This is a genomic window from Paraburkholderia domus (genome assembly GCF_905220705.1).
Taxonomy (GTDB): Bacteria; Pseudomonadota; Gammaproteobacteria; order Burkholderiales; family Burkholderiaceae; genus Paraburkholderia; species Paraburkholderia domus.
In genome coordinates, this window is sequence record NZ_CAJNAT010000002.1 from 400,149 (window position 1) to 514,746 (window position 114,598).

103 protein-coding genes and 6 pseudogenes (2 of these 109 only partly in view) are annotated in these 114,598 nt (G+C 61.5%); 59 read left to right on the plus strand and 50 right to left on the minus strand.

Features of this window, described 5'->3' with window-relative positions:
• Positions 1-1,707 carry the 5' portion of a primary-amine oxidase gene (locus tag KHO31_RS06880; RefSeq protein WP_201079293.1) on the minus strand. It extends 279 nt beyond the left edge of the window, so the window shows 1,707 of its 1,986 coding nt (coding positions 1-1,707); it begins with the start codon at positions 1,705-1,707; its stop codon lies beyond the left edge, outside the window.
• A gap of 200 nt (positions 1,708-1,907) precedes the next feature.
• Between KHO31_RS06880 and KHO31_RS06885 the strand changes: the two genes are divergently transcribed.
• From KHO31_RS06885 to KHO31_RS06895, 3 genes are all read left to right on the plus strand, one after another.
• Positions 1,908-2,906 carry an AraC family transcriptional regulator gene (locus KHO31_RS06885; RefSeq protein ID WP_201079291.1) on the plus strand — a complete coding sequence of 333 codons (999 nt, stop codon included), beginning with the start codon at positions 1,908-1,910 and terminating at the stop codon, positions 2,904-2,906.
• A 290-nt stretch (positions 2,907-3,196) separates the two neighbouring features.
• Positions 3,197-4,648, plus strand: coding sequence for an APC family permease (locus KHO31_RS06890; RefSeq protein ID WP_201079289.1), 1,452 nt, complete (start codon positions 3,197-3,199; stop codon positions 4,646-4,648).
• A gap of 147 nt (positions 4,649-4,795) precedes the next feature.
• Positions 4,796-6,010, plus strand: coding sequence for a porin (locus tag KHO31_RS06895; RefSeq protein ID WP_201079287.1), 1,215 nt, complete (start codon positions 4,796-4,798; stop codon positions 6,008-6,010).
• Positions 6,011-6,093: 83 nt separating this feature from the next.
• Here KHO31_RS06895 and KHO31_RS06900 read toward each other — a convergent pair whose 3' ends face one another.
• Positions 6,094-6,459, minus strand: a complete 366-nt coding sequence (locus KHO31_RS06900) for a hypothetical protein (protein ID WP_201079285.1) — start codon at positions 6,457-6,459, stop codon at positions 6,094-6,096.
• 164 nt (positions 6,460-6,623) lie between these two features.
• Complete coding sequence (tam, locus tag KHO31_RS06905; RefSeq protein ID WP_201079283.1) at positions 6,624-7,400, minus strand: trans-aconitate 2-methyltransferase; 777 nt, start codon at positions 7,398-7,400, stop codon at positions 6,624-6,626.
• 147 nt (positions 7,401-7,547) lie between these two features.
• On the opposite strand from tam, the gene KHO31_RS06910 reads away from it, so the two are divergent.
• Positions 7,548-8,444, plus strand: coding sequence for a LysR family transcriptional regulator (locus tag KHO31_RS06910; protein WP_211622937.1), 897 nt, complete (start codon positions 7,548-7,550; stop codon positions 8,442-8,444).
• A gap of 35 nt (positions 8,445-8,479) precedes the next feature.
• On the opposite strand, the gene KHO31_RS06915 is transcribed toward KHO31_RS06910, so the two are convergent.
• From KHO31_RS06915 to KHO31_RS06925, 3 genes are all read right to left on the minus strand, one after another.
• The gene (locus KHO31_RS06915; RefSeq protein WP_201079279.1) at positions 8,480-9,127 is read right to left on the minus strand and encodes a GntR family transcriptional regulator; all 648 of its coding nucleotides are present in this window, start codon (positions 9,125-9,127) and stop codon (positions 8,480-8,482) included.
• 105 nt (positions 9,128-9,232) lie between these two features.
• Positions 9,233-10,591 carry an aspartate aminotransferase family protein gene (locus KHO31_RS06920; RefSeq protein WP_211623003.1) on the minus strand — a complete coding sequence of 453 codons (1,359 nt, stop codon included), beginning with the start codon at positions 10,589-10,591 and terminating at the stop codon, positions 9,233-9,235.
• A gap of 49 nt (positions 10,592-10,640) precedes the next feature.
• Entirely contained in the window at positions 10,641-11,990 is a 1,350-nt protein-coding gene (locus tag KHO31_RS06925; protein WP_201079277.1) for a glutamine synthetase family protein, read from the minus strand.
• A gap of 186 nt (positions 11,991-12,176) precedes the next feature.
• Here KHO31_RS06925 and KHO31_RS06930 point away from each other — a divergent pair, with 186 nt between their 5' ends.
• From KHO31_RS06930 to KHO31_RS06945, 4 genes are all read left to right on the plus strand, one after another.
• Positions 12,177-13,214, plus strand: coding sequence for an AraC family transcriptional regulator (locus KHO31_RS06930; RefSeq protein ID WP_201086050.1), 1,038 nt, complete (start codon positions 12,177-12,179; stop codon positions 13,212-13,214).
• A 186-nt stretch (positions 13,215-13,400) separates the two neighbouring features.
• Positions 13,401-14,294 (plus strand): N-carbamoylputrescine amidase, encoded by an 894-nt coding sequence (gene aguB / locus KHO31_RS06935; protein ID WP_201086049.1) that lies wholly within the window; start codon positions 13,401-13,403, stop codon positions 14,292-14,294.
• A 45-nt stretch (positions 14,295-14,339) separates the two neighbouring features.
• Positions 14,340-15,371 (plus strand): histone deacetylase family protein, encoded by a 1,032-nt coding sequence (locus tag KHO31_RS06940; RefSeq protein WP_201079271.1) that lies wholly within the window; start codon positions 14,340-14,342, stop codon positions 15,369-15,371.
• 183 nt (positions 15,372-15,554) lie between these two features.
• Complete coding sequence (locus KHO31_RS06945; protein WP_201086048.1) at positions 15,555-15,899, plus strand: hypothetical protein; 345 nt, start codon at positions 15,555-15,557, stop codon at positions 15,897-15,899.
• A gap of 129 nt (positions 15,900-16,028) precedes the next feature.
• Here the strand turns inward: KHO31_RS06945 and KHO31_RS06950 are convergent, their stop codons facing one another.
• On the minus strand, positions 16,029-16,388 hold the full coding sequence (locus tag KHO31_RS06950) for a darcynin family protein (RefSeq protein ID WP_211622939.1): 360 nt from the start codon (positions 16,386-16,388) through the stop codon (positions 16,029-16,031).
• 99 nt (positions 16,389-16,487) lie between these two features.
• Between KHO31_RS06950 and KHO31_RS06955 the strand changes: the two genes are divergently transcribed.
• Entirely contained in the window at positions 16,488-17,126 is a 639-nt protein-coding gene (locus KHO31_RS06955) for a TetR/AcrR family transcriptional regulator (protein ID WP_211622941.1), read from the plus strand.
• A 102-nt stretch (positions 17,127-17,228) separates the two neighbouring features.
• On the opposite strand, the gene fabV is transcribed toward KHO31_RS06955, so the two are convergent.
• Positions 17,229-18,425, minus strand: coding sequence for an enoyl-ACP reductase FabV (gene fabV, locus KHO31_RS06960; RefSeq protein ID WP_201122779.1), 1,197 nt, complete (start codon positions 18,423-18,425; stop codon positions 17,229-17,231).
• Positions 18,426-19,390: 965 nt separating this feature from the next.
• Between fabV and KHO31_RS06965 the strand changes: the two genes are divergently transcribed.
• On the plus strand, positions 19,391-21,904 hold the full coding sequence (locus KHO31_RS06965; protein ID WP_211622943.1) for a penicillin-binding protein 1A: 2,514 nt from the start codon (positions 19,391-19,393) through the stop codon (positions 21,902-21,904).
• 59 nt (positions 21,905-21,963) lie between these two features.
• On the opposite strand, the pseudogene KHO31_RS06970 reads toward KHO31_RS06965, so the two are convergent.
• Positions 21,964-22,608, minus strand: a pseudogene (locus KHO31_RS06970) (MFS transporter); the annotation flags it as partial.
• Positions 22,609-22,768: 160 nt separating this feature from the next.
• Positions 22,769-23,887: a porin gene (locus KHO31_RS06975; RefSeq protein WP_201079260.1), complete on the minus strand. Its 1,119-nt coding sequence runs from the start codon at positions 23,885-23,887 to the stop codon at positions 22,769-22,771.
• Between the two features lie 290 nt (positions 23,888-24,177).
• On the opposite strand from KHO31_RS06975, the gene KHO31_RS06980 reads away from it, so the two are divergent.
• Positions 24,178-24,660 (plus strand): hypothetical protein, encoded by a 483-nt coding sequence (locus KHO31_RS06980; protein ID WP_236071106.1) that lies wholly within the window; start codon positions 24,178-24,180, stop codon positions 24,658-24,660.
• A 38-nt stretch (positions 24,661-24,698) separates the two neighbouring features.
• Here KHO31_RS06980 and KHO31_RS06985 read toward each other — a convergent pair whose 3' ends face one another.
• From KHO31_RS06985 to KHO31_RS06995, 3 genes are read right to left on the minus strand one after another with little or no spacing between them, the layout of a single operon-like run.
• Positions 24,699-25,130 (minus strand): cupin domain-containing protein, encoded by a 432-nt coding sequence (locus KHO31_RS06985; protein WP_201079257.1) that lies wholly within the window; start codon positions 25,128-25,130, stop codon positions 24,699-24,701.
• Between the two features lie 4 nt (positions 25,131-25,134).
• Positions 25,135-25,830, minus strand: coding sequence for an FMN-dependent NADH-azoreductase (locus KHO31_RS06990; RefSeq protein ID WP_201079255.1), 696 nt, complete (start codon positions 25,828-25,830; stop codon positions 25,135-25,137).
• Between the two features lie 59 nt (positions 25,831-25,889).
• Positions 25,890-26,327, minus strand: a complete 438-nt coding sequence (locus tag KHO31_RS06995) for a carboxymuconolactone decarboxylase family protein (protein WP_201079253.1) — start codon at positions 26,325-26,327, stop codon at positions 25,890-25,892.
• Positions 26,328-26,449: 122 nt separating this feature from the next.
• On the opposite strand from KHO31_RS06995, the gene KHO31_RS39815 reads away from it, so the two are divergent.
• Positions 26,450-27,925 (plus strand): methyl-accepting chemotaxis protein, encoded by a 1,476-nt coding sequence (locus tag KHO31_RS39815; RefSeq protein WP_201079410.1) that lies wholly within the window; start codon positions 26,450-26,452, stop codon positions 27,923-27,925.
• A gap of 131 nt (positions 27,926-28,056) precedes the next feature.
• Here KHO31_RS39815 and KHO31_RS07005 read toward each other — a convergent pair whose 3' ends face one another.
• The 3 genes from KHO31_RS07005 to KHO31_RS07015 form a co-directional block, all read right to left on the minus strand.
• The gene (locus tag KHO31_RS07005) at positions 28,057-29,679 is read right to left on the minus strand and encodes a putative bifunctional diguanylate cyclase/phosphodiesterase (RefSeq protein WP_201079251.1); all 1,623 of its coding nucleotides are present in this window, start codon (positions 29,677-29,679) and stop codon (positions 28,057-28,059) included.
• Between the two features lie 138 nt (positions 29,680-29,817).
• Positions 29,818-31,275, minus strand: a complete 1,458-nt coding sequence (locus KHO31_RS07010; RefSeq protein WP_201086046.1) for an aldehyde dehydrogenase family protein — start codon at positions 31,273-31,275, stop codon at positions 29,818-29,820.
• Positions 31,275-32,222: a LysR family transcriptional regulator gene (locus tag KHO31_RS07015; RefSeq protein WP_201079247.1), complete on the minus strand. Its 948-nt coding sequence runs from the start codon at positions 32,220-32,222 to the stop codon at positions 31,275-31,277. The genes KHO31_RS07010 and KHO31_RS07015 overlap by 1 nt, the downstream gene beginning before the upstream one ends.
• Positions 32,223-32,564: 342 nt before the next feature.
• Here KHO31_RS07015 and KHO31_RS07020 point away from each other — a divergent pair, with 342 nt between their 5' ends.
• From KHO31_RS07020 to KHO31_RS07070, 11 genes are all read left to right on the plus strand, one after another.
• Positions 32,565-34,049, plus strand: a complete 1,485-nt coding sequence (locus KHO31_RS07020; protein WP_201122785.1) for a UbiD family decarboxylase — start codon at positions 32,565-32,567, stop codon at positions 34,047-34,049.
• On the plus strand, positions 34,042-34,662 hold the full coding sequence (locus KHO31_RS07025; protein WP_201079242.1) for a UbiX family flavin prenyltransferase: 621 nt from the start codon (positions 34,042-34,044) through the stop codon (positions 34,660-34,662). The genes KHO31_RS07020 and KHO31_RS07025 overlap by 8 nt, the downstream gene beginning before the upstream one ends.
• Entirely contained in the window at positions 34,659-37,706 is a 3,048-nt protein-coding gene (locus KHO31_RS07030; protein ID WP_211622945.1) for a xanthine dehydrogenase family protein molybdopterin-binding subunit, read from the plus strand. Before KHO31_RS07025 ends, KHO31_RS07030 begins: the two co-directional genes overlap by 4 nt.
• Positions 37,703-38,524 carry an FAD binding domain-containing protein gene (locus KHO31_RS07035; RefSeq protein ID WP_201079238.1) on the plus strand — a complete coding sequence of 274 codons (822 nt, stop codon included), beginning with the start codon at positions 37,703-37,705 and terminating at the stop codon, positions 38,522-38,524. Before KHO31_RS07030 ends, KHO31_RS07035 begins: the two co-directional genes overlap by 4 nt.
• 28 nt (positions 38,525-38,552) lie before the next feature.
• Complete coding sequence (locus KHO31_RS07040) at positions 38,553-39,074, plus strand: (2Fe-2S)-binding protein (protein ID WP_201079408.1); 522 nt, start codon at positions 38,553-38,555, stop codon at positions 39,072-39,074.
• Positions 39,067-40,686, plus strand: coding sequence for an AMP-binding protein (locus KHO31_RS07045; protein ID WP_211622947.1), 1,620 nt, complete (start codon positions 39,067-39,069; stop codon positions 40,684-40,686). The genes KHO31_RS07040 and KHO31_RS07045 overlap by 8 nt, the downstream gene beginning before the upstream one ends.
• Positions 40,687-40,690: 4 nt before the next feature.
• Entirely contained in the window at positions 40,691-41,497 is an 807-nt protein-coding gene (locus KHO31_RS07050) for an enoyl-CoA hydratase/isomerase family protein (RefSeq protein WP_201079234.1), read from the plus strand.
• A gap of 67 nt (positions 41,498-41,564) precedes the next feature.
• Positions 41,565-43,298 (plus strand): GMC family oxidoreductase, encoded by a 1,734-nt coding sequence (locus tag KHO31_RS07055; RefSeq protein ID WP_201079232.1) that lies wholly within the window; start codon positions 41,565-41,567, stop codon positions 43,296-43,298.
• A 93-nt stretch (positions 43,299-43,391) separates the two neighbouring features.
• A complete protein-coding gene (locus KHO31_RS07060) occupies positions 43,392-44,768 on the plus strand; it encodes an MFS transporter (RefSeq protein WP_201079230.1) in 1,377 nt (458 codons plus the stop codon).
• Positions 44,769-44,823: 55 nt separating this feature from the next.
• Positions 44,824-45,525: a sterol desaturase family protein gene (locus KHO31_RS07065; protein ID WP_201079228.1), complete on the plus strand. Its 702-nt coding sequence runs from the start codon at positions 44,824-44,826 to the stop codon at positions 45,523-45,525.
• Positions 45,526-45,672: 147 nt separating this feature from the next.
• The gene (locus tag KHO31_RS07070) at positions 45,673-46,590 is read left to right on the plus strand and encodes a sterol desaturase family protein (protein WP_201079226.1); all 918 of its coding nucleotides are present in this window, start codon (positions 45,673-45,675) and stop codon (positions 46,588-46,590) included.
• Between the two features lie 577 nt (positions 46,591-47,167).
• Here the strand turns inward: KHO31_RS07070 and KHO31_RS07075 are convergent.
• The 5 genes and pseudogenes from KHO31_RS07075 to KHO31_RS07090 form a co-directional block, all read right to left on the minus strand.
• A pseudogene (locus KHO31_RS07075) lies at positions 47,168-47,926 on the minus strand (tyrosine-type recombinase/integrase); the annotation flags it as partial.
• Positions 47,919-48,125, minus strand: a pseudogene (locus KHO31_RS39175) (ISNCY family transposase); the annotation flags it as partial. The pseudogenes KHO31_RS07075 and KHO31_RS39175, both read right to left, overlap by 8 nt.
• Positions 48,067-48,300 (minus strand): helix-turn-helix domain-containing protein, encoded by a 234-nt coding sequence (locus KHO31_RS07080; protein ID WP_321207546.1) that lies wholly within the window; start codon positions 48,298-48,300, stop codon positions 48,067-48,069. The gene KHO31_RS07080 and the pseudogene KHO31_RS39175, both read right to left, overlap by 59 nt.
• Positions 48,301-48,387: 87 nt before the next feature.
• A complete protein-coding gene (locus KHO31_RS07085; RefSeq protein ID WP_211622949.1) occupies positions 48,388-48,912 on the minus strand; it encodes a GNAT family N-acetyltransferase in 525 nt (174 codons plus the stop codon).
• Between the two features lie 164 nt (positions 48,913-49,076).
• Positions 49,077-49,502, minus strand: a complete 426-nt coding sequence (locus tag KHO31_RS07090; protein WP_201083658.1) for a VOC family protein — start codon at positions 49,500-49,502, stop codon at positions 49,077-49,079.
• Between the two features lie 350 nt (positions 49,503-49,852).
• Here KHO31_RS07090 and KHO31_RS39960 point away from each other — a divergent pair.
• Positions 49,853-50,019: pseudogene (locus KHO31_RS39960) on the plus strand (TIGR00366 family protein); the annotation flags it as partial.
• A 22-nt stretch (positions 50,020-50,041) separates the two neighbouring features.
• Positions 50,042-50,734 carry a cytochrome b/b6 domain-containing protein gene (locus KHO31_RS07100; RefSeq protein WP_201083661.1) on the plus strand — a complete coding sequence of 231 codons (693 nt, stop codon included), beginning with the start codon at positions 50,042-50,044 and terminating at the stop codon, positions 50,732-50,734.
• A gap of 44 nt (positions 50,735-50,778) precedes the next feature.
• On the opposite strand, the gene KHO31_RS07105 is transcribed toward KHO31_RS07100, so the two are convergent.
• Entirely contained in the window at positions 50,779-51,240 is a 462-nt protein-coding gene (locus tag KHO31_RS07105; protein WP_201083663.1) for a CHRD domain-containing protein, read from the minus strand.
• Between the two features lie 238 nt (positions 51,241-51,478).
• Between KHO31_RS07105 and KHO31_RS07110 the strand changes: the two genes are divergently transcribed.
• From KHO31_RS07110 to KHO31_RS07135, 6 genes are all read left to right on the plus strand, one after another.
• Positions 51,479-52,384: a LysR family transcriptional regulator gene (locus tag KHO31_RS07110; protein ID WP_201083666.1), complete on the plus strand. Its 906-nt coding sequence runs from the start codon at positions 51,479-51,481 to the stop codon at positions 52,382-52,384.
• Positions 52,385-52,497: 113 nt separating this feature from the next.
• Complete coding sequence (locus tag KHO31_RS07115; RefSeq protein ID WP_201083669.1) at positions 52,498-53,688, plus strand: CaiB/BaiF CoA transferase family protein; 1,191 nt, start codon at positions 52,498-52,500, stop codon at positions 53,686-53,688.
• A 13-nt stretch (positions 53,689-53,701) separates the two neighbouring features.
• On the plus strand, positions 53,702-54,667 hold the full coding sequence (locus KHO31_RS07120) for a hydroxymethylglutaryl-CoA lyase (protein ID WP_211622951.1): 966 nt from the start codon (positions 53,702-53,704) through the stop codon (positions 54,665-54,667).
• 1 nt (position 54,668) lies between these two features.
• A complete protein-coding gene (locus tag KHO31_RS07125) occupies positions 54,669-55,055 on the plus strand; it encodes a VOC family protein (protein ID WP_201083674.1) in 387 nt (128 codons plus the stop codon).
• A gap of 102 nt (positions 55,056-55,157) precedes the next feature.
• Complete coding sequence (locus tag KHO31_RS07130) at positions 55,158-56,105, plus strand: D-2-hydroxyacid dehydrogenase (protein WP_201086219.1); 948 nt, start codon at positions 55,158-55,160, stop codon at positions 56,103-56,105.
• 31 nt (positions 56,106-56,136) lie between these two features.
• Complete coding sequence (locus KHO31_RS07135) at positions 56,137-57,594, plus strand: MFS transporter (protein WP_211622953.1); 1,458 nt, start codon at positions 56,137-56,139, stop codon at positions 57,592-57,594.
• 79 nt (positions 57,595-57,673) lie between these two features.
• Here the strand turns inward: KHO31_RS07135 and KHO31_RS07140 are convergent, their stop codons facing one another.
• The 9 genes from KHO31_RS07140 to KHO31_RS07180 all read right to left on the minus strand — a co-directional run bounded on the left by KHO31_RS07140 (position 57,674) and on the right by KHO31_RS07180 (position 64,826).
• Positions 57,674-58,261, minus strand: a complete 588-nt coding sequence (locus tag KHO31_RS07140) for a PqiC family protein (protein WP_201083683.1) — start codon at positions 58,259-58,261, stop codon at positions 57,674-57,676.
• Positions 58,261-59,871 (minus strand): PqiB family protein, encoded by a 1,611-nt coding sequence (locus tag KHO31_RS07145; protein ID WP_407945924.1) that lies wholly within the window; start codon positions 59,869-59,871, stop codon positions 58,261-58,263. The genes KHO31_RS07140 and KHO31_RS07145 overlap by 1 nt, the downstream gene beginning before the upstream one ends.
• Before the next feature lie 7 nt (positions 59,872-59,878).
• Positions 59,879-61,156: a paraquat-inducible protein A gene (locus KHO31_RS07150; RefSeq protein WP_201083686.1), complete on the minus strand. Its 1,278-nt coding sequence runs from the start codon at positions 61,154-61,156 to the stop codon at positions 59,879-59,881.
• 149 nt (positions 61,157-61,305) lie between these two features.
• A complete protein-coding gene (locus KHO31_RS07155; RefSeq protein ID WP_236071109.1) occupies positions 61,306-61,512 on the minus strand; it encodes a DUF3313 family protein in 207 nt (68 codons plus the stop codon).
• A 335-nt stretch (positions 61,513-61,847) separates the two neighbouring features.
• The gene (locus KHO31_RS07160; RefSeq protein WP_201083692.1) at positions 61,848-62,216 is read right to left on the minus strand and encodes a nitrile hydratase accessory protein; all 369 of its coding nucleotides are present in this window, start codon (positions 62,214-62,216) and stop codon (positions 61,848-61,850) included.
• 1 nt (position 62,217) lies between these two features.
• The gene (gene nthB / locus KHO31_RS07165) at positions 62,218-62,889 is read right to left on the minus strand and encodes a nitrile hydratase subunit beta (protein ID WP_201083695.1); all 672 of its coding nucleotides are present in this window, start codon (positions 62,887-62,889) and stop codon (positions 62,218-62,220) included.
• Positions 62,886-63,554, minus strand: a complete 669-nt coding sequence (gene nthA, locus KHO31_RS07170; RefSeq protein WP_201086222.1) for a nitrile hydratase subunit alpha — start codon at positions 63,552-63,554, stop codon at positions 62,886-62,888. Before nthA ends, nthB begins: the two co-directional genes overlap by 4 nt.
• 108 nt (positions 63,555-63,662) lie before the next feature.
• On the minus strand, positions 63,663-63,890 hold the full coding sequence (locus KHO31_RS07175) for a hypothetical protein (protein ID WP_201083701.1): 228 nt from the start codon (positions 63,888-63,890) through the stop codon (positions 63,663-63,665).
• Between the two features lie 153 nt (positions 63,891-64,043).
• Positions 64,044-64,826, minus strand: coding sequence for an ABC transporter substrate-binding protein (locus KHO31_RS07180; RefSeq protein ID WP_201083703.1), 783 nt, complete (start codon positions 64,824-64,826; stop codon positions 64,044-64,046).
• 345 nt (positions 64,827-65,171) lie between these two features.
• Here KHO31_RS07180 and KHO31_RS07185 point away from each other — a divergent pair, with 345 nt between their 5' ends.
• Positions 65,172-65,393 carry a DUF2964 family protein gene (locus KHO31_RS07185; RefSeq protein WP_201083804.1) on the plus strand — a complete coding sequence of 74 codons (222 nt, stop codon included), beginning with the start codon at positions 65,172-65,174 and terminating at the stop codon, positions 65,391-65,393.
• Positions 65,394-65,638: 245 nt separating this feature from the next.
• Here the strand turns inward: KHO31_RS07185 and KHO31_RS07190 are convergent, their stop codons facing one another.
• From KHO31_RS07190 to KHO31_RS07200, 3 genes are all read right to left on the minus strand, one after another.
• Positions 65,639-66,613 (minus strand): response regulator, encoded by a 975-nt coding sequence (locus tag KHO31_RS07190; RefSeq protein WP_201083707.1) that lies wholly within the window; start codon positions 66,611-66,613, stop codon positions 65,639-65,641.
• Between the two features lie 222 nt (positions 66,614-66,835).
• A complete protein-coding gene (locus KHO31_RS07195; protein WP_211622955.1) occupies positions 66,836-68,062 on the minus strand; it encodes an MFS transporter in 1,227 nt (408 codons plus the stop codon).
• Between the two features lie 113 nt (positions 68,063-68,175).
• Positions 68,176-68,808, minus strand: coding sequence for a CGNR zinc finger domain-containing protein (locus KHO31_RS07200; protein ID WP_201083731.1), 633 nt, complete (start codon positions 68,806-68,808; stop codon positions 68,176-68,178).
• Between the two features lie 182 nt (positions 68,809-68,990).
• Here KHO31_RS07200 and KHO31_RS07205 point away from each other — a divergent pair, with 182 nt between their 5' ends.
• The 4 genes from KHO31_RS07205 (at position 68,991) to KHO31_RS07220 (ending at position 71,969) form a co-directional block, all read left to right on the plus strand.
• Positions 68,991-69,686, plus strand: a complete 696-nt coding sequence (locus tag KHO31_RS07205) for an alpha/beta fold hydrolase (RefSeq protein WP_201083735.1) — start codon at positions 68,991-68,993, stop codon at positions 69,684-69,686.
• Between the two features lie 69 nt (positions 69,687-69,755).
• Entirely contained in the window at positions 69,756-70,610 is an 855-nt protein-coding gene (locus tag KHO31_RS07210) for an alpha/beta fold hydrolase (RefSeq protein ID WP_211622957.1), read from the plus strand.
• A gap of 75 nt (positions 70,611-70,685) precedes the next feature.
• On the plus strand, positions 70,686-71,456 hold the full coding sequence (locus KHO31_RS07215; RefSeq protein ID WP_201083740.1) for an SDR family oxidoreductase: 771 nt from the start codon (positions 70,686-70,688) through the stop codon (positions 71,454-71,456).
• 129 nt (positions 71,457-71,585) lie between these two features.
• Positions 71,586-71,969 carry a hypothetical protein gene (locus KHO31_RS07220; protein WP_201083743.1) on the plus strand — a complete coding sequence of 128 codons (384 nt, stop codon included), beginning with the start codon at positions 71,586-71,588 and terminating at the stop codon, positions 71,967-71,969.
• A gap of 332 nt (positions 71,970-72,301) precedes the next feature.
• Here the strand turns inward: KHO31_RS07220 and KHO31_RS07225 are convergent, their stop codons facing one another.
• Entirely contained in the window at positions 72,302-72,790 is a 489-nt protein-coding gene (locus KHO31_RS07225; RefSeq protein WP_201083746.1) for an NUDIX domain-containing protein, read from the minus strand.
• A 100-nt stretch (positions 72,791-72,890) separates the two neighbouring features.
• On the opposite strand from KHO31_RS07225, the gene KHO31_RS07230 reads away from it, so the two are divergent.
• Positions 72,891-73,559 (plus strand): ureidoglycolate lyase, encoded by a 669-nt coding sequence (locus KHO31_RS07230; protein WP_201083754.1) that lies wholly within the window; start codon positions 72,891-72,893, stop codon positions 73,557-73,559.
• Positions 73,560-73,589: 30 nt separating this feature from the next.
• On the opposite strand, the gene KHO31_RS07235 is transcribed toward KHO31_RS07230, so the two are convergent.
• Both KHO31_RS07235 and KHO31_RS07240 read right to left on the minus strand, forming a co-directional pair.
• Positions 73,590-74,213, minus strand: a complete 624-nt coding sequence (locus KHO31_RS07235; RefSeq protein WP_201083756.1) for an MlaC/ttg2D family ABC transporter substrate-binding protein — start codon at positions 74,211-74,213, stop codon at positions 73,590-73,592.
• A gap of 118 nt (positions 74,214-74,331) precedes the next feature.
• Positions 74,332-74,544: a hypothetical protein gene (locus KHO31_RS07240; RefSeq protein ID WP_201083758.1), complete on the minus strand. Its 213-nt coding sequence runs from the start codon at positions 74,542-74,544 to the stop codon at positions 74,332-74,334.
• 70 nt (positions 74,545-74,614) lie between these two features.
• Here KHO31_RS07240 and KHO31_RS07245 point away from each other — a divergent pair, with 70 nt between their 5' ends.
• Entirely contained in the window at positions 74,615-75,460 is an 846-nt protein-coding gene (locus KHO31_RS07245) for an MBL fold metallo-hydrolase (protein WP_201086223.1), read from the plus strand.
• A 56-nt stretch (positions 75,461-75,516) separates the two neighbouring features.
• Here KHO31_RS07245 and KHO31_RS39965 read toward each other — a convergent pair.
• Positions 75,517-75,816, minus strand: a pseudogene (locus KHO31_RS39965) (molybdate ABC transporter substrate-binding protein); the annotation flags it as partial.
• A gap of 333 nt (positions 75,817-76,149) precedes the next feature.
• On the opposite strand from KHO31_RS39965, the pseudogene KHO31_RS07255 reads away from it, so the two are divergent.
• Both KHO31_RS07255 and KHO31_RS07260 read left to right on the plus strand, forming a co-directional pair.
• Positions 76,150-77,138: pseudogene (locus KHO31_RS07255) on the plus strand (glycosyltransferase family 87 protein).
• Positions 77,139-77,461: 323 nt separating this feature from the next.
• Positions 77,462-78,166: a LuxR C-terminal-related transcriptional regulator gene (locus tag KHO31_RS07260; protein ID WP_201086224.1), complete on the plus strand. Its 705-nt coding sequence runs from the start codon at positions 77,462-77,464 to the stop codon at positions 78,164-78,166.
• Positions 78,167-78,209: 43 nt separating this feature from the next.
• On the opposite strand, the gene KHO31_RS07265 is transcribed toward KHO31_RS07260, so the two are convergent.
• Both KHO31_RS07265 and KHO31_RS07270 read right to left on the minus strand, forming a co-directional pair.
• On the minus strand, positions 78,210-80,156 hold the full coding sequence (locus KHO31_RS07265; protein ID WP_201086225.1) for an ATP-binding response regulator: 1,947 nt from the start codon (positions 80,154-80,156) through the stop codon (positions 78,210-78,212).
• Between the two features lie 69 nt (positions 80,157-80,225).
• A complete protein-coding gene (locus KHO31_RS07270) occupies positions 80,226-82,175 on the minus strand; it encodes an ATP-binding response regulator (protein ID WP_201108440.1) in 1,950 nt (649 codons plus the stop codon).
• A gap of 778 nt (positions 82,176-82,953) precedes the next feature.
• Between KHO31_RS07270 and KHO31_RS07275 the strand changes: the two genes are divergently transcribed.
• The 3 genes from KHO31_RS07275 to KHO31_RS07285 all read left to right on the plus strand — a co-directional run bounded on the left by KHO31_RS07275 (position 82,954) and on the right by KHO31_RS07285 (position 85,026).
• A complete protein-coding gene (locus tag KHO31_RS07275) occupies positions 82,954-83,310 on the plus strand; it encodes a DUF4148 domain-containing protein (protein ID WP_201083768.1) in 357 nt (118 codons plus the stop codon).
• A gap of 496 nt (positions 83,311-83,806) precedes the next feature.
• The gene (locus tag KHO31_RS07280; RefSeq protein ID WP_236556207.1) at positions 83,807-84,262 is read left to right on the plus strand and encodes a CidA/LrgA family protein; all 456 of its coding nucleotides are present in this window, start codon (positions 83,807-83,809) and stop codon (positions 84,260-84,262) included.
• Positions 84,263-84,285: 23 nt separating this feature from the next.
• A complete protein-coding gene (locus KHO31_RS07285) occupies positions 84,286-85,026 on the plus strand; it encodes an LrgB family protein (RefSeq protein ID WP_201086227.1) in 741 nt (246 codons plus the stop codon).
• A 134-nt stretch (positions 85,027-85,160) separates the two neighbouring features.
• Here KHO31_RS07285 and KHO31_RS07290 read toward each other — a convergent pair whose 3' ends face one another.
• Positions 85,161-86,051, minus strand: coding sequence for a LysR family transcriptional regulator (locus tag KHO31_RS07290; RefSeq protein ID WP_201083778.1), 891 nt, complete (start codon positions 86,049-86,051; stop codon positions 85,161-85,163).
• A 122-nt stretch (positions 86,052-86,173) separates the two neighbouring features.
• Here KHO31_RS07290 and KHO31_RS07295 point away from each other — a divergent pair, with 122 nt between their 5' ends.
• A complete protein-coding gene (locus KHO31_RS07295; RefSeq protein WP_201083780.1) occupies positions 86,174-86,914 on the plus strand; it encodes an SDR family NAD(P)-dependent oxidoreductase in 741 nt (246 codons plus the stop codon).
• Positions 86,915-87,366: 452 nt separating this feature from the next.
• Here KHO31_RS07295 and KHO31_RS07300 read toward each other — a convergent pair whose 3' ends face one another.
• On the minus strand, positions 87,367-88,761 hold the full coding sequence (locus KHO31_RS07300) for an FAD-binding oxidoreductase (RefSeq protein WP_201083782.1): 1,395 nt from the start codon (positions 88,759-88,761) through the stop codon (positions 87,367-87,369).
• 259 nt (positions 88,762-89,020) lie between these two features.
• Here KHO31_RS07300 and KHO31_RS07305 point away from each other — a divergent pair, with 259 nt between their 5' ends.
• From KHO31_RS07305 to KHO31_RS07340, 8 genes are all read left to right on the plus strand, one after another.
• Complete coding sequence (locus tag KHO31_RS07305; protein WP_201083784.1) at positions 89,021-89,845, plus strand: transporter substrate-binding domain-containing protein; 825 nt, start codon at positions 89,021-89,023, stop codon at positions 89,843-89,845.
• Positions 89,846-89,936: 91 nt separating this feature from the next.
• Entirely contained in the window at positions 89,937-90,584 is a 648-nt protein-coding gene (locus tag KHO31_RS07310; RefSeq protein ID WP_201083786.1) for an amino acid ABC transporter permease, read from the plus strand.
• A gap of 9 nt (positions 90,585-90,593) precedes the next feature.
• The gene (locus KHO31_RS07315; protein WP_201083788.1) at positions 90,594-91,256 is read left to right on the plus strand and encodes an amino acid ABC transporter permease; all 663 of its coding nucleotides are present in this window, start codon (positions 90,594-90,596) and stop codon (positions 91,254-91,256) included.
• Positions 91,257-91,271: 15 nt separating this feature from the next.
• Entirely contained in the window at positions 91,272-92,135 is an 864-nt protein-coding gene (locus KHO31_RS07320) for an amino acid ABC transporter ATP-binding protein (RefSeq protein ID WP_211622959.1), read from the plus strand.
• Positions 92,132-93,283 (plus strand): histidinol-phosphate transaminase, encoded by a 1,152-nt coding sequence (gene hisC, locus KHO31_RS07325; RefSeq protein ID WP_201083792.1) that lies wholly within the window; start codon positions 92,132-92,134, stop codon positions 93,281-93,283. The genes KHO31_RS07320 and hisC overlap by 4 nt, the downstream gene beginning before the upstream one ends.
• A 109-nt stretch (positions 93,284-93,392) precedes the next feature.
• Positions 93,393-94,109: a histidine utilization repressor gene (hutC, locus tag KHO31_RS07330; RefSeq protein WP_201083811.1), complete on the plus strand. Its 717-nt coding sequence runs from the start codon at positions 93,393-93,395 to the stop codon at positions 94,107-94,109.
• A 39-nt stretch (positions 94,110-94,148) separates the two neighbouring features.
• On the plus strand, positions 94,149-95,702 hold the full coding sequence (hutH, locus tag KHO31_RS07335; protein WP_211622961.1) for a histidine ammonia-lyase: 1,554 nt from the start codon (positions 94,149-94,151) through the stop codon (positions 95,700-95,702).
• Positions 95,703-95,790: 88 nt separating this feature from the next.
• Positions 95,791-96,042 carry a hypothetical protein gene (locus KHO31_RS07340; RefSeq protein ID WP_201086228.1) on the plus strand — a complete coding sequence of 84 codons (252 nt, stop codon included), beginning with the start codon at positions 95,791-95,793 and terminating at the stop codon, positions 96,040-96,042.
• A 45-nt stretch (positions 96,043-96,087) separates the two neighbouring features.
• On the opposite strand, the gene KHO31_RS07345 is transcribed toward KHO31_RS07340, so the two are convergent.
• A complete protein-coding gene (locus tag KHO31_RS07345) occupies positions 96,088-96,747 on the minus strand; it encodes an NADPH-dependent F420 reductase (RefSeq protein WP_211622963.1) in 660 nt (219 codons plus the stop codon).
• Positions 96,748-96,880: 133 nt separating this feature from the next.
• Here KHO31_RS07345 and KHO31_RS07350 point away from each other — a divergent pair, with 133 nt between their 5' ends.
• The 4 genes from KHO31_RS07350 to KHO31_RS07365 all read left to right on the plus strand — a co-directional run bounded on the left by KHO31_RS07350 (position 96,881) and on the right by KHO31_RS07365 (position 103,437).
• Positions 96,881-97,777, plus strand: a complete 897-nt coding sequence (locus KHO31_RS07350; protein WP_211622965.1) for a LysR family transcriptional regulator — start codon at positions 96,881-96,883, stop codon at positions 97,775-97,777.
• 295 nt (positions 97,778-98,072) lie between these two features.
• Positions 98,073-98,669 (plus strand): DUF2760 domain-containing protein, encoded by a 597-nt coding sequence (locus KHO31_RS07355; protein WP_201086229.1) that lies wholly within the window; start codon positions 98,073-98,075, stop codon positions 98,667-98,669.
• The gene (locus KHO31_RS07360; RefSeq protein WP_201084078.1) at positions 98,666-100,516 is read left to right on the plus strand and encodes an Hsp70 family protein; all 1,851 of its coding nucleotides are present in this window, start codon (positions 98,666-98,668) and stop codon (positions 100,514-100,516) included. The genes KHO31_RS07355 and KHO31_RS07360 overlap by 4 nt, the downstream gene beginning before the upstream one ends.
• Entirely contained in the window at positions 100,513-103,437 is a 2,925-nt protein-coding gene (locus tag KHO31_RS07365) for an Hsp70 family protein (protein ID WP_211622967.1), read from the plus strand. The genes KHO31_RS07360 and KHO31_RS07365 overlap by 4 nt, the downstream gene beginning before the upstream one ends.
• Positions 103,438-103,507: 70 nt before the next feature.
• On the opposite strand, the gene KHO31_RS07370 is transcribed toward KHO31_RS07365, so the two are convergent.
• Positions 103,508-104,539 carry a diguanylate cyclase gene (locus KHO31_RS07370; RefSeq protein ID WP_236071112.1) on the minus strand — a complete coding sequence of 344 codons (1,032 nt, stop codon included), beginning with the start codon at positions 104,537-104,539 and terminating at the stop codon, positions 103,508-103,510.
• 263 nt (positions 104,540-104,802) lie between these two features.
• Between KHO31_RS07370 and KHO31_RS07375 the strand changes: the two genes are divergently transcribed.
• Positions 104,803-106,041, plus strand: a complete 1,239-nt coding sequence (locus KHO31_RS07375) for an amidohydrolase family protein (RefSeq protein WP_201084080.1) — start codon at positions 104,803-104,805, stop codon at positions 106,039-106,041.
• A gap of 228 nt (positions 106,042-106,269) precedes the next feature.
• Here the strand turns inward: KHO31_RS07375 and phnX are convergent, their stop codons facing one another.
• Positions 106,270-107,073: a phosphonoacetaldehyde hydrolase gene (gene phnX / locus KHO31_RS07380; RefSeq protein WP_201086232.1), complete on the minus strand. Its 804-nt coding sequence runs from the start codon at positions 107,071-107,073 to the stop codon at positions 106,270-106,272.
• A gap of 60 nt (positions 107,074-107,133) precedes the next feature.
• Complete coding sequence (locus KHO31_RS07385) at positions 107,134-108,363, minus strand: 2-aminoethylphosphonate--pyruvate transaminase (protein ID WP_201108438.1); 1,230 nt, start codon at positions 108,361-108,363, stop codon at positions 107,134-107,136.
• 118 nt (positions 108,364-108,481) lie between these two features.
• Between KHO31_RS07385 and KHO31_RS07390 the strand changes: the two genes are divergently transcribed.
• Entirely contained in the window at positions 108,482-109,363 is an 882-nt protein-coding gene (locus KHO31_RS07390) for a LysR substrate-binding domain-containing protein (RefSeq protein WP_201084083.1), read from the plus strand.
• Between the two features lie 129 nt (positions 109,364-109,492).
• On the opposite strand, the gene KHO31_RS07395 is transcribed toward KHO31_RS07390, so the two are convergent.
• The 4 genes from KHO31_RS07395 to KHO31_RS07410 form a co-directional block, all read right to left on the minus strand.
• Entirely contained in the window at positions 109,493-110,239 is a 747-nt protein-coding gene (locus KHO31_RS07395; protein ID WP_201084084.1) for a glucose 1-dehydrogenase, read from the minus strand.
• Between the two features lie 248 nt (positions 110,240-110,487).
• Positions 110,488-111,510, minus strand: a complete 1,023-nt coding sequence (locus KHO31_RS07400; RefSeq protein ID WP_211622969.1) for a histone deacetylase family protein — start codon at positions 111,508-111,510, stop codon at positions 110,488-110,490.
• A 17-nt stretch (positions 111,511-111,527) separates the two neighbouring features.
• Positions 111,528-112,772 carry a Zn-dependent hydrolase gene (locus KHO31_RS07405; RefSeq protein WP_211622971.1) on the minus strand — a complete coding sequence of 415 codons (1,245 nt, stop codon included), beginning with the start codon at positions 112,770-112,772 and terminating at the stop codon, positions 111,528-111,530.
• Positions 112,773-112,790: 18 nt separating this feature from the next.
• Positions 112,791-114,101: an MFS transporter gene (locus KHO31_RS07410; protein ID WP_201084087.1), complete on the minus strand. Its 1,311-nt coding sequence runs from the start codon at positions 114,099-114,101 to the stop codon at positions 112,791-112,793.
• Between the two features lie 139 nt (positions 114,102-114,240).
• On the opposite strand from KHO31_RS07410, the gene KHO31_RS07415 reads away from it, so the two are divergent.
• Positions 114,241-114,598: the 5' end (the start) of a LysR family transcriptional regulator gene (locus KHO31_RS07415; protein ID WP_201084109.1), read on the plus strand. The gene runs 602 nt beyond the window's last position; the window shows 358 of its 960 coding nt (coding positions 1-358); its start codon is at positions 114,241-114,243; its stop codon lies beyond the right edge, outside the window.

The window sequence follows — 114,598 nt, forward strand, 5'->3', positions numbered from 1 at the left end:
GCCGCTCGCGTAGCGCTCGGCCGGATCGAACGGTGTCACCCACACGTGACGCGTCGCAAAGCCGCCGCGTTGGCGGACCTTCGAGCGCTCGTCGGCCAGCATCAACGGGGAGTCGTTCACGATCAGTTTGTAGCCCGGATTCGCGCCGACCGCGTTCTTCACGTTCGGGTTGGTCACCTTCCAGTAGCGTCCGGTGGCGCCGTTCGCCACGCGCGCGGCTTCGCTCTCGGTCTTGAACACGCGCTTCGTGGTGTCGAAGACGTTGCCGTACGGATTCGCTTCGCCCATCGGACGCGGCACGAATTCGTGTTCGGTCACGCTATTACGCTCACCGTCCACCATCATGTGCATCCGGGCATTGAAAAAGTGTTGGTGGGTCGGGCCGCCGAGGTTCTCGGTGATCATGCCGCCCCACGGATAGGTGTCGCCGTCCGCTACCGCCGAGGTTTGTACGATGCCGGTCAGCTTGCATTCGAGCTGGATGGTGCCGTCCTGGTACAGGTACCAGTAGAAGCCGTAGTCGTAGTTGCCGACCGTCGCGAAGAACGAGATCACGAGGCGTCGCGAACGGCGCATTTCGAAGACGCCGGTGCGAAACTCGTAGTGCTTCCACAGGGTGCCGTAGTCCTCTTCGTGCATGCATACGGCGTTCTTCATCAGGAACGCATTGCCGAAATCGTCGGCGGACGGAATGTCGAAATAGCGGATCGTCCCGAGGCAATCGCAACCGAGTTCAAGTTGATTCGCCAGTTTGCCGAGGCCGTATTCGCCGGCATCGAATGCGCTCTTCCAGTAGTGGTTCGTGCTAGGGTCGGAGTAGGGCACGCACATTTCCGTCACGCTCGCACGGTAGATGATCGGCCGCGCGTTCTTGCCGTCGTCCCATGACAGCTGATGCAGCACCAGTCCTTCGCGTGGCGTGAAGCCGACCCGGAAGTTCCAGTTCTGCCAGCTCACATGCCAGCCGTCGATCTTGAAGCTCGGGCCCTCGGGCTGGCTGATCGACAGCGGCTTGAGCGTGCTGCGCGGCTCGCCGAGGCTCGGCGTGTCGTAGTTGTGCTTCGCACGCGGAATCGGAATGATGCGGCCGTCGTCCACCACTTCGATCACTTTCTTCTCAAGCAGATCGACCACCGCCACCACGCCCTCGATTGGATGCGCGTAGCCGTTGTCGGTCACGGTCTCGCGGTAGTAACTCACGCAACGTACAAGGCGCCGGCCGTTCTCGTTCTCGCGGTCGAAGCAGCCGGCGGAAAACGGATCCACCTGGACGCGCTCAAGATCCTTCTCGGTAAGGCCGCGTTTCATCACCGCAGCGCGCCATGTGGTGTCGTTCTTGACGATCTGCTCGGCGTTCATGAAGTCTTCGATCATGATCGGCGGCTGGCCGTAAGGCGCCTGATCGAATGGCAGCACGTTGCGCGAGGCGATTCTTTTCTCTCTCAGGTCCACGGCGAATTCAATGGTCGCGCCATTCGTGCGGTCGATTGCCAGGACGAACGCCGTGCGCGAAAAATACTCGCCGGTCTTGAATGCAATCACTTCAGCTTTCGGTGACTCGCGCAATTCGACCATCGGAAAGCGTACGTGCGCGTCGAATTTTTCGGCGGCCTTCACGAGATCACAGGCAAGCTGCATTTCGTCCGGACTCAACGGATCGAGCGGATGAACGGGGGCGTGACTGGCTTTCGTGGCATTCGTGTTCATAAGATTCCCGTAAGGAGTGTGCTGGACCGGACTGCGTGCCCGCGTCGCAGAGTGAAGCGCTGGGAACGGTGAGTCGATGGCAAATCGTAGGAACCCAATAATATTTTCGCGCTTGCTTATCGCGCCAAATGAACGATAAAGTGCGCCAAGAGGAATGACGCGGCAGCACATTAGCGAAGACTTGAGAGGAGACGCTCAGCATGAAAAAAGTCACGCTCAACGGTAGTTTCCCGATGATCCGCGGCGCGGTGATGGGACCGGTTGTGCGCGCACTCGATGCATCAGGCGCCAATTGCGACGCGCTGCTCGAAGCGTTCGGCATGAGCCGCAAGCTCCTGTCGAATCCGTATGAAATCCTGCCGCTCACGCGTTATGTGGCGGCATTCGAGCGCGCCGCAGAAATACTCGACGAACCGTCGCTCGGCTTGCGTCTGGGCAGCGAATTGCAATTGACGGAACTCGGCCCGGCGGGTCTCGTGTTTCTCTCGTCACCGACCTTGAACGCGGCGATGCGCAAGTTTTCGCTCGCGCTCGCGTCGTGGCAGAACACCACGACCTGCGAGTTGCTGCGCGATGGCGAATGGCCTGTATGGACTTATCAGATCGCCAATCCGCAGATCTGGCCGCGCCGGCAGGACGCGGAATACAGTCTGTCGACGATGTGCAATATGATCCGGCTCGTGCGCGGTGCGGCGTGGAACCCGGTCGAAATTCATTTCGAACACGCGGCCCCCGCCGATCTCAAACCGTATGCACGCAATTTCCGCGTGCCGGTGCGCTTTCAGCAGCCTTTCAATGGCGTGATTCTGCGTCCGCTGGATCTCGATGCGCCGCTCAAGAGCGCCGACACGCAAATGGCGCGCATGATGGAGCGCCATGCCACCGATCTGATTGCGCGCGATGCGATGCCTCACAGCATCGTTGAACAGGTGCGCGATCTGGTGACGCGGCGGCTCGCGCACGAGAAGCTGATCGTCGCCGACATCGCGAAAGATCTCGGTCTCTCGCATCGCTCGTTGCAACGGCATCTGGCCGAGGCGGGGACTTCCGTGCGGCAGATCGTGCGCGAAGAGCGGCAGCGTAGCGTGGAAGGGTTGCTTGAACGTGACGGACTCACCAATGCGGCGATCGCTCGCGCGGTGGGTTACGCCGACGCAACCGTGTTGTGGCGCGCCACGCGCAACTGGAAGAAACAGTAAAGGGTGCCGAATGCCAGCATTTCTTTCATTCTGAAAGCACGCAACGGCGCAATCGTCACACGAAAAAACTTCCGTTTCCTAAGTATTTGCTGCGAACCGGCGTACCTGGCGCTCTTGCGAGCATTGGCGCAAATTATCGAAAATTTGGCGCGGTTCGCGAAGTCGCTTTATTTTTTAGCTACCTACCATGCGCTCACACCGAAACATCGAACATCGGTCAACCGAGCGCCAGGACCAGCATTTCCAGGGTTTAGGCGAGATCCAGACTAGCCAACACAATTGAGGCAGCGATGAATGAACCCTACTCTCCGACCCGTCTGATCGACGCGGAGGACCCTGTGGAACTGAAGGGCAATACGCTGGGCTTGTGGCAGATCGTGTTCCTCGTAATTTCCGCGGCCGCGCCCCTGACCGGCATGCTCGGTGCGGTACCGCCCGCAATCAGCCTGGGCAATGGCGCGGGCATCCCGGGCGCATTCGTGATTGCCGGCGTAGTGCTCCTGATTTTCAGCGTGGGCTTTGCGTCGATGAGCCGGCACGTGGTGCGCGCCGGCGCGTTTTACGCGTACATCACCGCCGGACTCGGACGGCCGTTGGGCATGGCCGGCGCACTCGTCGCGCTGATGTCGTACACCTTCATCCAGATCGCGCTATATGGTCTGTTTGGTTTTTTCTGCACAGTGGTTCTTTCTCCACTACTGCACACCGCGATGCCTTGGTACGGTTATTCGCTGATCTGCGTGGCGGTGGTGCAATTCACCGGTATCCGCGGTATCGATCTGAATAGCCGGCTGCTCGGCGTGTTGATGTGTCTCGAACTGGGCATTTTGCTGCTGCTCGCGATTGCGATCGTCGTGCATGGCGGCGGCCCGAACGGCCTCACGCTCGCGCCGTTCACGCCGGAGCATGTATTCAGCGGTCACCTCGGCATTGCGGTGATGTTCGCATTTGCGTCATTTATCGGTTTCGAAGCCACCGCGATTTACGGCAAGGAATGCCGTGATCCGAAGGTAACGGTGCCACGCGCGACGTATGTGTCGGTGATGCTGATCCTCGTGTTCTTCGCTTTCGTCACGTGGACAATTGTTTGCGCGTACGGACTGACCGACGTGGTCGCCGTCGCGACGAAGCAACCCGGCGACTTCTGGTTCATTCAGTCCGGCAAGTATCTGGGCGGTGCGGTAACGACGGTGATGAGCTTCCTGTTGCTCAGCAGTATCTTCGCGAGCCTGTTGTCGTTTCATAACACGCTGGTGCGCTATATCCATGCGTTGAGCCTCGAAGGCATCTTGCCGCAAGCGCTGACCCGGGTACACGAAAAATACCGTTCGCCGTATGTGGCGAGCTATCTGCAGACACTCTCGGTGTGCGTCCTGCTCGGTCTCTTCATCGCGGCAGGCAGCGATGCGTTCAACATCGTATTCAGCTGGAGTTCGGCGCTCGGTACGATCGGCATCGTGATGCTGCAAGCAGTGACGAGCTTTTCCGTCATCGCGTTCTTCCGCAAGACGCGCAAGGACACTCGCGTATGGCACTCGTTTGTCGCGCCGTTGGTGGGTGGCATCGGCCTGTTGTATATCGGCGTGATTCTGGTGCGCAATCTCGATGCGCTCAGCGGCTCCGATAGTCCGATCGTCAAATCCTTCCCCTGGATCGTATTCGCGGTGGCGCTCGCAGGCGTCGTGATCGGTCTCATTCTGCGTACGAAGCGGCCGGATATCTACGCGCGCTTCGGGCAGTAATCGAACGGCGCGCCAGGCACTCAGCGCGCGCCGTTACACCAAGTTCTAACGATCGACTGCTGCCGTTCATTTGCGAGCGGCGGCGGAGCGGTGTCGTTCGTCCTGTTTGTTCTTGCTGATTTCACTACTCAACTTCCGGCAAAAAATATGGCAGACAAATTCGTCAAGCGCTCGGCGCTTGCGCTGGCCGCGTGCGGCCTCGCGATGGGCGCGCATGCGCAATCTTCGGTGACGCTCTATGGCACGGTCGACGCCGGTGTCGTCTACACGACCAACCAGCAGACGACGCTCGCCGACGGCAGCACCAACGGTCACGCGAACTACCAATTGGCGGGCGGTAACCTGGTGCCGTCGCGTTGGGGCTTGATGGGCACCGAGGATATCGGCGGCGGCACCACGGTGAATTTCACCTTGGAGAACAGCTTTCTGATTGGCAACGGCGCGATGTTGCAATCGAATACGCTGTTCAACCGCAACGCATGGGTCGGTTTGAACAACGGCACGTACGGCGCGCTGACATTCGGCCGTCAATACGACCCGTTCTCCGATTACATGGGTGCGTATGCGTCGAGCAATAACTGGGCGACGCTGTACGGCTCGCATTTCGGCGACGTCGACAACCTCAACGAAGCGTTCAACTTCAACAACTCGATCAAGTACCTCAGCCCGAGCTTCGGTGGCTTGACTGTTGGCGGGTTGTTCAGCCTGGGTGGCGTGGCGGGGAATTTTTCACAGAACAAGGGCTGGGCGCTGGCGGCGAATTACGCACAAGGGCCGTTGTCGCTGAGCGCGGGGTATCTCGAGTTGAACCAGCCGTTGCAGGCGGCCTTGGGCGGCACAGCCGGGTATATCGGCGATTTCAGCTGCGCGAATGCCGATGCGTCGTATTGTCTGCTGCAGCAAGCGAGCAAGGTGAGGATTTTCGGAGCAGGGGGTTCGTATGCATTCGGTAAGGCGAGCGTGGCGCTCACCTATACGCATACGCGTCTGTCGCAGAGCCAGTATTTCGCGAGTGCGGCGAACCCTGCGGGCGCGGATATCTCATTCGACATTGCCGAGTTGAATACGACCTATGCGCTCGCGCCTGATTTGCAGCTTGGTCTGGCGTATATCTTCAACGATGCCAAACCGAGCAGCGGCGCTTCGACGCGCGTGCATCAGATCAACCTGGGGGCGGTGTACAGCTTGTCGAAGCGGACGGCCGTCTATGCGGTCGCGATCGGGCAGAAATCTTCCGGCGCCGGACTGGGGATCAATCCGTCGACGGGGCAGACGGAGAATCTGGCGCAGATTCCGAATATCGTCAATTCGGATACGGATAAACAGCTCTCTGTGATCGTCGGCGTGCGGCACAATTTTTAATCCGCCTGCGCGGCGCTGGCAAACAGATCAACGCAGCCGACGCCGCATGGCGAACCACGCGAAGTGTCAGGCGGGAAATACCGCTAGTCCGCCAGGCGTTTGTCAGCAAGCGCGTTCTGGCAATCCGCCAACACCTGCCTCACTAACCGCGCTTGAGGATCGAGCTCGTTCGTGTCGAGAATCTCCTCGACCGCATCCCGCGCCCAATCGGCCTCGACAAACTTCGCGTGCCGCTGCGCAATCTCCAGTGCCGTTGCGGATAACCTGGCGATACTCAACCAGTCGGCCTCCCGCGACCGGTAGTCGAGCCACTTATGGGCGGCCTGCACGTGAAACGCCGCGTCAGGCCAGTCCTCGTTCAGGTAATAAGCGCCAAGGCAGCCGCATGTGAGCCAGCACAACAGCTCCAAACGGTCACGTGGACTCAGATGATGGCGTACATCACTCATGGCGACGCTCGCTGCTGTAAATTGCGTTCCGGTGAGGACGGGGAGCCGTCCTGCGCTTACGTTACACAATATCACGCAGAATTCACGAGCGGCAATGCCTGACTGACCCTGGCGGCTCCGGCACCACAAACACCACACGGCAGCCGGAAGCGAGCCCGGCTCCGCTAGCGCGTAGCGACGATAAACAGCCGCGGGAACGGCAGCAGCACCGTGCCGTCGGGCAGGGCTGGATAAGCCCGCGCGATCGCGTCCCGGTAGCGCGCCAGGAAGACGCCTTCCTCGCTGTCGTCGAGTTCGGCGAGGAACGGTCTCAGCGCGCTGCCCTTGAACCATTCGACCACCGCGTCCGCGCCGCCGCTAAGCGGGTGATAGTAGACGGTGCGCCACACGTCGACCCGCGCGCACAGCGGTTCGAGCAACGCGTAGTACCAGTCGGCGCCGTAGCGCATGGTGCGCTCCACGCCCTTGAGTTTGTTGGCCCAAGGGCCGTCCGCCGCGATTTCGCGCAGCAGGCGGTGCGGGGGTTCGTCGAGGTTGTCCGGCATTTGCACGGCCAGATTGCCGCCCGGCGCAAGTTTCTTCAGCAGCGACGGGAACAGCTGCTCATGATTCGGCACCCACTGCAGCACGGCGTTGGCGAGGATCAGGTCGAAAGGGCCTGGGGCATCCCACGTCGCAATGTCGCTCACCTCGAACTGGAGTTGCGGCAGGCGCTTCCTGGCCGCCGCGATCATGTCGGCGGAGCTGTCCAGCCCGCTGACCGCCGCGCCGGGCAGGCGGGCCGCCAGTGCTTCGGTGGAATTGCCGGGGCCGCAGCCGATGTCCACCGCGACCCGCACGTCCGTCGCCGGAACCGCCGCCAGCAGATCCCTGACCGGACGCGTGCGCTCGTTTTCGAACACCACGTACTGCTTTGCCTGCCAATTCGTCGATGAAGTCATGTCACGCTCCTTTGTCTTGGCCACTGGGCCGTGTCCGCTGACATCCGCTCACCGCGTGCGATGTCAAACCGATTCAATCCGTTCATTCTGTGCGGCGGCGAGGGTGGAGTAAAATGAATTTATCATGCAGATTCCTTCATTTTTCTAATGAAAATCGACACGCTCGGCGTGCAGGCGTTCGTCGCGATTGCGGACCGGGGCAGCTTTCAGGGCGCCGCCGATTCATTACATGTCACGCAAACGGCCATTACGCAACGTCTGCGCAAGCTCGAAACGTTTCTCGGCGTCACGCTGATCGAGCGGACTACCCGTTCCATGGCGCTCACGGAAATAGGGCGCAGTTTTCTGCCGCAGGCGCGCCGTTTGCTCGGCGAGCTTGCCGATGCGTTGGTAGAGATCCGCGAGACGGGTGTGGCCCGTCGCGGCGATGTGTCGATCGCCTGCGTGCCGACCGTGGGCGTGCAGTATCTGCCGCGCATTCTGCAGGCGTATGCCGCGCGTTATCCGCATAACCGCATCAAGATTCTCGATCACGCGTCTTCCGCGGTGGAGGAGGCGGTGCTGCGCCGGGAGGTGGAGTTCGGCATCAATATCGCCGGTGAGCATCATCCGGATCTCGCCAGCGTGCCGTTGACGGAAGACCGCTACGTGCTGATTTGCCATGAAGATCATCCGCTGGCGAAACGGCGGCGCGTCGCCTGGCAGCAACTGCAATCGTATCCGCTGATCTTCGCCGGCGAAGTCAGCGGCAATCGGGCGTTGCTCGATGTCGCACTGGAAAAGAGCGAACTGTCGTTGCGCTCGTTTTATGAAGTGCAACGCAGTTCGACGGCTGTCGGCCTGGTCGCGCAGGGCGTGGGCGCGGCTGTCGTGCCGGCGCTCGCCATTCAGAAGGGTGCGTATCCGACGGTTCGCACCATCGAGCTCACGCATCCGGTGGTCTCGCGCACGCTCGTGCTCGTGGCGCGCAAAACCGCTCAGTTGTCGCCGGCGGCGCAGGCGCTGTACGACATGATTCTTGAGCAGGCGACGTTGAAAGCGTGATGAGGGTACGAGGCGTGGGGCCTAAGCCCCAGCCGCTACAAACACTGCGCGCGCAAACAACTCGCCGCATGACTCAGATCGTGCTCGATCGCGCGTCGCACGCCGGCTGCGTCACGCGCTTTCGCGGCGTTCAGCAACGCGTCGTGGGCATCGTTGAGCGTGCCGGCAAACTGCGCATCGCCGAACAACAGATTCGAAATCGGCCCAACCTGCAGCCACACCGTTTCGATCAACTCGAGCAAGAGCGGCGAGCCCGCTGCCCGGTACAGAATTAGATGGAACGCCTCGTTGGCATCGAGATAGCCCTTGGCGTCGGCAGTCCGCAGAGCCTGCACCATCTCTTCGTTCAGTTTTTCCAGCGTTTCCAGATCGTGGGCGCTGAGATGCGGCACACCCAGTTCAGCGGCCTGGCCCTCCAGAATCAGGCGCACGCGCAGCACGTCGTCGAATTGTTCTTTCGACAGCCGTGGCACGGTCACGCCGCAATTGGGCACGTTCACGAGTGCCGATTCGGCAGCAAGGCGCTGCAAGGCGGAGCGTACCGGCATCTCGCCCACGCCGAGTTCGGCGGCGACGTGACGGATCTTGATGCGCTCGCCCGGCACGAAGCGCCCGATCGTCAGCCATTGCCGCAGCGTCTCGTAGGTCTGGTCCTGCAGCGTGTGATGACGTGAAGTTTTCATAAAGCTCGGTGCTAGGGCCGAAAAAAGCTGCAAAAAAGGTTGTAAAAAGGCCGGCGGTTTAGCTGCCGGCCGTGCTCGATCGACCTCGATCTGAAACCGCTCAGATCAGGTCAGTTCGGCAACGCAGGCGTCGAACGTAGAAACCAGCTTGTCGACGTCGGCCGCCGAGGTGTCGGGGCACACCAGGATCATGTTGTGAAACGGCGTAATCAGCACGCCGCGATTGAGCAGGTACAGGTGCACGATATGTTCCAGTTCCGGGTCGAGCTGGCGGCCGGCTTCGTGACCGTTGCGCGGCGGTGTCGGCGTGAACTGGAATTCGGTGCGGGCGCCGACGCGCGTCACGCACCACGCGAGGCCATGACGCGCGATCGCACTCTTCAGGCCGGCCTCGATACGCTCGGCGAGCGCGAACATGTGATCGTAGGCAGCATCGGTCATCACCTCGGCGAGCGTCGCGCGGATCGCGCTCATCGCCAGCATGTTCGCCGTGAGGGTCGTGCCGATGCCGGAGTGGCCGGGCGGTGCGCTGCGCTTGGCGTGCTGCGCGCGGGCTGCCAGCTCGGCGCTGAAACCGTACACCGCGCAAGGAAAGCCGCCGCCCACTGGCTTGCCGAGAATGAACAGGTCGGGTTCGAGGCCGTACGCCCGCGAGTAACCACCCGGTCCGCAACTGATGGTGTGGGTTTCGTCGATGGCGAGCAGCGTGCCGTAGCGGCGCATGAGCGCTTGCGCTTGCCGCCAGTAGTCCGGTTCGGGCAGCACCATGCCGATGTTGGTCATCGCGGGTTCGGCCAGCACACAGGCGACGTCGCCATCTTTCAACGCATTTTCCAGCGCGGCCAGGTCGTTGAATTCGATCACGCGCGTGGTGCCGAGCAGGTCATGCACCTGGCCGATCAGACTGTCGCGCTGTTGCGGTTTTCCGTCGACGAGATCGACGAACACGTCGTCCACGGTGCCGTGATAGCAGCCGTTGAAGATCAGGATCTGTTTGCGCCCGGTCGCCGCGCGCGCCCAGCGCAACGCAAAGCGGTTGGCGTCGCTCGCCGTCATTGCGAACTGCCAGTAGGGCAATCCGAAACGGCGCGCGAGTTCTTCGCCGACCCACGCGGCATCCTCACCCGGCAGCATGGTCGTCAAGCCGCGCTCAGCCTGCGCGGCCAGCGCGCGGGCCACGGGGGCGGGCGAGTGGCCGAACATCGCGCCCGTGTCGCCGAGACAGAAGTCCGCGTAGCGATGACCGTCCACGTCGGTGAACGAGGCGCCCCGCGCCTGATCGACATAGAGCGAGAAGGGCGTTGACCAGTCGTTCATCCAGTGCAGCGGTACGCCGAACAACAGGTGGTGCGCGGCGCGTTCGGACAGCGCGCGCGATTTCGGCATGGCCTCGGTAAACGCGTGACGTTCACGTTCGACGAGCGCTTGCGCACGCTCCCAGTTGATGCCGTGGCGGGTAGTCAAATCATTCAAACCGGGTTTCTCCCATGATGCTTTCATAAACCTCGATCGCTCAGACAAGCAGTTGCAGATGCTCGCGTTCCCACGCGGTAATGCCTTGCGAGAAGGTCTCGAACTCCTTTTCCTTCACCGAGCAATAGGCCTGTACGAACTGGTCGCCGAGCACATCCGCGAGTTCGGTGCACTTCAGGAGCGCTTTCAGCGCATCTTCGAGACCGCGCGGCAATTCGTATTCGAGGTCGTAGGCGCTTTCGACCATCGGCGCCGAGGCTTCCTGTTTTTCGACCATGCCGAGATAGCCGCAAGCGAGGGTGGCCGCCATCGCCAGATACGGATTGACGTCGACGCCCGGCACGCGGTTTTCGAGCCGCCGGCCGTCCGGCCCGGAGTTCGGCACGCGGATGCCGCAGGTGCGGTTGTCGTAACCCCAGCGCACGTTGATCGGCGCGGCGGTGAAGCGCGACAGGCGACGGTAGGAATTCACGTAGGGCGCGAACATCGGCATGGCTTGCGGCATGTACTTCTGCAAGCCGCCGATATAGTTGAAAAACAGCGGGCTCGCCGATCCGTCGGGCAGTGAAAAGATGTTCTCGCCGGTTGTGTGATCGACAATGCTCTGATGAATGTGCATCGCGCTGCCCGGTTCGTGCTCCATCGGCTTGGCCATGAACGTCGCGAAAATGCCATGACGGTAGGCGGTTTCACGCACCGCGCGCTTGAACAGGAACACGCGGTCGGCGAGATCGAGCGCGTCGCCGTGAGAAAAATTGATTTCCATTTGCCCCGCGCCGACTTCATGCACGAGGGTTTCGACGCCGAGATGCGTCATCTCGCAGAAACGCGACAGGTCCTGGAAGAACGGATCGAATTCGTTGACGGCATCGATCGAGAACGACTGCCGGCCGGCTTCGTGGCGCCCTGCGCGGCCGAGCGGCGGGCGCAGCGGTTCATGCGGATTCTTGTTCTGCGCGATCAGATAGAACTCCATCTCCGGCGCGACCACGGGACGCCAGCCTTTTTCCTCATAGAGCTTCAGCACACGCCGCAACACCGCGCGCGGCGAAATGCCGATCGGCTTGCCATCGAGTCCGACGCAATCGTGGATCACCACCGCGACCTGCTCGATGGCCCACGGTACCAGCCGCACCGTGTTGGGATCGGGGATGCAGACCATGTCGGGATCGCTCGGCCCGACAAAGCGTTCGAAATCCGCGAACTCGCCGTTGACCGTGATCATCAGCAGCGCGTTCGACATGTGCATCTTGCCTTCCGAGAGAAACAGGTTCTTCGGCACGATCTTGCCGCGCGCGACGCCTGTCATGTCCGGTATCACGCATTCCACTTCATGAATGCGGTGATGTTCCAGGAATTCACGCAGGTCCGCGCGTAGGTCGCTTTGCAAGGTTGACTCCAGTCGGTTGATGAAGACGGCGCGACGCGCGGCTGCAAACCTTGCGCGACGAACTGCCTGTTCGGGAAAGCTAGGCGTTTTGCATCATGGGATTTGATCAAATCATCGCACGGATTTTTCCTTTTGGGAAATTTGATCAAATATCATGAGTGCATCGAGGGAAACCAAGAACCGTCCATGACCGATGCACCGTGTTCGCAACGCCCGTCGCCGGCCCAATGCGTCGCGACCCTGCATACGATTGCCGCCGCCGTCTCCTTGCTGGACCGGCAGGGGATTGGCGCTGATGTACTGCTGGCAGGAAGCGGCATTGGCGAGGGTGATTTGCGGCAGCCATCCGGACTCGTCACGCATGCGCAGGAGCTGATCGTGTTCGCCAATGCGCTGCGCGCCTGCGGCGATACGCGTATCGGCCTCGATATCGGCCGGGCAATGCATATTTCGAGCTACGGCATCCTCGGTTACGCGATGCTGGTGAGTCCCACGCTCGGTGATGCGCTGCAGTGCGCCCAGGACTTTCCCGTCCTGCTCGGGAGCTACTTCAAGGTTTCGCTGCGCCGCAACGGAGACGAAGCGGCGATCGTCGCGGCCGACTACCACTACCGGCCGGATCTGACCGTGCTCAATGCCGACATGTGCCTCGCGTCGATGTGGGCGATCGTTTGTGACGTGCTGTCGGCGCGGCGCGCGCCATCCGTGCTTGCGGTGACCTTCGGCGCACCAGCCCATGCCGATGCCTACGAAGAGCGGATAGGCCGCCACGCGACCTTCGACGCTGCCGAAAACGCGCTGATTTTTCCGGCCAGCTGGCTCGACGAACCGTTGCCCCTTGCCGAGCCGGTGAGCTATCTGATGTCGCGCCAGCAATGCGCGCAACTGGAGCGCGAATGGGCCACCGCGGCGGGCAGCGACGTGACCGCGCGCAGCCTGCGCCTGCTGTATTCCGACCCATGCCGTTACGGTTCGCTGCGCGCGCTGGCCGATGCGTTGTGCGTGTCGGAGCGCACACTCAGGCGGCGTCTGGCGGGCAACGGCTCCGCCTTCCAGGCGCTGCTCGACCGCGTGCGTCACGATCTCGCGCTCGACTACCTGATGCGTACGCGCCTGTCGATGTCGGATATCGCCGAGCGGCTTGGCTATAGCGAAACGGCTGGATTCCGGCACGCGTTCCGCCGGTGGACCGGCCACTGTCCGAGCGATTACCGCTGCGCATAGCTAGCGATTCTGTCGAAAGTCCCTTCGAAGCCAAGGCATCAACGGCGCGCTGTGAAGTCACGTCCTGATGCACCGCCACGCCGGCCAGATTGGCCACATTTATCCCCTCGATGACCGCTTCTCCGTTATCGCTCATCCGCGCACCTCGGGCAAAATTTTCCCAGACCAATACAAGGGAGACACGAGATGCGCGCAGTCAACGTAGCGGCAATCCAGTTGGCCGTACCAGGATGGGATCGCGAGGCCAATCTCGCAGAAGCTGAGCGCATGGTGCGCGAGGCGGCGGCACAGGGCGCTCAGGTGATCCTGCTGCCCGAACTGTTCGAGCTACCGTACTTCTGCACCGAACAGGACGCGAAGCACTTCCGCCATGCGCTGCCATACGAGGGCCATCCCGCCATCGCGCGCTTTAGCCGCGTCGCCGCCGAATTGAACGTGGTCCTGCCGATCAGCTTCTTCGAACGGGCCGGCAAGGTCTTCTACAACACGGTGGCGATGATCGACGCCGACGGCAGCGTGCTCGGCCGCTACCGCAAAACCCATATCCCCGACGGCCCGGGCTACAGCGAGAAGTACTACTTCACCCCAGGCGACACGGGCTTTCGCGTCTGGCCGACGCGTTACGGCACCATCGGCGTCGGTATCTGCTGGGACCAATGGTTCCCGGAGACGGCCCGCGCGATGGCGCTCCTCGGCGGCGAACTGCTGTTCTATCCGACCGCGATCGGCAGCGAACCGCAAGACCCGTCGCTCGACAGCAGCGCGCATTGGCAGCGCGTGATGCAGGGCCACGCAGGCGCGAACCTCGTACCGCTGATCGCCGCGAACCGCACCGGCCGCGAGCAAGGCCGCGACTTCCCGCAGCGCTATTACGGCTCGTCGTTCATCGCCGATCAGTACGGCGAGCAAGTGCAGAAAGCGGGGCGCGACGAGCCCGCGATCCTGCATCATCGTTTCGATCTGGATGCGGTCGCGGCGACACGTGAGGCATGGGGCGTGTTTCGCGACCGGCGTCCGGCCTGCTACGGCATCCTCGCGACGAGCGATGGTGAACACTGTACCCAGGAGGGGCGGTCCTGAGCACGGCATCGAATTCGAGTAGCAAGCATCCTGAGGAGACATTGCATGTTGACTGTGTATAGCGATCGGCACCGGCTGCACCATGGCCATGCCGAATTGATCGACGGCGAAATGAAGCCTTGCTTCGAGATGCCGAGCCGCGCTGATTTCATACTGGAACGGGTGCGCGAAACGAAGCTCGGCGACGTGATTGCGCCCGCATCGTTTGGACTCGATCCAGTGCATCGTATTCACGACAAGGGCTTCATTGCGTTTCTTGGCAGCGCATGGGACGAATGGAGCGCGCTCGGCCGCAAGCATGACGCGCTGCCGCTCATATGGCCGGTGCGCGGCATGCGCCAGGACCGCGTGCCGGCGGATATCGATGGCAAGCTCGGCTACTACTCGATGGATGCGGGTGTGCCGATTACCGCGGGCACGTGGGCCGCCGTGAGCGATGCGGTGGATGTCGCGCTCACCGGCGCACGCCACGTGAGGGAAGGTGCGCGCGGCGCATTCTCGTTGTGCCGCCCGCCCGGGCATCACGCCGCGGCGGACTATATGGGCGGCTACTGCTATATCAACAACGCGGCAGTAGCGGCGCAATCATTCCTCGACGCGGGCGCGAAACGCGTGGCGATTCTCGATGTCGACTATCACCACGGCAACGGCACGCAGAGCATTTTCTATCACCGGTCCGACGTCTTGTTCGCGTCGCTGCATGGCGATCCGCGCACTGAGTATCCGTTCTTTCTCGGGCACGCCGACGAAACCGGCACGGGTGCGGGGCTCGGCTACAACGCGAACTTCCCGCTGCAACCGGGTACGGCGTGGGCGGACTATACGGTGGCGCTCGACGCGGCGTGCGCGCGCGTCGCTGACTACGCACCGGATGCGCTGGTGGTATCGCTGGGCGTCGATACTTTCGAAGAAGACCCAATATCGCAGTTCAAGTTACGCAGCGCTGACTATCTGCGCATCGGCGAGGCGATCGGACGATTGGGGAAACCGACTTTGTTCGTGATGGAGGGCGGCTATGCAGTCGCGGCAATCGGAGTGAATGCGGTGAATGTGTTGACGGGCTTCGAGTCAGTTTGATCGGTCGTCTGTCGTGACTTCGGCTGACTGTGAGTGAAGATGAAACGCACAGTCAGCGCGTCGAAACGCTTACAAAAACGCTCACGCAATGCTTACGGATTCCTGATAGACGAGCGCTTCTGCGCACCACGGCCCGACTCACCTACAATGGCCGCTTTTGCGACACAGATTGAAGGTTCGACGATGCGGGTATCGAAATTTGCACTGGCTTTGCTTACGGCCTGTTTTACGCTCAATGCAAGCGCCGAGATGACGGCCTCGCAATACAAGCTCTGGGCTCATACCGACAACAACTCGGTCTACGCGGCTTACATCACGGGCACGATCAACGCGCTAGGGTGGGCTAACGGGGATCTGGTGTCGAAGAAGCGTCCGCCGCTGTTCTGCCCGCCGCAAAACCTCGCCATCGGTAACCAGAACGTGTATCCGCTGCTTGACCAATTTTTCACCAACCATCCAGGTCTTTCAGACGACTTTCCGATCGGTCTCGCCATTCTGCGCACGCTTCAGGCCGCGTTTCCCTGCTGATACGGGGTCGCTGAAGCGACGTCTGGCCGGCGCTACACCGCTTGTATGGATCGATGTGTGGCCCAACGCACAGACCGGCAACGTTTCAGCTGAATCGCGCCGGCTCGTTCATTCACAACGCCGTGCCTTTCAGGACGCCGAGAGCGCTTCCCGGTTGTAGTTCCTGGCAAAGGCGTTCTCCACGCCCGGCAGAATCTCGACGACTTCGAAGAAACGATCCCAGAACGGTGTCTCACGGAGCGCTTCCACCACCAGTTCATACGCGTGATGGCTCGTCGCGTCCCACACCCAGATATCCGTCACGCGCGCTGAATAAAACTCGACGTCGTAGAAACGCATGCTGACCTCGTCGGCATGCGTCTTGAGGATCTGCTCGACGTGTTCGCGCAGCAGGCGAAACCGTTCGTCGACAGAAAAGGCGAGCCATTCGGGTGTCGTTTTGACGAGCATGAATACGGTCAATACAGGTTCTTTCACAGATGCGGTCATGTTGTTCGATTCCAGTTGAATGGTGAGTGGCTAATGAGGTTTCGCGAAACAGGTTTAGAATACGAGCGATCGCTCACATTTAAAACTCGCGTTTCGGCCATGTCAAAATCGACTGCTGCACAACGTCTGAAGCCCCGTAAATCGCCCATTCAGCGGCGTTCGGCGCAAACCGTCGAAACCGTGCTCGAAGCGGCGGCTCGCATTCTGGAGACACATGGCCTCGCTGCATATACGACCAACGCGGTCGCGGAGCGTGCCGGCGTCAGCATCGGTTCGCTCTATCAATACTTTCCGAATCGCGATGCGTTGACGGTTGCGTTGATCGAGCGCGAAACCGCGCAGCTGACGGCTGATATCGAATCGGCGACGTTGGCGGAGAGTTCGCGTGGCTGCGTGCTCGCGATGGTGCGCGCGGCGGTCGCGCATCAGATGCGCAGGCCGGTGCTGGCACGCATCATCGATTTCGAGGAACGCAGATTGCCGCTTGGCGAGCGCAACCAGCGGGTTGCCGACCTCATTCATGCGGCGCTGTTGACGGCGCTGACTGACAAACCCGAAGCGCCGGATCTGGAAAATGCGAGTCTTGTCGCGCACGACTTGCTGGCGATCGTGCGCGGCATGGTCGACGACGCGGGCGAGCGCGAAGAACGCGACGCCGCGGCGCTGGAAGTGCGGGTGATGCGCGCCGTAGATGGCTACGTGGCGCTGTCGAGGAGGGGGAGCGGCGAGTCCATGTAGTGCGGCGGGCCCTGTGGGGGCCCGCTAACGCACCATGAACGGAACAGGCGAAAGGCGAAAGGCGAAAGGCAAAGGGCGGGGCGGCAAGGGCCCCGCGAATGCTCAGAGTTGCTCGATCCTGGGGATCGGCACGTCCGGATTGACGTCGGCTTCATAGTCCACGCCGGCGATCTCGAATCCGAAGAGACGCAGGAAGTCGGTTTTGTAGCCGCTGAAGTCGGTGAGTTCGTAGATATTGTCGTTGGTCACCTGGGGCCAGAGTTCCTGGACGCGGGCTTGGACTTCGGGATCGAGTTCCTTGTAGTCGGCGCGCAGACGGCCTTCTTCATCGATGTGCGGCGTCGTGCCGTACATGCTGTCTTTGTAGAGCCCGTAGACCTGCTCGATACAGCCTTCGTGGGTGCCTTTTTCCTTCATGACCTTGAAGAGCAGCGACAGATACAGCGGCATCATCGGGATCGCGGAGCTGGCCTGCGTTACGACTGCCTTGAGCACTGAGACACGCGCATCGCCGCCTTTGGCCGCGAGTTTCTCGCGGATCCCGATCACTTTCTGGTCGAGATCCTTCTTGGCGGCGCCGATCGAGCCGTTCCAGTAGATGTCGTGCGTGATTTTTTCGCCGAGATAGGTGAACGCGGTCGTCTTCGCGCCGTCGGCGAGCACGTCGGCGTCGAGGAGGGCGTCGATCCACATCTGCCAGTCTTCGCCGCCCATCACCGCGACGGTGTTGTCGATTTCGGCTTGCGTGGCGGGTTCAAGGACGGTTTCCTTGACGACTTCCTTGTCGGTGTCGATGCCACGCAGATTGACGGCTTTGCCGACCGGCTTCAGGGTCGAGCTGAACACTTCGCCGGTTTTCGGATGCGTGCGCTTGGGTGCGGCGAGACTGTAGACCACCAGGTCGACCTGGCCGAGATCGCGCTTGATGACCTCGATGGTGCGTTGCTTGACTTCATCGGAGAACGCGTCGCCGTTAATGCTGGTCGCGTACAGGCCTTTTTCCGTGGCGAATTTTTCGAAGGCGGCGGTGTTGTACCAGCCAGCCGTGCCGGCTTTGGTTTCGCTGCCGGCACGCTCGAAGAACACGCCGAGTGTGGCGGCGTCGGAGCCGAACGCGGCGCTGATGCGCGCGGCAAGGCCGTAGCCTGTGGAGGCGCCGATCACGAGCACTTTTTTCGGGCCGTTGGCAATGGGACCGCGTGCCTTCACGTATTCGATCTGCTCCTTGACGTTGGCTTCGCAGCCGGTCGGATGGGTCGATACACAGATGAAGCCACGCACGCGCGGTTTGATGATCATGAAGCACCTCTTGTCAGAATTGCCGACATTATAGTGGGGTTGGGTTTTTGCCTGGCGGGGGCCGGGGCGGGGGTGGGGTTTTCTTGCTCTGGTTGGCTGCGCGGCGCTTGTTTGGCTGTGTGCCTATGGGGTTGGCCTTTCCTTGAATTTTTAGTGGTCTATTTGCGTTGCCCCTGTGCGGGGCGGCACCTACTTCTCTTTGCTGCTGCAAAGAGAAGTAGGCAAGAGAAAGCAGCTCACACCGCCAGCTCATAAGCGGGTCCCCCGCACAGTCACGGTAGTGGTACATCTGGAATCCGTGTTCTCGCGCATTCGGCGTCAGTGACAAAGCGTTCATCAGTTCCCACTCCGCACTGCGTGCGTCGCGGACGGGTCTGCATGGGAAACCCGGCTTCGTTTCGCGCAGCGGGGCCATCGGCTTTGCCTCGGCAGAATCGCTCCTGCGTTCGTGGGCAAACCCGTGCTCCAAGTGATATACCGGTCGCTTGAAATTGAAGCCGCAGAGGCAGTAGTGGCGCAATGACGTGTCACGGTACCGGAAAAACCGCGAGAGCCCAAACCCAAACTCAGCGGCGGGTTTTATGAAATGTGTGTCGGCGCGCAGCGTCGCCGGAGGTATGACTGCCTTGTCACCGGCGCCGAATGTGCGGGAACACAGATTCCAGATGTACCACTACCGTGACTGTGCGGGGGACCCGCTTATGAGCTGGCGGTGTGAGCTGCTTTCTCTTGCCTACTTCTCTTTGCAGCAGCAAAGAGAAGTAGGTGCCGCCCCGCACAGGGGCAACGCTAATAAACCAACAACAAAGCAAGGAAAGGCCAACGCGGCAGGCGTACAGACAACAAGCGCCGCGCAGGCAAACCAACCAGGCAAATCCCAACACCATCAAAAACCGCCGACAAACAAAGCGCCGAGCAGGCCCCTGATACGATGCTGCCTTCGTCAAGCAGAACGGTAACCCCGAGTGAAGCGCCTGATCCCCCAACTCCTACAGACCCTTGAAAAATGGCTAACCCTGGCGAACCAACCGATCGCCCGGGCCCTATGGCACCTGCGCCATCCCACACGCCGCGGCGTGGCATGGGCCTGCGCCGCGATCCCGGCGCTGTTCGTCCTGTATGTCCTGGCCCTGATCCCGTTCACGCCCAGCATCGGTGACATCCGCAAGGCGAAAATCGAGCAGCCGGCGCAGATTCTCTCGGCAGACGGCAAACTGCTGGCCGAATTCAAGCCCTCGAACCGCGAGTGGGTGAAACTCAAGGACATCTCGCCGAATGTGGTGAATGCGCTGATCGCCACGGAAGACCACCGCTTCTACCAGCATTTCGGGCTGGATTGGCGCCGCACGGCATCGGCCGCGATGCACACGTTTTCCGGCGATCGGCAGGGGGGCTCGACCATCACCCAGCAGCTCGCCCGCAATCTCTATCCGGACGAGATCGGCCGTGCGCCCACGCTGACCCGCAAGATCAAGGAAGCGATTACCGCCTTCAAGATCGAGGCGCTCTATACCAAGGATGAGATCCTCGAGACCTATCTCAACACGGTGCCGTTCCTCTACAACGCCTACGGCATCGAGATGGCGGCGCGAACCTACTTCGACAAATCCGCCGGCGACCTGAACGTGCTGGAAAGCGCAACGCTCACCGGCATGCTCAAGGGCAATAGCTACTACAACCCGGTGCTCAATCCGGAACGCGCCCTGCAGCGACGCAACACGGTGCTGGCGCAAATGGTCAAGTACGGCAAGCTCACACCCGCGGCCTACGCGACGCTCGAGCGCCGTCCCTTGCGCATCGATTTCGAGCGGCAGACCGAGCCGCCCGGACCCGCGCCGCACTTCGCACAGCAACTGCGCAAGTGGCTCGCGGCATGGGCCGATCGCAACGACTACAACATCTATTCCGACGGACTGGTGGTGCGCACCACCATCGATTCCCGTTTGCAGACCATGGCCACCCAGGCGGTGACCTTGCAGGGCAACCAGTTGCAAGGCATCGCTAACTCAGCGTGGGGCACGCGCGCGAATTGTGCGAACGGCCGCGATCTGCTGCAGACTTTCCTGCGCGAAACCTCTGACTATCGCGCCGCGAAAGACGCGGGTCTCACGGACGACGACGCGATGAAGCGCGTCTCGTCCGACCGCGACCTGGTGCAGACGGTGTGCGAGTCCAAGACTCGGGTGCAGGCGGACTTCCTCGCGATGGACCCGCGCAACGGCCAGATCAAGGCATGGGTCGGCAGCCGCGACTTCAGCCAGGACCCGTTCGACCACGTCCAGCAGGCACGGCGCCAACCGGGTTCGACTTTCAAGCCGTTCGTCTACGCCGCAGCCTTCGAAGACGGCGCCAAACCCAGCGACACGTTTATCGACAAGCCCGTCGAGATTCCGCTAGCCGGTGGCGAAGTCTGGCGTCCGGGCGACGAGGATGAGCCGAGCGCGCGCGCGATCAGCCTGCGCGACGGCCTTGCCTATTCGCGCAACCGGATTACCGCCCAACTAATGGAGACGGTCGGTCCGAACAAGGTCGCGAGACTGGCGCGCGCCATGGGCGTGCGCGACAGCGAACTCGATCCGGTGCCGTCGCTCGCGCTCGGCACGAGCCCGGTGACGCTGAAGGAAATGGTGTCGGCCTACGGCACGATCGCCAACCTCGGTGGTTACGTGGAGCCGGTGATGGTCACGCGTATCGAAGACCGCAACGGCGAAGTGCTGGCCGAGTTCGCGCCGGTGCCGCCCAAACAGGAACTGCCGGCCGACGCCGCCCGCACCCTCGTCGATGTGATGCGCGACGTGGTAAGCCGGGGCACGGGTTCGAGCATTCGCAGCCGCTTCGGCATTCGCGGCGATGTCGCGGGCAAGACGGGCACCACGCAGGGGAACGCCGACGGCTGGTTCATCCTGATCTCCCCGCAGCTCGTGGCAGGGGCGTGGGTCGGCTTCAACGACAGCCGCGTGACCTTGCGCAGCGACTATTGGGGCCAGGGGGCGCACAGCGCGTTGCCGATCGTCGGCGACTTTTTCCAGCGCGCGCAAAGGTCGAAGCTGGTCGACAGCCACGTCAGGTTCGCGACCGACCAGAAGCCGGGCTGGTTCGCGGAGCGCTCGGGCAGGCTGCGCGAGTGGTTCCAGCATCTGTTCGCGGCGTCGCCTGCGAAGACTGAGGTGCCGGTTGTCACGCGCAATACGACGCGCCGCGCGCCGGCTGCCGTCACTGCACCGGCGGCCGCTGCATCCGCATCCGTATCCGCCGCGGATGTCGAGCCGCGGCCGCTATCGTCGCAACCGCCGCTTCTTCAAGCACCGGCGTCAGCACCTGCGCCAGCGAGCGGGGCAGTCGATGGTGAAGCGCATGGCAGCGGCGAGCCGGCCCTGGCGCCGACGCCCACACCGGACGACGTGCTGCCGCCGGACGCCGGCGGCGGCACGGCAAGCCAACTCCCGGGTATCCCGGCGAGCGCGAGTGCGTCACCCTAAGGCTTTCGCGCATGGCGCCGCGCGACCAGGTCCGCGCGGCGTGCATTGAGGCGAGGCCGTTAGGACCTCGCCACCTTCGTTCTGCCTGCCGCGCCCGGATCCGGAATACTGCACGACGCCTCGAGCGACGTATCGTGATGCAGTAGAAGCACGGCCGCCACCCCGACGAGTCCCGCACCCGACAGACAAAGCAGGCCGGCGCCGAAGCCGCCGGTGCTGTCCTTGATCCAGCCCATCGCGTAAGGCCCAAAAAATCCCGCCAGATTGCCGAGGGAGTTGACAGCGGCAATGCCGCCGGCCGCGACCAGCAACGCGATCGCCACGTGCCATTTGCGTTCGAGCTTGCGGTCGGAATGGCGTCCCCAAAAAATCATGCTGATTACGCCGACGATGTAAGGCAACGACGTCACCAAACCGGTCTGCAGATTGGTCAGGCCGAAGGACTTGACGATCTGCGGCAGAAAGAAACTCAGGCCATAGTTGGTTGCGTTCGCACCGAAGTAGATGAGCGCGACGGCAAGAACGCGCGGATTGAACAGCGCTTCCTTCACGCTGAAGATGTGCACGGCCTCGCGATGCTCGCGCTCCTGCGCCTGGCGGGCGACCAGCCAGTTGCGTTCGTCATCGGCAAGCCAGGTGGCGTCGGCCGGCTTGTCGGTCAAATAGAGCAGCACGGCGAACGAGAGCAGCAGCGTGTGGCGAGCGTTTGGGAAAGTGCTTTGGCGTGGCTGCGCACGCCGCAAAGAGCGCCGCGATGCGCCTCAATCGGCTGAAGGCGCATCGGGTGGGTTGCTGGCAAGGGGAGGCGAGGCGCGCCTGGCGCTACCCCGAGGTTCTGGCTCCGTCCCCCTGCAAAGATGCGCTTTAGAACCGATGCGTCATACCCACCGTCGCAAGAACCTGCTTGGTTCCAGGCGCGGTTACGGTCACGCCCGGCCAGCTCACGGTGGCGGTACCGTTGTTCTTTATGTAGCCCGCGCGCATGTACAGGCTCGTGCGCTGGGATATCGAATGATCGACGCCCAGTTCGAAGCTCGGCGCATTGTCATGCGCGCCGCGCACGTTGCGCTGAACGCCGGCAATCGTGATCGCGTCGGCCGGGGTTGCCTGGATCGTTGCGCCCAACTCCGCAATACTCAGCGAATGGCCGGTGCCCAGGTGCGCCGCCAGCGACCCTGGCGCCGGATCCTGCGCGCGGTTGTATGAATAGTTGAACTGGAGGTTCACGATACCGATCCGGTAGGCGAGCGCGCCGATGAAGTGCTCGGTGCCCAGCAGGCTCAACGACGTGGGCAGGCCCGCAATGGTTTCCTGTCCGGGATGCTGGTTCACATACGCAAGACCTGCGTAGAAACCGTAGCCCGAGTACGTGGCCGCGACGTTCAGCATGTTGCCCGTCGTGGCCGGCACAGGCTGGCTCACGGTGGCGGAAAACGCGTACATGCCATAGAGCTTCAGGCCTTTCAGATCCGGCGATTGATACATAATCGAATTGCTGGCGCGGCCGGAGTCGTACTGCGTCGACAGCGTGTTTCGATCGACAGCGAGGACGTTTGCCGAAAACGGCGACAACACTTCGTTCGCGCGAAACGGATCGGCGGGATAGACGACCCGGAAACTCGGTTCGTACTGGCGTCCCATGGTCAAGGAACCGTATCTGGCGTCGCTCAGCCCGACCCATGCCTGACGATAGAAGAGCGCCGAGGTGTCGGCAAACAGCCCGCCGTTGTTCACGTTAAAGCCCGTTTCGACGTTGAACTGCGCCTTCAGCCCGCCGCCCAGATCTTCGGTGCCCTTCAGGCCGAACAGGGAACCGGTCGAGCCGCCGCTCTTTTCAGAGTACGAATGGACACCGCCATTGTCCAGATACTGGATGTTCGCATCGACGACGCCGTACAAGGTCACACTCGAATCGGCGGCCGCAGCACCACCGGCGGCCAGAATCAGCGTGGCTCCGCAAACGCCATGATTGATAAAACGCATGCATGTCTCCTCTTTTTTATATCCGCCTGTTGCGGACCTGATTGCACAGTCTTGCTGCTGGGCGAGCGCGGGTAGGGTTCTCCGACCCGAATCCCGTGCGCCGAAAAATGGAATGACCGTGCTAATTTCAGTCAACTGGCGGAATAAAGCCAGTGCATTGTTTTTATGAGAAGCGTGCAGAAATTGCATGACACAGAAGAACCGTGAAAACAGGGCTTAGGCCCGCGGGGGCGCGATGTTCGTCCTGTCATAGCATGGACTTGCGGAGTCCCTCCAGACGTGGGCTACCAGTGATTGTTCACGCGCCCGCAACAGTGTTTTCAGGTAAAGAGGCTGATCTGACGCGCCTGATCGCGCATAATTTTGGGATTGGTAAAACGGTTGAAAAATGTAGGCAGATCATGTTCAACAATGTCTCAGGTCACATACCGGATCGGGAGGGTGAATCCGTCGCGCTGCAGCGTCGACGCTTACTCTCCAACCGGGCGAGCGCGCTCATCGCGGCAGTGACCGCGTGCGCCAGTCTCGTGGGATGCGCATCGACGACCGATGTTGTCGCGACCGACAAACCGGGCGTTTACACGGTAGCGGCGAGCGCGACGGGCGGGCGGATGGCCTGGGCCCGCGCGCACGAACATGCGATAAACGAGGCGCGCGACTACTGCGAGCGTCGCGGCATGCAGAGCAGTGTCACGACTGAAACGGTGAGCGGCGTGCAGATGATGACTGAGCATGCATCGTCAGTGAGTTTCGAATGTCATCCGAGGTTTTAGGGATGGGGGGAAGCGGCGAGGGCGCCACGGGAGAATGCTCACTGTTTGTCGAACGTGACCAGGTTTTTATCTTTCGTGTCCGCTACAAAAATGGCCAGCAGCTTCGCGGGTTCCGTATCGCTGGCGTTTTCGCTGACCGTATGATGCGCACCGGGCTTCTCGGTCCAGTATTCGCCGGCATGAAAGACGTGCTCTTCGCCATCGTTGACACGGCTGCGGATCGCGCCCGACAGCACGTAGCCGACCACAAAGGCCTGTCCATGCCGATGCGATGGTGACTTGCCGCCGGGTGCATAGTCGACGACAAGCGCAGTCATCGTTTTACCTGGAACGTTCGCGATCGCTTCAGTGAACGCAGGCGTAATCGTCTCCCGTGCAGCGGCCGTATCGGCGGCGAACACGGTTTGGGGGATTCCCACGACGGACAGACCGGCCACCGCTACCGTCGCGACAAGCGTACGAATTTTCATGTGATTACTCCTGGCTGAGTGCCATGACATCGTTGTTCGGTTCCGAAGCTGAAGCCGGCTGTGACTTCGCCGAACCGGCCCAGTTTGCCGCCACTGCGATAAGCTCAGTGCGCGCGCGTTCAAGCGCTTCGAGCCTCGCTGCCTCGTCTGAAAACTGCAACGGCTGCGCATCGACGAATGCCGGGTCCGCCACGCCGAGAAATCCGAAAGCAGCCTTCAGCGCTGGCGTCAGCGCATCCATCGACGAGTAGGGCGTGCCGACGCGCAAATCAGCGCCGCGGCTCGTGATGAAAAGTACCTTCTGCCGCGCAAGCTGACCTTCTATCCGCCCGTCTTCTGCAAACAAATAGGTCAAGCCCGTACGCGTGATGCTGTCAATGAAAGCCTTGAACGCGGAAGGCATCGACCAGTTGTACATGGGCATGGCAAAGACCAACGCGTCGGCGTCGAGCAGACGCTTGCACAGCGCATCCGATGACGCCAACGTCGCCTTCATGGCAGGTGTGCGCTCGTGCGACGGCGTGTAGGTCGCGATAGCGAATGCTTCGTTCACATGTGGCGGCGTATCGACCGTGACGTCGAGATAATCGACTTCGATATCCAGACCTTCCTCACGCAGGCGCTCCAGAAAATACCGGCTTAATGCGCGCGAGTTGGATCGCTCGCGTTTGGCACTTGCGTCGACGTGCATGATTTTCATGACTTCTTTCCTTCGGGGGTTATGCGGCAATCGTTGGCTGGAGTGTGGCTACGGCGCAATCAGGCCGGCAACTTGCGAAACGCGATCGCGAAGCGGTTCCATGCGTTGATGGCGGAGATCAGCAGCGTCAGGTCGACCAGTTCCTCGTCGCTGAAGTGCGGGCGTACCGCTTGCCATACGGCGTCGGGTACGTGCTCTTGCGACACCAGCGTAAGCGCTTCGGTCCATTCGAGCGCAGCGCGTTCACGGTCGGTGAAGAAGGGCGTTTCACGCCACACCACGACGGTGGCCAGACGCCGCTCGGATTCGCCGCCTTTGCGGGCGTCGGTGGTGTGCATGTCGACGCAGAAAGCACAGCCGTTGATCTGCGAAGCGCGCAGGCGGACCAGTTCGGTCAGCGATTTTTCGAGGGCCGATTTGCCGATGCGTTCTTCGACGCCGAGCATCGCCTTGATGGCGGCGGGGTTGGCTTTGTAGAAGTCGAGGCGTTGTTCCATGATTCACTCCCTGGCTGTTTGGACCCACGCAATGTGGTTCGATGAGTGAAGATTAGGCGTTTGACTGGCCTTATGAAATAGCCGATTTTATCTAATTTAAGGTAGCCACTTTTACCTTCAGCCTGCTGACGGCGATCGGCGCGCTCGGCGTAGCGGGCATGGCGAGCAGCAACGCCGCCAACCGCGAGACCTACACGAACCGGCTCGCCAGCACGCGGCTGATCGGCGATGCGGAACTCGCGATCAGCCGCGAGCGCACGACCGTCGACCGGATCGCTTTCGATCCGGCCGCCCCGACGGTCGAGAAAGACGTTGCCACTTACCGCATGCTCAAAGGGCAGGGGATGGATGCCTGGACGAAGTATCTGGGGTTGCCTGCCACATCCGATGAAAACCGTCTGGCCGCCGCGGTTAGTGCCAGGCGCAGCCAGGTGCAAAACGAACTGGATGCTTTTGCGGATTCGGTCAAGGGCATGGACGATGCGGCAGTCAAAGTCGCGTTGAAGAAAATCGCGCTGGCCAATACGGACTATGTCACGGTGAGCGCTGATCTCAAGCAGTTTCAACGCGATCAGGCAAAGGCACAGTACGATGACTCGGAAGCGAGTTTCCAGCGCTTTCGTGCAATAACTATCGCCTCCGTCGTATTTGGGCTGCTCGCCGGTGTCTTCACCTTCGTGTCGCTGCGCCGCGCGATCGGCCGTCCGCTCGCCGAGGCGCTGGGACATTTCAACCGGATCGCGACGGGCGATCTGTCGCAGCGGATCGAAGCGCGTTCGCACGATGAAATGGGCATGCTGCTGCACGGTCTTTCGCAAATGCGCGACGGCCTCGTCAGCACCGTCGCAACGGTGCGTCACGCAAGCGAGGCCATCGCCACGGCCGCCCAGCAGATCGCCTCAGGCAATCTCCATCTGTCCGCGCGCACGGAACAGCAGGCGGCGTCGTTACAGGAAACCGCGGCCAGCATGGAAGAGCTGACCGGCACGGTGAGGCATAACGCCGAGAATGCACGTCAGGCGCAGACTCTCGCCGCCAATGCGGCCAACATGGCCGATCAGGGCAACTCCGTGGTGGGCGAGGTGGTGACGACGATGAAAGAAATCGATCAGAGCTCCGGCCGTATCGGCGACATCATCGCGATTATCGATGCCATCGCGTTTCAGACCAATATTCTGGCGCTCAATGCAGCGGTCGAAGCTGCGCGCGCCGGAGAGCAGGGGCGCGGTTTCGCGGTGGTGGCGGCCGAGGTGCGCATGCTGGCGCAGCGCTCGTCGGCTGCCGCGAAAGAGATCAAGGAACTGATCGGGACGTCGAGCGGAAAAGTACAGGCGGGCGGCACGCTGGTCACCGAGGCAGGCGGCCGCATGCAGGCGATCCTCACCGGGGTGCGGCGCGTGGCGGACATTATGGACGAGATATCGGCCGCTTCGTCGGAGCAAAGTACGGGTATCGAGCAGGTCGCCCGCGCCGTCGCGGAAATGGATTCGGTCACGCAGAACAACGCCGCGTTGGTCGAAGAGGCTGCAGCAGCGGCCCAGTCGCTCGAGGAACAGGCACGAATGTTGAAAGAGACGGTGGCGGTGTTCAGGATTTAGGCCCGGGCTGGACTCACTTCCTGACTGAAGGAAAGGACCGCTTTCAATAGGTTGACGAGGCCGGCGGCCAATTTACTTTGCCGACTCGCGCTGCGCAAACAGCGCGTGACCATCTTTTTCGTTTGGTGCCCTCACCGCCGCAGCATGAATTCCGCGAAGGCCTCCGAGTCAAGCGGGCGGCTGACCAGATAACCCTGAATGAAATCGCATCCGGCGTCCTTCAGTTCTTCTGCCTGGCTTTGGCACTCGACGCCTTCCGCGATAGTATTCATACCGAGCGAACGAGCGAGACCGACAATGCCTCGGATGACCGCCGACGCCTTCTCTGAATCGACCAGCGCTCGAACAAACGATTTATCGATCTTCAGTGTGTCGATGGGCAGTCGGACAAGATAGCTAAGACTGGAGTATCCAGAGCCGAAGTCGTCCAGCGATGTGAATATGCCGGCTTGCTTCAGCGCGGCAAGAACGGACGTTGCCTGTTCGATATCGCTCACCAGAGAGTCCTCCGTGACCTCGATGTCGAGCATTGCGGGGGAGACGTCGTGTGCCCTCGCGATATGGAGAATCCTATCTGCAAGTCCCTCGCCGAGGAGTTGCCGAGCCGACAGATTGAGGCTGATCCGAGGTACGGATACCCCTAATCGCCGCCATGCACGGATATGCTGACAAACCGCATTGAGCAGCCATTCGACGAGGACTCCTTCATATGGAGAGTCAAGCAGCACGTCCAGGAATGCGTCCGGTGTCAGCAAGCCTCGCTCAGGATGACGCCAGCGAAGAAGCGCCTCGGCACCAATTGGGGAACCGTCCGTAAGTGCCACCTCAGGCTGGAAATGAAGCTCGAACTGGTTCGCCGCAAACGCCTCACGAAGATCCATGCGTAAAGCAAGGCGGTCACGCATGCCCCGGTCGAGTGCTCCGTCGTACGCGCGCACCTGAAACCGGCCAGATGACTTCGCTGCGTACATGGCCGTGTCGGCATGGCTCAGCAACGCCTCGGCTGAGTCCGGTACTTCTCTCAGTAGCGCGATGCCAATGCTAGCCGACAGGGAGATGGATCTTCCCCATACTTCGAATGGCACCGCGAGCTCGCTGAGCACCGCATGCGCGAACGCTTCTGCCGCGCTTTCGGCCGTATCGCGTAACAACAGAACAAACTCGTCGCCCCCTACGCGTGCGGCGAAGAAAGCAGGTTCAGGAATTGCGAGTAGCCGTTTCGCAAAGCCGCGCAGCAACTCATCGCCCACAGCATGACCGAACGCGTCGTTGACTTCCTTGAAATGGTCCAGGTCAATAAACAGCACCGCGAGCGTTGCACCGTGCGTAAAGCCGGGTGAAACAGCTTCAGCGACCGCGTGCGATAGCGCTTCCATGCACTTGCGCCGGTTGGCCAAGCCAGTCAGATAGTCGTGACTCGCTTCAAATTCCAACTGCGCCGCGTGCTCGTGTTCGCGCGTGACATCGCGGAAGAGCACCGTAATGCCATCGTCGTGGGCAAATGATCGAGCCTCAAACCATGTGTCGAGCGGTGCGTAATAGTCGGTGTGCCGACCGGGAAGTCCAGTGGCCGCCGTGTGTTGATAGACGCGATAGTAGCCGGAGTCGACCAGGTCCGGGTAACACTGCCATATGTCGCGTCCGAGCAGGTTTTGCCGCGCCTGCTGCAGGTATCGCTCAGCTGTATGGTTGAGATAGGTGAAGCGCCACGATCTGTCTATCGACATGAATCCGTCGCTGAGACTATCAAGCATGTCACCAAGGTGAGCCGGTGCAGGCTGTCGGGCGCCGGCATCTGTCGGGCGCGGAGGACGAGAGTCGGTCTGTCGTTCCATTTTGGGCTTTCGGTTCGCGTCGGACCCAAAGGCATCGCTTGTGCGCGAACCGTGGGCTCATCGCATTCTAACCGCCTTTGCCACCGTTTCCATCTGCTCCGGCACGCCCGCATTCAAGCAGATGTGTTTCAGTTCGGTGAAGTCCGCGAGTGCATCGTACCCGTGCAGACGGCCGAGGCCACTCTGCCGATACCCGCCCGTTTCCGCTTCGGCGAATAACCGGTTGTGGTCGTTGATCCACACGGTGCCGTTGCGCAGTGCCCGGGCGATCCGGTAGGCACGCGCGACGTCGTGGGTCCACACGCTCGCGGAGAGACCGAACACCGTATCGTTGGCCTTGCTGAGCGCCTCGGCCTCGTCCTCGAAGGTCTCCAGCGTGACGAACGGCCCGAAGATCTCCTCCTGACAGAAAAACGCTTTCGGATCGCCATGCTCGACCAGCGTTGGCGCCAGGAACGCGTTGCCGCTGCTCGCACCGCGTAGCAGCACACGATCCGCGCTGTCGCACGCCCGCTCGATCGTCGCATTGACCGCATCGCGCGTGCGATGGTCGATCAGTGCGCCGATATCGGTCGCCGCGTCGCTTCCCGGGCCGACCTTCAGCGCGGCGAGCGCGGCGGCCAATTGCTCGCGCATCTGCTGCGCTTTCGAGGCATGCACGAGCACACGGCGCGCGGCCGTGCATTGCTGGCCGGAGATGATCGTCGCCGCGCGCGCGAGACGCGGCGCGATCGCGGCGACATCGGCATCATTGAACACCACGCAGCATGATTTGCCGCCCAGTTCGAGCGAAAGCTTTTTCATGCTGTCGGCGGCCGCGGCCATGATCCGCTTGCCGGTGGCCGTCGACCCCGTGAAGCTCACTACGTCGACATCATGCGATTCGACGAGCCGCTCGGCAGCCGCATGCCCGGTCTCGTTCACCACGTTGACCGCGCCCTTCGGCAGCGCCGTGCCGTCCAGGCAGCGCATCATCGCCGCGTTAAGCAGGCTCGTCTGCGCCGCCGGCTTGACGACGCTCGTGCAGCCGGCCGCGAGGGCCGGCGCGAGCGAGCGCACCAGCAGCACCGCGGGCGCGTTCCACGGCACGATGATCGCGGCGACGCCGGCAGCTTCGCGCAGCATCGTGGAGATCGTGCCCGGTTCCGGCTCCAGCACGTGGCCGGGCAAATGGCGCGCAAGCCCGGCGTAATAGCGGACCTCCGAGATCGCCGCGGCGATTTCGCCGCGCGCCTGCGCGATCGCTTTGCCGTTCTCGCGCGCCATCAGCGTCGCCAGTTCTTCCCGCTTTGCATCCAGCGCCGTGGCCCAGTCGAGCAGCACGTTCTGCCGCAGCCGCGCGTCCTGTGCCCACGTGGTGCGATCGAACACAGCGCGCGCGGCGGCAATCGCCGCGTCGGCCTCTGCCGCGCCTCCGTCGGCATACAGTCCGATTGGCTCGCCGGTGGCCGGATCGATCGCGGGCTGCGTCGGCGTGCCGGTCCAGCTGCCGGCGATCCAGTGTTGTGCGTTCATCAAATTTTCCTGGTCGGGGTAGGGGTGTCCTTCGTCGCATCCAACGGTGCGGCGTTCAGCACCTGGCGCAGTTCGTCGGCGATGATCGAGATCAGCGCGTCCGCGGCGGCGCTTAGCGGCCGGCGCGGATGCGTAATGCAGACGATGTGGCGCACGATGCGTGGCGCCAGAATCGGATACGCGCGCAGCGTGCCCGCCCGGACTGCGCGCTCGACCACGATACGCGGCAGGATGGTCGCGAAGCGTGTATTGCCGACCAGCTGCACGATGGTGCTGAGCACATCGATTTCGAAGCGCGGCGCGAGGAGCACGTCCTCGTGCTGCGCAGCGGTATCGAGCACGCCGCGCAAGCCGTGCCGCTTGGTCGGCAGCACCAGTTCGAGTTCGGGCAGCTTGGCCAGCTCGATCGCGTGCGGAAGGTCTGGGCCGTGTGCCGCACTGGTGGCGAGCACCATTTCTTCGTCGAGGATCGCTTGCGCATCGAGCGAGAGCTTGCCGCGCGGTTTGTTAATGAGTGCCGCATCGAGCTGGCCGCCGGCGACCCAGTCGATGAAGGTCGCGCTGTAGCCGTCGGAGACGGTGACTTCGACGTACGGATATTTCTCGTGATAGCGCGACAGTGAATCGGCCAGCACGCTTTCGCTGATCGACGCGATCAAGCCGATCGACACACGCCCGGTGATGATCTCGTCGCGCTGGATCAGCTGCTGCCGCGCGTGCGCAAGGTCGCGCATGATCGGCAGGAAGAGCCGGTACATGAGCCGCCCGGCGGCGGTCGGCGTCATCCCATGCGAGCCGCGCTCGAACAGTTGCTGATGCAGCTCTTCCTCGAGCTTCGCGATCTGCATGCTGAGCGCCGGTTGCACGATATTCAGACGCTTGGCCGCACGGGTGACCGAGCCGTCTTCGAACAGCGCGATGAAATATTGAATCTGCTTCAGGTCCATGGGGGTGTTCGATCAGGCTTCCGCATTTTCATTGTTTTTGATGTAGACGATCGACGTTATCAATTCTCGTGCGGTGGTAGTGCACTGTTTTCGTATGCACCAGCCTTGTCGATCTGTCACCAAAGGCCCGTCACAGTAGGAATAAAGGCGGTCGCTGCTATTAATACTCAGGACGCTGCTCAACGTCATCAGGGGTAACACTGATATCAGAATAAGTGATGTCGAAAATCAAAAAACACTATTAGAAGTTATACGCCATTCTCGCTACGCTCCATCCAAATCCACTGTGCGCTCGCTACACAAAGCAACGGGCGGACATCGACACGACACATGGAGACGTAAATGAGTTCTCGCGGTACCGCTTCCCTCGATACGACGGTTTCTCCGAGCGCCGGAGCGCGTCCCGCCCGCTCGCTGCGAAGCTGGCTCGAGCACCTGTCGGCGAGCGGGCGGGTGGCCACCATCGAAAAGCCCGTCGCGCTCAAGCACGAACTCGCAGCGATCGCGAAGAAGCTCGACGGCTCGCGCGCCGCAGTGTTCGTGCAGCCTGGCGGCCATGCGATTCCGGTGGTCAGCGGTTTCATGTCGAGGCGCGCGTGGATCGCCGAAGCGATGGGCGTGAGCGAGGACCAGTTGCTGCAACGCTTTCGCGAAGCCGCCGAGCATCCGCTCGCGTGGCAGGAGGTCCCGGCGGATACCGCGCTGTGCCAGCAGGTCGTCCATACGCAAGGGATCGATCTACACAAGCTGCTGCCCATTCCGACACATAGCGAACACGATAGTGGCCCGTACATCACCGCCGGTCTCGTGATCGCGCGCAATCCGCGCACCGGTATTCAGAACGTATCGATCAACCGGATCCAGGTGCATGGACCGGATCGCATGGCGATCCTGCTGCTGCCGCGCCATCTGTACGCGTTTCAGCGAACCGCGGAAGCCGCGGGCGAGCCACTCGACGTCGCCGTGGTGATTGGCGTCGATCCACTGACGATGCTCGCCTCCCAGGCGATTACGCCGATCGATCACGATGAGTTGGAGATCGCGGGCGCGCTGCACGGCGAGCCGCTGCCGGTCGTGAAGTGCGTGAGCAACGGTGTGAAGGTGCCGGCCTTCGCGGAGATCGTGATCGAAGGGCGCATCTTGCCGAACGTGCGCGAGCAGGAAGGCCCGTTCGGCGAGTTTCCGAAGTATTACAGCGCGCGAGAGGGGCGTGAGGTGATCGAGGTCACGGCGCTCACGCATCGCGCGAAGCCGATTTATCACACGATTGTGCCGGCCGAAATGGAACATCTGCTGCTCGGCGCGATTCCGCGCGAGGCGACGTTGCTCGCGCATCTGCAGCGCAGCCATCCGAATGTGAAGGACGTGCATCTGTCGGTCGGCGGCGTATGCCGTTATCACCTGTGGATCCAGTTCGAGAAGAAGCGCGAAGGCGAAGCGAAAAACGTGATCCTGTGTGCGTTCGGCGCCCACTACGACATCAAACAGGTGGTGGTGGTGGATACCGATGTGGACGTGCACGACCCCGCTGAAATCGAATGGGCCATCGCCACGCGCTTCCAGGCCGATCGTGATCTGGTCGTGATCGAAGGCGCGCAGGGCTCGCCGCTCGATCCGTCGACCACCGTGGGCCAGCCGGATGACGCCCCGGCGCACCTGCAGGGCATCAGCGCGAAGATGGGGCTCGACGCCACGCGGCCGGTGGTTTATGCGTCGCACGTGTTCACGCGCGTGCGCATTCCGGGGCAGGACTCGGTGGATCTGGAAGCGCTCGTCGCCAGCGACAACGCCGCGTTCGATAACTATCTGGGTGACGTTCATGCCTGACAACAAGCGTGAGCGGATTGTCGTGGGCATTTCGGGCGCGAGCGGCGCATTGATCGGCGTGCGCCTGCTTGCCGCGCTGCGCCGCCTTGGCACCCATGAGACGCATCTGATCGTGTCGGCCTCCGGCGCGGTAACAGCGGCTCAGGAACTGGGCATGGCGCGCGGCGATCTGGAGAGCCTCGCCGACGTGGTCTACAACGTGCGTGATATCGGCGCGGCAGTGGCGAGCGGTTCGTTCATCACCGCGGGCATGGTCATTGCGCCGTGCTCGATGAAAACGCTCGCGGGCGTGGCCAATGGTTTCGCCGACAATCTGCTCACGCGCGCTGCTGACGTCATGCTCAAGGAGCGTCGCCGACTGGTGCTGGTCGCACGGGAAACACCGCTCAATCTCGCGCACTTGCGCAACATGACGCTCGCCACCGAGATGGGCGCGATCGTGATGCCGCCAGTGCCCGCGTTCTACGCCCATCCGAAGACCATCGAGGACGTGGTCGATCACACCGTCGGCCGGATTCTGGATCTGTTCGGCATCGAGCACCGCGAGATCGCCCAGCGCTGGAGCGGACTCGCCGATGAGTTCGCGGGCCGCCGTGAAGGAGCCGACGAATGAACCAGCGCGACGTGATCAACTCAGGCAATGCTGCGACTGCAGAGGTTGAACCAGGCCACGACGAAAGCGTAAAGCGTCCGCGGACCTATCTTGGCCGCCCGATGGAGCGTCTCGAAGACCCGGCGATCCTGACGGGCCGTGGCCGCTATGGCGACGATATCGGCACCAAACCCGGCACGCTGCATGCGGCGATTCTGCGCTCGCCGCATGCACATGCAGAACTCGTTGCCATCAATACCGACGCCGCGTCGAAACTGCCAGGCGTGCGCGCGATCCTGACGCGCGACGATCTGCGTGCGTGGTCGCGGCCCTTCGTGGTGGGCGTGAAATCGCCGATGGAGCAGTGGGCGCTCGCGATGGACCGCGTGCGCTATGTCGGCGAACCGGTCGCGGTGGTGCTAGCGGAATCGCGGGCCATCGCCGAAGACGGGCTCGATCTTCTCAAGGTCGACTATTCCACGCTCGATCCGGTCACGACGATCGAACAGGCGGCGAGCGAGGAATCAACGGTGCTGCATGAAAAGGTCGGCACCAATGTGATCAGCGACCGCCACTTCCGCTACGGCGATCCGGAAGCCGCGTTCGAGAACGCGCCACATCGCGTGAAGCTGGTCGCGCATTATCCGCGCAATACCTGTGCGCCGATCGAATGCGGCGTGGTGATCGCCGAATATCTGGCGGGCGACGAAGGCTATGACGTTACGTCGAATTTCATGGGCCCGTTCTCGCTGCACGCGGTGATGGCGATGGCGCTGAACGTGCCGGCGAATCGTCTGCGTCACAAGGCGCCGCGCGATTCGGGCGGCAGCTTCGGCGTGAAGCAGGCGGTGTTTCCGTATGTCGTGCTGATGTGCCTCGCCTCCCGCAAGGCCGGCGCCCCGGTGAAGTGGGTCGAGGACCGGCTCGAACATCTGAGCGCGGCGACCTCCGCGACGGCACGCCTGTCGACGCTCGAGGCGGCTGTCGAAAGCGACGGCCGTATTACCGCGCTCTCATACGATCAACTTGAAGATTGCGGGGGCTATCTGCGCGCGCCGGAACCGGCGACGTTCTACCGGATGCATGGCTGCCTGACCGGCGCGTATGCCATCGACAATCTGCTGGTGCGCAATCGCGTCGTGCTGACCAATAAGACGCCCACGGGTCTCGTGCGCGGCTTCGGCGGCCCGCAGGTTTACTTCGCGCTCGAACGGTTGATGCAACGCATTGCGCTTGAGCTGAAGCTGGATGTGCTCGACGTGTACCGCCGTAATTTCGTCGCCGCCGACGCCTTCCCGTATCGCGCCGCAGCGGGCGCCTTGCTCGACTCGGGCAACTATCAGGAGGCGCTGCGCCGTGCGCTGGCCGAAGGCGGCTATGACGAACTGCGTGCGCGCCGCGAGGCGGCGCGCAAGGAAGGGCGGCTGTACGGCATCGGCTTCGCGGCGATCGTCGAGCCGTCGGTGTCGAACATGGGCTATATCACGACGGTGATGCCCGCCGACGCGCGCAGGAAGGCCGGCCCGAAGAGCGGCGCGATCGCGAGCGCCACGGTCAGCGTCGATCTGCTGGGCGGCGTGGTGGTGACGATCGCGTCGACGCCCGCGGGCCAGGGGCATATGACGGTGTGCGCGCAGGTGGTCGCGGACGTGCTCGGCGTCTCGCCTCAAGACGTCGTCGTCAATGTCGAGTTCGATACGCATAAGGACGCGTGGTCGGTGGCGGCGGGCAATTACTCGAGCCGCTTTGCCGGCGCGGTGGCGGGCACGGTGCATCTGGCGGCCGTGCGCGTACGCGACAAGGTCGCGCGCATCGTGTCGAAGCAGTTGGGTTGCGCGCCGGAAGATGTGCGTTTCGAAGGCGGCCGCATTTACGCGGCGGGTGCAGAGGATCGTGCGCAGCCGTTCGGCCGCGTCGCCGCCAATGCGCCGCATTGGGCGCCCGCGCTCTTGCCCGAAGGCGAGGAGCCCGGCCTGCGTGAGACCGTGTTCTGGAATCCGCCGAACATGGCGGCGCCGGACGAGAACGATCGCATCAACACGTCGGCGGCTTACGGGTTTGCCTTCGACATGTGCGGCGTGGAAGTGGACCGCGCCACGGGCCGCGTGCGGATCGACCGATACGTCACCGCGCACGACGCCGGCACGCTGCTGAACCCCGCGCTCGCCGATGGTCAGATTCGCGGCGCGTTCGCGCAAGGTCTCGGCGCAGCGTTGATGGAGGAATTCCGCTACGGCGCAGATGGCAGCTTCCAGTCGGGCACGCTCGCCGATTATCTGATGCCGACCACCTGCGAAGTGCCCGATCCGGTGATCGTGCATCTGGAAACGCCGAGTCCGTTCACGCCGTTGGGCGCGAAAGGACTTGGCGAGGGCAACAACATGAGCACGCCGCCGTGCATCGCGAATGCGGTGGCGGATGCACTCGGCGTCGACGATATCCGTTTGCCGCTGACGCCTTCGAAGGTCATGGCGCTCATCGGTATCGACGACCCCGCCCCGTCGCGTCCCGAGTTGCGGGACACGCCACCGGCGAAACCGGCGGTGCCTGGCGGCGGCAAGGCGCTGACCGCGCAAGGCAGCGTCGATTTGCCGGCGTCGCCGGAAGCCATTTTCGCCGTGCTGCTCGATCCGCAGGCGCTCGCCAAAGTGATACCGGGTTGCCACGCGCTCGAAGCCGAAGGCACGAACCAGTATCGCGCCGACGTGACGGTCGGCGTGGGCATGATCAAGGCGCGCTTCGAAGCGAAGATCGGGTTGTCGGAAATCGACGCGCCACATCGGCTGCGTTTGGCGGGCGCGGGCATGTCGTCGCTCGGCAGCGCGCGCGGCAGCGGACTCGTCGAGCTGACGCCGATCGAAAGCGGTACGCGTCTTTCCTATGACTACGAAGCCCAGGTGTCGGGCAAGGTCGCGGCCGTCGGCGGACGGATGCTCGAAGGGGCGGCCAAGGTCGTCTTGCGGCAACTGTTCGAATCGCTTGGACGCCAGGCCGCAGGCAAACCGGTGAAAACCGGAGGCGGGTGGCTATCGCGGCTGCTCGCACGTTTCAGGAGACAGGCATGAAACCCGCGCCGTTTGATTATCTGCGCGCGATGACCACGCAGGACGCGCTCGACGCACTCGCGCAAAACGGCGAAGACGCCCGCGTGCTGGCCGGGGGTCAGTCGCTGATGGCGGTGCTGAACATGCGGCTCGCGCAGCCGCGCATGCTGGTCGATATCTCGCGCACGGACGAACTGAACGCGGTGCGCATCGATAACGAAGCAGGCCGGCTGATTGTGGGCGCGGCTGCCACGCAGGGCAGCGTCGAATGGCGTGCGTCACTGCGCGACGAAGTGCCCCTGCTGGCGATGGCGTTCCCGCACATTTCGCACTTTCAGATTCGCAATCGCGGCACCGTCTGCGGCTCGATTGCACACGCCGATCCGAGCGCGGAATTGCCTCTTGTGCTGGCGGCGCTCGGTGGCGACGTGACGCTGCGCTCGAAAAAGAAGAGGCGTGTCTTGAAGGCCGAGGAATTTTTCCAGGGGATGTTGATGACCGCGCGCGAACCGGACGAATTGGTCGAAGCGGTGCGCTTCCCGCTGAAGAAGCCCGGCGAACGCTACGGCTTCACCGAATTCTCCGCGCGTCATGGCGATTTCGCGATGGTCGCGTGCGCGGCGGTGTTGACGAGCGACTCGATCCGTCTGGCGGTGGGCGGTGTCGCGGATCGGCCGGTGGTCGAGACATGGCCGCGTTTGCACGGCGAAGAGCTACGCAGTGCATTGAACGATTTGAGCTGGAAGCTGGGCGCGCAGGACGACGCGCATATTAGCGCGACCTATCGCCGGCATCTGGTCCGGCAACTCGGATGGCGCGTGATCGAGGAGGCAAAGTAAAGTGAGCAACACGTCTGAAGACAACATCATGCGGCAGGGCGACCGGCAGTGCATCGCGCTGACGCTCAATGGCCGCGAACGCAGCGGCTACTGCGAGCCACGCGACCTGCTGTCGGATTTCATCCGTCACGAACTGGGCGCGACCGGCACGCATGTCGGTTGCGAACATGGCGTCTGCGGCGCGTGCACGGTACACATCGACGGCGTGGCAGGGCGTTCTTGCCTGATGCTCGCAGTGCAGGCGCAAGGGCGTCGCATCGATACGGTCGAGGGTCTCGCGCCCGATATGGTGCTCGGCGATCTGCAGCAGGCGTTTCAACGCCACCACGCGTTGCAGTGCGGCTTCTGTACGGCCGGCATTCTGATGTCGTGCGCGGACTATCTGAAGCGCGTGCCGGATCCCACCGAAGCGCAGGTGCGCGACATGCTCTCGGGCCATCTGTGCCGCTGTACGGGCTACACGCCGATCGTCGCAGCAGTGCTGGACGTGGCGGCGAGACGTCAGGCAAGCAAGCAGGCCGGTGAGACCGTGGAGGCCGCTCATGCTTGATCTCGGCCGAACCTTTCTGCAAAGCGTAGAGCGCAGCCCGACCGCGCTCGCTCTGGTCGATGGCGACCTGACGCTGACCTATGCGCAGTGGCATCGCATCATTGTGAACGTCGCCGAAGGCCTGCGCGAACTGGGTCTCGCGCACGGGGACCGGCTGCTCGTCGTACTGCAAAACCGCTGGGAAATGGCAACCTTGCACTGGGCCTGCCAGTTCGCGGGCATTGTGATCGTGCCGTTGAACTGGCGCGCCAAGCCTGAGGAACTCGATTACTGCGTGACCGATGCCGGCGTGAAGGCGATCGTCTATGAACCGGTCAGTGCCGAAGCGGTCACGCAGAGCCCGGCTGCGCAAAATCTGCCGCGCATCGGACTCGACGACGCGCAAGGCCGCACCGCCAGATTCGCAGCACTCCTTGTCGAGCGCTCGCATGATGGCGGCACCCAGACCACTCGCGCGAATGCGGACGATTACTCGCTGATTCTTTACACGTCGGGCACCACGGGTAAGGCCAAAGGCGTGCCGCGCCGTCACCGTCATGAGCGTGCTGCCGCGCTCGCCCATGTCGCGCAGAACCTGTACCGGCATGGCGAGCGCACGCTCGGGGTGATGCCGTTGTATCACACGATGGGCGTGCGCTCGCTGCTCTCGATGGCAATGGTTGACGGCGTGTTCGTTTGCGCGCGCCGCTGGAACGCCCGCTTCGCGCTCGATTCCATCGAGCAGTATCAGATCAGCTGTCTTTATCTGGTACCGACGCTTTATCACGATCTGCTGGCCGATCCGGCCTTCGCCGAAATCGACACGACCTCGGTCAAAAAACTCGGCTTTGCCGGCGCACCGATGAACGACGGTTTGCTCAAGCGGCTCTCGGCTGCTTTCAAACCCGAACTGTTCGTCAATCACTACGGCTCGTCGGAGGTCTACACCTTCAGCATCGATCAGGACGCGACGCAAAAGCCGGGCAGCGCGGGGCGTGCCGGCATCAATACGCGCCTGCGTGTCGTGAAGCTCGATGCGCAAACGCCGGAGGATCTGGCGCAGGTTGGCGAAGAAGGCCAGATCATCGCCGACCTGCTCGGCGACGAAGCGTTCGAAGGCTACTGGAACCGCCCTGACGCCAACGCCAGGTCATTGCGCGACGGCTGGTATTTCACCGGCGACACCGGCTTCTTCGACGTTGAAGGCGACCTGTACGTGTCCGGACGCGTAGACGACATGATCATCAGCGGCGGCGAGAACATCTCGCCGGTCGATATCGAATCGGTGCTGTCTCTGCATCCCGCCGTCGACGACGTGGCGGTGGCCGGCGTGAAAGACGAGCGGTGGGGCCAACGGGTCGTCGCCTTCGTCAAACGCCGCGAATACGTCGATGCTGAAACGCTCGATGCGTATTGCCGCACGTCCAATCTCGTCAACTTCAAGCGGCCGCGCGAATACGTCTTCGTCGACGACATTCCGAAATCGCCGGTTGGCAAGATCTTGCGCCGCAAGCTGTCCGCGGGCGAGTACGAACGCGACGAACGTGGTCAGCCTAATGACGGTAACGACGGCAACCACAGCCGCGCTAGCGGCGCATTCATTGCCACACACACGGAAACTACCAAGGAGTAACCCCATGACCGACTTGACCCACCGCGGCCAGACCCTGCTGCAAGAACTCGACGGTTTTTCGATCGAGATCGACGCCGAACGCGAGCGGGCCGACATTATTCTGCATCGGCCGCCGTTTAACGTGATTTCGATGCATGCACGCGACCAGTTGCGCGCGGCCTTCGAAGCACTCGACGAAGACGAGCGCGTGCGCGTGATCGTCGTGCGCGCCACGGGTGAACATTTCTCGAGCGGCGGCGACATCAAGGGTTTTCTCGAGGCGTCGCCGGAACACGTGTCCAAGCTCGCCTGGAATATCGCGGCACCCGCGCGCTGCTCCAAGCCGGTGATCGCAGCCAATCGCGGTTTCTGCTTCGGCGTGGGTTTCGAACTGTCGCTCGCGTGCGATTTCCGCATCGCCACCGACACTACCTTCTACGCACTCCCGGAACAAAAGCTCGGTCAGATCCCGGGCTCGGGCGGCTCGGCGCGTTTGCAGCAGATGGTCGGCGTCGGTCGAACCAAGGACATCGTCATGCGCTCGCGCCGCATTCCCGGCAAGCAGGCCTACGACTGGGGCATCGCGGTGGAGTGCGTGGCCGATGCGCAGCTCGAAGCCACGACCGATGCGTTGGTGGATGAACTGCGGGCCTTCTCGCCGCTCGCGCAACGCACCGCCAAGAAGCTGCTGAACGATAGCGAAGATGCGCCGCTTTCGATCGCGATCGAACTCGAAGGGCACTGCTATAGCCGTCTGCGCACGTCCGACGATTTCCGTGAGGGGGTCGAAGCGTTTCATGGCAAACGCAAGCCGGTGTTTCGCGGCAGTTGAACCGAACGCAGCACAACATAGCGGCAACACCCCGTAGCGAATAAAAAAACCGCAGGAGACAAAGCATATGGAGCGTTTCGATTACGTGATTGTGGGCGGTGGATCCGCCGGATGCGTGCTTGCGCACCGGTTGTCGGCGGTACCGTCGTTGCGCGTCGCGTTGATCGAGGCGGGCAGGGATACGCCGCCGGGCGCTGTGCCCGCGGCGATTCTCGACAGCTATCCCATGCCGGTTTTCTGTGGCGACACGTACATCTGGCCGGAGCTCAAAGCGAGCGCGACCCGAACGGCCGCACCGCGTGTCTATGAACAAGGGCGCGTGATGGGCGGCGGATCGAGTATCAACGTGCAATCGGCCAATCGGGGCCTGCCGCGCGACTACGACGACTGGGCCGCCAATGGCGCAACTGGCTGGGCGTGGCAGGACGTGCTGCCGTATTTCCGCAAGCTCGAACGCGACGTGAATTTCCCGGAAGGCGAATTGCACGGCGGCGATGGGCCGGTGCCTATTCGCCGAATTCTTCAGGCCGACTGGCCGCCGTTCTGCCATGCGTTTGCCGACGGGATGCGTAAGAACGGCTTCGCCAGCTTGCAGGACCAGAACGGCGAATTCGGTGACGGCTACTTTCCCGGCGCGTTCTCGAATCTCGACGACAAGCGCGTCTCGACCGCCGTCGCCTATCTGGATGAGCAGACGCGCAGGCGCCGCAATCTGCACATCTATCCGGACTTGCGCGTCGAGCGCATTGTGATGGAGGGCATGGTCGCGCGCGGTGTGGTGGCTGTCGCGCGCAACGGTGCCCACGTGCGCTTCGAGGCGAATGAAGTTGTGCTGTGTGCAGGCGCGCTGCAATCGCCGGCGCTGCTGATGCGAGCGGGCGTCGGCGCGAGGGATGATCTGAGCGCGCTCGGCATCGATTGCATGATCGATCTGCCGGGCGTGGGGCGCAATCTTCAGGATCATCCGTCGCTGACCTTCTGCCATTTTCTGGAGCGACGTTATCGCATGCCTTTGTCGCGGCGCCGCGCGAGCATGACGGCCGCGCGTTTTACCTCGGGCGTGGCGGGGTGCGATGCATCCGATCTGTATCTGTCGAGTGCGACGCGCGCCGCATGGCATGCACTCGGCAACCGGCTCGGGCTGTTCTTTCTCTGGTGCAACCGCCCGCATTCACGCGGCCGTGTGCAACTCGTTTCACCCGACGCAGCGGTGCCGCCGCGCGTCGATCTGAATCTGCTCGACGATCCACGCGATGTCGCGCGCCTCGCTTTCGGCGTGCGAATGCTGGCGAAAATCGTCGAGGCCTCGGGGCTCAGTCACGATCCACGCGACTTTTTCCCCGCAGCGTTTTCACCACGAGTCAAGGCGCTTAGCCGCGTCGGAACCCGCAACGCCGCGCTGACCTCGATGCTTGGGGTGCTGCTCGACACACCTGCGCCAATCCGGCGGGCGTTGATCGAACGGTTTTTTACGGGAGGCCAGAAAATGTCTGCACTGCTTGCCGATGAGCACGCACTCGAGTCGTCCATTCGCGCCAATGTGTTCGGCGTATGGCACGCGAGCGGCACCTGCAAGATGGGCGATGTGAACGACGTCATGGCTGTGACGGACAACGCGGGCCGCGTGCGTGGCGCGCAGGGCTTGCGGGTCGTCGATGCGTCACTGATGCCGCGGCTGCCTTCCGCGAACACGAATATCCCGACCATCATGATGGCCGAAAAGATCGCCGACGCGATGGTCGCGCGAAGGTACCCGGGCGCAGCGTCGAGCACGACGTCGTCCACGGTGGTCGGACGATAAAATTTCTTAACACCACTAAGAGCACGCAATCCAGAACGTGCCTTAAAACGGGGGCGATCGAAAGACGGCCCGCTGAAAATCAAGGAGATGACGATGTCGGTTGCAACACAGAATGGCGCCGCTTTGCCCGCGGTAGACCAGCGGCAGGTGATGGGTGCAGTCGTGGCCTCGTGCCTCGGTTGGGCATTGGATCTGTTCGATCTATTCGTCTTGCTGTTCGTCGCACCCGTGGTTGGACGACTGTTCTTTCCGTCCGAACACGCCATGCTCTCGCTCGCCGCGGTCTATGCATCGTTTGCCGTGACTCTACTGATGCGGCCGCTCGGCTCGGCATGGTTCGGCTCCTACGCGGACCGGCACGGACGCAAGGGCGCGATGATCACTGCGGTGGTCGGCGTGGGTCTCTCGACAGCAGCCTTCGGCTTGCTGCCGACGGTCGCGCAAGTCGGCCTCGTCGCGCCGATCCTGTTCCTGATGCTGCGTTTGATACAGGGCGTATTTGTCGGCGGTGTGGTGGCGTCGACCCACACCATCGGCACCGAATCGGTCGCGCCGAAATATCGCGGTGCCGTGTCGGGGCTGATCGGCGGTGGTGGTGCGGGACTCGGCGCATTGCTCGCCTCGCTCACCTATCTGGCGATGTCGGCGATCTTCCCGGGCGACCTGTTCGACGTGTGGGGCTGGCGCTGCATGTTTTTCACCGGCATTGTGAGTTCGATTCTCGGCTTGTTCGTCTTCAGTAGTCTGGAAGAGTCGCCGCTGTGGAAGAAGCTGGCCGCCGAGAAGGCCGCCAAGGCCGCAATGCAGAACACGGCCGCACCGGTCGAGGTCGTACGCTCGCCGATTCGCACGCTGTTTTCACGCGACTATCGCTCGATTCTGTTCGTCAATCTGCTGCTGACGATCGGCGGCGGTAGCGGCTATTACCTCACGTCCGGCTACCTGCCGACCTTCCTCAAGGTGGTGAGTCACGCACCGAACGGCGCTGCGGCCGCGATTCTGATGATCTGCAGCGTCGCGGTGGTGATCGCGTCGATCGCGGCGGGCCATCTGAGCACCTTCATCGGACGCAAGAGCGCGTTCGTCTGGATCGGCCTGATTCGCCTGTTCGCGCTGCCTGCGTTGTTCCTGCTACTGCCCACAGCGCAAAGCATCACGATGGTCGGCGTCTACGCGGTGATTCTGAGCGCGCTCGGCAGCGCCGGCTACGCGCCGATTCTGATCTTCCTGAACGAACGCTTTCCGACCGCGATCCGCGCCACTGGCACGGGGCTGTCATGGAACATCGGTTTCGCGATCGGCGGGATGATGCCGACCGCCGTCTCGCTGGTGGCAAAAGACGCCAGCCAGTTGCCGATGACGCTCGCGATCTTCGCCGGGGCGATCAGCGTCATTTTCCTGGTGGGGGCGTTCATTGTGCCGGAGACCCGCGGCAAGCTCGATAACGGCACCGCCCGCGAGTCCGCCTAGTGCATTCCAGCGGGCGCAAAAGCGCGCCCGCGTCGCTCAAATACAGGAGACATCAATGAAATACGACGAGGACGTTCGCGCGCGCTCATACCAGTTTCGTGACGATTATGTTGCGGCCACGCCACCCTGGTATCGCGGTGAAATGCACCTTGGCTTCACGCTGCTCTTCACGGGCGGAGTGATCGTGTATTGTTTGACGCGGCTTCAAGCGCCCACGCTCGCCGAATGGCTGGCGGTCGTTCCGCTCTTTCTGTTCGGCAACTGGGCGGAGTGGGCCGCGCATCGCTACGTGCTGCATCGGCCGACAAAGTACTTCAGCATGATCTATAAGCGCCACTGCGCGGTCCATCACAGGTTCTTCACGCACGTCACGCTCGAATACAAGGGCCAGCGGCACTGGCGCGCCTTGTTGTTTCCGCCGTTTGCGCCGGTCGCGTTTGTGCTGGCGGCAGTGCCGTTCGCGCTCGTCATTGGGTATCTGTTTTCGCGCAATGCGGGATATATCGCGCTGCTCACAATGGCAGCTTACTACCTGATGTACGAGGGGCTGCATACACTGTCGCACGTCACCGACAGCCCGTTGCTCGACCGCGTTCCGTTCGTCAATACCGTGCGGCGCTTGCACGTCACGCATCACGATCCCGAGCTGATGGCGACGCAAAACTTCAACCTGACGTTTCCCATCTGCGACACGCTGTTCGGCACGCGCAGGGATGCGCCGCGCACTGCACGCGAACCGCTGGCACGTCGTCCATAAGGAGCTCCATCCACATGACATGCGGTGAAATAACTTTTGCATAGCCTGTTGCGGGAGCCATAGCTAAAGTGCGCGTATCGGATGCGATGCGCTGTTCCACGACTTCACCGCAGACGATACCCCGGTCACTACCGTTATGGCATCGTCATGGAAGAACTTGGAAAATTCACGCTATATGTCACGGCTTTCGTCATCGCCGTATCGATGGTCGAAGCCGTCTGGTTGACTCGGAAAAACCGCAATGCGGCCACGCCATTTGCGTGGCACGAAGTGTGGCTTTCGCTCGCCGACGTCGTCGCGCGCAAGCTGCTCGCGCTGCTGCCGCTATCGCTCGCGACACCTGTGTTTGCTCTCGCCTGGGAGCATCGTATCTTCACGGTGGAACTCAATAGCGCGCTGATGGTGCTGGCGCTCTTCATCGGTCAGGAATTCTGCTACTACTGGTATCACCGCGCGTCGCATCGCATTCGCTTCTTCTGGGCCACGCATGCCGTGCACCACTCGCCGAACCAGTTGACCCTCTCTACCGCGTACCGGCTCGGCGTGACGGGCAAGCTGTCGGGCTCGGCGATCTTCTTCGCGCCGCTCGTGTGGCTCGGTGTGCGTCCTGAAGTCGTTCTGCTGACGCTCTTCATCAACCTCATGTATCAGTTCTGGCTGCATGCCACGTGGATTCCGAAGCTCGGTTGGCTCGAGTATGTGTTCAATACGCCGTCCTCGCACCGGGTGCACCATGCGTCGAATGTCGAATATCTGGATGCAAACTACGGCGGCGTGCTGATTATCTTCGACCGGCTGTTCGGCACCTACGTCGAGGAACGCGCCGACGAACCTTGCCGCTACGGGCTTGTCACGCCGAGCACCTCACGCAATCCGTTCGTCGTCGAGTTCGAGCACTGGGCGACGCTAATACGGGACGTGGTGATGGCGAAGACCGTGCGGGCCGCGATAAATCACGTGATCCGGCCGCCGGGCTGGATGCCGGAAGGTGGCGGCGAAACCACCGAAGAACTGCGTCGCAAGAGCGAGGCCGCGCGTCGCGAGTGCAAAGTGGCCAACAGCTGATGAACTGGTGATTTGTGCACGGCGAACTGACCAAACCCCAATCGTCGACGACGACATACCGTTGATGGCGCGCACGCCGGGCACGCGCGCGCCCACTGGTCCATCGCGCCCCGCCGCCGCGTGTGATGGTGTCGTTTTCCAGGCAAGCATGAAACTCGGGGGCATCCACCTTGATGGCGTCGACGAAGTTTCGGCGGAAATGCTCCAACTCTCGTGCGGAGCGACCGAGTGAATGGCAGCTATTGAGAAGGGCAAGTATGTACATTGAGTCGATTCCCGACCTCGAGGCCGGAAGAGACGGCCGCCAGCCACCCGATTTCCGAGCAGTAGATGTGGCGAGATGGTCTGGCCGAGAGAACACCCGTTAGCGCGGCAAAGCTCGCCAAGGCGTTGCGGAGCAGGGCGCTCCAGCGGTGTTGGCGCGATTTTGCAGAGTGCAGGGCACGGCCAATAGGATTTCGGAGGTCCGCTGGTCTTGAGGTTTGTTCGACGCCTGCCCCTGTCCGTGGGCTCAGCGGCGCGCGACGGCGCGTGCGGGCAGGCGCCGAACAAACCTCAAGAACTTCAGCCGTCTGGATTACCAGTCAATGCGGTGCTTTTCATCGGTTTCACGATGACGACGATCGTCGTCATCGTGAAGATACTGACTAGTGGTCGTGAGCGACGCGTGCCCGAGATTGTCACGCACAAGCCGCAAGTCGACCTGCTGGTCCGCCATATGCGAACCTTCGCTGTGCCGCATCCAATGCGCTGACGCCTGCTGGAGTTGATCGGCTCGTGGCGCATGCGTTTCACCGCGGTCGCGCAGCGCGTCGGCAGCGCCACTGAAAACCTGCTTGACGATGCGGTGCAGCGCGGCGCGCGTCAACGGCTTGAGCGACTGCCCGATCGGTAGTACCAGCGGTGTGTCTTCGTCCTGGGACGGAAGTGCCGGTAGTCCGCGTTCGCGACGGTATGCCGAGAGCTCCGCCATCATTTCCGACGTGGCTGGCACCAGCCGTTCCTTGCCACCTTTGCCCAACACTTCCAGCCACCAGCGATCCTCGCCGTTTGCGTCCCGGCGGCGGAAGAATCGGCCCATGGTGTTTTCACCCACTTCCGTAATCCGCAGGCCGCCCAGATAGAGCAGGGTGAACAGCCAGCGCACGCGCGCGTAATGTTCGCGCTCGCGGTCCGTCTCTTTCGGCATCGCGTGAATCCAGGTTTTGACTTCGAGCCAGAGCTCAGGCGACAGATAACGGGTGATACGTGGCTTGGCCCGCCGCGCGCGCTGGCGCGACAGCGAGAGCGGATTGCCGGCCAGATAGCCGGCCTGTACCAGCCACGCGAACATCGCGCAGTTCGCGCCAGGTCAGCAGCGCGTCCAGATCCTCATCGTCACGCAAGGGCCGGTGCGCGTCGAACGTGCTCTTCGGTGGTTTCGCAAAGTGCGCGTTATACGATGCGATGAAGGCGGGCGCATACGCGTTCGCGGCGTCAATGGTACTGATGCCGCGCAGCTGCAGCTCCTTCACCAGCCGGTCCTGCAGCGTCATAGCGCCGCACCAGCCGGCTGACCTGACGCTCACACAGCTGCAGCCGTTCAGCCGCCAGCACGATCGTCAGCCGCCGCTGGAGGACCGCTTCGATGATCTTCACACGCTCGAGCTCGTGCATGCTGATCGTGATGAATCCACGTCCGTTCATGTCCGGCTCCCGGGCTGTGCTCATGCCGCAGCATGCGCTACAGCACCCGGGCTCCGGAGCCGGGAACCGGACATTTCTAATGAGCCAGAACCCGACATTTCTATAAAGCTACTACACACAGCAGAATTGTTGATAATTTATATTATGTAAAATAATGTATAACAGGCGCAGCTCTCGTACAAAAAGACCGCCCGTGAGGGCAAATGAGTATCCCATCATGGCATTGACGGGCCCCGAGTCGTCCACCCCTTCGGTCCCACCGACCGATGAGTAAAGTGCTCTGGCGGCTACGTTATTTCGATGGGTCAGGACCCAGGCGACCGTACAGTTCCGGGTCCGGGCCAGCTCAAAGAGGGCCCCCAACACGGCCTTGCCCAATCCGCGATGTCGATGTGTCGGCGCAAGCGCAACCTCGTTGATCCACAACTCTGCCGGTTTGTCGGGGTGGATATAGTGAACTCCCGAGGCAAAGCCGACGACCACGCCATCGTCGATCGCAACAGCAATGTGATGACGAGGGTCCTCAAGAAATTCTCTGGTCAGTTCTGGATCTACCGGATTGTCGAATACCTCGGCTGCAACGTTTGTGAGAATGTCCTCGTCACCGCGCTGTAGAACCTTGATTTCGATGTCCATAACGCCGCCTCCTCCGCTCACGCAGGAACACCATCAAGACAACACCAGCCGATGCACACTTAATGGTATTGACCTGTAACCCCGGGATTTTGCCGATACACCAGCCTGGCAAGTTCGCATTACTGTCCCCGGTTTCCCGCATCGGCCGAAACAGCTCGCCGCACTTATGAGCGCCGCATCCACGGAGTGATTGTTAGTCCGACCAGCAATCCTTCCGGCGAAAGAAATCGTGAGACTGTCTGACCCCATGGCTCCTTCTTGTTCTTGACGAGCATTCGATAGCCTCGCGATTCCAGCTCCGCAGTTGCCTCTTCAACGTTCTCGACATCAAATTCGAGCCATGCCTGGGGAGCGGGCGTGTTGTCTGGCCAGGAATCTTTGCCAAAGCAGGACTGTGCCGCCTGATCGAGCGGCCACAAGGCAAAACTCCCAACGCCCTTCAGGGCCTCGGTATGCAGATAACCGCCCTGCTCCTCCGTGAATGAGATATTGAGGGTCTCGCCGTACAAGTTTCGACCCATGCTTCTATCGCGAACGATTGGTCCAAACCCGGCAACGAACAGGATCTTGATACGCTCGAACTCTTGCATGTGAGCTCCTCTTGCGGCAGCGGACAGCCCCGCGAATATAGTCAGCGGAGCGACTATTTGCCTTCGATCCATGCGCGCCGAACGTAGACATTATGCTGACATGTGTCTTGATTGAATTGGACATCTCGCGCATCTTTCAAACACTACACCTTAGCCACTCCATGTGCTTGCGCTGCAATTCGAACTCGCCGGGTCCTGCGTCATATTTAAGATGCACGTCGTGCTACTTGCTCGCGTCGGACTGAGCGTAGTGCAATTTCAAGTTAAACTCGAAACGCTGAATCCACTTGCCAGCACAGCCTCATCGACTTGCCGTGTAGCCGCAAAATCGGCGCTTTGTGAACCACGCGAATTTCGCCGTGCCAAGAGGTGGACGGGCACTGGGCCGTACAGGGACCTGGCCATGCACGCGCTGCATGCAGACCTCGGCAAAGCGGCGATGGCAATCGCTTTCGGCGAGGTTTGGACCAATATGGCGCAACCATTCTGGGCGCTGCTGGCGCTCGCGATTGCGGGGCACGCGGACGGAGGCACGACACATGGATGCTAACGAACCTGTCACGCGGCCGGCACAGCCCGTCCGCCGCCCGGTGCTGGTCTGGGACGCGCCGGTGCGACTGTTTCACTGGCTGGTGGTGGTGCTGGTCACGGCGGCCTATGTCACCTTGAAGCTGAACTGGATCGACTGGCACGTCCGGATCGGTGAGGCGCTGCTCGCGTTGGTTATTTCCCGGTTGTTGTGGGGATGCTTTGGCAGTGAGACCGCGCGCTTTCGCAGTTTCGTGGCGTCGCCCGCGGCGGCACTTCGCCATTTGCGTCACCTGTTTCGCCGCGACCCGGATGTACAGGTGGGCCACAATGCGGCTGGCGGCTGGATGGTCCTGCTGCTGCTCGCGTTGCTGCTGGTCGAGACGCTGAGCGGACTCTACGTCAACAACGACATCGCCGACGAAGGGCCGTTGAGCGAATGGGTGCCCGTGTGGCTCGCCAATGCTATTTCGACACTGCACGGGCTTGCTTGGGACATGCTGCTCGCCGCGGTGACGCTGCACGTGCTCGTGATCGCTCTCTATGCCGTAGCAAAAGGACACAACCTGCTGCGGCCGATGCTAACCGGCTACAAGCTCTTGCCTTCGTCCATTGACGCGCCGCGGCAGACGCCAGCGCTGCTGGCGCTGCTGCCTCTCGGCGTCGGCGCTGCCGTGGTGATGCTGCTCGCGGCTTATCTCTGAGTTTGTCGCGAAGCTGATCTCAGGGCGCCGTTGCAATGCTTGCGTCAGTTGCTCTTCGGCGGCACCACCTGGCCGCGGATTTCGCCGTTCGGATTGTTCTTGGTGTGAACGTTGATGTACATGTCGCCGGCTTCGAACATCTTGGCGTCGTCTGGCGATAGCGTGGCCTGGCCCTTTGTCGGGCTCGCCATCTCCATGTTGCCCTTCTGGGAGAGCCAGACCTTCACGTTGGCGTTTTTGCCGGCCGCAGCGGGCCCGTGGAAATGCGCCATCGTGGCCTGACTCGACAATCCGCTAAAGGTGATGTTCCAGGTTACGACCCGCGTGCTGGAGTCGTATGTAAGGTTGGCGCTGCCGTCGCCGGGCGTCTGCACGGGCGGAACCTGTTGGGCACCCGTCAACGGCACGTCAAATGAGACCGGCGCCGCTTGCGCCAAGGTCAGCGTCCCCGCCAAGGCCAAACCACCGAACACCATGAAAGCGCGCTGTGAGATGGATCGTGACATTTGGTTTTCTCCTTTTGGGTTTGCCCTCGCTGGGCGGTACTCATTATCGAAGAGTATGGAAGACCTCGTCGGCGCCGCTGGCAGCCAAAGCGGTGAGACAAGGATAGGCGCAACCCGCCGCTAACTCCAGGTGGGGTCCCGAAAGCCGGCTACCGCTGCTGTTGCCGCTTGCCTGGATCCTTTTTGTTTGCGGGGATAATCTGACACAAATTCGCAATTACCCCGATCGAAAACACCCATGCCCCACTCCTCACATTACGACCTGCAATCACTGCGCGTATTCATCGTCGTGGCAGAACTCGGTAGCCTGACAAAAGCGGCCGAGCGCGTTTGCATGACGTTGTCAGCGGTCAGCAAGCGCATGACGGACCTGGAACGCAGCATCGATTGCACGCTGATGCTGCGGCAGCCGCGCGGCATCGAGCTGACTACCGCCGGCAAGGGGCTGCTCGCGCACGCCCGGCAAGTCGTCGATCGCGTGAACCGCATGGCCAACGAGATGAGCGACTACGCCGCCGGCGTGCGCGGACACGTGCGGGTCTGGGCCAACACGTCATCGGTCATCCAGTTCCTGCCGCACGACGTGCAGGCTTTTCTCTCCGATAACCCCGGCGTGAAAATATCGCTGGAGGAACGATTGAGCGACGAGATCGTCGCGGCGATCCGCAGCGGCGACGCCGACATCGGCATCTTTGCCGACAACGTGCTGTCGCAAGGTATTCACAAGGCCTTGTATCGCGAGGACAAGCTCGTGCTGCTCGTGCCGGCTACCCATCCCCTTGCATCCCTCGAAGAAGTCGCCTTCGCGGAAACGCTCGACTTCGAGTACGTTGGCCTGAACGAAGGCAGTTCCCTTCTCTCGCGGCTGCTCGATGCCGCGTTCAGCGCGGACCGGGTGCTCAAACTGCGCATCCAGGTGCATAGCTTCGATGGCATCTGCCGGATGATCGAGCACGGACTCGGCATCGGCGTATTACCCGAAGGCGCCGTACGCGCGGAAATTCTTGCAGCGGGCCTGCGCGCCGTGACACTGACCGACGCGTGGGCGCATCGCGTGTTGTGGATCGGCACACTGTCGCGCGAAACGCTGTCGCCTGAAGCGCTGAACCTGTTCGACTTCATGTCAGGCCATACAGACGGTTAAGCTTGCCGACCCTTTCCAGAATGGAAAGGGTCGTTGAGAATCCATTGATTATCAGCACACGCGAGTTGTCGCAAAGTGAGCGTCAAGAGAACGACGTTTGCAAGGAGACAACCATGACGAAGCCACTGGAAGGCGTTCGCGTGCTCGAAATGGGCCAGCTGATCGCCGGTCCCTTCGCTGGAAAAATGCTCGCCGAGTTCGGCGCGCATGTCATCAAGATCGAACCACCCGGCACGGGCGATCCGCTGCGCAAATGGCGCCTGCTGCATGAGGGCACCTCCGTCTGGTGGGCGGCGCAATCGCGTAACAAGGAATCCGTCACGCTCGATCTCCGCTCGCCCGAAGGTCAGGACGTGGTTCGCCAACTGGCCGCGCAAAGCGACGTGCTGATCGAAAACTTTCGTCCCGGCACGCTCGAAAAATGGGGCCTCGGCTGGGATGAACTGCACGCCATCAATCCGGGCCTCGTGATGTTGCGCGTGTCCGGCTATGGGCAGACCGGTCCTTACCGCGACCGTCCTGGCTTCGGCGTCATCGGCGAAGCGATGGGTGGCTTGCGGCATCTGAGCGGCGAGACCGGCCGCACGCCTGTACGTGTGGGCATCTCGATCGGCGATTCCCTCTCCGCCTTGCACGGCGTGATCGGCATCCTGCTCGCGCTGCGCCATCGGGACCAAAACGGCGGTGCGGGCCAGATGATCGACGTCGCGCTCTACGAGTCGGTTTTCAACATGATGGAAAGCCTGCTGCCCGAGTACTCGGCGTTCGGCGCCGTGCGTCAGCCGGCGGGCAGCAGCCTGCCTGGAATCGCGCCGTCGAACGCGTATCGCTGCAGCGACGGCAAATATGCGCTGATTGCAGGCAATGGCGACAGCATCTTCCGGCGTCTGATGGAACTGATCGGCCGTCAGGACCTGGCCGACGATCCTGCACTCGCTCAAAACGACGGCCGCGTAAAGAACGTCGAGCGGCTGGATGCCGCGATCGCCGACTGGACCAGCCGTCACACACTCAACGACGTGCTCGCCTCGCTCAATGACGCGCGCATTCCCGCCGGAAAAATCTACGACGTCGCCGACATTGCGAGCGACCCGCATTATCGCGCGCGCGACATGATTCTCGACGCCCTCCTCCCCGATGGCACGCCGGTGCAATTGCCCGGCATCGTCCCGAAACTGAGTGCGACGCCGGGCGCAGTGAATACCTCCGCGCCCACGCTCGGCCAGCACACCGACGAGGTGCTGGACAACCTCGGCATCGACACCGCGACCCGCAATGCCTGGCGCGCACGCGGCATCATCTGAACAGGAGCCCCTCATGAGCAGCAAGCGTCTGTATATCCAGGAAGTCGCCACCCGCGACGGCTTCCAGAACGAGGCCAGGTTCGTCGACACCGACGCCAAGATCGAACTGATCGATCGTCTGAGCGCGTGCGGTTACGCCAAGATCGAAGTGACCTCGTTCACCTCGCCGAAAGCGATCCCCGCATTGCGCGACGCCGAAGCCGTGATGCAACAGATTGCGCGACGTGAAGGCGTGGTCTACACCGTCCTCGTTCCGAATCTGCGTGGCGCCGAGCGCGCGCTGTCGTGCGGTGTCGATGAAGTCAATCTCGTGATGTCGGTTAGTGAGAGCCACAACAACGCGAACTTGCGCATGAGCCGCGAACAGTCGTTCGCCCAGTTACGCGACGTGATCGGCGAGGTCAGGCAAACGAAAGTGGCGATCAACGTGTCGCTGTCCACGGCGATGGGTTGCCCGATGGAAGGCGATATCGACCAAGCTGAGGTGCTGGGCTGGATGCAGCGCTTCGCGGATCTCGGTGTGCACGGCGTGACGTTGTGTGACACCACCGGCATGGCGTACCCATCGCTGGTTGGCGCACTGTGCGCCGCCGCGCGCGAGCGTTTCGCCGCGCTCGAACTCACACTGCATTTTCATAACACGCGCGGCATGGCGCTCGCCAATACGCTCACGGCACTGGAAGCCGGCATCGACCGCTTCGATGCGTCGCTCGGCGGTCTCGGCGGATGTCCCTATGCACCAGGCGCAACAGGCAACGTGTGCACCGAGGAACTGGTGCACATGCTTGAACTCGACGGCTACGACACCGGCGTGGATCTCGCTGCCGTGCTGTCCGCCTCCGCCCTGCTTCCCGGACTGATTGGCCATGACGTGCCGAGCCAGTTGCTCAAGGCTGGACGGCGCCTGGACCTGCACTCGATGCCTCGCATTGCGGCTGACGGCTTGCCGGAACAGCGCGCATTTTCATCAGGAGCATGACATGGCACTCATCGACCATCTCGATCATCTCGTACTCACCTGCGTCGACTTCGCTGCAACGAAGCGGTTCTACACCGAGGTCATGCAGATGCAACTCGAAACGTTTGGCGAAGGACGTATTGCATTTCGCTTCGGTAATCAGAAGATCAACGTCCACGTGCGCGGCGCCGAATTCGAACCGAAGGCCCATGTTCCCGTACCGGGCGCGCTCGACCTGTGCTTCATCGCCACCGTGCCGCTCGACGAAGTGATCGCGCATCTGGCCCGCTGCGAATGGCCGATTGTCGAAGGCCCGGTGGCGCGCACCGGCGCCACGCAGAAGATTCGTTCCGTCTATGTGCGAGATCCCGATCTGAATCTGATCGAGATATCCGAACTCGTGGGTTGAGGTCATGACACTCCGCTACCTACGAACCGGTGATTTTCACGTGCCGTTCAGCGGCCTGAACCGCGTCCTTTTACGGGCCACCGCGCGCGAGGCGGGGGTTCGATGAACATCGTCCTGCTCGACGGCGGCACGTTACCCACACCGCTCAGCGCGCCGGCCTGGGCGAGCGAATGGTCCGTTCGTCCGGCCACCCGCGCCACCGACGTGGTCCATGCGCTCGAAGATGCCGCCATTGCGATCACGAACAAGGTGCCCATCCGCGCAATCGATCTGGAACGTCTGCCGAAACTGCGCTTTATCTGCGTCGCCGCGACGGGCTTCGATTGCATCGATATCGATGCCTGCCGCGAGTCCGGCGTGATCGTGTCGAATGTGCCGGGTTATTCGGCACAGAGCGTCTCCGAGTGGGCGCTCGCATCGATCTTCGCGTTGCGGCGCAATCTCTTCGCTTATCGTGAAGCCGCTCGCATCGCCTGGCCGGCGTCGCCGCATTTCTGCGTGCACGATGCGCCGATTCTCGACATTGCCGGTTCGACGCTCGGCATTGTCGGGCGCGGTGCGATCGGGAATGCGCTCGCACGGCTGGCCCGCGCGGTCGGCATGAACGTGATGTTTGCAGAGCACCGCGGGCGACAAACCGTTCGCGAAGGCTTCACACCGTTCGACGACGTGGTCCGCTCCGCCGACGTTCTCTCGCTCCACTGCCCGCTCACGGAAGCCACTCGCAACCTCATCGACGCGCCCACACTGCGCGCCATGAAACGCGGCGCGCTGCTTGTGAACAGCGCCCGCGGAGGTCTGGTCGATTCGATGGCGCTCGTCGAGGCGCTCGCAGCCGGCCACCTGGGCGGCGCCGCGCTTGACGTACTCCCGCAGGAACCACCCGATCCGCACGAGCCCCTGCTCGTGTGCGCGCATCCCAACCTTATCGTTACGCCGCACATCAGCTGGGCGGCGACGAATGCCGCGAACCGGCTCAAGGCCGGCATCGAAGCAAACCTCGCTGCGTTCCATGCGGGCGCGCCGATCAATGTGGTGACCGGCGTATAAGCCGACCCAAAACAAAGCAACGGAGACAAGTATGAACACCAGGAATCTAGACGTGGGCGGAAGTGCGTCCGCCCATTCGCGCATGGCTCCATCCGAACCGGGCGCTGCCAGCGATGCACACGCCCTTCATACCGAAGCCACCACATTGGGCGGCTGGATGGATAACATGCCCGCGGGTTCGCTACATCGATTTGTGGTGTGGGTGATCGGCATAGGATTGTTCTTCGACATGTTCGAAATTTTCCTTGTCAGCTCAATCGGTAGTGCACTCCAAGGGGAATACGGTATCGATAGACACAGCACGGACTTCAAGCTGCTGCTGGCCTCGGCGTTTATCGGCATGTTCGTTGGGTCATTTTTTCTGGGCAGCATGGCCGATCGAATCGGCCGACGCAAGGCGTTCTTGTTCAATCTGATCTGGTATAGCGGCTTTTCGCTGATAGGCGCATTCTCGGTCAATGCGGAGATGCTGGTGATCTGCCGCTTCCTCACGGGCATCGGCGTAGGTGCGATCTATCCCGTAGCTGATAGTTTTTTGTCCGAGATTTTGCCCAAGGAACGTCGCGGGCGAATGGCCGCATGGGCCTACACCGCCTCGTATGTTGCCGTGCCCCTGGTTGGATTCATGGCGCTTTGGCTTAATCCCCTGCACTTTGGCACCGTGGCTGGCTGGCGCGTCATTCTGGTTATCGGCAGCCTGGGCGCAGTACTGGTTCTGCTTGTGCAACATAAGTTGCCCGAAAGCCCGCGCTGGCTGCTGGCGCAGGGTCGCGTGGAGGAGGCTCACGCCATGCTTCGGCGCTTTGCCGCCAGTGCCGGCGTGACCGTGTCGGTCATCTCACCTGAAGCGACCGCCAAGCGAAATCCGATGACGTTGGGCGAACGCGTTGCCTTGCTGCGCCGCGCGCCCTACAACAAGCGCTACCTGATGTTGACCATCTTCCATCTGCTGCAGGGATTTGGCTACTATGGTTTTGGCACACTGGCCAGCACCGTGGTGAAAAGCCGTGGCTTTGACGTCACCGACGGAACGCTTTTTATCGCTCTATCGTTCCTCGGCTACCCGGTCGGATCTTTGCTCTCGATTCCGCTACTCAACTGGATAGAACGCCGCACACTGGTGATCGGCGCCATATTGTCAATTGCAGTTTTTGGCTTGGGTTTTGCCTATTCCAACAACTCAACGCTGATCGTTCTCTTTGGCGTGTTGACAACGTGTGCATCGAATGTATTCAGCAATGCGTATCATGTCTACCAGTCTGAGATCTTTCCGGCCAGCGTGCGCTCAACTGCCATCGGCAGTACCTACTCGTTGTCCCGCATTGTTAGTGGCATGCTGCCTTTCATCTTGCTCCCTATATTGAACCAACAAGGAGCAGGCGCTATGTTCGGCATCATCGCGGCGGCTTTACTAGTCGTGGCTATCACGCTGCGGATCCTCGGCCCCCGCACTACGCGACGAAGCCAGTATGAAATCAATCCGGGCTAAGCCACTCGTCATATTCAAGGTGTATGGCGGCCGGACGCCATACACTGTCCGAATTCAACACGGCTATGCATCCCGCGCGTCACTGCCGCATTACCGAACGCACCGCTACGGCGACATCATCTGCCACGGACGCAAGGGCTCGACTGTGCGCCGCTACCAGAGCGCCGTAGCCGGGTTCGCTCGCGGCCTCGCGTACAACCGTTCGTCCGCGGGTTCTCTCCCCTCGCTTCGGCTGGCGCACCGACCAGATAACTGCCAGCATCACCGTGCCGTCAGACGACGAATCGAAGCTCTGTACGTCAACCGATACGCGGAAGGCGTTTTCGTCCACACGTTGCGGATAGCTCGATACGATCGCTCCCGGGATGCGTTGCGCGAGATCCGCAGCCAGTGCGCGTGAAATCTGACTCTTCAACGGCTCGGCCCAGCGTGCGAACTCATCGATGGACACGCGGTTCGCATCCAGCCTGGAGACGATCTGCGGCCGATCGACCAGGTCGGGCACCGTCACCGGATCGATCGCGATCAGGATCGGATCGGCATCTTGCGGCTGTCCGACCGATTGAACCGGGCTCAACGTGTAGAAATTTGATGCCGGCGACGTGGCGCATCCGGTGAACACGGCCAGCACGATTATCGTCAGAAGCAACGTTCGATATCTGCTCATCACTTGTCCTCGGTCTTGCCTCGGAGCAGCGCTTCTGGATGGCGTTGGAGATACTCAGCCAGCGCGCGGAACGAGGCCGCTGTTCGCGACAACTCGCGCATGGTTTCGGCTGTGCTTTGCTGCAATGGCGAGTCGCTTTGCAACGCGCGATTCGCTGACGTGAGCGTTTCGCGCGCCGTAGCCAGCGTCGATTTTGCCTCCGGTGCCACATCGGTATTGATCGTATTCATCAGCGTATCTGCGTCATTGAGCGTTTTTCTCAGGTCGTTGCCGATTCCTTCGAACGGAATCTTGTTCAGCTTGGCGACGAGGCTTGTAATGGACTCCTGTAAGCCTTGCAGGTTGCCCGGTACGGTTGGCAATTGGGGCGTCGTCTTACTCCAGTCGACGGTTGCTTTCGGCGCCGAGGGAAAGAAATCGATCGCGATATAGAGTTGACCGGTCAGCAGGCTCGCCGTCCTGAGCTGCGCCCGCAGCCCTTTCTTCACCAGATAGTCCGCAAATTCTTTCCGCTCCGACGGTATTGCTCCAACAGCGCTTCCTGAATCGTCGCGTGAAATCAGGCGCTCCGGGAAAATGCTCACCTCGACGGGGATACTGAATTCCTTCGTCGCCGGGTCAAAATGCGTATTGATCGCCGATACCTCGCCGATGACTATTCCACGGAAGTCGATGGGCGCTCCGACAGTCAATCCGCGCACGGACTCCTTGAAGTTCAGCACGTATTTATCGACGACTGCGTCATGCTGCTTCATCGCCTCGGCCCGGCCTACGAAAAGCTCGTACTGGTGCTGCGCGTCTGCTTCAAGCCGGTTCGTCGCGCCAGATGGGTTCTCGAATGCGAGGCCGCCAATCAGGACTGACACCAGCGATTCGGTGTTGACCTTTACGCCTGTCGTATCCAGCGTCACATCGACACCGCTTGCGTGCCAGAAGCGGGTATCGTCCGTCACGTAGCGGTCGTAAGGCGCGTTGATAAAGACATGGATGATCATTCCCGCACCTTCGGGATCAAGCGCGAAGGAGACGATCTGACCGACCTGGAGCCGCCGGAAGAACACTGGCGAACCGATATCGAGCGAGCCCAGGTTATCGCTCTTAAGCACGAACTCTCGCCCTGGTGTGCCTGAGGCCAGGACCGGCGGCGACTCAAGTCCGACGAAATCGCTGCGCGTTTTTTGCGCCGACCCGATGTCCATTCCGACGTGCGATCCGGACAGCAAAGTACCTATGCCCGATACCGTGCCTCCAGAGATGCGCGGTCGAACAACCCAGAAACGCGTATCGTCGACGAGCATGCTGGCAGCGTTGCGGGACATTTCTGCGCTGGCAATCACTGTCTTATGATCACCTGAAAGTTCGACGCTCTTGATCACGCCGATATCGACATTCTTGAACTTGATCTTCGTTTTGCCAGCCTCAATACCTTCACCCGTCGAAAATCTGATCGTGATGGTTGGGCCGCTTTTCATGACCGATTGCACGACCAGCCAGCCGGCTATCAGGAGTGCGACCATCGGCACCATCCACACCAGCTGCAGCCGCCAATTCGACCGTTTGACAGCAAGGGCTGCTGGAAAGACGGCCGCACTTTGCTCATCCAACTGCACAGGCGACTCATTCACTTTCCGACTCCACCGCGTCCCATATCAGCCGCGGGTCGAATGACAGCGCGGCGAACATGGTCAGCACGACTACCGCGCCGAACGCAAGCGACCCGGGACCTGCGTCGATCGTTGCAATCGAGCCGAATTGCACGAAAGCGACAAGGATCGTAATCACGTAGATATCGAGCATCGACCACCGACCGACGAACTCCACTACCCGATAAATACGCGTTCGTTTGTGTGGGATTAGAGGGGAGCGCAACTGGGTGCTCCACGCGAGAAAGACCAACGACAGGAGTTTGAGCATGGGCACTACAACGCTTGCGATGAAAACGATGGTGGCCAGAGACCACGATCCGGAGGTCCAAAGATAGACGACGCCACTCAGGATCGTGTCGGATTGCGTACCCAATAAAGTACTTGTCACCATGACCGGAAGGAGAATGGCAGGGATGTAAAGGATCATGGCCGCGAACAGGAAAGCCCAGGTGCGTGCCAGACTATTGGGCTTGCGCCGATGCAGCACCGCGCCGCAACGTGGACAGACTCCGGCATGGGTGTCGGCAAAAAGCGGCTTTGAGAGCAAGCCGCAATCGTGACAAACGAACAGACCCGCGCGCGCGGCTGTGACCGCGGCGGCACTTGCCTGCAGCGCGTGCGGCACACCGCCCTCACCTTGCAATGCATCGATGCGCGCCCATATATCGCGCGGATTAAACGTCGCAGCCGCTGCCGCAAGCAGCACCATCACTGCGCCGAATGCCCAGATCGCGACGCCGGGAACGACCGTTGCGATGTGCTGGAGTTTGACCAACGCGACCAGCATGCCGAGCATAAGTACTTCGATCATTCCCCACGGCGCAACGTGCCGGAGCACGCGAAGAATAATTTCAGGTCTATGAGGAAAACCGCCGGTATGCAACGGCAAGAGCAAATAGATCACAGCCAGTATGTTCAGTGATGGCATCAGGATCGTTGTCACGAAGACAAGGCCCGCTATTGGCCACATACCGTCCGCGTACAGCGCCGAAGCCGCCCCGAAAAGCGTGGCTTCGACAAGTGTTCCATTGACCCAGAGTCCAAAAATCGGGAAGCGGTTGGCAACCACAAACAGGATCGCAGCGGCCAGGGTGAACGCCAATGTGCGATCGTGCGCCGTCGGCACACTTTGGTATCTGTAGAGGAACACACCGCATCGTTGGCACCGGCCTGTGCCGCCTTCAACGAGTGGCGTCTCCGACTGGAGAAGATCGCATTCATGACACGCGATCAGGCTGGCTTTATTCATCGTGGGCATCCGCTTGCAAGGCACACGATCCGAGAAACGTATGCCCTTCTATCCGACTCGCGCGGCTGTGTTCGTACTAGCGCCAGAGATCGGCTGACCTGACGGGGATCGGCCGTGTTGGCCGTCCCCGTTGTCCTGTACCCGTTGGGTCACTTGATCGCCTTGTCCTTGTCCTGCATGCTGCCGAACTGGTTATCGGCGCCCCGATAGACCACAACCGGATCAACGATCAATCGACCGTACTTTCGCCAATCGGCCTGGGTGGACAAGCGATACGGTACCCGGCCGGATTCGTCCTGCTGATTTGGCTGCAAGGAGGACGACGACGCAATTCCCGAATAGGCAACGGGCTTCACGCTCGAGCACCCTATCAAAGCTGTGCAAATTACGGCAATCAACAGGTGCCGCGGCTTCATTGACTTGTAAATTCAGATCTCCAGTTTCGATTCCGAGTCCCTCCGTTTCCGAAACCAGACTCAGACATGAGCACTCATGTGAGTGCGCAAGACTAACACTGCAAATCTGCAATGTAAACCGTCCAGGCGGTTTGTTTCTTGGGCGATCTATCGTCACTGAACGTGCCCCTTATAAGCGGAAACGCGAGAGTTGCACCCGAAAAAGCGCCCGCGCTACTGGCACGGCGTATGAGTATCAGACAAAGCCGTCCGATACGCGCATGAGGCGCTCGCTGTCACTCCAGCACAATCGGCTGCCCATGCGGCGTGTGTCGAGCGGCAATGTCCCACTCATTCTGACGCTGCAGAAGCATGTCTCCGGTCAGCAGTTCCTTGAATGCGCAAATGCGCTCCAATGCCGTCAGCCAATGACTGTAGTAGGTGTTGCCATGGTCCGGGTCGCCGGCGGCCTGCGCATCGTTGATTGCCTGATTCAAAAACGTCGCCCACTCTGTCCACGTAAACAGGCCACGTTCGTGCAAGGTCAAGGTCATCGCAAACGCCTGAGCTTCCCAGGGTGCGTCGAAGACGGGCCCTGCGGTGTCACATGGCAATGCCGGCAAGGCGGCACGCAAGTCGGGAAGATCCAGCGGGGTGTGAGTCATCTCAGACAGGCGCGCCGCCCGGATAGTCGAGGTAAGATTCCCAGCAATCGACGCAGACCGAAGCCGCAGTCGTATCGGCGCCCCAAAGTTCTGAGGCATCGAATTGCACTGTGTAGAGCCATTGGGGCTGTTCACCGAGACCGATCGCATTGGTGTCGGGAAAAACGTGGGCACCGTGAACAGCAACGATACGCCCTCGCCTACCCCGGCAATAGCGTGGCAGACGACAATGAGTAGATGGATTGAGCTGGCGGGTCAGCACCTCCTCACCGACTTTAAAGCGTGCATTGGCGGCCACCACGCGAACGGCGGGGTTGCCACGGCGCAGAGCAGCGGCAACCTCGTGAGCCATCAGCACGCGAGAGACCGGCGCCGCCGCATTCATCGACTTGCCGCTCCCGATTTCCTCCGCCGTCGCCAATCCCGCATTCAGTAGCAGCTTTTGCAGTCCTTCCAACCAGATTTCGAAGTAGCTGCTAGCGAGGTATTGTGCAGGCGGCAAGCTCTCCCGGGCAGCGCGAGACATGTCGATGTTCCATTTGCCGACTGCGCCCATCGCCAGCGTGATCGCCAGCGCGCGGCGCTCCCAGTCCGCATGAAAGATCAGACTGTCGGCTCCCGGGTGTATCGGGCCGAACGACTGCATGCCGCCGAGGTCCTGTGCACCGTTCATGGCGACTCCCGCACCGATTCTGGTGTCTTCGGCAGTCCCGTGCCGATCATCGAGTCACGTGTCACCAGGTCCGCGAGCGCTTCCTCGGAGAGACCCGCGGTTCCGGGAGGCTGCATCGGCAACACCAGATAGCGAACCTCGGAGGTGGAGTCCCACACGCGAAACTCGACGTCGGCGGGCTGTTCGAAGCCGAACTCCTTCAATACGCCGCGCGGATCGATGACCGCTCGCGACCGGTAAGGGGCCGACTTGTACCAGACCGGTGGAAGCCCAAGTACCGGCCAGGGATAGCATGAGCACAATGTGCAGACCACCATGTTGTGCACCGTGGCGGTGTTCTCCAACACGACCATGTGTTCGCCCTGCCTGCCGGTATAGCCCAGCGAAGCGATAGCTGCGGTTGCGTCTTCGAGTAACCATTTTCTGTACGCCGGATCGCGCCATGCCTTCGCGATCACGCGCGCGCCATTGCGCGGGCCCACCGTATGCTCGTAGGTCTCGATCAGTGCGTCCAACGCGTGGGGATCGACGTATCCCTTCTCGACTAACAGGGATTCCAGCGCACGGACACGCAAGTCCATTTCCGACAGCGCACTGCCCGAGTGATCGTGATCGTCCGCATGCGGATGTTCGGGCTCCTGACGTTGGGGATCGTTAGGGTTCATCGGCGGCCGCCCAGAAGGGTGCGACGTAACGAGTATGGTCGGCGCGCGACGCAAACGCAATTCGCTTGCACACGCCGCACGTGGAGCCCCGGGTTGGTCGACTTCTGCTCACGGCAGCGAGGCAAGCATGATCGACAGCCTTCTGATATGCGCTTTGAACGCATCGCTCGCTTCGCGATCGGTTGTCGGGTCCAGGTGCGACGTCTCGGCAAGTCTGACTTGCTCATGAAAATCGTTGACGACCGTGCGTCTTACGTCCGGCGGCAATGACCGTATGATGGATACAAGCAAAGCTTCTTCGGCATGAATCATGCCTAGAATCGAATGAATATCCATGGAAGACACTCCGTCGAAGGCGTCGTAAATACAATTTAGCACGCCCCTGCCGAACGTCTCGGACTACTTCGGAAGCCTCTTGCCCATGGCATCGGACAGCGAGCGAGTATCCAGGCACATCGAACTCGATCGCATGCGTCGGTCAGGCCGTCTTCACTGGCCGTAGACGTCGAAGTCGAAATACTTTTTCGCGATCCTGTCGTACGTGCCGTCCGCGCGCATATCGGCGATTGCCTTGTCGATTTTCGCCTTCAGGTCGGTATCTTCCTTGCGCAAACCGATCGCAGTGCCGCTTCCGAGCGTCTTCGCATCGTAGAGCGGGTTGCCGGCGAACGCGAAGTCCTTACCTCGCGGCGTCCGCAGGAAGCCGACGTCAGCCTGCACGGCGTTTTGCAACGATGCGTCGATGCGCCCGGCGATCAGGTCCGAGTAAACGAGATCCTGATCCTGGTAAGACACAATCACCGCGCCGGCCGGCTCCCAGTAGGTTTTCGCATACGTTTCCTGGATCGAGCCCTGCTCAACGCCGATTCGCTTGCCCTTCAGCGCTTCCGGCGCCGGTATGATCGTCGAGCCCTTCTTCGCGACGAGGCGTGTCGGGATCCGGAATACCTTCGACGAGAACGCGATCTGCGCCTGACGCGCCGGCGTCATCGACATCGTCGATAGCACGCCGTCGAACTTGCGCCCCTTCAACGCAGGAATCATCCCGTCGAAGGCGTTTTCGATCCACACGCATTTTGCGTTCAGGCGGCGGCAGATCTCGTTGCCCAGATCGATGTCGAAGCCGACAAGCTGGCCGTCGGCGGATTTCGATTCGAACGGCGGATAGCTCGCGTCGACACCGAATCGCACGGTCGACCAATCATTCGCGATTGCGTTGCCGGACGATACGGCGAGCAGCGCAATCGCCAGGGCTGCCAGCATGGATTTCATGTTTTTCCTTTCATCAGTCTTTTAAAGAAATGCGCGCCTGAATGAGCAACCAAGAGCAACCACAAACGTGCGGTAAGCGCGCCGGCGCGCCGGAACCCCGTGCCAGAACCGCATCCGGCGCGCAGCGCCCGACATTCGACCGTAATTCGCTCGATCTTACAAATTCATTAAAAAAATCAATTCATGCATAGGACGCATCCAGCCAGGTGCAACGCGTATCGATGTGTAAGCCAGACTTTCTACAATGAATGCACTGGCACGCGGGGCTCAGGATTGCCTGCCGAACCTCCCCCGCCGGTCGCTGATGGTTGGAGGCTGCGCGCCCGTATCGCGGAAGGATTCACCATGAAACCTGACCAGTTGGAAGCGCATGCGAACCCGGAGGAAACGACAGGGAGCAAGGTGCGGATCGTGCTGGCGGCGCTCGGGACCTTGATGGCGGTTTTCGGCATCGCCATTTGCGTATTTGGCCTCGTCGAGTTCAACAACGCAAAGATCCTTATCGGCGTGTGCGTCATCGTGGTTTCGACGATTACCTACATTTTGATGCTGACGGGAGGCGGGTGACGCGAGGCCAGACGGCAGCTGGCTGCCAGATCAACATCACGCTTCGTATGCGTTCGGCCTGAATTGTCTCGGGGTTGCGCCGACAAGCTTACGCATCATTCCCTTGAGGGCGTTGCGTCGAACGAAGCGGCGCAGGAGTGAGTCCGTCAACTACTCGCGCTAATAGCCATACAGCCCACATCCCCTACAGAATGGGATGTACCTGCCGCAAGCCATGTAGGGGCGTACGCCAAGGGGCCGACCCGTCATCCGTGAGCGTGCTGATTCCGGTCACTCCGCCATTGCGAAAACGTCAGCGTGCGCAAACCCACGTCGGCCGGCTCTATTCTGGTCCAGCAATAGAAAGCGTCGTCCCAGCCCGGGACGGTTCGCGGCTTTACCGTCCTGAAGTGCTTACCAGGACGGAAGGCCAGGTGCGGCCAGAAAACAGGCATCGACTCGCGTACCGCCATTTGCCTCAACAGATCCACCGGCCCACTCTCATCCGCCACGATCTCCGCCTGGGAGATCCAGTCGTTCTCGGCCCAGGCAAGGAAAACGCTCGGGTTGCCCGCACGATCGAACATCAGGATGGCATTCTGCTCCGGACGCCAGTAGTACTCGACGATGCCTTCAGCGGCAACCACCTCGTCGATGACCTTCCTCGTTCTCGGATCGCAATAGGTCGTGCCGTTTTCGCCCAAGCCCAGCCAGCCTGCCTCTGAGCAATGCCTGTTTTTGGCGTCTTTCAGATAATGAACCAGTCTGCTGGCTGAATCCGTATCCGTTTTTCTCAGATACAAATCGACGATTCCGGCATTGAAGGCCTTCACCGCGACGGTCTCATCCGCGACGCCGGTCAGGAGCACCTTTGCGCAACGCAAATTGGATATGGAAGAAAGGAATTCGACGCCGTTCAGCCCGGGCATGTCGTAATCGACGACAACTGCGGCTACCTCCGCGAATCGGGAATCCCGGGTCAGTACGTCTCGCTGCGCCGAGCTTTCTGCAAACCGCTCCAGGCCGTTCTCGCTCAGACAAGCCGACGCCGGCGCAAACTCCAGCGAATTTTCGCGGGCATGTTTGCGGATGAAAGCGAGTGCTGTTTGAGGCCGCGTGAAAAACAGATTGGTGGAAATATCCGGAAAGAATCTGCGTAATGCATCAAGGTATCTGTCGCTGTCGTCCACGAAGACGACAGATGCCGGATAGGAAACAGGGGGTCGAATAAAATTGTTCATGTTTTGACGTGGAATATGTGGCGCGCCTTGCACCGGCTTACATACCGGATTCTCTCACGCTGGCTCCCGGGCCGATTCCCGCTGAACCCATATAGTACCGGGGTATTGCATGAGCAGTGCAAACTTGCGCGGCCGTTCCGTCATAGTATGCGGATGGAATAGTTTAATTTTGATGGCACCGCGGTGGTCGTGAATACCGGACACGCGCTCGTCGAAAACGCATCACCAGCGCGGCCTTTTCGCAAACAGCGGTGTCATGGCAATAAGGCCCAGAACCGGACCGGGCAAAAGCAGCCAGGCGACGTGGACATCGAGCGAGCGATACGCACTGGTTGACCAGAGAATCGAGCAGGCCGACAGGAAAAAGCCAAAGCTGTTTTGCAGTGTCAACGCGCCGCCGATTTTGTCCGGCGGACACGCCCGCACGGACAGCGCCGAGAACTGCGGCGAGTCGGCCACGACACTCACGCCCCATACCAGCAGCAAAGCGAGTTGCAGCGAAGCGCCGAGCGTCGACGCCAGTGGATAGACGGCGCACAGCGTACCTGAAGTCGCCAACGCCAGCGCTGCTGTGCGCGCACTGCCCACCGACCGGCTCAACATGCCGCCGAGTACACAGCCCGCCGCGCCAATGCCGATGATCGCGAACGACCAGAACGCCACCGCGCTGGCCGCTGGCGGCGCCGTACCCGTCAACGCGTGCTGCACGAAGAGCGGCGTCAGCGTCCAGAATGCGTACAGCTCCCACATATGGCCAAAGTATCCAAACGCCGCGGCCCGGAACTCGCGGATTCCGATCACGTGCCACACGCCGCCGGACAGCGCCGGGCGACGCGCGCCACCAGCGCGCGCATGCGGCCCTTCGCCGAGCACAAACACCAGTAAGGCGCCGAGCACGGCGAGCCCGGACGATGCCAGCACGACCGTCTGCCACGGCACGCTCGAGAACGTGGCACGAATCGCGTGTACGGACGCCGTGCCGAGCGTCAGCATGGCAACCAGCAATGCGAGCGTTTGCGCCGCGCGCCCAGGCGCCCACGAGACCAGCAATTTCATTCCCAGCGGATAGATACCGGCGAGCGCCACGCCTACGCCGAAGCGGAACACGAGTGCCGAGCCGAGCCCCGCGCTGCACAGCGCAAAGAGCGCATTCAGCGCGGCACCGATCAGGCCGCAGACCGCGAACACGCGGCTGGCGGGCACACGATCTGCAATCCCGGTCGTCGCCGAAAGCAGCGTCCCGACGATAAAGCCCGCCTGCGTTGCGTTTGTGAGCCACCCTATGCCGGATGCGCTCAGGTGCCAGCTCGCCTGCAACTCCCGCATCGCGCCGTTCGCGCTGAACCACAACGAGGTACCGAGCAATTGCGCGACGGCGATCACCAGCACCGCGCGGTTCGCGGCCGCCGCCTGCCCGCCTGTCTGGCCGATCTCCAGTTTGTCTCCCACTTCGTCTCCTTCTGACTGCTTGTGCGTGGCTGGTGCTCTCCTTACCTCACCGCAGCACGCATTTGCTCACGCTGGCGCCCCGGCGATCTGCGCGCCGATGCCGAAGCTTGCACCTAGCCGTTCTCCTGCTCCTTGAGCCGCTTGCGGTGAGCCGCGACCTTCGCGCGGTTACCGCAGATCGCCATGCTGCACCACCGGCGGGCGTGACCTCGCGTGTGATCCGCAAACATCAATGTGCACCTCGGCCCTTCACACGCTTTCACGTACGTGAAGTCCTCTTCGCATACCAGTCTCGCCAGTGCCTCGGCTATGGGCATCAGTAGAGACTCGGGCGACTGCCAGCGCCGGTTCGCGCGAAGCTCAAAGCTCGTCACACCGCCCGAAGCGTTCGTGACGATTTCGCCATGCTGCTGGTCCCGCTCGAGCAGTTGATTCAAGGGTTCAAGCTCACGCAAGTCGTTGGCAACCAGCGGCCGCCCCTTCCTCTTACGGACAAAACCCCTGAACCACTCGCGCAGTTCGCGCGCGCGTGCCGCAAGGTCGTTGAGTTCGTCCGCCGACGCGCGGTTCCGGATTGCTTCGAGGGCCGCGTGAGGCACCAGCGCCGTCTGGTCCAACCAGGCAAGCAAGCCTTCCCCGTCGCTGATCCAGTCGACTTCTTCGTCCACGGGCGTCGCGACAGAGTTAAGGAAATCGAGGCCAGGCGCATCGGCCACCAATATCGCGGGGATCTGACGGTAGTCCATCTCTTATGACGAATATGCAGTGACGATGGCTGAATCGTAACCACTAAAAATGCACTTGACAAGTTACGTCTCCCGTTTGTAACCTGTAAATACAATTTAATCAGGTTACATGGCACGCCGCACGGCGCGACGCGATACACGTGTATCCCACGCAGCACCTAAGTCCGTCAAAGGAGCGAGAAATGTCTATTGGCAACGTGAGCGCAGTGCTTGTGCACGGCGCGTGGGCAGATGGCTCAAGCTGGAGCGAGGTCATCGAACGTCTGAAGGCACACGGCATTCATGCAGTTGCGGCGCCGTTGCCGCTCAGCGGTTTGCATGAAGACGTGGCGGCCCTCGATAGAACGCTGGAGCGCATCGACGGTCCGGTTGTTGTTGCGGGACATGCCTACGCCGGCGCAGTCATCGGATCGACGCGCGCCGACAACGTCAAGGCGCTGGTCTACATCGCTGCGCTTGCGCCTGCCGAAGGCGAAACGGTGAGCGATGTGTTCTATCGCGGCGAAGCGCACGCGTTGGCACCCAAGCTGTCACCGGATCGGCATGGCCTGATATGGCTGCCCGAAGAGGCGTTCGCGGCGGCATTCGCACAACACGCGAGCGCACAGGAACTGACGGTACTCAGTGCGGTTCAACGTCCCATTTCAGTTTCGTCCATTGGCGAGCCAGTCGGGCGCCCACTCTGGAAGGACCGGCCGAGCTGGTTTCTGACCGCCGGGCAGGACCGGATGATCAATCCCGACACGCAACATTTCATGGCACAGCGCATGAACGCGCGCGTGCATTCACATCAGGTTGATCACACACCCATCGTTACAGCACCTGACGTCGTAACCGATGTGATCGTCGAAGCGGTCCAGGCTGTCTCGGCGCGTTAGAGATACCTGAACTTTCATACGGACAGGCGCTCGCTGCCTGCCATTTTCTACCTCACCGGGAGTCAACCCATGTCCTCCATTGCCTATCGTTACGCTGACGCAAACGGCGTCAAGGTGTTCTATCGCGAAGCGGGTCGTTCGAACGCGCCGAAACTGTTACTCCTCCACGGCTTTCCGAGTTCGAGCCACATGTTTCGGGACCTGATTCCCCTGCTTGCCGAGCGCTTCCATGTCGTCGCGCCCGATCTGCCTGGATTTGGCCAGTCGGACATGCCGGACCGCGATACTTTTGCGTATACGTTCGACAACATCGCCAACGTTATCGAACGCTTCACTGAGCAGATTGGTTTCGATCGCTTCGCCATGTACGTATTCGACTATGGCGCGCCGACCGGCTTCCGGCTTGCGCTCAGGCACCCCGAGCGGATCGCAGCGATCATCTCGCAGAACGGTAACGCATACGAAGAAGGCTTGAGCGATGGCTGGAATCCGATCCGCGCCTACTGGCAGGATCCTTCACCCGCTAATCGCGAGGCACTTCGCGCCATGCTGACGCACGAAACGACCGTGTGGCAGTACACGCATGGCGTGCAGGACACCGCTTCCGTGTCACCAGACGGCTACTCGCTTGACGACTTCTATCTGAGCCGGCCAGGTGCGGACGAAGTCCAGCTCGATCTGTTCGGAGACTACCGAAACAATGTCGCGTTGTATCCGGCGTTCCAGCAGTATTTCCGCAGCCACCAGCCCCCTTTGCTTGCCGTGTGGGGGAAGAACGATCCGTTTTTCCTGCCGGCCGGCGCTGAGGCATTCAGACGTGACATACCGAACGCCGAGGTGCGCTTTCTCGATACCGGCCACTTTGCACTGGAAACTCATGGGACAGAGATCGCCGCGGCTATATCCGGTTTTCTTGTTCGCTGACATGCAAACACAGCGTGGTGCTTGTCCATCGAATCTCTGTTGAAGCAACTCATTCACGAGTAAAGGAGAAAGGAAATGTCCAGCAAGGTAGCCATTGTGACGGGTGCAAGCCAGGGTATCGGCCGTGCGACCGCCATCAGGTTGGCGCGAGATTTTGCGTCGGTCGTACTCGTTGCGCGCAATCGCGAGAACCTCGCCCAAACCGCTGACGACGTAAAAAAGGCCGGTGCCGAACCGCTTCCAATCTACCTCGACCTGTCTCACCCAGAGGCCGCGCAGAAAGTCGTCGACCAGACGTTGTCGACATTCGGACAGATCGACGCGTTACTCAACATCGCGGGCGCAGTGCCGCAGATCGATGTCTTCGAGATGAGCGACGATCAATGGGATCGTGGCTTCGCGCTGAAGCTGCACGGCGCGCGGCGATTGACGGTCGCGGCATGGCCATCGTTGAAGAAAACCTCGGGATCAGTGGTGTTGATGTCGGGGAACTCAGCGCTGTTTCCCAAAGCACCGTACGCGGCCGTGGGCACGATCAACGCGGCGATCGTGGCGCTGGCGAAAGCCTTCTCGGATCGTGGGATCGCAGACGGTGTACAGGTCAATAGCGTGCTGCCCGGCCCTGTGATGACCGGTCGGCGGCAATCCTACCTGGAACATTGGGCTCCGCTCCACAACATGACGGTCGAAGAAGCGACGGCACGGTTCCCTCTGGAAGCAGGAATCGCCCGGTACGGCACGCCCGAGGAGATTGCCGAGCTGATGGCGTTCATCGTGTCGCCTGCGGCTCACTGGATGACGGGTTCGACCTTGAGGATGGACGGCGGAGAGGTCAAGTCGATCTGAAAGCGGGATGCGTTATTCCTGAGGGTAGAAGAGACGTACGCACCGCAAACAGGCTTTGCCCCCGGCTGCCAGGGCCGGCGAATTTGTGTAAGCTCATCTTCGCTCTTATCGCCCAGGGAATACGCGTCCATGCCCTCTTCCATCCGAAACTCACTCGTCTGGATCTTCGACGCATTCGAACGCGATTCAACCTACATTCGCAGGCGCATGTTCGGTAGCGATGCCGCCTATATCGACGGCCTGTTGTGCCTGGTTGCAGCCGATCGCGATGCGCCGTGGAATGGCCTGCTGGTATGCACATCGCAAGAGCGCCATGCCGCGCTGATCGATGAGATGCCCGCTTTGCGGCCGCATCCGGTGCTCGGAAAATGGCTTTATGTGCCGCAAGACGATCTGGCTTTCGAAACCATTGCAGAGAGAATGACGGCGCTCGTGCTCGCCCGCGATCCGCGCGTGGGTGTGGAGCCCAAGCCGCGCAAACGTCGCGGCAAATCCACGTTGCCCACGACATAAGTAGCCAAAAAAGATCGCAACACGCGAGCTTGCACCGAACGGCTTGCGGCCGTTTTATGTCATCTGCACGACACCCACGGGGCGCACCATGACAGCCATGGCCACGATGGCGTCGACTCTCCCACCTCCCCGCCTGCCCCGCGTTACTCGGAGACGAACGAGGCCTACCTCGATACGGTGCACTTCATTCCACTGCCGCCCCATACGTGGGGACTGAGCCAGGCGCAAATTCAGTCGATCAGATAGCCTGCTGCTGGCGGCGTGACCCAACAACACGGGCACGCCGCGAGCAACGCGGAGCGGTCGAGACGTCCCGAAAGGAAAAGCGCCAACTAACAGCAGAGATCTCTGCCGAGATACGCGGTGACCGCCTGTGTCAGCGCGATGCCGTGCAATTCCTCCGGCAATGCCAGATGCGCGGCGACAATCTCACGATTATCAAGCCGCAGCTCGGGCATGCAATCGAGGTGCAGTTCGAAGAAATGCACCCGGTCTCTTCGCCCGTCCCAAATGCCGCAGGCGCTGCCCGCGGGGCGTAATGGGTACGACGAGAGACCAAGCTCCTCCTCCATTTCGCGCTGCGCCGCTGCATCAGGCGCCTCACCGGGCCGGACACTACCACCGGGAAAATTCCACTCAGCCCGGTACGATGACTTCACCAGCAACAGCGCCCGCCCGACGTAGATCGCTACTAGCGCACCCTCATGGCGAGGCCGTCGAAGGTGCCACCAGGCGCGAACGAGCGGGAATCCGAGGCGAAGCATCATGCGCCAGACAGAGTCGATCAGCATAGCCGGTCGCGCTCGTTCAAGGCTCGGCATCGGGTCTCTCCTTTCCTTTCATGGCCAGAGGATTTTACGGGTCGCCGCGTTAACGAAACTACCCATCTTCGTGCCGGGGCTATTCATGTAAACTGCGCGGATGTCCAAAGAAATCGACTACCTCAACCCCGCCCTTCCTGCTGGCCTCCGGTGCGTCTCGATGCCCGTGGTCGACGCGACCCCTACAACGCTTGATGGATTTGGCAAGCTCGTGGCGGACCCGAGCGAGTGCTCGATCGAGATCGTGCAATGGCCGGCGCTGGGAACAAGGCCCATAGATTCCGGAACCGGTGATGAGGCAGGCACAACCGAAGGCACATTTGTAAGCGAATGGCGCGGGGACATTCTCTACGGTCGAAACGAAGCTGTTGGTGGCAACTATATTCTTGCGTACGCCAAGGAACCTGAAGCAGCCCGCGAGGACAACGCCAATGCACCGGAACGCATGTTGCTTTGGCACGCGAACTACCACCCCGACGGCGGACAACTGTTCTTTCCTCTCGACCATCGCCCGTTCTACGTTCCTTTGGCGTTGCCCGGGGACGACATCGCGCCAGAGAAGTTCGTGTGCTTTCGCTTCGATGGACAGCAGGGTCTCTACATCCATCCGAACATCTGGCATGAAGGCGTGTTCACGCTTAGCGGAACACAGCGGTTCTTTGACAAGCAGGGCGCCGTCCACGCGCGCGTCTCTGTCGACTTCGCCCGCGAGTTTGGTTGCCTTCTCGAGGCACCCATCACCCGTAGCGCGACCGACGTACGGCTATAGACCTCCATCGCCATCGTACCTAACGGTCACTTACTGCTTGCCCGAAGCGAGCTGCTCGTTGCGCTCAGCGAGAAACCGGATCAGACCGTCCACACTGCTTTGCTGGATCTTGTCGCTGAACTGCTGCCGATATGTCTGGATCAGCCAGACGCCGAGCACGTTCAAGTCATATAAGCGCCAGCCCTGCGGCGTGCTGTACAGCCGGTAGTCGATCTCTGCAGGTTCGCCGTTCCTGGTCGAAATCGTGCGTACCACTACGTCCGTATCGGTTGGACTGATGTGTATCGGCGGATACTCGATCCGCTGATCAGGTTGGAGCTGACCGATAGCGCCCGAATAGGTGTGAATCAGGAGCATCTTGAACTGTTCGACCAGTTGCTGCTGCTGCGTCGGCGTTGCCGTGCGCCAGTAGCGGCCCATCGCGAGCGAGGTGGTACGGCGAAAATCGGTGTAAGGAATAATGTCGCGGTTCACGATATCCATGATGCGGGGAATATCGTCCGGTTCGACCGCCCGGGTACGCACCTCGTCGAGTATCTGCTGCGTCGCGGTCTTGATCAGAGCCTGCGGGTCCGATTGGTTGACTTGCGCGTACGCCGTACTGCCGAACGAGAATAACGCCGTGCAAAGAGTTACTAGAAAAAGCGTTTTCATGTGCGGAATCCTGGCTGAATGCACTGGCGTGCAGCTACGCAAGTATCCTCCATCTACGCCCGAACATGTCGCGCCAGCATTCGTCACTGTTGAAATCAAGGTATTCGCCGGCCCCAAGTTACGATTCGTCGAAGTTCACCGCACACCAGTCACGCCAGCCCAGCCTCGGCCCGGATGTCGCGATAAATGGCAGGCGCTCCCAGCTTCCCGTTTCCCTGGCCATCAATGCCGACGCTGCAAGCGAAGCGATCTCCTCCTGGAACAACCGCTTGGAGGCCCGTTCGGGCCAACGGCCGTCGCCAAACCGGATCTCATAGTCGGCGTCCGCCAACGCACAAATTCTCAATCGCGCAAAAATGCTATCTTTGAACCGTCTACCCAATATCGGCCGGGAGCGCGCTATGGCGGAGAACAAAGGTGATGTCGACGATCATTGGCACGTAAGCGCAGCTTGCTTCAACTGCGGCGCGGTTCGAACGGCCGCTCCCAATCTGTTCATCGAGCGAAACGGCGCTTCGGCGTTTGCTCACCAGCCTTCCAGTGAACAGGAAACAGAAGATGCTTGGCGAGGCGTCGTCATCTGTCCGGCGGCTGCCGTTCGGCCGCCAAAAGGTTTGAAGATGCCGGCAGGCCTCTTCCCGCAAGCCGTGGCTCCCGGCGTGTGGAGGCTCGGGTATAACGCCCGCTCTTCGTACGGCGCTCACAGCTACATCACGCTTGCAGGTGGCCTGCGTGTGATGATCGACGGGCCGCGCTGGTCCGGCCACCTGGAGCGCTGGATCGCGGAAGCCGGAGGATTGGATCATATCTTGCTGACCCACCGCGACGATGTCGCGGATGCGGGCATCTATGCGAAGCGTTTTGGCGCCCGCGTCTGGATCCATGCGAACGACGCCGATGGCGCTCCGTTCGTCACTGACGTAATCACGGGTGATCTGGCGCATGAGATGTTGCCGGGCGTTCGGGTCATTCCGATGGCGGGACATACGCGCGGAAGCGTCATGTTCCTCATCGGCCACACCCTTTTCTCTGGCGACTCACTGTGTTGGGATTTCCGCAGGCACGCTCTGCATGCCTTTCGAGACTTCTGCTGGTACGACTGGCCCACGCAACTTCGCTCCCTCGAGCGACTCGTTCACGAAAGCTTCAGTGGCGTGTTCGCCGGACATGGCGGAAGTATCATTCTGGATGCACCGACTATGCAGCGCGAACTGCGAGCATTTCTCGATACGGTAAAGGCGGACTGAGCGTTGCAATCGGAAATGATTCTTGGCGGTCGGAAATTTTCGGACGGGCTGTTAATTCACTTAGCTCCGTTTGCAGCGAAAATCTCCTTTGCCTCGGGTGACACCAGGAACTTGATGAACCCTTCGGCTGTATCTCGTTGCGAGGTGTTCGCCATGAGCACAGCGGTGTACGTGAGCGTGCTCTGGAGATCGCCCGGAAGCGGGCCAAGGAGCTTTATGCCGGGTGTCGTTGCGATGAGCGGTATCGTACCCGCCACCATATCGTTGCCCTTGCCCCTTGACACAGGTTCAAAAATCCCATTGGGTGTTGTGCGTACAATCTTCGGCTTGAGTGTTTCTGCAATGCCCAATTGCTCGGGGGCGTTTGCAAAAGCCTGGCTCGACTAACACCATGAGTCGCAATTTTGGCCGATGCGGTGCCGCGATGTACACTCCCTCAAAACCAAAAAGGGGGCGCCATGGTGAGGACATCAGCACGGCTGAACGGACACGTGGGGCACCAACGCCTCGCGCTCTATGCTTCGGCGGCGCTCGTGATTCAAAGCGTCGTGCTCCTCGCAGTGATCATCCGATATTATTTTTTCTGGAATGATTCGAGCGCTCTGGTCGGCGTTGACTTTACCGTTTTCTGGTCCGCCGCCAAGGTCGCGATTGATCACGGCGCTCCCGCGGTATTTTCGCCGCAATGGATGAGCCCGCTTGAGGCGACCCTAAGGCCCTTGGCTACAGTCGCACCTTGGCCCTATCCGCCGACATTCCTCGCGGTAGTATTGCCGCTTGGGGTGCTGTCGTTCCGCGCCGCGTTCGGTTTTTACGTCGTATTGTCGCTCTCCGCATATGCCCTGGCTATCTGGCGTCTCGCAAAGGGGCTTGACGTTGCAGCCAAGCTCGCGCTTGCATCGTTCCCGGGAGTCGCGATTTGCATCTACACCGGGCAGAATTCACTGATCACGATAGCGCGGCCGGCGGCGCGCTTGCGTTGCTCGCATCCAATCCGATATTGGCTGGCGCATGCGTCGCGGTGCTTGCGATAAAGCCCCAACTCGGGGTGCTTTTCCCGCTCGCGCTGATCTGTGGACGTCATTGGAAAGCGCTCTTCGCCTCCGGGTTGTGCGCTGCGGCGTTTGTGGCGGCCAGCGTGGCATTGCTCGGCAGCGCGGTATGGGCCGCATTCGCTTCATACCTGCCGGAATTTAACCGGCTTGCGGTTGTGCATGGCGGACACCTTTGGGGTGCCACACCGACTGTGTACGCGTCGGCGAGGCTGCTCGGCTTATCTGTCGGAGGAGCGTATGCCGTTCATGCGCTGATCGCCGTGCCGGCCGTCGCCGCGATGTCATATCTGTGGATCGTGCGCGCCCGGTTCGAACTCAGGGCATCGGCTTTGTGTATCGCGACACTGCTCGTGCAGCCCTATCTCGTCTATTACGATCTCGCTTGGCTTATTTTGCCTATCGTGTTCTTGATGCGCGATGCAAAAGCGAGAAAACTGAATCGCGCCGAATGGCTAGTTCTCGGCGTGGCCTGGCTCATGCCTGCCGAAGGAATTTTTGCGGTGCTGACGGATGTTCCATTGCAGTTCGCGCCGGTCGCGCTGGTTGCGCTAATGGTGGTTGTCATGCGCCGGCACATCGCTCACGCGGCCGGCACCATGGCGAACATCCGTAGCCGACCCTAAGCGACCTTACACGCTAGTACCAAACTGTCGGTACGCCGCAGACATCCAACGGCGAGGCTGTCGGCGCCCCACCACCACTTCGCCGATCGCAGTCATGCCCGCGGTTTCCGCGCAGGCCCGATTCGACGAATAACATACCTCCGCTGGGCGATAACCAAGGCGATGGCGGAGTTCAGCCCCCCCCCCCGCAAAAGGAGAGCTCACTATCCGTCCTTCAAGGTTCTGCGGCCTCGCCCGATATGCTAAGCTGTTAAGTAGTGCTGCGTGCAAATGTAGCGTGCGATCGATTGCTTTTCTCGGCTGCATGAAGAGGAGAAGCGACCATGAAAATCCTATGGGTCGATGACCACGAAATTCTTTGCGTTGCTCTTTCCGAATATGTCCAAACACACGCGTCGGAACTGAGCGCAACCCCAATCGACATCACGCCCGTCTTTACGCTTGCCAGCGCGCTTGAAGAAATCAACAAGACCGCTCCCCCAGACCTGGTATTCCTGGATCTTAATCTGGATGGTGAGAACCGTGGCGCCGCGACACTTGAGCATTTCCAGGCCGGAAATCCATCCCATGTTCCCGTGGTCGTCTGCACAGGACTTGCGCCTGGAAACGATCATGAAGTTGAAATTTTGCGAATGTGCATGCGTGACTACGCCGCTCGAGGAATCCTGTTGAAAGGCGGCGCGCACAAAAAAATGTTCATTGGACTGAGCAGGATCTTAGGCGGTGAACTCTGGATTCCGGAAGAAGTCTTGCTCCGCTTTGCCTGCTCGACGCAAGCACCCTCAGCTGGCCAGAATCAGCATCATCTTGGGCTTTCTCCGCGAGAGTGGGACTTGGCGCGTTGCATTGCACGTGGCCTCTCAGGGAAACAGATCGCAAGAGAGCTTAGCGTCTCCGAAGGACATGTCAGACAGGTTTCTTGTGTTATTTACGACAAACTTCAAGTCAGAAACCGCGTTGAAGCTGCACTTCGAGTCAATGCCGAGCTGGCCCTTGGAAAGGGCGCAGCAGATACGCGACTGTCGTGAAGATCTCCGCTACACCGCTCTTCATGTTCCCCTGGCATCACTTTTAACCGCTTTCGGTCGACGTTTTTGGCTTATGTTTTGCAAGTGTGATCAACAAGGTTCGTTCCGAAACCGGTTTCGACAAAAGCTTCATGCCACTGACGGCTACTTTTTTGAGCACAGCTGACGAGGTGTCCCCCGACCACAGGATTGCAGGGATCGAAGCGTCGGTAGCCGCGCGGACCGCCGTAATTGCAGCAATACCGTCTTCGTTTTCCAGCCGGTAGTCGGAGAGGATGAAGTGCGGACCGCTTGCCAAAGCCTCAATGCGCAACTGCTCGATGACGTCGGATGATGATTCCCCCGCCACAACGTAGCAGCCATGCTCGATCAGGCGCATCGATATTTCGATTCTTAAGTCGCGATTGTCCTCGATGATCGCCACGACCATATTGGTCAGGTCCGGGTCGTCGTCTTCAACCGTTTGAACCTCGCGCAACTCCGGCGGTATGAGTCCCAAGAACGGGACCGTAACCGAAAAACGCGAGCCCCGTCCTGGTGTCGAGTCCACGTCCAGTTTGTGACCAAGAAGGTTCGCGAGACCCTGGACAATGGACAGACCCAGGCCGAACCCCTTTTCACGATTCCTCTCGGGGTTATTGACCTGTACATAGCTTCTGAATATATCCGCCTGTCTGCCTTCAGGGATACCGATCCCGTTGTCCCAGACGCTTATCTTTATGCGGCTGCCTCGCCTCTGGCAACTCAGCAGAACGTGCCCCTTCTTTCCTCCCTGCTCGGAAGGCGTGTAACGGACCGCATTGATCACCATATTCCGGACGATCCTGTCCAGCGCATGTCGATCCGTACGGACCAGATAGGGGCGGCTATGGAGTCTTAACTTCAGCCCCTTCGCCTCAGCCAGCGGCTGCATATCCACGACGATGCCGCGTAAAAGGGAAGGCAGCGCCACCTCCTGAATTTCTACATTCCAGGTGCCGGACTCGAGCCGGCAGATATCCAATGCCCCGTTAATCATCCATTCCATCGCATCCACTTGCCTTTGCGCAAGCGAGACGTCTTCGACCAGATCGGTCGATTTAATGCTCCGCTCGATGAAATTTAACTTCAGGCCGAGCGTTGTGAGCGGTTGGCGCAGGTCATGGCTTATTGCAGCGATAAGCAGGTTCTTCTCCGCCTTTGCCGCTTCAGCCCGCTCTCGCGCCTCATCGATGATAATCTCTTTAACATATGCGCGTTTTTGAGTGTAAAAAATAAACCACGCGAGGAAACAATAACCAATTAGTTGAGCCGTATAAAAGCCCAGCATTGCTGGCCGGTAAATAAATAGAGGTGGTCCCAGGCTAAATCCGAACGGGATAGCGCCGAGCACGAATGAACCTAAATTCGCACGAAGACTGGGTGCGAGCAGCAGCAAGGTAAATGTATGGCTGATTAGCGTGTACTCAAGGAAGCCCAAACTGGCCAATTTGACGTAGGGAGCATGGCCCGAGAAATCGGGTGGGGTGAGCCCAAAGCTACCCACCGCCCACCAGAACGATGTCAGTGTGACGGCTGCAGCCCATGCCCAGTGCATCTGCTTGACCGCGTTGACGCCGGCGTGCTTCGGGAGCGCCATGGTCTTTTTCAGTAAGTATGCTGCCATGGGAGTGGCCATCACCCACAGTCCCAGGATCCAGACGACACGGAACCAAAGATAGCTATCCGACGTTTTGGTCCACGATCCATATACGCACAACAGCGAGGCTCCGACCGACACTAGCACGGTCCAACATACCGCTCGACGGGACAGCGATTGCAACAACTCACGTTTGACAAAGAGATTCTGCTCGGTACTGAGTGCTGCAACCGGTCCCAGAAAAGAATTCATAAACTCAGCGAATCTGCGGCGCTCGATTGTCTGAGCCGTTTCACCCGCGCACAGTGATGTTCTGGCCCCGGGCTTTTCGCCCGCGTCAGAATCACGTCGTGTTTGACTACGGGATGCCATAGCAGGCCTCCGGGAATCAGGTGCAGCTACGCTCCGTTGTGCTAGCTTTGTGTTCCCCTGCCATCTCTTTCACCCGCCTTCGGTCAATGTTTTTGGCTTATGTTCTGCAAGTAGGGTCAATAAGGTTCGTTCCGAATCCGGTCCCGACAAAAGCTTCATGCCACTGACGGCTACTTTTTTGAGCACAGCTGACGAGGTGTCCCCCGACCACAGGATCGCAGGGATCGAAGCGTCGGTAGCCGCGCGGACCGCCGTAATTGCAGCAATACCGTCCTCGCTTTCCAGCGGGTAGCCGGAGAGGATGAAGTGCGGACCGCTTGCCAAAGCCTCAATGCGCAACTGCTCGATGACGTCGGATGATGATTCTCCCGCCACGACGTAGCAGCCATGCTCGATCAGGCGCATCGATATTTCGATTCTTAAGTCGCGATTGTCCTCGATGATCGCCACGACCATATTGGTCAGGTCCGGGTCGTCGTCTTCAACCGTTTGAACCTCGCGCAACTCCGGCGGTATGAGTCCCAAGAACGGGACCGTAACCGAAAAACGCGAGCCCCGTCCTGGTGTCGAGTCCACGTCCAGTTTGTGACCAAGAAGGTTCGCGAGACCCTGGACAATGGACAGACCCAGGCCGAACCCCTTTTCACGATTCCTCTCGGGGTTATTGACCTGTACATAGCTTCTGAATATATCCCCTTGTCTACCTTCAGGGATACCGATCCCATTGTCCCAGACGCTTATCTTTATGCGGCTGCTTCGCCTCTGGCAACTCACCAGAACGTGCCCCTTCTTTCCTGCCTGCTCGGAAGGCGTGTAACGGACCGCATTGATCACCATATTCCGGACGATCCTGTCCAACGCATGCCGATCCGTACGGACCAGATAGGGGCGGCTATGGAGTCTTAACTTCAGCCCTTTCGCCTCAGCCAGCGGTTGCATATCCACCACGATGCCGCGTAAAAGGGAAGGCAGCGCCACCTCCTGAATTTCTACATTCCAGGTGCCTGACTCGAGCCGGCAGATATCCAGTGCCCCGTTAATCATCCCTTCCATCGCATCCACTTGCCTTTGCGCAAGCGAGACGTCTTCGACCAGATCGGTCGATTTAATGCTCCGCTCGATAAAATTCAACTTCAGGCCGAGCGTCGTGAGCGGTTGGCGCAGGTCATGGCTTATTGCAGCGATAAATTGGTTCTTCTCCGCCGTTGCCGCTACAGCCTGAGATCGCGCCTCCTCGAGAACAACCTCTTTTACACATGTGCGTTGCTGATCGTTGCAAATGAACCATGCGATGACACAATAGCCAATTAGTTGAGCCGTATACCAGTCAAACATTCCTGGTCGGTTAATAAATAGCAGTGGTGCCAAGTTAAATCCGAATGGGATAGTGCCGATCACGAGTGAACCTAAAGCCGCACGAAAACTGGGTGCGAGCAGCAGCAAGGTAAATGCCTGGCTGATCATCGTCAGTTCCACGAAGCCATACCGGGCAAATCTAAAGTAGTAACCGTGGAGGAGCACGAAGCTGGGTGGGATTAGCCCAAAGCTGGCCGCCGCCCACCAGAACGATGTCAGCATGACCAATGCAGCCCATGCCCAGTGCATCTGCTCGACCGCGCTGACGCCGGCGTGCTTCGGGAGCGTCATGGTCTTTTTCAGTAAGTATGCTGCCAAGGGAGCGGCCATCCCCCACAGTCCCAGGATCCAGACGACACGGAACAAGGGATACATATCCGACGTCTTGATCCACGATCCAAATACGAACCAGAACGGACTTCCGACCAACAGTAGCGCGATCCAATATACCGATCGGCGGGACAGCGATTGCAACAACTCGCGTTTGACGAGGAGATTCTGCTCGGTACTGAGTGCTGCAACCGGTCCCACAAAAAGATTCATCAATTCAGCGAATCTGCGCCGCTCGATTGTATGAGCCGTTTCACCCGCGCACGGTGATGTTCTGGCCCCGGGCTTTTCGCCCGTGTCAGAATCACGTGGTGTTTGAGTACAGGACGCCATAACAGGCCTCCGGGAATCAGGTGCAGCTACACCCCATTGTGCTAGCGGTCCGCCAACAAGTCGATGGACAAGTGTTCGGTTTTTTGCCAAACAAAAGTTCGTGATCCACGCAGGTGGTCCTACCTGAGATTTGTGCCCGCTGTGCCGAGCATTGGGTGGAAGACCGTCAAAGCTGCTGAACGAGGGTAAGTGCGAGTCTGATCTCTCGCGCTGCGCAGTACCAGTAACTCGCAGTTATCCTGATCAAACACGGTTCGCCAATTACGATATTGGGTGCTTGCTCCGCGTGTCCCGCGTCGAACTGCATCCGTAACCCGGCGTGCGCCGTACTCTCAAGAAGTCACGCTAACGAATAATCGCAAAGCGACACCGAACATTTATTCGCCCGCAAAGGAACATTTAATGCCGAACATCAAACTATCGACGTAACTACAACTGACACGGTTACACGGCGTAATAATGCAGCATAATTTGACACAAGGAGGGCGTCAATCACCGCACAATGGCTCGCGTTTCTCTCTTGTCGAATGCCTGTTACGAGTACGGTCTCTATAACCGGCCGATGCGGAAAACACAGTGCGTACATGCGCGACGTTCTCCACCTCACTTTCAGGGAGATTGACATGATCCGCAATACGCCCCCGAGTTAAGCCAGCTGAGTCGCGGACAGCTCCACGCCCCATATCAACCACAACTTCCAGTTTGTCTGCAGAACTGGCTGCAGTGTGCCATTAGGCATCCTGATTGTTAAATTGGCCATAAATCAAGGAGGTCCATTATGAAAACCCTTGCATGCATTGTCCTCGCCAGCTGTGTGCTTGCCAGCCCAGTCGTCAGCTTCGCTCAAAGCACTGCGCCCACCACCCGTGCGCAGGTGCGTGCTGAATTGATCCGTCTCGAGCAGGCCGGCTATCGCTTGGGCGACGGCGACCATACGAAGTATCCCGAGCAAATTCAGGCTGCTGAAGCGAAGATCGCTGCACAGGACAGCCAGCGAGCGGGCAACAGTGACGTTGGTGGCACGACGACCAACGGCACCTCAGACTCCGGCAGTGTCCAGCATATGTCGCAGCCCTCGCCATCGTCGTGCGTCGGCCCCGCAAGTTATTGCAACCTTTTCTTCGGTGGTAATTGACCGCCGATGGCTCGCCCGACACCGCCCCGACGATCCGGGTAACGTGCCCGAATCGTGTGGGGGCGTCCTCACCGGCGGCGTCCGAATCGTCGGCCCCTCCGCAACGAATAGCCAGTGACATGATGAACCCGCGGCCGATAGGCATTGCCGGCCATCTCTGCCCCTTTGCGTTGAAAGAAGCACTCTTACCCGCCCTACCCGATGGCGCGCGCGTCGTCTTCGTCGCCTCGGGCGTGGAAGACCCACAGCGGAAGTGCGAAAGCTGGAATACCTTCCCTTCCGGCTCCCCTCCGCCGCATCAAAGTTAACAATTTCTTCAGTCTCGCTCCATGGTGCTCGCACCGACTGGCGCGCAAGATTGCGGAACATGCGCTGGATGATGCCCACGCACGCCTTTCAGCAATCGGTCGCCAACCGTCTCGATGCCCTGCCGATGGTCCGCGGCCTCATTGCTGAATAGGCCTTCCGCTTCCAACTTGCCTGGAAGGAGAGCGATATGAAAAGTGCAACGAAAAACGCAACTGCAACCCCAGTCGACTCGAAACCGGCAGCAAGCCGCGAGGCCACGATTGTGCAGTCGTTTGCCGTTCTCCTTGCCTTTCAGTGCCTCGGGGAACTGATTGCCTATGTCACTCAGGTCCCGATTCCCGGACCTGTGATAGGGATGGTTCTGTTCCTTTGTCTTCTTTCGGCATCACCCGCGCTCGCGCAGCGGGTGGACTATGTGTCGCGCGGCCTGCTCAATCATCTCTCGCTCCTCTTCGTTCCCGCCGGGGTCGGCGTAATGGCGCTCGCCGGCGCGATGAAGGGTCAGTTGATTGCGATCTCACTCGCAATCGTCGTCAGTACGATTCTTTCGATCGCGGTTAGCGCGCTGGTGGCCGGCAAATTGATGGCCAGGCTCGAAAGAAAGCAGCAGCGCCTGGATGCGCCGAAGCCCACGCACGCTTAGGGCGCGACTGCACGGAGGTTGTCATGAAGTTTGGTGAAATATCCCCGATGGCGGACGCTTTCATCGGCGTATCGCCGCTGGCCGCGCTCACCGCGACCATTGGCGTGTATGTCTTCGCATGCTGGGTCCACACACTTGCGAAGCGAAGTCCTTTGGCCAATCCAGTAGCGATCTCCGTTGCCCTGCTCGTAGCGCTTCTGAAGTTGTCGGGTATGCGATACAGCACGTATTTCGAAGGCGCGAGATTCATCCAATTCCTGTTAGGGCCGGCCATCATTGCGCTAGCGGTGCCGCTTCACCGGCAGATGCCAAAGCTGCGCAAAGCGCTGGTCCCTTTGCTCGCTGGCCTGGTCGCCGGCTCGGCAACGGCGGTCGTCTCAGCCGTCGGGATAACGATGTTGCTGCACTGCTCAGGCGTTGCGGTGGCATCGATCGCGCCGAAGTCAGTCACTGCGGCCATTGCAATGTTGATCTCCGCCAGGATAGGCGGCATACCCTCACTGACCGCCGCGATGGTCATTGCGACTGGCATTTCCGGCGCCATGCTCGGAAGCCTCGTACTCGACCCGTTAGGCGTGCGGCGCGACGATGTGCGCGGTTTTGCCATAGGTGTCGCATCGCATGGCATTGGGACGGCGCGCGCATTTCAGATCAGCGAAGAAGCGGGAGCATTCGCCGGCCTCGGTATGGCGATGAACGGCATTTTCTCCGCATTCGTGTTGCCGATCGTCTTTCCTGTGATCATGGTTTGGCTGTTGACCTGATGAGGCTGCCCGTGGACGTTCACCTTCGCTTTCATCCCGAGACAGAAAACGTGAGCGAGCGTCAACCGGCGGCCGTTGCCACGGCCTACGTCGGCTAGAGATCTCGCCCGTTGCGCCCGATTGATTCCGTTTGCCTAAATCCGCTGTGGGAGGGCCGTAGCAAAAAAGTCAGTCGCGCGGCGCACGCGTGCCGGTACATACCGGCGTTTTGGCCAGACGAGGCTGACGTCTCTGACCTCGCTTATAAATTCGTCGAGAACCGTGATGACGTCCGGATGTCGGAGCTCATCGGCAAGAGAGACCTTGGCGAACAGGCCAATTCCAACGCCGGCCAGAACACCGGCCCGGATCGTTTCGACACTGTTGGACGAAAGATTTCCGCGAACGGACACGCTGAATCGACCCTCCGGGCCTACAAACGGCCAATTCGCCGACTCCATCAGGCCGCCATATAAAAGGCAATTGTGATTAACGAGTTCGGCGGGGGTTTTGGGTATTCCGTGTTGCTCGAAATAACTGCGGGAGCCGACGCATACGAGGGGGGTGCTGGCCACGCGCCTGACAACCGCATCAGGATCGTTGACGGGGCCCACCCGGATCGCCAGATCGATCCGATCTTCCACCATATCTCGTACGAAGTCCGAAAGAACAAGATCGACCTGAAGGCCGCGATTGTGCGACAACAGCTCGGGTATCAGCGGAAGGATGTGAAGGCGGCCGAAAGTAGCAGATGCGGCGATCCTGATCAGACCGGAAGCATTAAGCGTGCTGCTGGTCAGTTCGCTGTCGGCTTCATCCATCTCGTCAACAAGCGGTTTGGTCCGGTCATAGTATTTCTGGCCCTGGTCCGTCAGGGTCACGCTGCGTGTGCTTCGGTTAAATAGCGCCACGCCGAGGCGCTTCTCCAGCGCGCCGACGGCCTTGCTGATGGCGGACTGTGAATCGCCGGTTCTACGCGCCGCGGCGGAAAAGCCGCCCGCTTCAACGACGGCGATAAAGGCATTCAACTCCTGAAACCGATCCATTGCATTCCCCTTGCCCGACCCATTCTCTTGAAGAATAGATCTTATGGAAAATCCGCGGATTATCATTCCCGGCGACGACAATTACCATGAACCTGTCATTCACGAACAGGCAGAAGGTTGCGATGTCCACTCTCGCAGGAAAGATTGCCGTCATTAGCGGCGGAACGACCGGGATCGGTTTGGCGACTGCCCAACGTCTCGTCGCTGAAGGCGCTCACGTCTTTATTTTCGGCCGCCGGCAGGCTCAACTCGACGAGGCCGCCGAACTGATCGGACGCAACGTCACCGCTATTCAGGCTGACGCCGCGAACCTCGATGACCTCGACCGTGTCGCTGCAGTGGTGCGGGCCGAAAAGGGTGTCGTCGACATCATCGTGTCGAACGCGGGCTTTACCGAGCAGGCCTCGATCGACACCATCACGCCTGAGCATTTCGACAAGGCGTTCAACCTCATGGCCCGCGGCCCCGTCTTCCTGGTGCAGAAGCTGCTGCCGCTGATGACAGGGGGTGGATCAATCATCCTGGTCTCGTCGGCCATGCACGTCATGGGCATTCCTGGCCACACCGCCTACGCGGCGACCAAGGCGGCGTTGCGGTCCTATGCCCGCACCTGGGCTGCGGAATTCAAGGATCGCGGCATTCGCGTCAACATGCTCAGCCCTGGCGTCACCGACACCCCGATTCTCGACGCCCAGTCGGCGACACGCGAGGATCTGGTGAACATGTACCAGAGCATGATCCCGATCGGGCGACTCGCTCGGGCTGAGGAGCTTGCCAGCGCGGCGCTCTTCCTGGCGTCCGACCAGAGTTCGTACGTGACGGGTGCGGATCTGATGGTCGATGGTGGCATCGGCCAGGTCTGAGACCAGAGCGTCGCCGGCGCAGCGGCTGCTCGGTTCGATGGCGATAGTAGATGTAGATAGACGTTGTCGGCCTCGACTGACTTTTCCGCTTGATGGCGCGCAGATCGAACTCGTAAAGGGCGGCTACCAAGCCGCCCTGCCCGAGCCAGTTTGCGCAACTTCAAACTTCAAAAATCACGCGCAACGCCCCCTCGCCATCCGGATGGCCTTATCGAAGCTGCTGTCCGTGGCGACGTGTCTGTTGTCGACGCTCACCAGCCAACGCTCACCGTTGCAGCACCAGCGAATCCTCCGCTCTTCGAGGAGCAGCGCAAACCACCGCCAAATGGAGGCATCCTCGGCGTTGGCGGCTAAAGCCGCCGCCGCTCTGACATGCCTCATATCATCCAGATTGCCCACCTCTCACCTCATCAAGTTTTGACTGGCTCCCGACGTATCTGACCTATAGCCGGTCAGATCACCTTGCCCGGATTCAGGATGCCGTTCGGATCGAGCGCCGCCTTGATTGCTATCATCGCCGCCAGTTCCTCAGGCGAACGCGATACGGCCAGAAACTCTCGCTTGAGCAGACCAATGCCGTGCTCCGCGGACACAGAGCCGCCATACGGCTTCAACATGTCATAAACAAACGCGTAGATTGCGTGATGCGAAACGTCCGGCACCGACCGACCGTCGACCGTCAGGTGCAGGTTTGAATCGCCGATGTGGCCGAAGAAATAAGACACGTTGCCCGGCCATTTCTCGTCGAGCGCAACGCGGCAACGGTCGACAAATTCGCCCAGCGCACCGGTGGGCAGGCTAACGTCGAAATTCACGGGATCCAGCTTCACTGGAAACTCCGCGGTGCATTCGCGAATCGCCCAAAGCGCCTCTGCGTCACCAACCGATTGTGCAATCACCGCATCCAGCATCACGCCCTCTTCAAGCAGTTCACCGAGCACGGCTGCAAATGACTCACCGTCATCGGCAGCATCAAAGCTCGCGTGCTCAACCAGTGCATAAAGCGGGTAAGCCTCGGCGAACGGCGAGCGCCCGCTCGAGGTCAGCGAGACCCCCAAGCGGAAGAAGTCAGGCCACATCAGTTCGAACGCGCTGACATCGGTCCCGAACTTGGCCGACAGCCGTCGCAGCAGTTCCACCGCCTTGTCGTACGCGTCGAATGCGACGAGGACCGTGTGCCGTGCGGCGCGTCGCGGCCTTAACCGCAGCACGGCGCGCGTAATGATCCCTAGCGTGCCTTCCGACCCGATGAACAGGTGCTTGAGATCGTAGCCGGTGTTGTTCTTCACCATCTTGTTCATCGAACTGAGGATGGCGCCGCTCGCGAGCACGACCTCCAGTCCGAGGATCTGCTCGCGGGCGGTCCCCGACTGGATCACCCGGTTGCCCCCGGCATTGGTCGCCAGATTGCCGCCGATCTGGCAGGAACCGCGTGCCCCCAGGTCGAGCGCCAGTTCGAAGCCGGCTTCCAGCGCTGCCTCCTGGGCCGTTTGCAAGGTCGTCCCGGCCAGCACGGTCATCGTCGCCGAGGCGGTGTCGATCTCTTCAATCCCAGCCATCCGGTCAAGCGACAGCGCGATATCCGATGCCCGGGGAATCGCACCCCCTGACAGTCCGGTCATCCCCCCTTGCGGAACCACCGTCCGACGCGCTTCATTGCAGATGGCCAGCGCCCGTGCGACCTGCTCCACGGTCCGCGGCAAGAGCAACGCCGCGGGCCGCGTCGCGGCATGCTTCGTCCAATCCGTCATCGACCGTTCGCCGATCGCCGCACCCACCCGCACACCATCGTCGCCAAGCACTTCACGTAGCGCCGCCAGCGTGTCATCAAAGGAGGCGCTGCTCATACCGCACCTCCTGCGCACGACGTGAAAACGAAAGCATCTGAAAGTGGAATCGAAAGGGACATGTAAACACTCCTGAGGGAATTTTCGTTGATGTGACAAGCTGTATATACCGCACAAATGCAAACCGCAATCAGGGGTAAACGATGCAGCAAAAACAGGCAATTTGGAAAAAATCGCGGTATATACTGCGTCACATCGAACCGGCCGGCGCCGACGGTACGACCCCTACAGCGTTTTTCTATCCCTCAGGAGAAATCCCATGAACAAGATGGCAGGCTGGAAGAGTTGTGCAGTGACTTTGGCGTTGTGTGCGGCAAGCGTGGGCGCCCACGCGGACGACCTGGCCAACGTGCACAAGGCCGGTGAACTGGTGGTCGGCACGGAAATGCAGTTCGCGCCGTTCGACTTCCTCGAGAACGGCCAGCAAGCCGGCTTCAACAAGGATCTGTTCGCCGAAATTGGCAAGGAACTGGGCGTGAAGGTGCGCTTCATCGACCTGCCGTGGCCGAGCGTGTTACCCGGACTGGAAGCGCACAAGTTCGACATGGTCGGCGGCCCGCTGACGGTGACGAAGGCCCGTGCGGACCGCTACGCATACACCCTGCCGATTGCCGACGCGACCGACGCGCTGCTCAAGCGCACCGGCGACACGTCCCTCAAGCAGGCGTCGGATATCGCCGGCAAAACGGTTGGCGCGGGCAAGAGCACGGCACAGTACGAACAGCTGAAAGTCTGGGCTGCGACCCTGCCCAAGCCACCTGAAATCCGCGAGTACGTCGACTTCAATCAGGCTTACTCCGATCTTGCCGCTGGCCGCATCGTCGCCGTGGCGAACTCGGTAACCAATATCGCCTACGTCGCAAAACAGCGGCCCGACACGTTCGCGGTCATGCAACCGTCGTTCGGCGCGAAGGTGTACTACGCCTACTGCATGCGCAAGGACGAAGACAGCAAGACGCTGCTCGCCGCGTTCGACGCCGCGCTGGTCAAGATGAACAAAGACGGACGTCTCGCAGCCTTGCAGAAGAAGTGGCTTGGCGTCGCCATGGACACGCCGAGCACGCTGCCCGCACCGAATTATTGAGCGAGCCACACCGGTGTTCGCGCGTGTGCGGCGCAGAGCCTGCCGCACACGCCTGCCCGACCTTTCGCCCCCCATTTCCGACGCTCCCGCCATGTTCAGCCCGATTGTTTTTGCGCAAGCGTTCCCCCTGTTGCTCAAGGCGGCACTTGCAACCGTGGGAATCTCGCTCGCCGGTCTTGCGATCGGCTTTTTCCTGGCGCTCGGCGTATGCGCCGCACGGCTTTCCACCCACCCCGTCACACGTGCGTGCGGAGGAACCTATGTGTTCTTTTTCCGTGGTGTACCGCTGCTCGTGCAACTGCTTCTGGTGTACTACCTGCTGCCCTTTGTGGGCATCAACGTGCCGCCACTCGTCGCGGCAATCAGCGCAGTTTCGCTGTGTTCCGCCTCGTACGTCGCGGAGATTCTCCGTGGCGGCTTTCTAAGCATTCCGCCAGGTCAGATGGAGGCCGCCCGCATGCTGGGTATCCGCCCGTTCGACATGCTCCGGCGCGTGCAGGTACCCCAGGCGTTCCGGCTCACTCTGCCTTCGCTCGCGAACGAGATGGTGCTGCTGATCAAGGCATCGTCGCTGATCTCTGTTGTCGGCGTTGCTGAAATCACGCGCACCGCGCAGAACATTGCTGCCGGCACCTATCGGCCACTTGAAGCGTATCTGGCTGCCGGTCTGATCTATTTTCTGATCAACGGCACGCTGGCGGCGCTCGCTCATATGGCCGAACACCGGCTACACGCATGAGGCCTTACGATGAAACAGTTCGATCTCACCGTCATCACGCACAACCTTCAACCGATACTCTCGGGTCTCGCCTACACCATCGGCACCTGGACTGCGGGCGTTCTCATCGGCATAGCGATAGGCTTCATGATCGCGGTCCTGCAATTGTTCGGCAGCAGATGGTTGCGCGCACTGCTGCGTGCCTATGTCGAGTTCTTCCGCGGCACGCCGTTTCTCATCCAGCTCTTTCTGCTCTACTACGGCGGCCCATCGTTCGGTCTGACACTCGAGCCGATGACGGCCGGTGTTATCGGGCTAGGCCTCTATAGCAGTGCCTATTTTGCAGAGGCATTCCGCTCGGGATTCCGTTCAGTCCCGAAGGGTCATCTCGAAGCGGCGCAATGCCTCGGGCTGCCCCGCCTGCAGACGGTATGGCGCGTTCAGCTGCCGCAGATGCTCGTGCTGATCGTGCCCGCGCTCACCAATCTCACCATCGTGCTGAGCAAGGAAACCGCCGTCCTGTCGATCGTCACCGTCCCTGAACTCACCTTCGTATTGACGGGGATCGGCTCAGCGACGTTCGCCTTTATGGAAACGCTGCTCGTGCTGTGCTTCTGCTACCTCGCGCTGGTCGAAACGACGTCACGCGCCGGCGCATGGGCAGAGACACGTCTTGCCCGTTTTTACGCCTGACAGGGATTCCCCGCCATGAATGCCATTACTGATATGCCTACCAGTCCTATCCCGAACGCCACGCCTCCCACGCGCCAGCCTCTGATCCAGGTACCTGAGCTTGGCAAGCAGTACGGCGAAAACGAAGTATTACGTGGCGTCGACCTCGAAATCGCCAAATCCGAAGTCGTTTGCGTTATCGGGCCGTCCGGTTCGGGCAAGAGCACCTTGTTGCGCTGCGTCGCGGCGCTCGAAACCTATGACCGGGGCGAGGTGCTGATCGAAGGCGAACTGCTCGGTTACGCCGACCGCAACGGTCGCCGCACGCGGGCCTCACAGGGCGAGATCAACCGCGTTCGGCGCAACGTCGGCATGGTGTTCCAGCAATTCAATCTGTGGCCGCACATGACCGCGCTCGGCAACGTCATGGAAGCCTTGCAGCGCGTGCGCGGCCAGTCGCGCGACGAAGCGAAGCGGCGTGGCATGGCGATGCTGGAGACCGTGGGTCTTGCACACAAGGCCGACGCTTACCCGGCCAAACTTTCGGGCGGCCAGCAGCAACGCGTTGCCATCGCACGCGCGCTGGCGATGGAACCGCACATCATGCTCTTCGACGAGCCCACTTCGGCGCTCGATCCCGAACTGGTCGGCGAGGTGTTGCAGGTCATGAAGCAACTCGCCCGCGACGGTATGACGATGATGGTGGTCACCCATGAAATGGGCTTCGCCGCCCAGGTCGCCGACAAGGTGGTCTTCATCGATCAGGGACGCATCGCCGTGCAGGGATCGCCGCACGAGGTCTTTCATGATGCAGCCCAGCCGCGCCTGCGGCAATTCCTGCAGAACTACTTTGATCGCAACGCGTTCTGGACGCGAAGCAACGATACGGAGCCAGCATGACCCCTACCGATGCGCTCATTGACGCCCTTCGTCCCGAAGTGCGCGCATTGCCCGCCTATAACGCGGGGTTGTCCGCGGGACATGTGCGCGAGCAGTTCGGTGTGACACGCATTGCCAAACTCGCCAGCAATGAAAATCCGTACGGCGCGAGCGCGCGCGTGGCCGATGCGCTGGCGCAGGCGCTGGCCGACGGCATCGCTGTTTATCCAGACCCAGCCTGTGGTGTGTTGCGGGCCGCACTGGCGGCACGTCTTCCCGTCGATGCCGGACAACTGGTGATCGGCAACGGCTCCGAAGATCTGCTGTCCGTGGCGTCACACACGTTTCTTGCGCCTGGCGACGAGGTGGTCACCGTCGTGCCGTCGTTCGGACTGCACGTCATTTGCCCACAAAGCGTCGGTGCTATCGTGACGACCGTTCCGATGCGCGACCTCGAATTTGACGTTGACGCACTCTGCGCAGCGCTCACGCCCAACACGCGGATGCTGCTGGTGAGCAACCCGTCCAATCCTGTTGGCTGTGCGATGGACGGCGCGCAGATCAAGCGCCTGCTGTCCTGTGTGTCGCCCGGCACGCTGGTCGTCTGGGACGAAGCGTATTACGAGTATGCCGTCGCCACGCTAGGTTATGCGGACTGCCTGGCATTGCTGGCGGAATCAGGATTGCCGTGGCTTGTGCTGCGGACGTTTTCCAAAGCGTATGGACTTGCGGGGCTGCGGATCGGGTATGGCATCGCATCGGACTCGCGGCTCGCTGACCTGATGAACCGGGTGCGTACGCCATTCAATATCAATCACCTCGCCCAGTGCGCCGCGGTCGCGGCCTTGTCCGACCCTGAACACGTTGCCGCTAGCGTTGCGCACGTGACCAGCGAACGCGAGGGGATGCGCGCATCGTTGCTCGCGCTCGGCTATATGCCGGCACGCTCATGTGCGAACTTTCTGTTTTTCGACGCCCATGAGGATGCGGTCGCGCTGTCGCAGCGGCTACTGCGTGAAGGCGTGATCGTCAAACCATGGCGGGAAACAGGCTACGCGAACTGCCTGCGCGTCTCTATCGGCAGCCGCGACGACAACGATCTGTTTATTGAAGCGCTTACCCGTCTGGGCGCGGCACAGAGCAGAGGAATGCAAATTGAAATCCACTGAACGTAACCTACACTCCTCCGCGAATGACGTGACAAACCAGGCTGGCGTGCATGGAAAACGCGCAGCCCGCGGTACGCCGGCATTTGAAGTAACAGTCGAAGGGCCGACCATGGCCCGCTACGAGCGCGTCAAGACCTACATCCGGACCACCATCGACGCGGGCACCTGGCGATCGGGCGATCGCATTCCCTCCGAGTTAAGCCTGGTCGAAACACTCGGCGTGTCGCGTATGACAGTGAATCGCGCCTTGCGTGAGCTGAGCGACGAAGGCCTGCTCACCCGGCTATCGGGTGTCGGCACGTTCGTCGCCGAGAGCAAGCCGCAATCCACCCTGCTGATGATCGCCCATATTGGCGACGAAATCCGCTCGCGGGGTCATGAATACAGCTTCAAGACCTTGTTGCAAAGACGGGAAACCGCGCCGGCCGTCGTGTCGAATGCGCTGGGACTTGAACCAGGTGCCTCGGTGTTCCACGTGATCTGCGTGCACCGGGAAAATGGTCTGCCGGTCCAGCTGGAAGATCGATATGTCAATCCTGCGGTAGCGCCGGCGTTTCTCGACCAGGACTTCAACAACGCACGCCCTTCCGCGTATCTGTACAGCACGGTGCCGCTCGATGAAATCGAACACGTCGTCGATGCGGGTCTTGTCACCGTCACTGAGGCGGAACTGCTGGAAATTTCCAACGGCGAACCCTGCCTCACCCTGGTGCGGCGCACGTGGACAGGCGGTGTCGCTGTCACGTTCGCGCGGTTCGTCCATCCAGGGTCGCGCTATCGGCTGGGCTGCCGCTTTACGCCCGATGTCGCCCAGCGACAAGGCTAACGCTGACGTGCTTTCTTCACTTGCTCATATCGGACAGTCATGAAACAGATCGACAACCTTATTACTCTCGTGCCGGGCAAAGTCCGGCTTGATCAGTTGCGCAGCGTGCTGCGCAACACCACGCCAATCGAAATCGACCCCAGCGCGTTTTCATCGGTGGAACGCAGCCATGCGGTGGTCGACGACGTGATTGCGCGCGGTGCCGTGGTCTATGGGATCAACACCGGCTTCGGCAAGATGGCGCAAACCGTCATTGCGTCGGACAAGCTGGCCGAGTTGCAAAAGAATCTCGTGCTCTCGCACAGCGTCGGCACCGGCGAACTTCTCGCCGACAGCACGGTGCGCCTGATCATGGCGCTCAAGGCCATCAGCCTTGCACGCGGTCATTCCGGCGTGCGCTCCGAAGCGATTCATGCGCTCGTGCGTTTGCTCAACGCCGGCGTTTATCCGTGCATTCCGGCGAAGGGATCGGTCGGCGCATCTGGCGATCTGGCGCCGCTCGCGCATATGACCGCGGTGCTGATCGGCGTTGGACACGCACGCGTTGACGGCAAACGTGTCACCGCGCTCGAAGGATTGCGCCATGCCGGACTCGAGCCGCTGCAACTCGGCCCGAAGGAAGGGCTCGCCTTCCTCAACGGTACCCAGGTGTCCACGGCGCTGGCACTGGTGGGTCTGTTCGCCGCGGAAGACGTGTTCGCATCCGCCGTTCTCGCCGGCGCGCTGTCGCTCGAAGCGATCAGGGGATCGCTCGCGCCGTTCGACAGCCGTATCCATGCAGCGCGGGGCCAGCCGGGTCAGATCGATGTGGCCGCCGCTTACCGGGCACTCCTCGAAGACAGCCCGATCGTTGCGTCACATCACGATTGCGGGCGCGTGCAGGATCCCTATTCAATCCGCTGCCAGCCCCAGGTCATGGGTGCATGCCTGGATCAGTTGCGTCACGCCGCTGAAGTCTTGCGCATCGAAGCGAATGCGGCCTCGGACAATCCGCTCGTCTTTGCAGACGAAGGCGACGTGCTGTCGGGCGGGAATTTCCACGCTGAACCGGTGGCGATCGCGGCAGACAACATTGCGATCGCAATCGCTGAAATCGGTGCGATATCCGAACGGCGTCTGGCCTTGCTGCTCGATTCGAACCTGTCGGGCTTGCCGCCGTTCCTCGTCACCGACGGTGGCCTGCACTCGGGGTTCATGATTGCGCAGGTCACGGCCGCGGCGCTTGCCTCGGAAAACAAGTCGCTCGCCCATCCGGCAAGCGTCGATAGCCTGCCGACCTCGGCCAATCAGGAAGATCACGTGTCCATGGCGACGTTCGCCGCGCGACGTCTCGGTGACATGGCCGAGAACACTGCCGTGGTCGTCGGTATCGAAGCGATGGCCGCGGCGCAAGGCATCGAGTTTCATCGCCCCCTGCGCTCGACCGCGACGCTCGAAGCCGTGATCGGGAAGATTCGCGAGAGCGTGGCCTTTTATGAAAAGGACCGCTTTTTCGCGGACGATATCGCAGCCATGAAAGCATGGGTGACAGGGATCGAGGCGCCGGAATCCGTCGCCCGTACGCTGCCGAGTCATCGGGCCGCTACGGTCTGATGGCGCGCGGCGGCGACGCAACCAGGTCGCCGCCGCGCTTTGGCGTAAATAAACATGAAGGGAATATCCCATCCATCAGGGACGCCATATGGAAGACATCCGCGCTTCTGGTTCACCCCGGCAGGGGCAGCGGCAATTGCAGGTGCGCGACAATGATCAACGCACCTGCTTCCTGCTTGTGTGGAGCGATTCCGGCGACGGCGCAGCGGTACTCGCAACCAGCCGGACTTTTCGTACCATCCGCACGGCAATCTCCGAAGGCGTTGCGCGCTTCGGCACGATGGCGGTACGCCGGAAGATGCCTTTGTCCGGCGCCGCACAGCCGCCGGAGCGCGTCTAAACGGCATCAGGTGCGTCATCGGCACAATCTGCCGCGACGCTCCGCTCAACGCCGCCACGACCCATGCGGCAACTCAACGTCCCGCTTTGCCGCTGCCAATCCTTCGACGATGCCCGCGCGATCCAGCGCAATGCAGTAGACCGGCTTGGCACGCTCGAAGCGCCAACTGTCGGCGAGCGTGCCAACATCGACCGGATCGAAGCCAAACTGATCGAGAAGCCCACTCACGACGCGTTTGGCCTGCTCGTCGTCGCCGGCAAACGGCAGCGCCCGACGGTTCGGCGCATCGGCAGGCTTGCCGTCCGTTTCCAGGTCCTTCGCCAGAATCGCGTTGAAGGCCTTCACCACCCTGGCCCCCGGCAACGCGGCGGCCAGCATCTGGCTGGTGGTCGTCGAGCGACTGTCGAGCGCTGCAATCTGGCCGTCGCGTTCGGGATAGTAATTGCCTGTGTCGATCACGATCTTGCCGTCGAGCGCCGTAACCGGCAGCGCATCGATGTTCATGAACGGCACGGCCACCACCACCACGTCACCGAACTTCGCCGCCTCTTCTGCCGTGCCAAGCGCGCAGCCGATCGCCGAGGCCGTGCTGGTCAAGGTCCGCGGATCACGGGAATTGCTGATCATGACTTCGTGACCGCCGTTGCTGGCGAGCGTCGCCATCGCGCGGCCGATAAAGCCGGCGCCGAGAATGCCTATTTTCATGTTTCACACTCCATGTCGTTCTAAGGATCGCTCCGCTGAGCGCACGCCCATCGGTGAGAAACACTATGATTCAAAACTGTAATTGGATAAACATGCGAAAATCGACGGCTGTCGAAACCATGAGTGGTGAATAATGGACCGTTTGACCAGCATGGCCGTGTTCGTAAAAACAGCTGACAGCGGCTCGTTCGCCGCAGCCGCGCTCGCCTTCGGCATCTCCTCGCAGATGGCCGGCAAGCATGTCAGCACGCTGGAAGAGCGCGTCGGTGCGCGTTTGCTCAACCGGACCACGCGGCGCCAGAGCCTCACGGAGATCGGCCAGATTTTCTACGAGCGCTGCAAGGCGTTGCTGGCGGATGCCGAAGCGGCCGAGTCGGTCGCGCAGGAATTGTCGGCCTCGCCGCGCGGGCGTCTGCGCATCAACGCGCCGGTGACCTTCGGCACCTGCTGTCTCGCGCCGATGATCACGCGCTATCTGAAGGCTCATCCCGAGGTTCGGGTCGAATTGACGCTGAATGACCGCTTCGTCGATCTGATCGACGAAGGGTATGAAGCCGCGATCCGTCTCGGCTCGCTGTCGGATTCGTCGTTGATCGCGCGGCCGTTGATGCCGTACCGGCGGATCGTATGCGCGTCGCCTGGCTACCTGGCCGAGCGCGGCGAGCCATCCACACCGCAAGCGCTGGCGGAGCACGAGTGTCTGAGCTTCGTCTATACGAGCGTGCCGGTTCCTACCGAATGGCGTTTCGCCGATGCACAAGGCGAACACGTGGTGCCGATTGCAGGCCGCTTTCAGGCCAACGACATGAAAGCGCTGCTGGCCGCCGCCCTCAATGGCGGCGGCGTGATACTCGCGCCCGAAGAGGCGGTGAAAGACGAACTCGCCGCGGGCCGGCTGGTGCGGCTGCTTAACGGCTATCAGGCGCCCGAACGCCCCATGCATCTGGTGTTTCCGGCAAGCCGCGTCACCCCGAAGTTGCGCGCGTTCATCGATCAGGTGATGGCCGAATTCGGGCCGCACGCCGCGTGAAATGAGCCGCCGGGCAAGCCTGGCAGGCACCCTGCACCACCCGCCAATCTCCACCCAATGACCGCTAGAATTGCTGGCTTTGCCCGCTTCGGGCGCGCGACAAGGCAAAATACGGGTTTTGCGCGCGCCGAACGCACCGCAAGACCGGATGAATCAGACCTCGGCGGCATACTTGCCGCCGACCCTCGCAAAGACGCACGACGACGGCCCAGCAAGCCAATCTGGCAGCTCGGGATCGTCGCGTGCGGCGCAGCCAGGACAGCTCGTCCTTTAACAGAGCCCCTCAGGAGCATTCATGACCGATTCGAACCCGTCTTTCCTCGGCAGGATTTCACTTGCCGTCAGTACGTTTTTCAGCATCCTCGGCGACGGCGAATTCGCCGCCGGGGTGCTGCGCCTGCGTAAGGGTGGCGCGGTTGGCGCCGCTGCCGCGAGCGCCGCACCGGCACCCACGCCCGCTCCTGCCGCTGCACCGGCCCCCGCGCCACAGCGGGTGCCCACGCTGAAGGAAGCGAGCCCGGACGCCGCACTCCAGTTGCTCGGCCTGCTGCAACGCGACGCGCGTTTCATCGATTTCGTCGAAGAAGACATCAAGAGCTATAGCGACGCCGACATCGGCGCCGCAGCCCGCCTCGTGCACGACGGCTGCCGCGCGACCCTGCGCGAGCATTTCACGATCCGTCCGGTGCGCGACGAAGCCGAAGGCAGCCGCGTGACGCTGGCCGAAGGTTTCGACGCCACCTCGGTTCGCCTGACCGGCAACGTCGTCGGCAAGGCACCGTTTAGCGGCAGCATCAGCCACCGCGGCTGGCGTGTCGACGAGGTGCGTCTGCCGAAACTGACCAGCAGCCATAACGCCAAGGTGATCGCACCGGCCGAGGTGGAACTATGAGCGACGCACGTTTCTCGATCGGTATCGATCTCGGCACCACGCACTGCGCACTGTCCTATGTGGACACGACTGCCAGCGACGGCGAAAAGACCACCCAGGGCGTGCTGCCCATCGCTCAACTCACCGGCCCCGGTGCGATCGACAACCTCGATCTGCTGCCCTCGTTCCTCTATCTGCCGCATCCGGACGAACTTGCCTCAGGCGACCTGTACCTGCCGTGGACCGGTCAGCGCGAATTCGCGGTCGGCGAGTTCGCCCGCAACCGCGGCGCGGCCACGCCGATCCGGCTCGTCTCAAGCGCCAAGAGCTGGCTGTGCCATCCTGGCGTCGACCGTCGCGCGGCGATTCTGCCTAACGACGCGCCGCCGGAAGTCGCACGCGTGTCGCCGCTCGAAAGCTCCGTGCGCTATCTGACGCATCTGCGCGAAGCGTGGGACCACGCGCATCCGGACGCACCGTTCAGTCAGCAGGACATCACGGTGACGATCCCCGCTTCGTTCGATCCCGCCGCGCGCGAGTTGACCGCCGAAGCCGCCGAGGCCGCCGGTTACGGCCGCATGACGCTGCTCGAAGAACCGCAAGCCGCGCTGTATAGCTGGATTCAGAAGAGCGGCGGCCAGTGGCGCAAGCAGGTCAAGGTCGGCGACATCATTCTCGTGGTCGACGTGGGCGGCGGGACGACCGACCTCTCGCTGATCGCCGTGATCGAGCGCGAAGGCAATCTCGAACTGCATCGCGTCGCGGTCGGCGAACATATTCTGCTGGGCGGCGACAACATGGACCTCGCGCTCGCTCACGTGGTGGCGCGCAAGCTTGCCGCGCAGGGTACCCAGGCCGATGCGTGGCAACTGCGCGCCCTCACCTATGCGTGCCGCTCGGCGAAGGAAACGCTGCTCAGCGACCCGTCGACCGATACCGTGCCGCTCGTCGTGCCGAGCCGCGGGTCGAAGCTGATCGGCGGTTCGATCCGCACCGAGCTCACGCGCGCGGAATTGACCCAGACGATCCTCGAAGGATTCTTCCCGCAGGTGGAGAGCGCGGCGCGTCCGGTGAGCCGCGCGCGCGCCGGCCTGACGCAACTCGGCCTGCCGTATGCGCAGGACGCGGGCATTACGCGGCATCTGGCGGCTTTCCTTGGCCGTCAGGTGGGCGCGCTGGCGGAACTCGAAGGCTTGCGCGATATCGCCACGGCGGAGAGCGCGACCTTCCTGCATCCCACTGCCGTGCTGTTCAACGGCGGCGTGTTCAAGTCGCCGCTGCTGGTCGAGCGGATCATGGGCACGCTCAATGGCTGGCTCAGCGCCGAAGGCGCGCCGCAAGCACGCCTGCTCGAAGGCGCGGATCTCGATCTCGCCGTCGCGCGCGGCGCGGCCTATTACGGCTATGTACGGCGCGGCCAGGGCGTGCGCATTCGTGGCGGCACGGCTCGCGCGTACTACATCGCGATCGAATCGGCGATGCCCGCCGTCCCCGGTCTCGAACCGCCGATCCAGGCACTGTGCGTCGCACCGTTCGGCATGGAGGAAGGTACGGACGCCGAACTACCGGCGCAGGAGTTTGGGCTGGTTGTCGGCGAGCCCGTGCACTTCCGCTTCTTCGGATCGTCGGTGCGTCGTCAGGATCAGGTCGGCACGCTGCTCGACTTCTGGGGCCCCGACGAATTGCAGGAACTGGAGGAAATCCAGGCGACGCTGCCGTCCGCCGGCCGCACCGCGGGCGAAGTCGTGCCGGTGAAGCTGCATGCGCGCGTGACGGAAGCCGGCACGCTCGAACTCGAAGCCATGCCGCGCGGCACCGACGAACGCTGGAAGGTCGAGTTCGACGTGCGCGGCAGCGCCAATGCATGACTGAAATGAAGCGCTACAGTGTCGGCATTGATCTCGGCACCAGCAACACGGTGCTTGCGTATGCCGCGGCGGGCGATCCCGCGGCGGGCGATCCCGAGGCGGGCGATTCCGGGGTGGGGTCGCAGGAGATTCGCGTCTTCGAGATCGATCAGCTGGTGGGTCTCGGTGAAGTCGCCGCGCGGCCGCTCCTGCCGTCGGTGCGATATCACGCGGCGCCGGGCGAGCTGAGCGCGGGCGATTTGCAGTTGCCGTGGCGCGCGGCGGATAGTTCGGACGGTAGCGCGCCGGGCCAGGTGGATCAGCCAGTAGTGATTGGCAGGCTCGCGCGTGCACTCGGCGGTCAGGTGCCAGGACGGCTGGTGGCGAGTGCGAAGAGCTGGCTGTCGCACGCGTCGGTGGACCGGGTCGCGCCGATCCTGCCGTGGGGCGCCGCGGACGATGTCCGCAAGGTCTCGCCGGTCGAAGCCAGCGCGAGCTATCTGGCGCACGTGCGGGCGGCCTGGAATCAGCGCTTTCCGGACGCACCACTCGAAGCGCAGGACGTCGTGCTGACGGTGCCCGCTTCTTTCGACGAAGGCGCGCGAGCGCTGACGGTGGAAGCGGCGCGGATGGCGGGCCTGCCCACTTTACGGCTGCTGGAAGAGCCGCAGGCCGCGTTCTACGACTGGCTGTTTCATCATCGCGAGCGTCTGGCGGATGAACTGTCGGGCACCCGGCTCGTGCTGATCTGCGACGTCGGCGGTGGCACCACTGACCTCACGCTGATCGAAGTCGGCATGCGCGACGGCGAGCCGGAGCTTACCCGGATCGGTGTGGGCAACCATCTGATGCTCGGCGGCGACAACATGGATCTCGCGCTCGCGCATCGAGTCGAGGCGCGTTTGCCTCAAGCCGGCAACGAGCGCACGCGTCTATCGGCGGCGAGCCTGTCGCAACTGGTCGAGCGTTGCCGCGGCGCGAAGGAGCAACTGCTCGGTCCGCACGCGCCGGACTCGGCCTCGATCACGCTGCTCGGCGCGGGCTCGAAGCTGATCGGCGGGGCGCGCACGGTGCAGATTACGCGCGAGGAAGTCGAGCAGATCATCGTCGACGGATTCTTTCCGGCGGTGGCTCCGAACGAACGGCCCGGAAGGCCGCGCGGCGCGATCGTCGAGTTCGGCCTGCCCTATGCCACCGATGCAGCGGTCACGCGTCATATCGCGGCGTTTCTGAGCCGTTTCGCGGCGCAATCGCGTAAGGCGCTGGGGTCCGCGCGAGGTTCCACTGATACGGGCGAAGGCCAGGACGAACCGGTGCCGGTCCCTGACACACTACTGCTGAACGGCGGCGTGTTTCGCGCTGAGGCGCTCACGCAGCGCCTGTCCAGCACCTTGGGCACATGGCGCGGCGCGCCGCTCAACGTTCTGCACAACGACAATCCCGACGTCGCCGTGGCGCGCGGCGCGGTCGCTTATGCCCTCGCGCGCGCGGGCCAGGCGCCGAAAATCGGTGGCGGCTCGGCACGCAGTTACTTCCTCGTGCTGGACGAAACCGCTGATGGCGAGCGCGACAGTGAACCGGCGCAACGCGGCCTATGCCTGCTGCCGCGCGGCACCGAAGAAGGCCACGAGATCCGCATCGAAGATCACACCTTCGCGCTGCGCCTCGGGCATCCTGTGCGTTTTCACCTGGCTTCTTCAAGCGCGGACACGGTCTATCGACCCGGCGAGCTGGCTGATCTTGCACAAGGCGATTTCGTTCGGCTGCCCCCCATCGCGACGATCGTACAACCGCGTGGCGCAAGCACGGCGCGCGGCGAAACCGCGGTACAGATCGCAACGTCCCTCACTGAAGTGGGCACGCTCGAAGTCCACTGCATCGAACTCGACAATCCGGCGCAGCGCTGGCTGCTTGAATTCCAGTTGCGTCGTGCAGATGCCCAGGTGAATCTGTCGACGGAGCCGGCACCAGCCCGGCACCCTGCGCTCAACGACGCGATCGACCATATCGACCGATGCTTCGGCTCGCGCACGCAAAAAGTCGACCCCAAGGAAGTCAAGCGCCTGCGCTCGCAACTCGAACAACTGCTCGGGCCGCGCGAGAGTTGGAACAGCGCGCTGCTGCGCGAGCTGTTCGGTGCGCTGTGGGAACGCGCACGCCGCCGCCGTCGCTCGGCGGACCACGAACGGTTGTGGCTGAATCTGGCCGGCTATTGTGTACGGCCGGGCTTCGGCTATCCGCTCGACGAATGGCGCGTCGAGCAACTCTGGTCGCTCTTCGATGACGGCATCCAGTACGTCAACGAAAGCCAGGTCTGGTCGGAATGGTGGACGCTATGGCGTCGCGCGGCGGGCGGCCTCGACGAAAGCGCGCAACTGCGCGTGCTCGACGCCATGGCCTATCTGCAAACGGCCGCGCAATCGCGCCACAAGCTGCCGTTCGACGTGTCGAAAACCGGCTTCACCGACATGGTCCGCTTGAGTGCATCGCTCGAACGCATTCCGGTCGAACGCAAGATCGAGCTCGGCGAGTCGGTCCTCACGCGGCTCAAGAAGCCTGCGGAAAACCATCAGAGCTGGTGGGCGGTTGGCCGCATCGGTGCGCGGCGGCCGTTTTATGGCAGCGCGCATAGCGTCGTGCCGCCGGACGTCGCCGCGCTTTGGCTGAACACGATCCTCGCGCTCGACTGGAAGAAGGTCGACCCCGCGGCATTCGCCGCCGTGCAGATCGCCCGCATGACCGGCGACCGCTCGCGCGATCTGCCCGAAGACTTGCGCCATGCCGTAGTGCGCAGGCTCGAAGCGGCCAATGCACCGCGCGCGTGGATCACCATGGTCAGCGAGACCGTGGAACTCGATGACGCCGACGAAGGCCGCGTGTTCGGCGAATCGCTGCCTGCGGGGCTGAAGCTGATAGCGGGAACGCCAACCGCTCCGCAATAGCGGCCGGTTGCGTAACAGGAGTCAGTCAGTTCGCGGCCGTACAGATAGGCGAGCGGCAGGACACGCCGCCCTACGCCATCGACACCAGATTTCTGCCGCCGTGTTTCGAGCGATACAGCGCACGGTCCGCGCTCGCGAAGCCCTCGCGATGTGCCAGCCGGGAGCCCTCGGTCATCCGCGTCAAGGAGGCGCCGACGCTCACCGTCACCATGCCGAGCGGAGAGGCACGATGTTCGATGGCCAGATCCTCGACGCCCTGCCGCAACGCTTCGAGCGTGTCTTCAAGCGCCACCGGCTGCGCCTGTAACACCAGCAGGCCGAATTCCTCGCCACCCATGCGCCCGGCAATGATGCGCTCGCCGTCCGACGCCGCTTGCATCACCGAGGCCACCTTGCGCAAACAATGGTCCCCCGCCTGATGACCGTAGGTGTCGTTGTATTGCTTGAACCAATCGACGTCGACCACCACCGAGCCCATCATCTCGCCGTTGCGCGCTTCTTTCCACTTGTGCGCGATGCTTTCCAGCAGGAAGCGGCGGTTGTACAACTGCGTGAGCGGATCGATCGCTGTGGCGGTGCGCATTTTCAGATCGTTTTCGATCATCGCGCGCAGGTGGTAGAACACGCCTCGTTGCGATGCATCGAGGTGGCCGGGCGCGGGGTCCATCGCACACAGCGCGCCGACGATTTCGCCGTTCGGTGCGCGCAGTGCAATCGCCGCGTAAAACCGCACGAAGGGATGGCGCTGCACCAGCATGCATTCGCCGAAACGGGCGTCGTCGTGCGCATCCTCGATGACGAACAGTTCGGCGTCGCGCACCGCATAGTCGGCCAGCGAGTGCGCGCGGGTGATGAGCGGCATCGCCATGCCGACTTCGGCGCGGTAATGCTGGTTCTCCTCATCGAGCAGCGTGATCGCGGTGATCGCTGCGCCGGTTACGCTCTTCAGGATTTCCGCCGCGTGGGTGAAGCATTCGCGCATCACCTGATCGTCATGCAACAGCCACTCAATGACCGATGATTCCACCTCGGGTTCACCGGCGGTGGACGGATCAACTGACATCCGGCTGGACAGACGGTCGTTACTGTAAGCGAGTTGCACGGCTGGGTTCCCGTATGTGATTGCTTATGTCAACGGCATATACACCCGAAACTTGAGCGCCGGGTGCGTACTGCGCGTGGATCGTCAGCGCCGTGTGCGATCCAGCCGGGGAATTCGCCTCGTGGCACCGCGAAGTACAATTCACGCGCCGGCCGCGCGCCGCCGTCGGCCCTGCGCAAAAGCAGGCAGCGCTTCCATTCAACAGACAATTGCAGCGCGCTTCCAGCGTAATTTCAATCTCCCGCACGCAGCCGAACACTTTTATGACATCGATAGCCCACCCCGTGACGAACGCTTTGCTCATTACCGACGTCCGTCAGCCTGATGGTGCGCGCGTCGACGTGTCGATCGCCGACGGCCATATCGCGGCAATCGGACCGGACCTGCCGCGCGCGCCCGGCGTCGCCCATGAAGACGGCGCGGGCGCACTGCTGCTGCCGGGTTTCGTCGAAGGCCATACACACCTCGACAAAACCACCTGGGGCATGGACTGGTATCGCAACGCGGTCGGTCCGAAACTGACCGACCGCATCGAAAACGAACGGCGCTGGCGCGCGGAAAGCGGCCATGACGCAGGCGCTCAGTCGCTCGCGCTGGCCCGCGCGTTTCTGTGCGCCGGAACGACACGTCTGCGCACCCACGTCGATATCGATACGGACGCGGGCCTGCGTCATCTGGAAGGCGTACTCGCTACGCGCGATAGTTTGCGCGGTGTGCTCGATATGCAGATCGTCGCGTTCCCGCAATCCGGCCTGCTCGGCCGCCCAGGCACCGACACGTTGCTCGATCGCGCATTGAGCGCCGGCGCCGATGTGCTAGGCGCGCTCGATCCTGCACTGATCGACCGCGATCCGGTTGCGTCGCTGAATGTGACCTTCGACATCGCAAACCGCCATCACAAACCGATCGACATCCATCTTCACGAACCCGGCGAAATCGGAGCGTTCACGCTGGGGCTTCTGCTCGACCGTGTCGCAGCGCTCGGCATGCAAGGGCACGTCGTTGTCAGTCACGCGTTCTGTCTTGGCGCGTTGCCCGAGCGCGAACGCGATGCCTTGCTCACGCGGCTTGCCGATCTGCGCGTTGCGCTCCTGACGACCGCGCCGCCTTCGGTACCCGTGCCGCCGCTCAAGCCCTGCATCGAACACGGCGTGACGCTGTTCGGCGGCAACGACGGCGTGCGCGACACGTGGACGCCATATGGCTCGCCGGACATGCTCGAACGCGCGATGCTGATCGGCATGCGCTACGGCCTGCGCCGCGACGACGATCTCGCGATTGCGTTTGACTGCGTCAGCACCACCGCTGCCCATGGCTGCGGATTCACGGACTACGGCTTGCACGTCGGCGCGCGTGCCGATCTTGTCCTGGTGGATGCGGACACGATCGCCCATGCGATCGTCGCGCGGCCGCAGCGTTTGCTGGTGGTGGCCAACGGCCGGATCGTCGCGCGCAACGGCGCCGGGGTCGACCGCGAGTCCCATCATGGGCACGAGCAGTAACAGCATCGAGGTCCGTTGCACACCGAGCTGCTCGATGCCGCGAAACCACACGCCATAAGCAACGATCGTGGCGGCCAGCACGAGATAGGCAAGCGCAAGATAGTGACGCAATCCGGGATGCGTAGGCAACGGCATCAGGGTCGGAAAACGTGTTAGCAGCGCATAACTTGACGACTTCGGCCGGCAATCAGTCCGCGCTGCTATTTCACGCTAAGTCCGGCTTGTCCTTCAAGGCCGCTCGCCTCGCGCCAACCGTGCATCGATATCACGCACGACAGGCATCAGATCAGCAACGCTATCGATCACGTAATGCGCGCCCGCGGCCTGCAACTTCTGAATCGCCGCCTTGCGCCGCCAGACAAATTCATCCGGCGCCAACGCTTTGACATCGTCCTCGGCCATGCCAAAAGCATTGCCGCTTACAGCAACACCGACCGCCCACGTGCCGCCATTGATCCCTTCCTCGATGCCGACCTCGGTGTCGTCAACCTTGATGGCATCTTTCGCGCGCCACACACCCAACTCTGGCAACGTCTTATAGATCATGTATGGAGACGGACGTCCTTCCGGCGTGTCACCGGTACACACAATGCTATCCGGCGAAAAACCCTGAGCCGCCGCGCCCGGCACGATCTCGGCCATGATTTCGCGCGTATAGCCGGTGGTCGTGCCAATCCTGATATCGTCGCTACGCAGCGCGCTCGCCACTTCCGCGACGCCCGGAATCACCGAACTGTAGCTCGCGGCCACCGCGATGTTCTTCGGCACGAAGACGTCGTACACGGCGTCGATGTCCTCTTCGCCCGGCGTGCGGCCGTACTTGTCGGCCCACGCTTGCGACACGCGCGGCAATGCCATCAACGCTGCAATGTGCGGGCGCTTGGCCATGCCCATCGGACCACGTGCTTCGTCGATCGTGATCGCGACGCCAAACTGCTCGAACGTTTCGACAAACGCGCCCATCGGCGCCAACGAACCATAATCGACCACCGTGCCGGCCCAATCGAAAATCACTGCTTTTACGTGTTTCATCTACTTCAATTTCTCAGGAGGTTGTAAAGCTCGCGCGGCGTGCCGCGCGGGGCACTCTGTTCACGCTGCCTCGGCCAGCGTCTTGCGTTCTTCGATCGCCGCCGCCGGCGGCGCGGCGTGCCCGACACCCATCGCGTGAAGGGATTGCGCACACGCCTGCACCACGCGGTGCATCACACGCTCATCCACCTGGCCGATGCAGCCGATGCGGAAGCTGTCCACCACAGTGAGCTTGCCCGGATAGATGATGAAACCCTGCTCCTTCATCAATTCATAGAAGCGCTCGAACTTGAACGACGGATGCGCCGGCGAGAAAAACGTCACGATGATCGGCGAGCGCCAACGCGCGTTCAACAGTGGCTCGAAGCCGAGTTCATGCATGCCCGCGACCAGCACGTCGCGGTTGTTCGCGTAACGCGCGAGGCGCCCGGCCTGGCCGCCTTCGAGCTTATGCAGACGCAAGGCCTCGATAAACGCAGCAACCGTGTGCGTGGGCGGTGTGAAGCGCCATTGACCGGTGCGGTTCATCACGTCCCACTGGTCGTACACGTCGAGGGAGAGCGAGTGGCTGCGGCCCTTGGCCTCCTGCAACGCGCTCTTGCGGGCGATCACGAAGCCGAAACCGGGCACGCCCTCGATGCATTTGTTCGCCGACGAGACAAAGGCCTCGCACGGAATCTGACGCACATCGAGCGGCACCGCGCCGAACGCACTCATCGAGTCGATCAGCAGCTTGCGGCCTTTTTTCGCGGTGGCGGCGGCGATTTCTTCGATCGGATTGAGAATCCCGGAGCTCGTTTCACAATGCACCGCGACCACGTGCGTAATGCGCGGATCGGCGTCCAGCATGCTTTCGACTTCGACGCCGCGCGGCGGCAGGTAGTCGCCCTTGTCGAGCACCGTGCAGGCACGGCCGAGATAACCGAGGGTGGTCGCAATGCGCTTGCCATAGGCGCCGTTGGCCAGCACCAGGGCGTGACCATCGCGTGGAATCAGGCTGCCGAGCATCGCTTCGACGCAATAACTGCCGCTGCCCTGGAGCGGCACGCAGTCGTACTCGCCGGCGGTGTCGCCGGCTATTTCCAGCAGGCTGCGGCGCAGTTGGGCGGTCATTGCGCGGAAGTCGCCGTCCCACGAGCCCCAGTCGCGCAGCATCGCTTCCTTGGTCGAGAACGCCGTGGTCAGCGGTCCCGGCGTCAACAGATACGGCTCGCCTTTGGCCGGCGCGGCACACGTCGCTGCTGAAGGCATCGCGGACACTGACGGGGCGCTATCGATCGCGTTTTCCATGTTCGGAATCTCCGGTATCGCTGTTTCGGTCATGACACAGTACAGAAAGGCCGTCCATCGGTAAAATCGATATAATCGATGCTGGCATCACAAAAACTTATCTCTCGATGAGGTAGACGTGCAATACGCGCAATTGCGGGCGTTTCATGCGGTCGCGGAACATGGCGGGTTTTCCAAAGCGGCGCAGGCGCTGTCGCTCACACAGCCGGCGGTGTCGGATCACGTGAAGCGGCTCGAGCAGGATTACGGCGTCAAACTGTTCGAACGCGGCCCACGCGGCGTCGAAACCACCGAACTTGGCCTGCGCCTCTTCACCGTGACGCGGCAGATGCTCAGTTGCGAGCGCGACGCGCGGCAACTGCTCGAATCGGCGGGTGGGCTCGAGTCCGGCTCGCTCTCGCTGGTCGCGGACGCGCCCGATCTGGCCGTCGCGCTGATCGGCGCATTCCGCAAGCTGCATCCCGGGATCGTTGTGACGCTGTCGATCGCCAATGCCGCGGACTGCATGCAGCGTGTGCTGTCGAGCGCGGTCGACGCCGCCATTACCGCCGCGCCGCAGGTGCACAGCCGGCTCGAGTCGCGCGTGTTGCGGCGCGATCCGCTGGTGGCGATGGTGCCGGCAAGCTATCCGGTGGCGAAGAAACGCAAGCTGAGTTACGCGGAACTCGTGCAGCAGCCGATGATTTTTCGCGAGCCGCAATCGGTTACCCAGCAGTTGCTGGAGATCGAATTGGTGCGCGAGTCCTTGCAGGTCGAGCCGGTGATGTATGTGGATGGGCGTGAAGCGCTGGAGGAAGCGGTCGCGCAGGGGATGGGGGTGGGCGTGATCGCGCGCGCCGAATTCAATGAGTCGCGGCGGATCAGAATGATTCCACTCCAGGATTGCCAGGTTCAGATGATCGAATCGCTCACGCGGCTCGCCGAGCGGCCGGGTTCGAATCTGCTGGATGCGTTATTTGCGGTGGAGTTGACTGGCGCCACGACTGCGGCTGCCCAGTAGCCCAATAGAACGGAACGCCGCTGGGCAAGCGTTGTCCAGCGGCGTTTTCATGTTGCCTTGAGGCGGCGAGCGTATATCGGAATCGTGGCAGGCGTCGCCACACTCGAACACCCGCCGCGCGTCAGCCTGTTACCGCGAACCGCCGCTGGCAATAAGGCTTTCGCCGGTCATCCAGCGCGAATCGTCGGATGCGAGGAACACGGCCACGCCCGCAATGTCGTCTGGCTGGCCGATACGGCCAAGCGGTGTCGTGCTGATCGCCCAGGTCTCGAAGTCCGAGCCGACAAAGCCGGCACTATGGGTGCCTTCGGTTTCCACCATGCCGGGATTCACGGAGTTAACGCGAATCTTGCGCGGGCCGAGTTCACGTGCCAGTACGCCGGTGATGGCGTCCACCGCGCCCTTGGTGGCGGTATAAACCGCGCTGCCCGGCGGCGTGATGCGGCTGACGACCGAACTGACGTTCACAATGCTGCCGCCTTCGCCCAGATGTTTCACCGCCGCTTGCGTGACCAGGAGCAGACCCAGCACGTTCACATCGAACTGCTTGTGGAAGTGCGCTTCAGTGATCGCCTCGATCGGCGCCATCTCATACACGCCGGAATTATTCACGAGGATGTCGAGGCGGCCGTACGTTTCGACCGCTGTGTCGATGATGCCTTGCGCGTCGGCTGCCTTGGATACATCACCTGCAACGGCCACTGCCTTGCCGCCCGCCGTGGTGATTGCGGCGACCACGTCGTCCGCGCCCGCCTTGCTGGACGCATAGTTCACCACCACCGACGCGCCCTGCGCCGCCAGTGCCTTGGCAATCGCGGCGCCGATGCCCTTCGATGCGCCCGTTACAACCGCAACCTTACCTGTGAGCTTGCTCATGATCGTTTCCTTTGAATGAGGTACGCGCCGACGCGCTGTCGCGAAGATCTGCGGTGCTGACGTCGATGAAGCCGGAAATGGCGTGGCGCTGTCACTGGACACAATGTAGGCATGCAAGCCGTAGGGATAAAGCGGCTGAAGGCGAATAGATACGTCGGATGAGCCGAACAATCGGAAAGGGGTTGGGGACAAAGCGCGCGATCGGAGGTCCGGCTAGCGCGCAGGGCCGCAACCGGGATGCTGAGACCTCACCGCTCCGACGCAAACTCACCGAAAAACGATCGCGCGTTCGCATCGAGCGTCTCGACGTGATAGCCGCCCTCCTGCACGATCAGTGTCGGCAACTTCAGCGCACCGAGCTGGCCGCCGAGTTTGCCGAAGCCCTCGGTCGTCACGGCCACCATCGATTGGGGATCGTCCTTGTAGATGTCGAAGCCTAGCGCCACGACCAATGCATCCGGCTGAAAACGTGCGACCACGCGCAGCGCCGCGTCAAGTTGCTCGAAGAACACCGCTTCCGACGAACCGTGCGGCATCGGCAGATTGACGTTGTAGCCTTCGCCTCTCTCCACGCCGCGTTCGTCTTCGAACCCGGCCACCACGGGATAAAAATTCGTTGGGTCGCCATGGATCGACACATACAACACGTCGTCGCGGCCGTAGAAAATTTCCTGAATGCCCTGGCCGTGATGCATGTCCGTATCGAGAATCGCGACGCGCCCATACTTTTTCCGCAGCGCTTGCGCCGCGACCGCGGCGTTGTTCAGATAGCAGAAACCCCCTGCCGCTTCGGCACGCGCGTGATGGCCCGGTGGGCGGCACAATGCGTACGCTTCACCTGCGCCGTCGAGGATCGCATGCGCGCCGGCCAACGCGCTTTGTGCGGACCAGTAAGCAGATTCGTAGGTATCCGCGCCGATCGGGCAACTGCCATCGGCTTGATAGCGCGCGGCCTGTGACAGTACACCGCGCAACGGATTATTCTCGCGGATGTACACGTTCGACATCACTTCGTCGCCCCATTCCGCAGGCATCTTCTTCCACTCGCGGTGCGCTTCTTCGAGGAAGCGCAAATAGTTCTTCCCATGCACTTCCGCGAGCGGAGCCGCACCGAAATCCGCGGGTTCACGTACATCGAAGCCGAGCTTCTTTGCGGCTTCGACGAGCCGCAACGCACGCTCGGGCACTTCCTGCGGCGCGCGCATCTGGCCACGCGACAGATAGCTGCGCGGATGATGCTTCAATTGTGCCGGATGAAAAAACGTCTGCATGTTCCAAGTCCTTTGCTTCAGGCGTAAGCCGGCGCAGCCACCTTGGCGCGCGCCAGCACCGCATTGATCAACACGTTCGCACCGGCGGTCACGTCGCCGGGCAATGCATCTTCGGCTTCGTTATGCGAGAGGCCGTCGACACATGGAATGAACACCATCGCCGTCGGCACATGCCTTGCCAGATGAATCGCATCGTGCCCCGCACCGCTGACGATACGCTCGTATGCGTAACCGAGTTGCTGTGCCGCCTGTTCGACCAGCGCGACACAGGCTGAATCGAACGGTGTTGCCGGGCTCTTCCAGTAAGTCGAGATTGCGGCCCGCAGACCGCGTTGCGTCGCGATTTGCTCGAACGCGACGCGCACATCACGCTCCATTGCGTCGATTTGTGCGTCGTCGGGATGGCGCAGATCGACGGTGAATGCCAGCTTTCCAGCGATCGTATTGCGCGAAGAATTCGGCACGTCGATCTGACCGATCGTGACCAAGCCCGAGGGCGCGTAGCGCTGCGCGATGGCTTCGAGCTCGAGCGCCATTGCCGAGGCCGCAAAGAAAGCGTCCTTTCTATAGGGCATCGGCGTGGTGCCCGCGTGTGCCGCGACGCCGCTCACGTCGACGTCGAGCCAGCGAATCGCCTGACCGCCGGTGACGACACCGATCGGATGCCCGTGGCTCTCGAGAATCGGCCCCTGTTCGATATGTGCTTCAAAATAAGCTTCGACGTGGCTCGCATCCCGATGACGCGAATTGTCATAGCCGCACGCTCTGAGCGCATCGGCGAGCGTCATACCTTGCGCATCTTGAGTATCCAATGCAGCTTGCAAAGGCGTAGCGCCGACGAACACAGCGGAGCCGAGCATCGCAGGCGTAAAGCGCGCGCCTTCCTCATTGGTCCACGAGACGATTTCAATCGGATGATGCGTCTGGATGTTCTGATCGTTCAGGCTGCGAATCACTTCCAGCGCCGCGAGCACACCGTACACACCATCGAAGCGGCCGCCTTCCGGTTGCGTGTCGAGATGGCTGCCGATCAGCACAGGTTTCGCGTCATCGTTCGTTCCTTCGCGGCGCGCAAACAGATTGCCGACTTCGTCCGTATGCACCGTCATGCTCGCCTGCTTGCACCAACCGGCAAATAACGTGCGCCCGCGGCGGTCTTCTTCCGTCAGTGCCAGGCGCCGGACGCCGCCACGCGCGGTCGCGCCCACTTGTGCCATCTCCATCAAGCTCGCCCACAGGCGTTGTCCATCGACTTTCAACATCTTTGATTTCCCTTTGATTCAACGTGCCGGCAGTGCTTCTGGGGCATCGGCACGACGGTGTTTCAGCGCATCCAGTGCGACGATGCAGGACAACGAGATACCCGCGAGGCAGGTGTAAAACACCGCAAGCGGCCACCATTGCCCAGCGAACTTGTGCGCGAGCCACGTCCCCGCCAGCGGCGTCAGACCACCGGCAATCGCGCCACACACCTGGTACGAAAGCGAGATCGCCGAATAACGCACACGCACCGGAAACACGCCGCTGACAAAGCCCGCGATCACCGAATAGAAACTCGCCATACACACCACGGCAAGCGCGATGCCGACAATCATCGACAGTCGACTGCCGCTCTGCACGAGCGTGAACATCGGATACGGCGAAAGCATCGCGGCAAACGCGGCTAACTTGAGGAAGCGCGCACCGCCGATCTTTTCAGCGAGCCACGCGGCCAGCGGTTGGGACAGAAACTGGATGATCGCGACCGCGAACAGGCAATCGAGAATCAGCGATTTCGACACGCCGATGTTTTGCGTCGTGTACGAAATCATGAAGGTATTAGTGAAATACACGCCTGCGATACCGATCGTATTCGCGCCGATGCATAGCGCCACGAGCGCGCCGGAAGAACGGAACACTTCGGCAATCGGCAACTCGACGGTGCGCTTCGCGTCTTTCTCGCGCTGGAATTCCGGCGACTCGTTCACCCCCATGCGGATAAAGATGCCGACCGCGAGGAGCACCGCGCTCGCCAGAAACGGCAAACGCCAACCATACGCGATGAAATCGTCGTGCGGCATCGACGTGACCGCGCGAAAGGCGATCAGCGAGAGAATCAGCCCGGCCGGGCTGCCCAGTTGCGCGAACGAGGCAAAGAACGTGCGACGCCCCTTCGGCGCATGTTCGCCGGCCATCAGCACGGCGCCGCCCCACTCGCCACCCACGGCCACGCCTTGCACCACGCGCAGCAACACCAGCAGCACGGGCGCGAGTACGCCGACCTTCGTATACGCCGGCAGCAAGCCGACGCACACGGTCGCGACACCCATCATCATCAGCGTGGTCATCAGCGCTTTCTTGCGGCCGATGCGGTCGCCCAGGTGGCCGAAGATCACGCCGCCGAGCGGCCGCGCAAAGAAGCCGACCGCGAAGGTCGCAAACGACGCCATCGTGCTGAAAAACGGATCGTGCGAGGGAAAGTACAACTCGCCGAACACCAGCGCGGCGGCGGTGGCGTAGATGTAGAAGTCATACCACTCGATCATCGTGCCGATGAAGGCGGCGCTTGCCGCTCGCACGGGCTGACGGGTGGCTGGGGTTGAAGCGTTCATGGCGGCTCCTCAGTCGCGATTCCTGATATCAGGGGATCTTGTGAGGTGTTTTATCGCCAGCCATAAAATATTAGTCAAATTTTGGTTTATTATCTCAATTATAAATCTGGCTAATGTCGAAGGCGAATTCATGACTCAGCTGCGCGCGGACGTCACGCGTTTTTTGAACGACAGGCTCGACTGGAACCTGCTGCGCACCTTCCTCGTGATCATGCAGGAGCGCAGCGTGAGCCGTGCCGCGGCGCGTTTGCACCTGACGCAACCCGCGGTCAGCCAGGCGCTCAAACGGCTCGAAGACACGCTTGGGCGCAATCTGATCCAGCGCCGTGGTCCGCACTTCGAACCCACCCGCGCAGGCGAGGAGGTGTACCGGATCGCCAGCGATATTTACGGCCACATGTCACGGCTGGAAACCGAACTCGACGACCGCAGCGACGACATCACCGGGTCGATCCGGCTCCTGACGGTGAGCCGGATCGACTCCGGCGTCTACGACG

What these genes read in the sequence shown, in the direction of transcription:
- KHO31_RS06885 (WP_201079291.1), top strand. Translation starts at nt 1,908, where the DNA reads ATGAAAAAAGTCACGCTCAACGGTAGTTTCCCGATGATCCGCGGCGCG.
- KHO31_RS06890 (WP_201079289.1), top strand. Translation starts at nt 3,197, where the DNA reads ATGAATGAACCCTACTCTCCGACCCGTCTGATCGACGCGGAGGACCCT.
- KHO31_RS06895 (WP_201079287.1), top strand. Translation starts at nt 4,796, where the DNA reads ATGGCAGACAAATTCGTCAAGCGCTCGGCGCTTGCGCTGGCCGCGTGC.
- KHO31_RS06900 (WP_201079285.1), bottom strand. Translation starts at nt 6,459, where the DNA reads ATGAGTGATGTACGCCATCATCTGAGTCCACGTGACCGTTTGGAGCTG.
- tam (WP_201079283.1), bottom strand. Translation starts at nt 7,400, where the DNA reads ATGACTTCATCGACGAATTGGCAGGCAAAGCAGTACGTGGTGTTCGAA.
- KHO31_RS06910 (WP_211622937.1), top strand. Translation starts at nt 7,548, where the DNA reads ATGAAAATCGACACGCTCGGCGTGCAGGCGTTCGTCGCGATTGCGGAC.
- KHO31_RS06915 (WP_201079279.1), bottom strand. Translation starts at nt 9,127, where the DNA reads ATGAAAACTTCACGTCATCACACGCTGCAGGACCAGACCTACGAGACG.
- KHO31_RS06930 (WP_201086050.1), top strand. Translation starts at nt 12,177, where the DNA reads ATGACCGATGCACCGTGTTCGCAACGCCCGTCGCCGGCCCAATGCGTC.
- aguB (WP_201086049.1), top strand. Translation starts at nt 13,401, where the DNA reads ATGCGCGCAGTCAACGTAGCGGCAATCCAGTTGGCCGTACCAGGATGG.
- KHO31_RS06940 (WP_201079271.1), top strand. Translation starts at nt 14,340, where the DNA reads ATGTTGACTGTGTATAGCGATCGGCACCGGCTGCACCATGGCCATGCC.
- KHO31_RS06945 (WP_201086048.1), top strand. Translation starts at nt 15,555, where the DNA reads ATGCGGGTATCGAAATTTGCACTGGCTTTGCTTACGGCCTGTTTTACG.
- KHO31_RS06950 (WP_211622939.1), bottom strand. Translation starts at nt 16,388, where the DNA reads ATGACCGCATCTGTGAAAGAACCTGTATTGACCGTATTCATGCTCGTC.
- KHO31_RS06955 (WP_211622941.1), top strand. Translation starts at nt 16,488, where the DNA reads ATGTCAAAATCGACTGCTGCACAACGTCTGAAGCCCCGTAAATCGCCC.
- fabV (WP_201122779.1), bottom strand. Translation starts at nt 18,425, where the DNA reads ATGATCATCAAACCGCGCGTGCGTGGCTTCATCTGTGTATCGACCCAT.
- KHO31_RS06975 (WP_201079260.1), bottom strand. Translation starts at nt 23,887, where the DNA reads ATGCGTTTTATCAATCATGGCGTTTGCGGAGCCACGCTGATTCTGGCC.
- KHO31_RS06985 (WP_201079257.1), bottom strand. Translation starts at nt 25,130, where the DNA reads ATGAAAATTCGTACGCTTGTCGCGACGGTAGCGGTGGCCGGTCTGTCC.
- KHO31_RS06990 (WP_201079255.1), bottom strand. Translation starts at nt 25,830, where the DNA reads ATGAAAATCATGCACGTCGACGCAAGTGCCAAACGCGAGCGATCCAAC.
- KHO31_RS06995 (WP_201079253.1), bottom strand. Translation starts at nt 26,327, where the DNA reads ATGGAACAACGCCTCGACTTCTACAAAGCCAACCCCGCCGCCATCAAG.
- KHO31_RS07005 (WP_201079251.1), bottom strand. Translation starts at nt 29,679, where the DNA reads ATGCTTGATAGTCTCAGCGACGGATTCATGTCGATAGACAGATCGTGG.
- KHO31_RS07010 (WP_201086046.1), bottom strand. Translation starts at nt 31,275, where the DNA reads ATGAACGCACAACACTGGATCGCCGGCAGCTGGACCGGCACGCCGACG.
- KHO31_RS07015 (WP_201079247.1), bottom strand. Translation starts at nt 32,222, where the DNA reads ATGGACCTGAAGCAGATTCAATATTTCATCGCGCTGTTCGAAGACGGC.
- KHO31_RS07020 (WP_201122785.1), top strand. Translation starts at nt 32,565, where the DNA reads ATGAGTTCTCGCGGTACCGCTTCCCTCGATACGACGGTTTCTCCGAGC.
- KHO31_RS07025 (WP_201079242.1), top strand. Translation starts at nt 34,042, where the DNA reads ATGCCTGACAACAAGCGTGAGCGGATTGTCGTGGGCATTTCGGGCGCG.
- KHO31_RS07030 (WP_211622945.1), top strand. Translation starts at nt 34,659, where the DNA reads ATGAACCAGCGCGACGTGATCAACTCAGGCAATGCTGCGACTGCAGAG.
- KHO31_RS07035 (WP_201079238.1), top strand. Translation starts at nt 37,703, where the DNA reads ATGAAACCCGCGCCGTTTGATTATCTGCGCGCGATGACCACGCAGGAC.
- KHO31_RS07040 (WP_201079408.1), top strand. Translation starts at nt 38,553, where the DNA reads ATGCGGCAGGGCGACCGGCAGTGCATCGCGCTGACGCTCAATGGCCGC.
- KHO31_RS07045 (WP_211622947.1), top strand. Translation starts at nt 39,067, where the DNA reads ATGCTTGATCTCGGCCGAACCTTTCTGCAAAGCGTAGAGCGCAGCCCG.
- KHO31_RS07050 (WP_201079234.1), top strand. Translation starts at nt 40,691, where the DNA reads ATGACCGACTTGACCCACCGCGGCCAGACCCTGCTGCAAGAACTCGAC.
- KHO31_RS07055 (WP_201079232.1), top strand. Translation starts at nt 41,565, where the DNA reads ATGGAGCGTTTCGATTACGTGATTGTGGGCGGTGGATCCGCCGGATGC.
- KHO31_RS07060 (WP_201079230.1), top strand. Translation starts at nt 43,392, where the DNA reads ATGTCGGTTGCAACACAGAATGGCGCCGCTTTGCCCGCGGTAGACCAG.
- KHO31_RS07065 (WP_201079228.1), top strand. Translation starts at nt 44,824, where the DNA reads ATGAAATACGACGAGGACGTTCGCGCGCGCTCATACCAGTTTCGTGAC.
- KHO31_RS07070 (WP_201079226.1), top strand. Translation starts at nt 45,673, where the DNA reads ATGGAAGAACTTGGAAAATTCACGCTATATGTCACGGCTTTCGTCATC.
- KHO31_RS07080 (WP_321207546.1), bottom strand. Translation starts at nt 48,300, where the DNA reads ATGAGCACAGCCCGGGAGCCGGACATGAACGGACGTGGATTCATCACG.
- KHO31_RS07085 (WP_211622949.1), bottom strand. Translation starts at nt 48,912, where the DNA reads ATGGACATCGAAATCAAGGTTCTACAGCGCGGTGACGAGGACATTCTC.
- KHO31_RS07090 (WP_201083658.1), bottom strand. Translation starts at nt 49,502, where the DNA reads ATGCAAGAGTTCGAGCGTATCAAGATCCTGTTCGTTGCCGGGTTTGGA.
- KHO31_RS07100 (WP_201083661.1), top strand. Translation starts at nt 50,042, where the DNA reads ATGGATGCTAACGAACCTGTCACGCGGCCGGCACAGCCCGTCCGCCGC.
- KHO31_RS07105 (WP_201083663.1), bottom strand. Translation starts at nt 51,240, where the DNA reads ATGTCACGATCCATCTCACAGCGCGCTTTCATGGTGTTCGGTGGTTTG.
- KHO31_RS07110 (WP_201083666.1), top strand. Translation starts at nt 51,479, where the DNA reads ATGCCCCACTCCTCACATTACGACCTGCAATCACTGCGCGTATTCATC.
- KHO31_RS07115 (WP_201083669.1), top strand. Translation starts at nt 52,498, where the DNA reads ATGACGAAGCCACTGGAAGGCGTTCGCGTGCTCGAAATGGGCCAGCTG.
- KHO31_RS07120 (WP_211622951.1), top strand. Translation starts at nt 53,702, where the DNA reads ATGAGCAGCAAGCGTCTGTATATCCAGGAAGTCGCCACCCGCGACGGC.
- KHO31_RS07125 (WP_201083674.1), top strand. Translation starts at nt 54,669, where the DNA reads ATGGCACTCATCGACCATCTCGATCATCTCGTACTCACCTGCGTCGAC.
- KHO31_RS07130 (WP_201086219.1), top strand. Translation starts at nt 55,158, where the DNA reads ATGAACATCGTCCTGCTCGACGGCGGCACGTTACCCACACCGCTCAGC.
- KHO31_RS07135 (WP_211622953.1), top strand. Translation starts at nt 56,137, where the DNA reads ATGAACACCAGGAATCTAGACGTGGGCGGAAGTGCGTCCGCCCATTCG.
- KHO31_RS07140 (WP_201083683.1), bottom strand. Translation starts at nt 58,261, where the DNA reads ATGAGCAGATATCGAACGTTGCTTCTGACGATAATCGTGCTGGCCGTG.
- KHO31_RS07150 (WP_201083686.1), bottom strand. Translation starts at nt 61,156, where the DNA reads ATGAATAAAGCCAGCCTGATCGCGTGTCATGAATGCGATCTTCTCCAG.
- KHO31_RS07160 (WP_201083692.1), bottom strand. Translation starts at nt 62,216, where the DNA reads ATGACTCACACCCCGCTGGATCTTCCCGACTTGCGTGCCGCCTTGCCG.
- nthB (WP_201083695.1), bottom strand. Translation starts at nt 62,889, where the DNA reads ATGAACGGTGCACAGGACCTCGGCGGCATGCAGTCGTTCGGCCCGATA.
- nthA (WP_201086222.1), bottom strand. Translation starts at nt 63,554, where the DNA reads ATGAACCCTAACGATCCCCAACGTCAGGAGCCCGAACATCCGCATGCG.
- KHO31_RS07175 (WP_201083701.1), bottom strand. Translation starts at nt 63,890, where the DNA reads ATGGATATTCATTCGATTCTAGGCATGATTCATGCCGAAGAAGCTTTG.
- KHO31_RS07180 (WP_201083703.1), bottom strand. Translation starts at nt 64,826, where the DNA reads ATGAAATCCATGCTGGCAGCCCTGGCGATTGCGCTGCTCGCCGTATCG.
- KHO31_RS07185 (WP_201083804.1), top strand. Translation starts at nt 65,172, where the DNA reads ATGAAACCTGACCAGTTGGAAGCGCATGCGAACCCGGAGGAAACGACA.
- KHO31_RS07190 (WP_201083707.1), bottom strand. Translation starts at nt 66,613, where the DNA reads ATGAACAATTTTATTCGACCCCCTGTTTCCTATCCGGCATCTGTCGTC.
- KHO31_RS07200 (WP_201083731.1), bottom strand. Translation starts at nt 68,808, where the DNA reads ATGGACTACCGTCAGATCCCCGCGATATTGGTGGCCGATGCGCCTGGC.
- KHO31_RS07205 (WP_201083735.1), top strand. Translation starts at nt 68,991, where the DNA reads ATGTCTATTGGCAACGTGAGCGCAGTGCTTGTGCACGGCGCGTGGGCA.
- KHO31_RS07210 (WP_211622957.1), top strand. Translation starts at nt 69,756, where the DNA reads ATGTCCTCCATTGCCTATCGTTACGCTGACGCAAACGGCGTCAAGGTG.
- KHO31_RS07215 (WP_201083740.1), top strand. Translation starts at nt 70,686, where the DNA reads ATGTCCAGCAAGGTAGCCATTGTGACGGGTGCAAGCCAGGGTATCGGC.
- KHO31_RS07220 (WP_201083743.1), top strand. Translation starts at nt 71,586, where the DNA reads ATGCCCTCTTCCATCCGAAACTCACTCGTCTGGATCTTCGACGCATTC.
- KHO31_RS07225 (WP_201083746.1), bottom strand. Translation starts at nt 72,790, where the DNA reads ATGCCGAGCCTTGAACGAGCGCGACCGGCTATGCTGATCGACTCTGTC.
- KHO31_RS07230 (WP_201083754.1), top strand. Translation starts at nt 72,891, where the DNA reads ATGTCCAAAGAAATCGACTACCTCAACCCCGCCCTTCCTGCTGGCCTC.
- KHO31_RS07235 (WP_201083756.1), bottom strand. Translation starts at nt 74,213, where the DNA reads ATGAAAACGCTTTTTCTAGTAACTCTTTGCACGGCGTTATTCTCGTTC.
- KHO31_RS07245 (WP_201086223.1), top strand. Translation starts at nt 74,615, where the DNA reads ATGGCGGAGAACAAAGGTGATGTCGACGATCATTGGCACGTAAGCGCA.
- KHO31_RS07260 (WP_201086224.1), top strand. Translation starts at nt 77,462, where the DNA reads ATGAAAATCCTATGGGTCGATGACCACGAAATTCTTTGCGTTGCTCTT.
- KHO31_RS07265 (WP_201086225.1), bottom strand. Translation starts at nt 80,156, where the DNA reads ATGGCATCCCGTAGTCAAACACGACGTGATTCTGACGCGGGCGAAAAG.
- KHO31_RS07270 (WP_201108440.1), bottom strand. Translation starts at nt 82,175, where the DNA reads ATGGCGTCCTGTACTCAAACACCACGTGATTCTGACACGGGCGAAAAG.
- KHO31_RS07275 (WP_201083768.1), top strand. Translation starts at nt 82,954, where the DNA reads ATGAAAACCCTTGCATGCATTGTCCTCGCCAGCTGTGTGCTTGCCAGC.
- KHO31_RS07280 (WP_236556207.1), top strand. Translation starts at nt 83,807, where the DNA reads ATGAAAAGTGCAACGAAAAACGCAACTGCAACCCCAGTCGACTCGAAA.
- KHO31_RS07285 (WP_201086227.1), top strand. Translation starts at nt 84,286, where the DNA reads ATGAAGTTTGGTGAAATATCCCCGATGGCGGACGCTTTCATCGGCGTA.
- KHO31_RS07290 (WP_201083778.1), bottom strand. Translation starts at nt 86,051, where the DNA reads ATGGATCGGTTTCAGGAGTTGAATGCCTTTATCGCCGTCGTTGAAGCG.
- KHO31_RS07295 (WP_201083780.1), top strand. Translation starts at nt 86,174, where the DNA reads ATGTCCACTCTCGCAGGAAAGATTGCCGTCATTAGCGGCGGAACGACC.
- KHO31_RS07300 (WP_201083782.1), bottom strand. Translation starts at nt 88,761, where the DNA reads ATGAGCAGCGCCTCCTTTGATGACACGCTGGCGGCGCTACGTGAAGTG.
- KHO31_RS07305 (WP_201083784.1), top strand. Translation starts at nt 89,021, where the DNA reads ATGAACAAGATGGCAGGCTGGAAGAGTTGTGCAGTGACTTTGGCGTTG.
- KHO31_RS07310 (WP_201083786.1), top strand. Translation starts at nt 89,937, where the DNA reads ATGTTCAGCCCGATTGTTTTTGCGCAAGCGTTCCCCCTGTTGCTCAAG.
- KHO31_RS07315 (WP_201083788.1), top strand. Translation starts at nt 90,594, where the DNA reads ATGAAACAGTTCGATCTCACCGTCATCACGCACAACCTTCAACCGATA.
- KHO31_RS07320 (WP_211622959.1), top strand. Translation starts at nt 91,272, where the DNA reads ATGAATGCCATTACTGATATGCCTACCAGTCCTATCCCGAACGCCACG.
- hisC (WP_201083792.1), top strand. Translation starts at nt 92,132, where the DNA reads ATGACCCCTACCGATGCGCTCATTGACGCCCTTCGTCCCGAAGTGCGC.
- hutC (WP_201083811.1), top strand. Translation starts at nt 93,393, where the DNA reads ATGGCCCGCTACGAGCGCGTCAAGACCTACATCCGGACCACCATCGAC.
- hutH (WP_211622961.1), top strand. Translation starts at nt 94,149, where the DNA reads ATGAAACAGATCGACAACCTTATTACTCTCGTGCCGGGCAAAGTCCGG.
- KHO31_RS07340 (WP_201086228.1), top strand. Translation starts at nt 95,791, where the DNA reads ATGGAAGACATCCGCGCTTCTGGTTCACCCCGGCAGGGGCAGCGGCAA.
- KHO31_RS07345 (WP_211622963.1), bottom strand. Translation starts at nt 96,747, where the DNA reads ATGAAAATAGGCATTCTCGGCGCCGGCTTTATCGGCCGCGCGATGGCG.
- KHO31_RS07350 (WP_211622965.1), top strand. Translation starts at nt 96,881, where the DNA reads ATGGACCGTTTGACCAGCATGGCCGTGTTCGTAAAAACAGCTGACAGC.
- KHO31_RS07355 (WP_201086229.1), top strand. Translation starts at nt 98,073, where the DNA reads ATGACCGATTCGAACCCGTCTTTCCTCGGCAGGATTTCACTTGCCGTC.
- KHO31_RS07360 (WP_201084078.1), top strand. Translation starts at nt 98,666, where the DNA reads ATGAGCGACGCACGTTTCTCGATCGGTATCGATCTCGGCACCACGCAC.
- KHO31_RS07365 (WP_211622967.1), top strand. Translation starts at nt 100,513, where the DNA reads ATGACTGAAATGAAGCGCTACAGTGTCGGCATTGATCTCGGCACCAGC.
- KHO31_RS07375 (WP_201084080.1), top strand. Translation starts at nt 104,803, where the DNA reads ATGACATCGATAGCCCACCCCGTGACGAACGCTTTGCTCATTACCGAC.
- phnX (WP_201086232.1), bottom strand. Translation starts at nt 107,073, where the DNA reads ATGAAACACGTAAAAGCAGTGATTTTCGATTGGGCCGGCACGGTGGTC.
- KHO31_RS07385 (WP_201108438.1), bottom strand. Translation starts at nt 108,363, where the DNA reads ATGGAAAACGCGATCGATAGCGCCCCGTCAGTGTCCGCGATGCCTTCA.
- KHO31_RS07395 (WP_201084084.1), bottom strand. Translation starts at nt 110,239, where the DNA reads ATGAGCAAGCTCACAGGTAAGGTTGCGGTTGTAACGGGCGCATCGAAG.
- KHO31_RS07400 (WP_211622969.1), bottom strand. Translation starts at nt 111,510, where the DNA reads ATGCAGACGTTTTTTCATCCGGCACAATTGAAGCATCATCCGCGCAGC.
- KHO31_RS07405 (WP_211622971.1), bottom strand. Translation starts at nt 112,772, where the DNA reads ATGTTGAAAGTCGATGGACAACGCCTGTGGGCGAGCTTGATGGAGATG.
- KHO31_RS07410 (WP_201084087.1), bottom strand. Translation starts at nt 114,101, where the DNA reads ATGAACGCTTCAACCCCAGCCACCCGTCAGCCCGTGCGAGCGGCAAGC.